The organism is uncultured Granulicatella sp. (assembly GCF_938030755.1).
Classification (GTDB): domain Bacteria; phylum Bacillota; class Bacilli; order Lactobacillales; family Aerococcaceae; genus Granulicatella.
The window spans coordinates 1-95,925 of sequence record NZ_CALHIF010000040.1; the positions used below are offsets into that span (position 1 = coordinate 1).

Here is a 95,925-nt window from a genome sequence, read left to right on the forward strand (position 1 = left end):
CACCTACGTATTACCGCGGCTGCTGGCACGTAGTTAGCCGTGGCTTTCTGGTTAGATACCGTCAAGGCGCTAACAGTTACTCTAGCACTTGTTCTTCTCTAACAACAGAGTTTTACGATCCGAAAACCTTCTTCACTCACGCGGCGTTGCTCCGTCAGACTTGCGTCCATTGCGGAAGATTCCCTACTGCTGCCTCCCGTAGGAGTTTGGGCCGTGTCTCAGTCCCAATGTGGCCGATCACCCTCTCAGGTCGGCTATGCATCACGGCCTTGGTGAGCCGTTACCTCACCAACTAGCTAATGCACCGCGGGTCCATCCATCAGCAGAAGCTTGCGCCTCTTTTCCTCCTTCAACCATGCGGTTAAAGGACCTATGCGGTTTTAGCATCCGTTTCCGAATGTTATCCCCCTCTGATGGGCAGGTTACCCACGTGTTACTCACCCGTTCGCCACTAGATTGACCAGTGCAAGCACCGGTCGCTCTCGTTCGACTTGCATGTATTAGGCACGCCGCCAGCGTTCGTCCTGAGCCAGGATCAAACTCTCATGAAAAATTTGGATTTTCATAAGCTTTGAAAAGCTCATTTTAATTACTGACTTATTGTATCTCTTTAAGAGATAAGAAATTGTTGTTTCTTCATTATAAATAATGAAGTCCCTACACATTTGGTTCGTCTTCTTTGTTCAGTTTTCAAAGGTCAATCGTTGTTTTACAACAACTCCTATATCCTATCATAGGACATTTTTACTGTCAACAGTTTTTATTTAACTTTTTCAGAGTTTTTTGAAACTGTTTTATAAGCGAACGTTCGCTCAACAGTGATATTAATTTATCATAACCAAAGACTGTTTGCAAACGAAATGATTTATTTTTTTATGAAAAATTTCAATTCCTTTTTCGTGGATTATTCGATAAAGTCTTTACTTTCTTTTTGGTGGCTCGTATAATATAAAGTACATCAGCCGAAATAGCTCAGTTGGCAGAGCAACGCACTCGTAACGCGTAGGTCGCAGGTTCGACCCCTGTTTTCGGCATCTACTAAAAAAAGCGTTCAAGAAGTGTTTGAATAAATCTTTTTGAACGCTTTTTATTATTTATTTTTGTTCGAGTATTCACTCTACTCTTTTGGAGTTGAGTAAACTGAAACGTGATTTTTCAAAATTTTAATCTGAACCGGAAGATCGTCTGATTGATCGCCATCAACGTCAGACTCTAGTTTGGAATCCGATGAAATTTTTATATCTTTTGCTTTAATATATTCAATATGCTCATTTTCAACCACATCGCCTTTCAGCAAATTAGGAATGAGTGATAATTTTGAGAAGATAGAAGCATCTTTAAGAATCAATATATTCGCATAGCCATCTTTGTTTTCATCAAACATTTTCTTGTCTGCATAATAGTTGGACAATAGAACAAGGACTTGACTAGCTTCACCATGATAGGTTCCATTCTCAGTTTCAACATGAATTGTAAATACTTCATCTTTTATCACTGATTTCATCGTATTAATTGCATAGGCTAAAACACCATATTTTGTCTTATCTTCAATCTCAACATTGTGAATGGCTTCTGGCAGGGATCCTACACTAAAAATATATCCAAAGTATTGGTTGTTTGCTTTCCCAATATCAATAGCGTTAGTATTGTCGAAATCTAGTTCTTCTATTGCTTGATCAATAACTTGACTGATTTCTAGTAATTTTGTAATTAAATTACCTGTCCCACCTGGGATAATTCCTAGCTTAGGAATATATTCTTTTTCAGCTATTCCTGAAACCACTTCATTAACGGTGCCGTCACCGCCAAACACTACTACAGCTTCAGCTTTTTCTTTAACAGCTTCTTCAGCAAAAATAGTTGCGTCTTTTGCTTTCTCGGTTATTCTAGTTTCAACAACATCAAAATATTCTTTCGCTTTATTTTCGATTTTCTCTTTATAATCTAAAGCTTTTTCTCCACCAGAAGTTGGATTAATAATAATCATTACTTTTTTCATCCTAAACATCTCCCTATTCTGTTGTTCAAAATCATTTTAAACCTACTTTTGAATAGCTTTCCTTACCAATATTCTAAGTATTTGTACCGCATTATAACATATGACTATCTATTTCTTGTCTTTTTTATCTTGCATCCATGATAATCAAGCTCCATAAAAATAAGGCCGAGTAATTACCCGACCTTTTTATTTTGTACTAATTCAATAATCTTTAACACAACGTCGCTAGCTTTTTGCATACTTTCGAGGGTTACGAATTCGTATTGTCCATGAAGGTTCTCAGCTCCAGTAAACAAATTCGGAGTTGGGATTCCTTTATAGGTAATAATACATCCATCTGTTCCTCCACGGAATGGTTGAATGTCTGGCGTGATGCCACATTCTTTATAAGCCTCAAGTGCGACTTCAACTGAAGTCATATCGTCTTTTAGGATTTCATACATATTATAGTACTCATCGTAAATCGTGCATTCGATACGAGGTACATCATATGTTGCATTTTGTGCATCGACGATTGCTTGGAACTGCGCTTTTCTCTCTTCGAATTTCTCCATCGAGTGATCACGGATAATATATTCCAATTCAACCTTACCGATGTCGCCCGATTGTTTCGATAGCATAAAGTACCCTTCGTACCCACTTGTACATTCCGGAACTTCATCTACTGGCATGCGTGTAAATAGTTTTGCCGCTTCCGCCAAAGCATTCACCATGACATCTTTGGCTTGCCCGGGGTGAACACTAGTCCCGTGAATCGTCACCACTGCACGCGCTGCATTAAACGTTTCATATTCTAACTTCCCTACTACTCCACTATCTAAAGTGTAGGCAAATTTTGCAGGCATTCTTTCCGCTTTGAAACGGTGCGCGCCCTTCCCGATTTCTTCGTCAGGCCCAAACGCTAACCAAATATCTCCATGCGGAATCTCTGGATGCGCCATTAAGTACAAGCACGCTTCTAATACCGAAACGAGCCCCGCCTTATCATCGGCTCCCAGCAGTGTTGTTCCGTCTGTGGTAATTAATGTTTCACCGATATAATTTTTTAGGTTTGGAAACTCGCTAACCGTCATCACCAATTTTTTCTCAGCGTTTAGAACCACGTCTTTACCATTATAATTCTCGTGAATTTGTGGATTGATATTTTCAGCGTTGAAATCCGCGGTGTCGACGTGGGCAATAAACCCAATCGCTGGAGCCGCACTTTCTTCTGTTAAGTTACTTGGGAGTAGCGCCACTAAGTAGCTATCCTCTGGATCGAGTTCTACTTTTGTAAAGCCATATCCCACTAATTCATCACGAAGCATTTCTAAAAATTCCCATTGACTCTTTGTCGTAGGGATGCTAGCTGATTTCAAGTCACTACGCGTATTGATTTTCGCATATCGAATAAAACGTTCTAACATTGTAGGATACATGTTAATAAGAGTCATCTTCTTTCACTTGGTGGAACTCTAAGTCTGCAATGGTTTCACGACCGAACATTTCAATCGCTACTTTAATTTTTTGTTTTTCATGGTCAAGTTCTACTACTTTACCGCTCATACCGTTGAAGGCACCTTCAGTGATAATTACGTAGTCTCCAACAGATACATGTAAATCAACTGGAGCATGTACTTTTTCACCGATACGTCCTAAGATTGCTTCTACTTCTTCTGGTAATAATGGAGAAGGTTTTGACCCCGCACCGTGCGAACCAACGAAACCTGTTACTCCAGGAGTGTTACGAACTACGTACCAAGCTTGGTCAGACATCACCATTTCAACTAATACATAACCAGGGAAAGTTTTTTCCACTGTTGTTTTTGTTTTACCATCTTTTACTTCAACTTCCTCTTCTTCAGGAACGATGACACGAAAAATATTTTCTTCCATCCCCATGCTTTGGATACGTGATAAAAGATTTGATTTTACTTTGTTTTCATATCCTGAATAAGTGTGTAATACATACCATTCTTTTTCCATTAATACTCCTCCTTAAAGAATCGACCACATTTTTCCATACAAAAAAACCTTCAAGATGAAGGTTTTTTCAACTGCTTTTAGTATATCACTAATCACTATAAAGTACTATTATTTTAAAAGGAATGTAATGAGTTGATGAATCCCATAGTCCACTACAGCAAAAAAGCCTAATGCTACTACTACTGTAATGATTACTGTAATAGTATATTTGTTTACTTCTTTACCTGTTGGCCATGTTACTTTTTTCATCTCTTTAAAAACATTTGATAAAAAACGCATGCTGGGTCTCCCTTCCCTCTTTATTTTGTTTCACGATGTAGTGTTTGTTTATTACAATATTTGCAGAATTTTTTGATTTCTAAACGCTCAACTCGACGATTTTGACCAAGTGTAATTGTATAATTTCTTGATCCACATACGCTACAAGCTAAAGCTGCTTTTTTCTGTGCCATTCTTTCACTACTTTCTATAAATCCATATCTATTTAATCATAAGGAAACAGCGAAATTTTGTCAAGTCAACACTAGTAGCCTAGAAATATCGCCAAAAGTAGTAGAATAATTTGTAAAGAATGAATCATTACCATATTTTTAATAGCTAAAGCAAATGTTGTTTTCTTATCTTGAACAGCTTTGAACTGCTGAATATGTTTATAAATAGGAATCCCTACTACAAGAACCCCAAGTAGAATCCATGGCGCAATCCCTAATAATACTGCTAGTAATATCGCCCCAAGCGCAACGCCGTAAAGCACTTGATAGACCACTAATGCTTTTTTCTTTCCGATATAGTAAACCAATGTATAACGATGGTTTGTAATATCCGTTTCTAAATCACAGATGTTATTGCTTAACATGATATTGGCAATCGTACAAACAAGTGGCAATGATAATAAAAGCACCTTTAATTGAGCAACAATATCCAGTTGCATCGTTAAAATACTTCCGTCTAACTGCACGCCTGCAAAAATAGTCCCTTCTGGTACATTTAAAAATACAGTTATCCAAAAAATCCCAAATCCCATCGTGAAACCTGATAACACTTCACCAAGAGGCATTCGAGAAATCGGGATTGGTCCAAATGTATAGAATACACCGATAAAGAAACATAGTGCCCCGACCATTAAGAGAAGGATGTTCGTGCGCGCTACAAGAACGACTCCAAAAACTGCTGCTACTGTAAACAGAATTCCAAATACTTCCCACGCTTTTTTCACCGTTATACTACTTGTTCCAATCACATTATGATGATCACGGTAATCAGAATTTTTTGCTTTCACATAGTCCATCAAATTATTCATAACGGTCGTCGCCATATCAAATGACAACATTCCTACAAAGAAGAGGCACATATTAAGAACGTTAATTTCTTTGAATAATATAAAGGAATAGCATAGAGCAGTTAAAAATGGAAAAACGCTAGCCAGCTTCGTTCGCAATTCTACTAATTCAACAAACTCTTTTTTTGACATCATTCTATAGACTCCTTCAACTCAAGCGATGAGTTTGTTAATTTGAAAGTTTCTTTAATCGAATCGGATACGTAGACCTTTTTATCCTTCGTAACAAAAATGACATCCACATCTTTATGGCTATTTGCATATTTCAGACCCTCTTTGACACCTATAGAGAACATCGAAGTCGATAAAGCGTCTCCTTTAGTCGAACGATTTACAATCACCGATACGCCTTCAATATTATTCTCATAAGGATAACCTGTTTTTGGATTTAGAATATGATGATAAACTTGATTGTCCACTTTTAAGTATCGTTCATAGATTCCTGAAGTGACAATCGTTTTATCTTTTTCTAAAATCGTCCCTAAAGTTGTCCCACGAGATTCTACCGGATCTTGAATTCCTACATTCCAAGCAACACCATTTCTTGCAGGGGAACCTCCCATAACAACAATATTTCCACCTAAATCGATAACGGCCGTCGTTACACCTTCTTTAGCAAAATAATCCCAAACCTTATCGGCAATGTATCCTTTTGCAATCCCGCCTAAATCCAACTTCATTCCTTTTTTCTTCAAGAACACCGTTTGTTCAGCATCATTTAGCTCTACTTCCTTATAATCGACAAGAGGAAGGACTGCATCAATTTCTTCTTGGGTAGGTTTTTTTGCATCATCAAATCCGATATGCCAAAGCGCCGTTAATGGTCCCACAGTAATATCAAACGCCCCATTAAATTCCGCACTATATTCCAATCCTAATTTAATGAGCTCATAAACATCTGAACTGACCTTTACAGGCTTTTCACCGGCAGCGATATTTACTTCATCCACTTCAGAGCCAGAAGCGTTCACGGTAATTCTCTTTTCTAAATCTTTAATCATCTCCAAAGCACTCTCGATTAAAGCCTCTGAATTAGGATGATAGACGGACAATGAAACAGCTGTTCCTAGTAAGAAATCTGTCTTTTTCACCGGAGATTTAATGATTTCTCTTGGAGTTTTAATTGATGCCCCCGAAACTGTGTCGGCTTCATTATTCGATTGATTCTGGCAAGCAGCTAAGACAGCTGTCCCCATCACTGCCATTAGCCCCCATGTCATCCACTTTTTTCTCATAACGCTCTCCTTCTTATTCATCCTATGTATTGTATCGCATTTTTCATAAAAACTAAACTTTACGCCAGTAAATCCTCAAAAGATTTCCAATCAATAAACTAAAAACTCCTGCACGAAAAGTACAGGAGTTCAGAGTCTTCACTTGTAATCCATTAGTTTTTTGGTGCTTCTACTTTAATTTCAGTAGTGTCGCCTTTTTTAGCAGCTTCAATTAATTTGTTTGCATATTCCACAAATGAAGTATGTGCGTTTGTTGCTCCTGCTACTACTTCAACATCTTTAGGATTTTGTTTAGAAACAAGACCTTCATTGTACGCTTTAAAGTATTCAGCTGGTCCAGTACCCAGTTTATCTTTCATTGATTTTTCGTATGCAGCATCTGCTGATTTACGTTCACCTTTATCGTTTAAGTTGTCATAATCAGATTTAGTGATTTTTCCACCTTCAACAGTAATCGTAAATTCAACATGCCAACCACGTTTGTCAGCTGCTGATACTAATTTATAAGTACCATCTTTTAAAGCTGCATTTGATTGTTGAGCTGCTTGTGTTGTTGCAGTTTGTGTTGTAGCAGATTGTGTTGTTGTTTTGCTTGAATCTGTTTTGCTGTTTCCGCCACATGCTGCTAAAACAAACACAGATGATAATAATACTGCTGTTGCAGATAAAGATTTTTTGATAGTCATGGTTTTTACCATCCTTCTCTATATTTTATATTTCGTAACATTTATTATAGCATATCACGGGCAAAAGTCTAGTTTTCTCTGGAATTTTGTTCTTCTTTTCACTTGAAAGAATAAAGTGAAAAAGGTGTTTTCTGAAACGAAAACACCTTTCTTGTGAATGAATAGTTATTAATATTCTCGTTGCAATAACCGGCTTGTGATATCATACAACATCGATTTTACATTCTTTTCTGGCAGTCGTTCAATTTGTTGCAAAGCGCGATCCGTATATTTTTTAGCTAATACTTTAGCAGACTCTACTCCACCAGATTTTAATACCAGTTGTTGCACTTTTTTTCTTTCCGCTTCAGAAATAAGCTCCTTTTTTTCTAGAAGCGGGAGCAATTCCTTCTCTTTTTTGGACAAAGCCATAATGAGCGGTAAAGTATACACCCCTTGAGCTACATCCTCTAATACCGGTTTCCCAAATTGATAAGCATCAATTTCATAATCTAAGATATCATCTAAAATTTGGAAAGACATTCCTATCGCATGGCCAATTTGCCTTGCTCGGGCTTCTTCTTTCAAGAGTGAAAATCGTTCTCCCATCATACAACTTAACATAAAAAGTTGCGCTGTTTTCCCTTCAATTCTCTTCAGATAGTCTTGAACCGTCACATCTAAACGATAACGTTCTTCCATTTGAGACAGTTCCCCTTGAATCACTTGCATCATTCCACGTGTGGGAATTTGGATATTCACTAAATCTTTGCTATAGGAAGATAATAGTTGATAACAAACCGTCAATAAATAATCCCCTGCATAAATGGCTACTCGATTCCCAAATTTTGCGCTAATCGTCTCTTGACCTCTTCGAACGCTAGATTCATCTATCACATCGTCATGGAATAATGTTGCCACATGTAATAACTCCAGAGCAGCCGCGACAGCATGAACTTCTTCTTTATTTCTATTATCATTCCACATAGAGAATAGAATCAAATATGCAGGACGAACCATTTTCCCCCCAGAATCAAGGACTGATAAAATTGCATCCTTAATAGTCTTATTCTCTATTTGAATGGAATCTTTCATTAATTTTTTTACTTGTTTTAGTTCTTCGTGAAGTTCTGGATAATTCATCCACATTGGATGTACAGCCGTCATATATTTTCTCCTTCAAATCGACTTTTAAAAAAAGAAGCCGACAAAAATTGTCGACCTCATTATACCATATCCTATTTTACAAGTTGGGTTCCTTGCTTATCGAAGCCATAGATTGCTTTTGATTTACCATACCACCATTTTCCAGCTGTTCTTTGGAACCAAGGAATGAAGTAGTAGTCTAAACCAAACGCGCGACCTGATCCGTTCATTAATGCAATCGCAGCAGGAACAAACCACATATTTACCCAGTAGAACATTCCTGATAAACAGAATGTTGCAACTAAACCGATTGTCACAGCGTTCACGATCCAAGTTAAGAAACCAGCCATAATAGCAAGACCGATTGCTAACTCTACAAATGACATTATTTTTTGCATTAAATGCGCAACTTCAACATTAGGAATCATAATTTGCATGATTGAAGCAAACCAATCTGGCATCTTTTCTAATACCATCGCTGGTTGTTCTCCATACGAATAGTTGAAACCGAACGAAACGACTTGAGTAGCTGTTTGTGCTGCCGCTTCTGTCGCACCACTTGCAGCAGAAACAGCTTCAGTTGCACCACTTGCAGCAGAAGTTGGCTCTAACAACCAAGGAAATGGGAATGCTAAATGAGTTCCATCAATCCAGCTATGTGCTCCCCACAAACCAAAGATTTTCTTCAATCCTTCAATTGTCCACATACCACCGTAGAATAATCGAAGTGGCACTGACCATAATACATTACCGTAACGAGATAGGTGTCCACGGAAGATATTACGACGGTGTTTAATATGGAAGAATTCATGGAATACATATTGAATTGCATAGTATAAAGAGAAAATCTCTAGGAAATATTTAATATTCACTAAATGTTTCATCAACATTGCGAAAAATCCACTTAAGTGCCATTTACCCATTAAGAATGCTACGCCGTAGTGAGATCCAATAGAAACCATGAATCCATCGTATTTCCCTTTGTAAGCAACTTTTGAAGTATTGTTGATAGAAGCAATAATGTTTTTCGCTGCTGTTTTACCAGTTTGTTCAGCCGCTTGCACAATTTGTGGATGTGGGCGGTTTTCTTTATCTGGTTCTTCATAGTACGCTAAGTCTCCAACAGCAAAAATATCTGTTTCTCCATCGATTAACATATTTTCGTTAACCACTAAACGACCTGCACGAGCGGTTTTGAATCCAAACACTTCTGCTTCAGTGTTAGCTTTAACGCCTGCGGTCCAGAATAGTGAGTAAGTTGGAATAACCGTACCGTCTGCTAAGCGAATGCTATTTTGCTTCACTTCAGAAATTCCGTTTCCTTTAATTACTTTGATGCCGCGTTTTACCATAAAGGCTTCTGCTTTATCTGCATCGCTTGCATCTAACATGTTTAGGATAGTTGGAACAGCTTCAATAATATATAAGTCAAAATCTTCTTTATCTAAATTGTATTCATGTGCTAACACTGGAATCCAGTCCATTAATTCGCCGACTAGTTCAACTCCAGTAAATCCAGCACCACAAACGGCAAACGTCAATAACGCTTTACGTTTTTGAGGATCATGTTCTTTAGCTGCTTTTTCAACACAGTTAAGAATATGTTTACGCATTTTAACAGCATCTTCCATTGACCATAGCGTAAATCCATTTTCTTTAACCCCTGGAACGCCGAAGTCATTTGCTTCCCCACCCATTCCAAGCACTAAATAATCATAAGAGAATTCACCATGTTTTGTGCGAACCACTTTGTTTTCTTTATCTAAGTTCGTAACTGTATCTGTTACTAAATTTACATTTTTTGAACGAGCAAAAATCTTTTGTAAGTCGTATTGAATCGCATCTGGTTCAACACGTCCCCCAGCAACCTCATGTAATTCCGTCATATAAGTTAAGTAAGGATGTTTATCAATCAATGTAATCGTAACATCTTTATTCTTTTTCAACTTATGTGACAATGTTTTTGTAGCGGCTACTCCGGCAAACCCGGCACCGATAACTACAATGTTTGTTTTTGTCATTGTAAATCCCCCTTGAGCTTTATCACTTTAGTAGTATAGGCTATTATTGCGCTTTTGTCCATAGGATTGTCTTTTTCTTCACGAAGGAACCCTTCTATTTTTTAGAAAAATATTGAAGAATTTTAATATGAGCCAACGCATAGTTTGCGACTACCCCAATGGCTATTCCTGCAAAGATTCCAACGATTGACATAGCGGGTAAATATAAGAGCACCGTCCACGATTTAGCCATCCAGCTCGCTACCATCAACTGCCCTACATTGTGCAAAATTCCACCAGTAGCACTCACTCCAATCATACTGACCCGCTTTTCACCGAGTTGTTTTACAAGATACATTCCGATAAAGCTAACAAGGGCCCCCATTCCACTATATAGAAAAGTAGAAAAAGTCCCTCCAAGAACAGTTGTTAGCAACGTTTTCATCACAATAACAAAGATGACTTCTTTAAACGATAAAGTATATAAACTAATTAAAGTCACTATATTAGCCAACCCCAACTTAGCCCCTGGTGCAAATGCAAAAGGAAACGGGATGGCTTGTTCCAGCAACCCTAAGACAATTCCTTGAGCGGTTAATAATGCGATAAAAACAAGCTTTCTTAAATTACTACTTTTCTGCATTCCGTTCTCCTTTCATTTTTTTAAAAAAGGCCGGAAAATTTCTTCCAGCCTTTTTACTATTTTTTACGTCTTACTAATAATTTATTCTTTAAGTTGACTGCTTTAGGTGCCCAAGTATGGAACACTTCAAACCAGAACCTTGAAATCGGCATATCGAATTCACCGATATATTCGACTAACTCAGGATCAAATGATTGCTTAAACCCGTTAATACCCCCATGATGTTCTTGGTCTTCCGAAACTCCAAAGAAGTCGAATGAACGAATGCCTTTTTCATCATAGAGAGTTTGCATAATCCATGATACAAGTGCTTTGTTCGCATTCAATCCACCATCGTCAGTAATATTAGCCCCGTATAAGTAGTACGCTTTATCTAGGTACGTCACTACAAAAGCTCCACTAACCACTTTCCCTTCCGGATACTCTTCTAAGTCGCCTTTCACACGTTCAATTTCTTTTTCATATTTTTCAATATTCACTTTTAGAGAGTCGATTTGTTTTTGAACAGTTTCAATTCGCTTAGGATTATTGAGCGTTCCCAATTGTCCTGTTAACTTATCGAACTCTTTTTGCGCTGTTTCTAAGCGGTTTGTCGCAAACGCTAATTGAACATTATAGTCCACTTTCGCAAAGTATAAATCCACCATACCTTTAGGGTGAAGGTGTTGGTACATTGTTGTTAAATACTCGATACTACGCGCCACATATTGATCACGTTCAGCCGTGATTTTATTCAACTCATCATAGATTGGCATATCTTCAAGAGTTCCCTTGTAGCAAACAACCCCTTGTTTTTTGGCTACATTCACTTTATAACGCTCTTTCTTATTGAACGTTTCAACGATACCTTTCCCTTCATCTTTCAATGATAAAATCATTGTTAAACGCGGTTGAATGCCATCAAAACCTAAATCCATTGGGCGTTCGACAAAACCAGACGCTAAAATGTTATTGCGAAACTCTTCATTGTTGAATCCACCTTCGACCATTTCGAACTTGTTGGTCCATTCACGCCATTGTAATTCTGGGTCAATTTTTAATCCAAATGCATTTTTAGCTTTTAAATACACTTTTAAAGTCGCAAACACCGATTTTAATTGTTCTGCATTTGCATAATCCGTTACAATCCCACGAGGCGCGTACGCTAAATACTTGTTCACTCCTGGTAATTTACGATAAAGAATCATCGCAGCCGCAACCGGTTCATGAACATCTGACATGATCAGCAATACATCTTTTGTCCATGAGCCATCTGCCTTCACTTCGCCCCATTCAGGCGTTTGAAAAACCGTTCTGTTGGCCTGTGTTTCCATAAAAGAATGATACTCTTCTAACGCATTCGACATCTCTTTTATATACATGTGTGCACTCTCTTTCTTTTCATGTTTCCTTATCAGTATTACACTTTCAGAAAAATATGTCAAAACTTTACGTATCAATGGAAATGGATGTTTGGTAACGGCATCTGTATCAAAAACCGAAATGTAACATATAAGTTACGTAACTTATATGTTACATTTTGCCTTTTACACAAAAAAGAGCGTATCGCTAAGATACGCCTTTGGATTTAATCTTTTAGAATAGTTTTAAGTATTGGTCTAATTCCCATTGAGTTACTTGACTACGGTAAGCAGCCCATTCAAAACGTTTGGCTTCGATGAAGTTATCTAAGATATGGCTTCCTAACGCAGATTTTACTGTTTCGTCTGCTTTTAAGTAGTCTACAGCTTCTTGTAATGTTCCTGGTAAATCATCAATGCCTGCTTCCTTGCGTTCACGAGAGGTCATTGAATAGATGTTACGATCCACTGGAGCAGGAACTTCTAACTTTTCCTTAACCCCTTCAAGCCCAGCCGTTAAAATGGCTGCCATCGCTAAGTATGGGTTTGCTGCTGGGTCCACACTACGTAATTCAATACGAGTTGAAATTCCACGAGATTCTGGGATACGAATCAGTGGTGAACGGTTACGAGCTGACCATGCGATATATACAGGTGCTTCGTAGCCTGGAACTAAACGTTTGTACGAGTTTACTGTAGGGTTACATACCGCTGTTAGTGCTTTGGCATGTTTCATTACCCCAGCGATAAAGTGACGGCAAGTGTCGCTTAAACGTTGGTCGCCATTTTCGTCGAAGAACGCATTATTTCCGTCTTTATCAAATAAAGATAAGTTGAAGTGCATTCCGCTACCCGCAATTCCAAATACTGGTTTTGGCATAAATGTTGCATGTAATCCATGTTTACGCGCAATTGTTTTCACGACCAATTTGAATGTTTGGATGTTATCACAAGCCGCAACCGCATCTGAGTATTTCCAGTCGATTTCGTGTTGCCCTGGCGCTACCTCGTGGTGACTCGCTTCAATATCGAAACCAATCTTTTCTAATTCAAGAACGATTTCGCGACGGCATTCTTCCCCAAGGTCGATTGGAGCTAAGTCGAAGTAACTTCCTTGGTCGTTTCCTTCAAGCGTTGGTTCACCGTTTTCGTCCAATTTGAATAAGAAGAACTCTGGCTCTGGTCCTAAGTTGAAGTTTGAGAAACCTAATTCCTTCATTTCATTTAACACACGTTTTAAGTTTGAACGAGGGTCCCCCGCAAATGGTGTTCCGTCTGGTTTGTATACATCACAGATTAAGCGTGCAATTGTACCATGTTTACTGCTCCATGGGAATACCACCCAAGTTGAAAGGTCTGGATATAGGTACATATCACTTTCTTCGATACGAACAAATCCTTCAATAGATGAACCATCAAACATCATTTTATTGGCCAATACTTTATCTAATTGTGTAATTGGCACTTCCACATTTTTAATCGTTCCTAGGATATCTGTAAAAATTAAACGTAAGTAACGAACATCTTTCTCTTCTACCTGTCTTCTAATCTCTTCATGTGTAATCATTGGCTTCCTCCTATAAGTTCCATTTTTCCCCGCCAGAGTAGCGGCTAATATGCATAATCTCGTCGTAGAAAATTCTGCGGACATCCTCGTCCGTCAGTGCATCTTTAATGTTTTCTGCTATAACAGGATTATTGTTTTTATTAAAAATCTTCTGAATAGCCATAATGGTTAATCCATCGGCTAAATAGTCTTTAATTTCTAATAAGCGATCGACATCATTCAAAGAATACATACGACGGTTCGTCTCAGAACGTTCTGGGATGACTAAGCGCTGTTCTTCATAGTATCGAATTTGTCGTGCAGACAAATCGGTCAGTTTCATCACTGTTCCGATTGGAAAGACGGCTAGTGAACGTCGTAATTCCTTTTCACCCATCTGTCTTCCTCCTTTATGTAAGTATATTCTAAAAAACATTTTTAGTAATTGTCAAAATCAGCCTTACCTATTATGTTAGATAATATAACATGAAGAATGGGGTATTGTCTCAGTTAAGCTTTCGGTAGCTGAGATAATACCCCGTTTTAAGTCAGATGTGCTGTTAGTTTTTATCCATAAATCTTTACAGAACACGCACCCTCCTTTGTTTATTTTCCATGATTTTCTTACTCTATTTTATTCTTTGGTGGACTTACCTCATTTGTTCATACACCTGTTCAATACTTCTTTCGTCTTCATGATTTTGTCGATCCAGCTCTCTTCTTTGAAAATTGGTTTTACCATTATTCGTAACCTTCATATTTTGGTGAACTCACCCCTTTCACGATTCCTAGAAATTCTCATCTACCTTATCTGCCTCCTGGTCTACCTCCTTGGCCTGGTTGTCTACCACCAGGTCCACCTTGCCCAGGCCCTCCACTGATATTGGCTGCTTGTTTAGAAGCTGTTGCTGTTGTTGAGTTTGAACCAACTTTTATCGTATATTTTTCGCCCTCTTTAATCTCAGGACTACTAATCAATACAGTTGAGAATGACTTAGAAGCTTTTAGACTCGCGACTGTTTTATCAGAAGAATCGACCACTTCAACGGTTGCCCCAGCCGTTCCTTGAACACTTGCCATCAGGAAAGCTTGACTAGAGTCGCTACCAAATCCCATTGTCATTTCTCCATTATCAACAAAGAGTACTGTACCACCGTTTAATTTTGCATTGTCGTCATAGTCAAGAGCTGCATTCGCGCCGCTTGTTGGACCATTGACGACGACTGTTCCGCCGTTAATTTCAATGAATCCGTTGGCATCCAGTCCGTCCCCTTCAGCATCCACGGTTAATGTTCCGCCATCGATCACAATTTTCACGTCACCGGCTTGATCTAAGTTTTTCGCATTTGCGGCTTCAGATTTTACTTTCTTCGTTTGTTGACCTGGAACTTGCTCGTCAGAGGATTCTAACGTCCAGTCTTTTGCATTCAAGCCATCATCAGAAGATTTTACGGTAATCGTACCGCCTACTTGATGAATCAATCGTGCCTCAAGACCTTCTTCACTCTTTTGAACGTCAATCGCCGCGCCTTCATCAATCAGCAGTGTATTCGAAGCGTTGATACCATCATCTCCAGCATTGACGGTAATATTCGTATTGGTTAAGTATACATTCCCTAGCAATACATCATCCTCATTGTCTGAGTGAACACCGTCTTCATCGGCTGATAAGTTCAATGTCGCACCCGTTACGTTCACGAAGTCATTGGCTGCAATCCCGTGTTTTTTGGCTGTTGTAGTGATGGTTGCATCCACAATGCGAATGCTGTCTTTTGATTTAACCGCGTTACTTGCTGCGCCTGTGACGGTTAAGGAACCTTTCCCGTTAATCGTCAAATCGCTATCGGAGTAGATGGCTCCTTTCACCGTTGATGTTGATTCGTCAGACACTTCATTTTTTGTTCCATCGGCTACTGTTAAAATCACTTTTTTAGCCGAGTCGGCGAGTAATGGAGCTTCCGTGTTCTTTAAAGTGGCATTCTTGAAGACAATTTGTACTTCATCTTCCTTGCCTGCTGCCACTTTCAATTGAACTTTTGAAGCCGTCCCTTCGACGATATACGTTCCTGCTTTTGTAATTTCTACCGTGCTTCCATTCACTGTTACCCCTTCACCTGAAGCTGTAGCCGTTGTTCCTTGAAGTGATATTTTCGAAGCCTTACTTTCGTCGTAAGTTACTGTTAAGTCGGATGCTTCAAAATAAGTAGCATCTTGAGTATTTGAAGTTGTAGCTGTCTTAGTAGTGGTTTGTGTTTGTGCTTCGGCTTGGCTTAATACGCTTTGTGATCCACATGCTGCCAACCCAAGAGAGATAAATAACGTTGTTGTTAATAGCCATTGTTGTTTCTTTTCCATCTCGTTTCCCTCAATTCCTTTTCTTGATGGTTTTAGTATACGAGGCTAACTTAAAATGAACTTAAAACAAAAAATGACTCATGGAAATTTTATCCATGAGTCTTTTCATTATTTCTTTCTTTGAACAAACTTACGAGCGATGATAAGCCGACTCGTTTTTCCATACGTTGCATTATCCTTGTCACCATCTAGAAAATACTCAGCTAGATTTCTGATTGCTGGAACAAAGCTCTTTTTCATATCCGAATACTTCAATACCTTTAAATCAATTTCTAACGAAGTATCCACAATTAAATATTTTTCACTAGCAGTTGTCTTTATCCCATCTAGTAATTCTAGCTCTTTGAAAAATTGTTTAACCTTCTCAGCCTCTTCTTCATCGGGCACTTCCGTTCTATTCTCAATCTTAAACTTCGTAATCACATCTGTCTTTTTATCGTAAGTATAAGTGATTTTTGTGAAATTTGCTGATTCATATTGAACCGTTACTTCTGAACTACATCCTAGAAGGATGAACGCTATAACAAAATTTAAAATGAGTTGAATAATTTTTTTCATACATTTCCCCTAACCTTTTTTTATTTCATTATATGTAGCGAAAAAAGACTGTCAACGTGAATAAGAAAAACGTCCCAAATAAAATGTATTATTTGGAACGTTCATTATTTCAATTATTCTTGTTCGTCTTTACGCTTTGTTGCTACGAGTCCTAATGAAGCTAGAATACTCATTGCTGCCGTACTAAAAATAGCAAATTCACTACCTGTACCAGTATTTGGTAATTGTTCTTCATTCGTTACTGTGCCTCGGCCTTCATTATGAACAACTTGTCCTAACGTTGCATTAGTATTTCCTGCTGCTACCACATTAGAAACTGCTGGAACTTCTTCTGAAATCATTAATTCAGGAAGCTCAAACACAAGGTCTTCACCATAATTAACGCCAACCACAAATTCTGGCAACTCAACTTGGATTAATGGTTCTACCATACGTTCAGCAGTATAGATAGCTAATAAACGATTATATTCTTTTTCAGCGTCTGCTAAAGCCGTTTCTGCTGCTGTTTTCGCAGCTGTTTTAGCAGTTACATCATTTTCTAACGCTTTTAAGTCGTCAACATGTTTTTGGACTTCAGCTTTCTTAGTTGCTAAATCTGCTTCTAATTTAGTTTTATTTGCTAATAATTTTTTTGCGTTTTCTACTACTTTTTTCGCTTCTTTTTCTGCTTGAACAGCATTCTCTAATTCTTTCTCACGAGTTGCTGTTGTTTGTTTAGCTGCTTCAAGCGCAGTTGTAGCTGTTGCTAAATCTTGCTCTTTAGCTGTTACATTCGAATCAGCTGTAGCTTTGTCTGCTCTTGCTTGATTTAAAGCTGCTAGTTTTGTTGCATTATCAGCTGTAACATCTTGAAGACGTTTGTTCGCTACTGCTTGAGTAGCTTTCGCATCCTCTAACGCTTTTGCTGCCTTATCAGCTGCTACTTGTTTTGCTGGTGTAGTTGAAACTTCAGCATTTAAGCGTGCTAATTCAGCTTTTGCATCAGCTACAGCTTTATCAGCAGCCACTTTATCAGCTTTTGCTTGGTCTAACTTCGCTTGAGCTGTTGTACGGTCAGTTTCTGGTAATGCGCGGTTTGTAGTAGCTTCGTCTGTGATTTGTTTTTGCCCGAAGCTATTTGCATTCAACACGTGCAATTGTAGGATTGTATTTCCATATTTGTCTGACCCTTTTGCAAATGCCACACCTTGGATACTGTCACGTGATAGTGCTGTGAAGTGACCTCCAGCACCCTCCATCATGAATGAAACAGCAGACTGTGCAGCGTACTTCATAAGTTCTAATCGTGACAATTGTAATTTGCCGTCTTGAAGTTTGAATCGACCATCCCAGTACGTTGCTAAGTTTTCATATGGTTGGCTGCTTGTTTCAGTGGTTAATGCTTTTTCGTTATATCTGTATCCCAACGCTTTAGCCGCTTCAGCAATACTCTTACCTGAGTGGTTGATGAATGTGATATTGTTCGCAACGTAACGTTTTGCAACTTCTTTAGCAAATTCAATGTTCTTGGTGTTGATTTTCGCATCTCCCAAGCCTATTGCGCGACGAATTTCGTTCAACGTTGTAATGAATTGGTCATTCACGTCGTTCAACACGTCTTGTGGTAAGTTGTTGACGTCGAACACTTCTGAAGTTCTTTCGTACGGCATTGCGTCAATTTTGGCAATCGCTGTACGTCTAGCCACTTCAGCACTCCTGTTTAATGCAGCAGCGGCCGTGTCTACTTTCGCATCATGCGTTTCTTTAGCTTTCTTATATTCGGCAGTTCCGCGTTGTAAACCGCTTCTCCAGTTTTCATCTTCTGCATCTAAATATGCTTTTGCATCACTAGCCCACTTAGTGTCAACTGTGATGTTTGTAATTGTTGGGATAGCGTCTAACGCTTTCTCAGCTGATTTTACTGCTTCACCAGCAGTTTTTGCTGTTGTTTCTTTCGCTGGGATTTCTGAAGCGATTTGTGTTTTCTTAGCTTCACGTTCAGCGTCAGCTTTCTTAGAAGCCTCTAATTCTTTTTCAGCAACATTCTTAGTAACGATTGCATCGTTTACTTTTTGGTCAGCTGCATCTTTAGCATCTTGTGCGTCTTTAACAGCTGTTCCGCTGATTGCATCTTCAGCTTCTTTGACTTTGTTTTCAGCGTCTTTTTGTTCAGCTTTTGCTAACTCCAAAGATTGAGCTTTCTTGTCAGCGTCTGCTTGTTTTGCTGTTTGGTCAGCTTTTGCAGTTTCAACGGCTTGAGCTTTTGTATCTTTTTCCGCTGTCTTTTCTGTAGTTGTTTGTTCTAATTCGGCAACCTTTTCAGGTGTTACGTCTTTAGCGGCTTCAACTTTTTCAGCTAATGCTTTTTCTTCTGCTTGAGCTGCAGCTTTTTCTTCCGCTTTTGCATCACGTTTGGCCTCAGCTTCTGTTAATGCATTTTCTTTCGCTTGTTTATCAGCTTTAGCATCCGACACTTTATCTTGCGCATCCAAGACTTGTTCATCAGAAACTGTCGTTATCTTTGTTTCCGTTGTTGCCTCCGCAACTGGTTCACTTGGCGCAACAGGTGTTGTAACTTCTTCAGCATTCACGTTACTACCTACTGTTGCGATTGCAGCAATTGTAGCGGTTGTGAAAGCTAGTTTTTTTCCACGATTACTCATTACTTCACATACCTTCCCAATAGAATATTCACATTCTTAATAAAGAATTCACCTAAATCTAACATAAAAGAAAAAAAGAAACAAGTTATTTTTTATTCATATTCGAGGCAAAAATTATATAAAAAAAAGCCTTTGATTTTATTCAAAGGCTTTGCTGCTTATACTTAATTCAATTTATTGTGTTTTTCATCTCGCAATTATTCACTGACTTTATAGAAGAAGCAATCCGTCTCTCCTTGGTACGCCTGCCCTACCATAATACGGTCTTTTGAGGAGTCCGATGGATCTTGAATCCCATTAAATATGAATGGCGAGTTAGCTTGAATAAAAATCATATTAAATCCACCAGCCATCGCTGATTTTACTTTGGCGCCAACCATTACAAAACCATTTACTTCTCTTGCATTGCCAACAATTTCATAATCTCCAACAAGACCATTTGCATCAAAAGTATACGTTTGGCCTTTGTTATTTTTCCATGTACCGGCTAAGCTTGAATAATCTCCGTTCTTAATAGCTTCAATATCAATACCTTTCTTTTCTGCTACAGGCGCATTGTTTCCTTTTACAGATTTAAATCCAACTGTTGATAAATCTAATGCTTCGCCTAATTTTTGGAATTCTTCTGCTGACAAATCACTTTTATTTTTTTCTAATCGGAGCCCTGATTTATCAATTTGGAACTGTCCTAATGTAGAATTACGTGCTCCACCTGAGGCATGAAATGCAAAAGTACCATCTTTAAGCGGAACAATAGATGTACGTTCTCCAATAGCGTCTAAACCATTTTCTTTCGTCGTCATTCTAACTAATTGATCTTTATTAAGCGTATATAAATTAATCAAACTCCATTTATTGTCTTTAGTGCGGAACGCAATCAGTAATTCATCGATTCCATTTTTATCCAAATCCACCTGTGCATATTCAATCCCAGTAAAAGTTCCACCCGGTCTTGCAAGAGATGCCATATAGTTAATGTCTTCACTACCTGTTGAGCTTCCAGGTTGCACTTTTGCGTACTTTTGAATCACTGCATCATAAAGTGTGTAATCTGGTTTTACTTCTTCTGTAGTCGAAACAGCTGTTGTCGTTGTTGTTGTTTCTTCTACTGTTGTAGTCTCTTCTGTCTTTTGTTGCGACTGACATGCAGCAAGTAATATCGTTGCTAGTGCAATTGTTGATAGTAATTTCCCTTTTTTCATAATGCCTTCAATGATTGAGAATATTTTATGAAGGAATTGTATACTAAAAATAACTTCTCGTTTACTTTTTATATAACCGAATTTTCAAAGTCTCAAAAAAAGACTTGAACAAATCACTGTTCAAGTCTTTTCGTTTTATTTTTTCGTTTGTTCTTTGAATCCTTGTTTTATTGGAGCTTCTTTACTCTTAGAGAACAATGCGTTTTCTCCATCTCCTGATAAGTAACCGTTTCGAATAAGGCCACTAATGAATACATTGTCGCTATTCTTTAGTGTTGAAAACTTATTCTTCGTTAAGTCGATTTCAACTGACGAGATGAGTTTGCCATCTTTTTCTGTAATAGAAGTCACAACTCCATCGATTCCTTTAAGCGTTGCAAAGAGTTCTTCATTCTCCTTACGAACCTCACTAATGGCATCTGATTCGGTCGTTTCAATTTTAAGTTTTGTCACGGTATCATTCTTTTTATCATACGTATAAGTGATAAAAAATTCCGCATTTTTTGAATTTTGAGTGAAAGTCGCAGTCTCTTGTGAGCTACAACCTACTAATAGAAATAGGAAGCTAATCCCTAAAATAATTTGAAAGAATTTTTTCATTGGCCCCCTCGCTTATTGTGCTTTCTTTTGGAATAATTTTTGGTAGTAGAAGTACACAGTTGCAGCTGATGCTGCAAATGCTACTAAATAGAAGAAGATTGCAATTTTTGATCCAGTTTGTAATCCATCTACGAATGATTGTGCAGTGCGGCTTGCTGCCAATGGGTTTGTAAATGCTTCAGAAACAAGTGCATTTACTGCAGAATTTGATTTTCCACTAAAGAAATCAGATAATTTTCCAAGTGCATCTAGGAATCCGCCACCTAAGATGTTTCCTAAGAAGACAGATACTACCATTGCTAATGAAGCTACATTCACGTTAGTCCATAAGTTTTTGCCTTCTTTATGAGCTTGGTATAAGAAATATCCAGTAAATACGGCACCTACTAACGCAAAGAAGAATGATAAACCAAAGTATAAGCTTAAGTTCTTCACTTTATTAGAAAGCTCCATATATGCTGCTTGTAAACTTGTAGTATTAACCCCACCATTTGAACCAAACGCAAAACTTAGTCCATTTAACAACACTAACAGTGTGAAGATTGCAAGAGCAATTGATACACCAAAGAAGATTTTTTCAAATAAAGAATTTTTATTATAGCTTGCTACTGTATCCACTGCTTGACTCATTTTTTCTTTATTTTCTTCAGTGAATACTTTTTTGGCTGCTTCTTCCATTTTTTCTTTAGCAACACCCGCAACTTCTTTTGCTTTTTCAGTTGCTTCCCCTGCTTTTTCTTTTACGTTTTCTACAACTTCTTTAAAGTCTCCATCCGCTTCAGGAGTTTTTGCTTCTTTCGCTTCTTCAACAACTGTTTCTGCTACTTCTTTCACTTCTTCAGCTGTTTCTTTTGCTGCTTCAACTACTTCGTCTTTTACTTCTATAGCTTTTTCAGCAACTGATTCAAGATTTTTATTTTCGTTTTGATCCATCAGAGCACCTCTTTTTTAGTTAATTATTTTCTAATTTTATCACAATATTCCGCTTTCATCCACTTATAAAAATCTATAAATCCCCTTCTCAACAACGTTTCAAAACATTGAGAACAAAAAGAAGCTAGACCGCAGCCTAGCTCCTTTCAGTTAAGTTTTATTTTAAGACGGTCCCATCGGCTAATGTAATCGTATATCCATTCAAGTTAATGGTTCCTTTGTTAACTAAAGATGTAATTTTGACGTTTCCTGTCAACGTCCATGTCGCCCCCTCTTCTACTGTGATTACTGCATTATTGTCCACGGCAGTCCCTCCTTCAGCATTTTCTACTATATTGATTGTACCTGTAAAGTTTGTTCCTTTGCCCATTGTAAAGTTCAAAGTAGAAACGGTATCAACCTCAATAGCCCCTGTAAGCGTTTGGTTCGTCGTTGTTAAATCAACTTGACCACCATTGGCTCCGGCTGTCCCCCAGCCACGTGTCGCATCATTTCCTAAGATGGCTAATAATCTGCCAGATGAATCTTGATTTGTGATCGTTACGTCTTCTAAAGTAATAACGCTGTGTGTGTTTGTTACGTAGATTTGGTCTCCATTACGCCCTGTTAAAGTGCCGCCTTTCATTGTGAAAGTAGCCGTTCCACTTTCCGCATCTCCTGACATTGATTGATAAATCATAACGTTGTGCACGTTGTTGTCTGAAGAGCTGCCTTTGGTTGAGCTCATATTCCCTGTTACGTTGGTGTTTTCTAATGTGATAGAGTTCTGACCCTCGATAACAAGTGCTTCTGAGTTCTCAGCGTTTAAAGTTGCATTTTTAACAGTGACATTCGCTGTAGAGTATACGGCTGGTGAGTTGTATCCTGTAGAAGTGTACGTTCCTTTGTCTACAACTACTGTACCCCCGCCACGGTCAGTACGAATCGCTGCTGATGAATTTCCTGCGGTATTCACCGTCAAGTTTGTAGCGTTCATTGCAGCGCCACCAGTTGTTTGGATACCACCTGAGTTTCGTTGTGGTGATGGTTGTATCGGATACATTGACGGTCGTTCCAGATCCATAACTGAAAACCCCGTTCCCGTTTTGTGCTGTTGTATTTACGGTAGCGTTTGTGATTGTTACCGTTGCTCCATCGGTTGCTAAGAATCCTGCGTTCATTCCGTAGAAGTCTCCATTTTCAGTGTTCGATGTCGCTCCGGCTGTTTTGTTAACCGTTACGCCGTCTAATGTGACAGTTGCTCCTGTTACACGAAGCGCATTTTCATCATCACCAGTAGATTCATAAGTTTCTCCTGTTACGGTTGTATCTGTTGTTAAGTTAGTTGCTGCCTCACCTTGTGTCACTTGGTCGCTCCCGCCAAACCCTTCTCCTCCAGGTTTAGCTGGGGGACTCTGTTGTGCTTGGACTTGAGAAGTCGCCACCTCTTGTGTTTGTGCTTGTGTGTTTTGGCATGCAACTAAAGTTGTTGCAATAGTAATCGTGGATAATAGAACAATCATTTTGTTTCTTTTCATTTTGGTCCCCCTCGCTTCCTATCAACTATTTGTTGATGGTTTAATCATAACGAGCTTACTTAAAATGAACTTAAAACAAAAAAGTTTTTCGAAAAAAGTTTTTTCAAACTAAAAATTATCATATATGATAATTACCATATATAATAATTTCGTACGAAAAAAAGACGTTGGAATGATGTTCCAATATCTTTCGTTTTTCTATCTATCTTAAATCACTATAAAAATAAAAGCCCAATCTTTACTTCAGATTGGGCTAGTCCTCTTCAGGATTCCATTGATATTTTCTTAGCGAAATATTTGTTTGGCTTTTAAAGAGAATTCCTTCTTTTTCTAATAACTCCCTTTGCTCAAACCATCCAGGCACAAGTCTTCCACTGGCATTAACGACTCGGTGGCAAGGATAGTCCCCAAAGAGATCCACCTGACTTAAAATTTTCCCAACAAGTCTTGCATTTTTTGGTCGTCCTACAAGACTAGCAATTTGTCCATAGGTAGCCACTTTCCCTCTAGGAATTTCACCTACCACTTCTAAAACTTCATAAACAACCCGTTTATCCATTTTTTTCACCATCAATGACAAAGCGAATCTGATGGTCGCTGATTAATTCGGCGCTCAAGCGGACTTGATTGGTTTCAGCAATCTTCTTTGCAATGGCAAGTCCTAATCCACTTCCTCCTGTAGCACGATTTCTTGAGCTGTCTACCCGGTAAAATCGGTCAAATAATTGACTCACTTGTTCTTTTGTAATCGGCTCAGTGTAATTTTTAAACGAAATTTGATGTTCTTTTGCATTAACAGTAATTGTAGAACTTCCTACCGTATACTTGATGGCATTGTCTAATAAAATCCGAATTAACTCTGTGACAGCTTCCTTATTTGTTGTCATCATGCTGGAATTATTTCCGGTAAATGCAACTTGAAGTCCTTTTTCATCTAATACCGGTTGAATCTCTTCAATGATATTTTTGGTAACATCCACTAAATCCACTTTTTCTTTAGTTGTGCTTGCTTCTCCTTCGTCGTATCTAGAAAGAAGTAACATTTGCTCGACTAGGGCATTCAATCGTTTAATTTGTCTTCGATTGCTATCGACAAATTTTTCCTGAGTTCCCATCATCGCTAAAACGTCTGTATTGGCTGACAAGACAGCTAGCGGTGTTTTAATCTCATGACTCGCATTTGCAATAAATTGTTGCTGACGTTCAACATTCTCAACAAATGGTCGAATTGCTTTCTTAGAAACGACACGGACAAGAATATAAACAATTATCAAACAGGCGATAAAAACTCCCCCGGTTACCATTAATAAGCGCCACACTTGTTGGACTTCACGGTTAGCATCTACAAAAACGACCATAAAAGATGATTCTTCACCAGAAATCTTGTAACGTAAACTGCCTTCCCATCCACTCAAAGATTTGGACTCCACCAATCGCAGAGCTGACTCTTTTAAACTTGATTCTTCTACAGAGATTAAATGGGATTGATCTACAGAAGTCACTTCATTATTTTCAACTTTAACAACCGCATAACGAGTGGATAATTGGTCATCCTTTCTAAATTCACGACCAATTGGATTCCCATATGAGGGATGCTCTTTAGGAGTTTCATTGGATGGAGCATCTGGGAATGTTCCATTATTTTCAACTAACATCGTTGCCACACGATCCACTTGTTCTATTGTTTGTCGGTAGTTTATCCCATTTACAATCACTAAGACTACAAAGAGTACGATTGTAAAAGATAACATGGCACTCTTCACAAAACTTTTTTGTAGTTGTTGAAACATATGCTCCTCCTTCTTTTTTTCTAACAATATACGGGGGGACTTAGTTGTTTGCTGATTCAACGACTAATTGATAGCCCAGTCCTCGCGCAGATTTAATCGTTACATCAGCCTCAATCGTTGCTAACTTTTTCCGCAACGATGAAATATTCACCCAAACGACATTAATTTCAGCCTCAGAATCAAGCCCCCATACTTTCTCCATAATTAAATCCGTAGAAAGCACTTGATTACTATTCATCATAAAATATTCCATCAATTGAAATTCTTTATTATTTAATAATACTTGCCCTTTAGACGTCCTCATCGTGAAGGTGTCTCGGTTTAATTCAACATTTCCTAGTGTCATAACAGATGCAACAAATACGTTTGGACGACGTAGTAGAGATTTCACGCGCGCTAATAACTCAGCGCCTTCAAAAGGTTTCGTTAAATAATCATCCGCTCCTTCTTCAAGACCGGTCACTTTGTCCTCTAATTGACTTTTTGCCGTCATGAACCATTTCTACACTATATTTTTGCATTTCCAACATCATCTTCAGCGCTTGTGCTAAATCGATTTCATCTTCAGCTACTAGAATTCTCATGTTTTACCCTCCTATATAAGGATACGATTTCAACTTAAATTAAACTTAAATTGAGGATTTACATGTATTTTCAAATGAAATCAACAAATCCCGCAGTTGTTGTTTTTGCGTGCAGTTTAATCCTCTTAATGTATGTTCCATCATTTCATGCTGAGCAGGAATTAATTCATCCAACTGTTGCTTCCCTTTTTCTGTCAGTGAAATATGTTTTGTTTTCCAACTTTTCTCAATGGTAATCAATTCTAATTTTTCTAAATGATGAATACAGTGGGTAATATTCCCCTGTGTTAAGTTTAAAGTGGAGGCAATTGTCTTTTGGTCCACTGTTCCTTGTCTAAAGATTACATGTAAAACTTCAAAATGTGTTGGATTTAATCCTAGTTCTTTTAATGAAATCGAAAACTTCCGTAAATTCTCATTGTAGATTTTCATAATCATCATCCATATCTCATGAGAGACATTCATTTTTTCACATTCTGTTACCATACCAACACCTCTTTCTTCATTAACTTTACTATTGAAATGACCTCCTGTCAAACTCTCCCTCTCTTCACCCATCCTATAAAATGTTTTAACCGAAACCAGGTTCTTTTATGGAAAAAGAGTAAGAATAACGAGTGAGTTCAAATTTTATAGTGGTCATTGTAGCGGTTGTAATCGATGTGAATTACTGACACTTGGAATTCATTCCTAGTGTCAGTTTAAATCTCGATAGACCTGAGACCTAGGCTCAGGTCGGTACAGCACTAATGACTACTATAGAGTTATTTGAAGGTACGAAGTGTCTTACTCTTTTTCTCTTTCTTTTCCAACAAAAAAGAGCCCTGGTTTCAGGTTAAACCAGGACTCGGAAAGCACAATTTCCCTATTTTGCTATCCATATTTTTTTTTGACGAATCAACAAGATGCATGCAACCATAACTACTAAAAATGTTCCAACCCCTGCTGTCCCGTTAACAGATAATGAGTATACCCATGGACTTGTTCCTTCTGGAGCATATTGCCCCCAGAATAAGACTCCAGCGATATAATGAACGAAGTAGCGCACACCTACTCCTAATAATGCTGCAATTCCTGACCATACAATTGCAGAAGAATATTTATCATTTTTCAATGCTTTTTGGAAAGGTCCATATACTAAACCAGCAAGACCCATAACTGTAAATGCAATGATATATTCAATCAATACTTGTTCTACAGATAAGAATGATACTTTTCCTAGAGGGAAGTGAATCAATCCCCATAAAAGTCCAGCAGCCAAACCAGGTGTCAATCCTCTACGGAGTGAAAAAATAACAAGAATAATTGCTCCCCATGAAGGTGAAAACCACCCTGCTAGTTTTGGTACAAATGATAGTACCATTGCGAGTGCAGCGATAATTGCGACCTCTACCCAAATTAAAACATTTCTCTTCATAAAAAAAAGAGCCTCCTTCGTTTTCTTGAAAACACAAAGAGACTCCAACTAATTTCGAAATCGAATACAATTCCTACGCACGCATTAACGTAACAGGTTCAAGGGTTTGTACATACATCTCAGCCATAGAGGCACCCCTTTGTATTTTCCATTTATTTAACTGTTTTAAATATACCCTCTACTTTCCCTTTTTGCAATCCTTAAGCTCGTTTTTTACAGATTTTTTCTGATGACTTTATCTGACGAACAAACAAAAAGCTCCTAAGGAAAATCCTTAGAAGCCTTATTTCACTCAATTATTTTGTTTTCTTCTTTAATCTCACAGTTTCGTAACCACAACTTGTGGTAATAGCTCTTCAATAAATGCTTTTTCAGCGATTCCAACAGAAAAGGCTGTCGCACTTCCCGTAGCTGCTCCTTGTTTCAAGCTCGCTGCGTAATCACCTGTTTCGATAAATTTCGCCATAAAACCAGAAAGCATTGAGTCCCCTGCGCCAACTGAGTTCACAAGTGTCCCTTTTGGCACATTCGATGTGAACACTTCTCCAGCTTCTGTAATGAGCAATGCCCCATCACCACCACGAGAAATCAGTACATTTCTAGCGCCCATTTGCTGTAATTGCTTTGCATAATTTACAATTTGTTCTTCTGTCTCAATCGTTACCCCGAAAATCTCACCTAATTCATGATGATTTGGTTTAATGATAAATGGATGGTATGGAAGACATTTGGTAAGTAAATCCTTCGTTGTATCGAGGACTAATTTGACCCCTTTTTCGTCACATAATTTAGCAATAGTCGTATAAGCCGAATGGTTCATTCCATTTCCTGCATTCCCTGCTAAAAACACAACATCTCCTTCTTGAAGTCGTTCTTCAAAATAGGTGACTAAACGTCCAAAATCTTCTTTTGTTACAACCGGTCCATTTGCATTAATTTCCGTTTCTTCATTGCTCTTCAACTTTAGATTAATTCGAGTGACTCCATCGATTTGAATAAAATCGGTCCCTATACCTTCGGATTGGAGAGCTTCTTTGATGAAGTTTCCTGAAAAACCTGCTAAAAATCCAGTGGATGTATTGTCAAACCCTAATCGTTTTAGGATTACCGACATATTAATTCCTTTACCGCCTGCAACGTAATTTTCTTCCACAGAACGGTTTAATGTGCCTAGTTCACAATTAGGAACTTTTACAACAAGGTCAATTGCTGGATTAAACGTAATCGTGTAAATCATGCTATCTCTCCTCTTTTATGCGTCCATTTCAACAAGACGAATGCTACCAGCCATACGATAACGTAAGTCTGCTTGCTCTTTCGTCGTGTTTGTTACCATCGTTACTTGATGAAAATCAGCAACCTTACATAAACTTACTTTAGCAAATTTACTAGAGTCCGCCAAAACATAAGCATGATTACTTTTACTAATTGCAATTTTTTTAATTTGAGCTTCTTCTTCGTCCGGCGTTGTATACCCGTAACTGAGATCGACTCCATTCATCCCAAGAAACGCCTTCTTAAAGAAATACTCTTGAAGTTGGTTTTGAGCAATAGTGCCAATAACCGCACTCGTTTCTACCTTTACTTGACCACCTAACAACACCGTTTTGATTCCATAGTCTGCCAGAAGATGGGCTTGCTGTACCCCATTTGTAATCACCGTGACATCTTTTCCTTCTAAATGGGGAATCATTCTTAAAGTCGTTGTCCCTGCATCCATATAAATCGTTTCGCCCTTCGTTACTAAAGAGGCTGCATAGCGACCAATACACTCTTTTTCTCTTCGATTTGAACGTTCTTTTTCTTTGGTGGTCGGTTCAAACTCTTTTGAATACACTCTTTTAGCACCACCATGGATACGAATCAGAGTTCCTTCTTCTTCTAATATAGAGAGATCTCGTCGAATAGTGGATTCAGAAGCCTGGAGCGCCTCCATTAAATCCTTTAGGTGAACTGTATCATCCTTATCTAATAAATCTAAAATAATTCTTCTTCTCTTTTCAGTAAGCATGTAGTTCCTCCTAAATGTATCAATCTGCTAATTTCTTGACTGTTTCGGTTTAAAACGGTCAAAAACAATCATTTTTATATATTTTTGTAAATATTTTTAACTACATTACTTATATAATATAAAAGTATATACCCATTGGCGCAAGTAATTTAAGCTTATTTGTCAATAAAATTACCAAGAAAAACTTTACATCTTTTTGGATTACTCAGATTTATTATTAATTTTTTTATATAAATGCTATATTTTTGAACTAAACCGTCAAAAAAACACTGAAGACATCACGAATTCATGTCTTCAGTGCTTTTCTTGATATGTTTTTAATGATTATTATTCGTTATCTTCTACTTTTTCGTGAGGTAAAATGAGATTTAGTAGAATTCCTGCAATGGCACAAAGCGCTGTACCTGATAACGTTACTGGTCCTAATTGTAATACCGCAGAACCCAATCCTAGTACTAACATGGAACTTGCAATAATTAAGTTACGTACTTGACGGAAGTCTACTTGTTTTTCAATTAACACTTTCAACCCATTGGAAGCAATGACCCCATAAAGGAGAATCGCCATTCCTCCAAGTACTGCATTTGGAATCGTACGAACTAAGGCCGTGAATTTACCAAAGAAACTAAGGAGAATTGCAATGATTGCTGCGTTACGAATGACTGATACAGAAGCAATACGTGTTAGGCCCACAACCCCAGTATTTTCACCATAAGTTGTATTGGCTGGCCCTCCTAGAAAGGCAGATACCGCAGTTGCTACGCCATCCCCGATTAAGGTACGGTGTAAACCTGGATCACTCAAGAATTGCTTCCCACAAATTTGGCTGAGGACGGTATGGTCTCCAATGTGTTCTGCAATCGTCACAACAGCTACTGGTAGAAGCGCCCATGTTTCCGGACCGAAGTATAAATGATACTGATTGAAGAGGCCATTTGTATCGAACGGCAAGTATAACTCCGGTAAAGCAATCCATTGAGCTTCTATTACTTCTGTGAAATCTACTAGACCAAAGCAGATAGCTACAATATACCCACCGATAATCCCGAATAGGAATGGGATAATTTTCAAGAAACCTTTTGCTTTTGTATTAATAAATGCTGTAATGAGGAAGGTCACTACTGCAACGAACATTGGTTTCCAGTCTCCATCTTTTACAAATCCTGCGTTCGTTACCGCACTATTTGCAAGCCCTAGACCGATTACGATAATCATAGGTCCAATGACAATCGGTGGTAAAATTCGGTTAATCCATCCCGTTCCTAATAACTTTACTAAAATTGCCACTACCACATATAGTAATCCGACTAAAACGACCCCTGTCTGAGCTGCATCTGGTTTCCCGTCCATTTGCGCCATCGCAAATTGCATGGCCGTAATAAAAGCAAAAGAGGATCCCAAGTAAACAGGTACTTTAAATTGCGTCGCTACCATATAGATTAGCGTTCCTAATCCTGACGCAAATAAAGCAACCGATACTGGCATCCCCAATATTAACGGCACTAAAACCGTGGCACCAAACATCGCAAACACATGCTGCAAACTCAAGAACAGTCCAGGCACGAGCTCCGGTTTTTGATCCACATCCAACAACAGATCGACTTTTGAAGTTTGTAACTCCATTTTCCCCTCTTTTCCGGGCGTTTCTGCGCACACAAAAAGCCCTATGTTTTTTTATGCATAGGGCCAGTCTAATTCAACTTGATGGTTAGCCTTTCTCACCTCTCTGGATGAGTTTAAAAACCCTTGCTAGAGGGTAGTGTATCATAACTAAAGTGAATTTTCTATACTTTTTTTGTTTTTTTATAAAAAACTATTGTACACCCACTCATTCACAGTTACAATTAGAACCAAGCAACCCTTAAAGTTGCCCAGTCTAACTTTATGGAGGGATCATTTATGGTCAAATCAGTAGAAATTATCACAGAATTAATCGGGAACACTCCCCTTGTGAAACTAAGCCGTTTAGTTTCAGATGATTCTGCAGATGTATATGTAAAAGTCGAGTCGTTTAACGCCGGTGGATCTGTGAAAGATCGTATCGCTTTAAACATCATCGAAACAGCTGAGAAAGATGGCTCGCTAAAACCTGGCGACACAATCATCGAAGCAACAAGTGGAAATACAGGGGTAGGACTTTCACTTATCGGAGCTGCCAAAGGATACAAGGTCATCACAATTATGCCTGAATCTATGTCTATCGAACGCCGTCAATTAATGAAAGCATACGGCACAGAAGTCTTATTAACACCTGCAGCTGATGGATTCGGCGCTGCCGTTGCTAAAGCAGAAGAATTAGCAGCACAACCTGGCTACTTCTGGGCACGTCAATTCGACAACGAAGCAAATCCAGCTATCCACTATCAAACAACTGGTCAAGAAATTATTAAAGCTTTTGACGGTAAAACACCAGACGCTTACATCAGTGGTATCGGTACAGGTGGTACGATTACAGGAGTTGGTCGTGCGTTAAAAGAAGTGAACAAAGACGTCAAAATTATCGGAGTTGAACCTGAAGAAGCTCCATTTATTTCTAAAGGCCAAAAAGGAAAACACCGCATCCAAGGAATCTCTGCTGGTTTTGAACCAAGCATTATCGACCGCGAAGTCATCGACAGCTTTGAACTGGTGACAAGTGACGATGCCATCGAAACTGCGAAAAACTTAGCCTCCAAAGAAGGAATCCTTGCTGGTATTTCTTCTGGAGCCGCTGTAACTGCCGCTCTACGTGTGGCAAAACGCTTAGGAAAAGGCAAATCTGTTGTGGTTCTATTACCAGATACAGGTGAACGTTACCTTTCAACAGGAATTTTCGTCGAAGCGTAATTCATTCTAAATAATAGAAGAGTCTCAGAAACGAATCCAAAAGATTTCCATTTCGTATCTGAGACTCTTTTTGTATCAATTTTGATACGGTTCATTTTTGATACAACACAACTTTTCGATGTCACATTTTGTTACGTAACATTATTGTTACACCAAGGTAAGACAAAAAACCACCTCGGAATGATTTCCGAGGTGGTTTCCCTTTTAAATTCGGTTAAGCTTCTTGTGTTTCAGCTTCTTTTTTGTTTCCAAATTTCTTAGCGATATAAGCCGTTAAAATTGGAGTTAAAATAGCTGTTACGATTACTGAAGCTGTAATTTGAGTCGTTGCAGTTGCTTCGATTCCTTTGAACGTTGCATCTACTGCTGAAAGTGCAGCTGGCGTAGCGATAGCGCTGGCTGCCGTACTTGAAATGGCAGCACCAGCAACCCCGTTCCCACCTGTTAAGCGGTCTGCTGAGATGGACGCAATACCCCCAACAAGTGTAGTAATCACCCCTAGTAAAATACCAGGCAGACCCCCTTCAAGGATTTGGCCAAAGCTCATGTTAGCCCCTAAACAGAAACCAACAACGATAATAATGGCTGTAATCCCGTTTGAAAGAACCTTCTTCATGTATGGGAAAGCATTTCCTAACGCAATCCCTAACACAAGTGGTAAAACAGTTCCGACTAAGTTCCAAATCGAGATGTTTGCAAGGCCGGCACTACTTAATACGGCCATTGTTACCATTGGTCCAACACTTAATGTTGTAATCCCAACAGCCCCAGCATCGATTTCGTCCCCGTATACATCTACAATCCCCGCATACATGGCATTATTGGCTACTGAAATAGCACCGATAACGGCAACAGCACTAAGTCCGAGGAAGTTGTCGTTGAATACTTTTGCAACCAATAACCCTAAGACTACAGATACCGCAATTTTCGCTAAAATAATCGCTGCTCCACGTCCAACGGCTTTTGGTGTGTTTTTAAGAGAAATGGTACCCCCGATAATGAAGAGGAATGCCCCAACAAGTGGTCCAGCACCTTTCACGATTGGAGTGGTAAATCCACCAATTTGTAATATTTGAGGGAAAAATGTATTTATCACACATCCAATAAACATTGGAATAATGATTGTATCCCCAGGAATTTTAATCTTTTTCATACTGTTCACAATCCTTCTCTGATTTGGAATAAGAATCTAGCTAAAATCAACCATCTAATGTGATACCGCCATCGCAGTCACCGATTTCCCCTGTAACGAAGCTTGCAAGGTCGCTTGCAAAGAAGAGAATCATTTGCGCAATTTCAGTAGGTTCTGCACGACGTCCAAGAGGAATCATGCTAATTACTTTTTGGCTCTTTTCTTTATCTTCTGATAATACGGTTGTCATATCTGTACGAGTGAATGAAGGACATACAGCGTTACATGCAATATTGTATTTACCGCCTTCTTTAGCAACGGCTTTTGTTAAACCATTTAAACCAGCTTTAGAAGAAGCATAAGCAGCAGTACCTAAAAGTCCACCCCCAAGTTTAGCAGCAACTGAAGATACGTTTACGATACGTCCACCTTTGTTTTCGATAAAGTGTGGGAAAATGGTGCTGATTGTTGAGAAGCATCCTGAAAGGTTGATGCGGATTGTTCTTTCCCATTCTTCGTATGTTAATTGGTCGAATGGTTTAGCACTAATAACTCCAGCGCAGTTCACTAAGATGTCTACTTTGCGTTCTGCTAAAATTTCGTTCATGCTTTTTACGATAGATTCATGATTTCCTAAATCCATGTATTTGAAGCTTGTGTGTTCTGGTCCGAATTCTTCAACGGTTTTGTTTGCTGCAGCTTCATTAATATCTGCAATCACAACATAACCACCGCCGTCAACGATACCACGAACGATTTCTTTACCAATACCATTTGCACCACCAGTGACAATGGCAACTTTACCTGTGAAATCCATAAAATCACGTCCTTTGATTTGATATGTTCATTCTATCACTAAATAATGAACATTCGACTCTTTTTATGGTTATCATTTGTTAACTTTTTAACTTGTTTGTGGCCGAATTAATGTTCCTATAGCAGATCTAAACCCGCAGTATCAAAAGATTTCTACACAACAAAACAGCCTACGAAAAAATCGTAGACTGTTTTGTGTACCATAAAAAATATTTTATTTTTTTAAAATTGAATATACACATTATATGAGCAAATTTCTCTTAAATAATGGACTAAATCAATGACATTGTCCTGTAAATTACCAAGAGGAACTTTTTCTACTGGCTTACGGCCTTCATTGAAGAACGAAAATTCATATTTCGCGCCCCATTTTGATTTTTGACGAATTACGGATGCACTGACCGCTTTTTCTAAGTCTACTACCCTGAACTCCGTCCCAAAAGAAACCAAAATTCCATCTTTGACAAGTACCCCAAGTTGATTATCAAGATACTCCGCATCATCCAATAAACGTTTCATATCGTCTTGATAGTCAGGGAACAGCTCATCAAAACGAGCATAGTGTTTTTTTATTTGACGAACGCGAACGATTTGCCACACCAATACAATGACAAAAATCACGATTACCACCATTAATATCACGATGTCGAAAAATCTATCTGCATTATTCGTAATGGTTAAATAATGGGTTTTGTCCAATTTATCGAGAGTCGCCTGCACCGAAAGTGGACTCAGTTTGAATTTTTCTTCAAATTTTTCCTTCACTTCTTGCGTAATATTTGTTTTGACGCTAGATCTCCCTTTTTTCTCTTTCTCATTAACTACACGGATATTCAAGTAGAAGTCAGATGTGGCGAGCGCGTTCGTTTTATCCGGAAGCGCCTCTTTAAACTCTAGAATTTGTTTAATTTCAGAAGTCTCTGTTTTTAAGAACGACACTCCATAATTATGTTTCACTAAATAATATGCTTCATTGTCTATCTTTAGCGGGCTTGGGTCAATATCTAATACTTTAATCGAACTAGACGATGAATCTTTTTCCATTTCATAAATGATTCCATGTTCGTATAATTCACGTCCACTCATAAAGCCAAACGAAACAACAATCCCCACCATTGCCACTATTAATCCTAACAGGACAGTGAGAATCCAGCTTCCCCATGTTCGTCTTAAAATTCCTTTATGCATCTCGACCCCTCTTACTTTCTATTGAAATTTTTAACTCATCTTCTTTGAACCGCATATCCACTACTATTGAAACAATATCGATATTTTGGTTCCTTCTTTTTCATTCAAATACTCCACTAATTGGCGAACATCTTCTAGACGATTCTTCAATTGAATGGTTACTTTCTTATTCCCTCTAAATCCAAAATCGATGGCATAGGCAACACTGCTTTTTGCCAATTGGCGACGAACTTCAACATTTCGTACTTCACGTAATCTAATTATTCTAAAATCGTTATTATAGCAAACTAATTTATGATCCTTCACTAGTACTTTTAGAATAGGATTATGAAAATCTGCATCCATTGGTAAAGCCTTCATATTTAGTGCGTATCGTGGAAACTCTTTATCAAACGCTTCGTATTCTACCTTCAATGTACGCACTCGTCTATACGCAACGTAAAAGAAGACTACCGCTAATAGAAATACAAAGAGTGTAACCCCCGTCTCCAACAATCGATTTGTAAATGATGTCAACGTTAAATAATGGAGGAAGTCCAGCGGTATAGATTCTCTGGTAGCCAAGAGAGTCCCCTTCTGATATTGGTTTATAATAGCTTCCATCAATGCTCGCGGTATATGGACGGTCTTACTCCCTCTACGCCCCTTTGTTACTGCTGGCGTTACTCGAACATTTAAATAAATATTCGCCTCTTTTAAAGGCTCCCATCCATTCGGATTTTCTTTCTTCAAATCGAGTAATTGTTGAATGTCTTTGGCAGACGCTTGAAGTGGCGTAACCCCATTTTCATGCTTTACTAAATAATAATCGTTTCCATCATAAGTGAGGGGCTCTGAGTCTATATCCAACGCACGAATCGCAACGGAGGTTCCCGCATCATTCAAATGATAAATATCTCCAGCCTTATAGAGCGCCTCTCCTTGCATGTATCCTTTCACGGTTCCAAAAAGAAAGAAAATCCCTATCAGGCTCAAAAATAGAGCTGAGCCCCAAAGAAATATCGTTCTTCGTACATATCCTTTATGCACCTTTATTTCCTACTTTCTATTGTTATTTTTCCAATCGTCCTTAATCTTAACTGGGACGAAGTAATTCACTTTTCGAACAAGACGATACTTGTCTTCTAGTGTCTTTCCATACGTATTTGGAACAAAAGCAAGTCTTCTTGTCTTAAACGTAAACTTGATTCCATAATACACACGGCGACCTGTACTCGTACGATATAGATGAATTTCTTTTAATTCTTTTAGCGGAATCACTGTAAAATGACTTCCGTAAAAGATGAGCACTTCTTTTACGATCATCGCTTCGAATTTTTCATCGACATAGTCTGCTTTTTCTTTAGAATCTTTTTGTTCCCATTCGTTATTCGGGAAGAGTGCATCTAATTTCTTAAATGCGAAATAATATCTCACAGATAAACCAATGACTTGACCTAGCATCAGGAGCACAATTGCGAGCATCACTAGTTGCAATAAGAGAATCGGATGACTCCAAACGTCTACATCTCGGTAAAAATTAAATTGTTCGAATGTTTTAAAATCAAGCATTAGAGCCACTGCCAAAAGTGCGATACTCCCCACAAATAACAATAAATAACCTTTCATTCGAGCAAAAATTCGTTTAATCATCTATATACCTCGTCCGTATTATGTATGTATTATACTGAGTTTTTCTTTATTTGTATAGCTTTAACGGCTGAAAACACAAAAAGAGTGAGAAGAAATGGAATCACCCCTTCTCACTTTCTTACACCTTAACGATTAAGCGTCTGCCGCTTCGCGTTTGGCATTAATTTCATCGATTAACCCTTGTAATTCTGCTTCATCAAAATGATATTTCTCGCCACAGAAATGACATACCACTTCTGCACCGTGATCTTCGTCAATCAAGTGTTGTAAATCATCTACCCCAATCGACATCAATCCTGCACTGAAACGTTCACGCGTACAGCCGCAATGAAACTTCACAGGCATTTCTTCTAATTCACGAATGTTTTCCGAACCTAATAATCGATTTAAAATATCGCGCGGTTGTTCTTGTTGGTCAATTAATTTTGAAACCATTGGAATTTCGTTAATACGACGTTCGATTTCTGAAATCGTCGCTTCGCTAGCTCCTGGCAATAATTGAATCATAAAGCCACCTGCTGCACGTACCGTTTCATCTGGATTTACAAGAACCGATACCCCAACAGCTCCATTAACTTGCTCTGAAACTGCTAAGTAATACGTAAAGTCCATTCCGAGCTCCCCGTCCACGATGGGCACTTGGCCTGAGAATGGTTCTCTCATATTTAAGTCTTTGATAACGGTAATCGTTCCGTTTGTTCCAACGACACCACGGACATCTAATTTTCCTTTGTCGTTTAAGTCAAGGCTGACATGAGGATTTGTGATATAACCACGCATTTCCCCACGACCGTTTGCATCAGCCATGATTTTTCCACCGGGGCCATCCCCATTCACTTGAACCGTGATGCGTTCGTCACCTTTTAAGCTACTTGCTAATAATTGCGTTCCGATAATCGTACGTCCAAGCGCTGCTGTAGCAGAACTCCAAGTGTCGTGTCTGCGTTGGGCCTCTGCAATTGCATCTGTTGCTACCATAGCAACGGCTTTAACCTCATCATTGAATGCTAATACTTTTAATAATGAATCTGCCATTTGTTTCTCCTTTTTTAAAAGAAAAGAGCTGTGACAACAGCCTCAGCTCTCTTTCTCTTTCTATTATTCGTCTTTGTTTTCACTCTCAAGTTTGCTTGGAGCTGGCGTAACATCTGCTACTTCCACTTCCTCGTCCTCTTTGGGATTTTCTTTACCTTCCGCTTGTTCAGCATCACGTTTTGCTAAGGCTTTTTTTGTTTCTTCAAAACTTGCCGCTTCTGATTCGCTTGGATATTCATCTTCCACGATGGTAGCTGGCATTTCACCTGTTTCAAAAAGTGATTTGATTGTACGTTCGTCTAACGTTTCTAATTCTAGAAGTTTTTGAGCAATTAATTCTAATTGGTCTTTATGTTCTTCTAAAATTTGAAGAGCTTTTTCATGCGCTTCTTTCATGATACGACGTACCGCATTGTCAATTTCAAAGGCCACTTGATCTGAGTAAGCTTTTGTTTGACCATAGTCGCGTCCGATAAATACTTGATGATTTCCTTCGTATTGAACAGTTCCTAATTCATCCACCATTCCGTACTCTGTAATCATGCTACGAACGATAGCTGTTGCTTGTTCAAAGTCGTTACTTGCTCCGGTAGTCTTCACACCAAAGATAAACTCTTCAGCAGCACGACCACCAAGAAGTCCAACTACTTGTTCGAATAATTCTTCTTTTGTCATTAAGAAACGATCTTCTTTTGGAAGCATAATCGCATACCCGCCAGCGCGTCCACGAGGGACAATCGTTACTTTATGAACCACACGAGCATCGCTTAAAACCATACCCACAATGGTATGTCCTGCTTCATGGTAAGCCACCATTTCGCGCTCTTTCTTGCTGATCGCACGATCTTTTTTCGCAGGACCTGCAATCACACGGTCATGTGCTTCATCCACGTCTAATGCGTCGATGGCTGTTTTATCACGACGAGCGGCCACTAAAGCTGCTTCGTTTAATAAGTTTTCAAGTTCTGCCCCAGAGAATCCTGGAGTTTGCTGCGCAATCACTTTTAAGTCCACGTCTTTTGCAAGCTTCTTATTGCGTGCGTGTACTTTCAGAATCGCTTCACGGCCTTTCACGTCTGGACGACCTACTAAAATTTGGCGGTCAAAACGTCCTGGACGAAGTAAGGCTGGGTCTAATACGTCTGAACGGTTTGTTGCGGCAATCACGATGATTCCCTCTGTTCCTTCGAACCCGTCCATTTCAACGAGCAATTGGTTTAATGTTTGTTCACGTTCGTCGTGTCCGCCACCCATTCCGGCACCACGTTGACGACCAACGGCATCGATTTCATCGATAAAGATAATTGCTGGAGCATTTTTCTTCGCGTTTTCGAATAAGTCACGAACACGGCTTGCTCCAACCCCTACAAACATTTCTACGAATTCAGAACCTGAAATCGAGAAGAACGGTACATTTGCTTCACCGGCAACGGCTTTGGCAAGAAGGGTTTTCCCTGTTCCTGGAGGGCCCTCAAGAAGTACCCCTGCAGGAATACGAGCACCAAGCGCTGTAAATTTACGTGGGTCTTTTAAGAATTCAACCACTTCTACAAGCTCTTGTTTTTCTTCTTCGGCACCGGCTACATCAGAGAAGCGCACTTTTACGTTTTGTTTCTTCTGATTGGTTGCACGACTCTTACCAAAGTTCATCGGATTGTTACGTCCGCCTTGGCCACCTTGACTCATAAACATGCTATACAGCAAGAAGCCCAAGATTCCCAGCGGAATAACCACTTGGATCAGTGCTGCAATCCATACTCCTGTAGAACTTTCTGGTAAAGATTCCACTTTTGTATCTTTTGATTGAGCAGCTTCATTAATTTCTTTTATAGTAGAGTCATTTGGCAATACTGTTGTTTTGAATTGTGTACTCTTTGTAGAACGATTATCAAAAATCGATAATCCTTTTTGATTTTTAGCTTCTTCGGTAGTTTGCTCCTTAGGATCTGTATATTCCCCAGTAATCGTATAGACAGAGTTTGAATATTGCATTTTTAATTCTTTAATTTCGCCTTTTTTCAAACTTTGCATAAATTCTGTATAAGAAATATCTGCTACAGGGCCTTTCGAATTACCATTGAACATTCCTACAAAAATGACAATCGCACCGAAAATAAGCATATATAGTAAACTTGATCTAAAAATTGATCGATTTTTATTTGTATTCATTGGACCTCCTCATCTTCTTAAAAAAGAAGAACGATAGTATTCTTAACTACCGCTCTATCATAACATATTTGACTTTTATTGACGAATAGTTTAACTCATTCTTAATTTTCGTAGAATTCTGATTTCAATACGCCGATACAAGGGAGATTACGATAAAATTGTTTGAAGTCCAATCCATAACCTACAACAAACTTATTAGGAACTTCAATTCCAACATAATCTGCTTCGATGGCTTCTTCACGACGTTCAGGTTTATCTAATAAAGTCACCACTTTTACGCTTGCTGCTTGGCGATGTTTTAATAATTCAACCACGTGTTTTAAAGTACGGCCCGTGTCGATAATATCTTCCACGATAATCACATGGCGATCTTTAACGCTTTGACCTAGGTCTTTTAAAATACGAACCTCACCACTTGACTCAAATTCATTTCCATAACTAGATACATCCATGAAATCAATTTCTAAGTTACAGTCCATCGCACGAACTAAATCTGCCATAAAGAAAATAGCACCCTTAAGAATACAAATGACTAACGGATCTTTCCCACGGTAATCTTCCGCTAAAGTAGCACCTAATTTCTTGATTGTTTCTTGTAATTGTTCTTCTGATACTAAAATTTCTGACATATCATTTTTTAACATGTGTGCACCTCGTTTTGTTTTCGTAAGATAGAATCATTTTACCAGTTTCCTCCTCAAAGGACAACGGATGAGCATAGCGATAGCCTAAAATTGCACGAATTTTTTTGGATGCATCCTCAACAACCCAAATTTGTTTACGTTCTTCTAGTGGAATCTTTGAATTGATAAACCATCTGGAAATTTTTTGATGTTTTGTCCCTTCCGCATTCAGTGCAATTTTATCTCCAGATTTTGCATGACGAATGGTTAGTGGAAAATCCTCTTTATTCACGGGAAAGGCAAATTCTGAAGATGTCTTTCCTGTTGTGAGCAAAATTTGCTCATCTTCATTTGGACGAATTAATGTATCCTCTGCTTTGGAGAGTACGTACTCAATATTTGGAACGACTCTAGGTCTTCCTTTTTCAAATGAACAGTCTTCATAACGTTTCTTAAACTTCCATCCATTTGACAAATCTAGAGTGAGCTGTGCTTTATTCGAGCCAATTTTTTCCAAGATCTGTTCCATCTGGACAACTGAAATCGTTGTATCCATTTGGATGAGTACTTGTTGTAAGAGTAATCGTTGCATCTCTATAGGTTCTTTCAGGAATGCTTCGCGGTGGAATAAAACTTTTTTCTTTCCTTTTTGGAATAATAGCTCCTGTTTTTCTTCTAAAATCGGCATTAAGCAGGCCACAGCGTCCGCTATCATCTGCGCGCTCTTTTGGAAGTGACTTCCGGCATTTGGATTTTCCTCCTTTAGAAAAGGAACCACATGATGACGATATCTATTTCTTGTATAATTGTCCGATTCATTCGATTCGTCTTCTAAGTAAGGAATTTGATGTATTTCGGCTTCTTTGTACAATTCTTTCTTATCCAGTGACAGGAACGGGCGTAAAATCGTCATTCCTTTCACCTGACGAATTTCCTTCATCCCAGACAATCCTTCCAATGTACTTCCTCTAGACCACTTCATTAAAATAGTTTCGAGTTGATCATCTTGGTGATGTGCTAATACTAAATAATGGGCTTGATGTTTCTTCAATACTTCCTCAAAGAATTCATAACGAAAATTTCTTAAGATGCTTTCTGAGGCTTTTTCTTCCTTCGTTTCCTTCCAATTCTTTATTTCAAATGGAATTTGATGAGATTTGCAAAAACGACGGACTAATTGTGCTTCATCCATCGACTGGACGCGAAGTCCATAGTTCACATGCGCCACTACAAGATGTTCTTTAGCGTCGTCTTCAAACAAGAGAGCCATAGCATTCAACAAAACCATCGAATCGACTCCGCCGGATACAGCGAGAACATATTTTTGATGAGTATACTCAGGTACTCTTTTTCTAAAAAAACTGGCTAATTGATGTTGCATAGCTCTCCCCTTTCTGTCAAAAAAATCTCCTCTAGCATTTACTAGAAGAGATTAGAATAGTCATTATGAACGGCGACCGCCACGTCCTCCACGTTTCCCTTCAGTGTTACGTTTCAATGAAGTTAAACGATCTTCAGAGTCTTTCAAGAAGGAACTCATCAATGAATCAAAATCAGTTGCTTTTGATTGCGAAGGAGATTTCTTTTCATATGGAGCAGCTGATTTCCCAGCAAAGCGATTTTTCTTGAAATCTTGTGAATCTTGATTACGCGGTGTGAAAGTTTTTTTGTTTTTAGATTTGTCTTCAGTATCTTCCTTTGGTTTATCAACGGCACGACGAATCGATAAACTAATTTTGCCGTCGTCAGCAATTGTCATGACTTTCACTTTAACTTCGTCTCCAACCTTCAAAACTTCTTTGATATCTTGGATATACGAATCTGAAACCTCACTAATGTGAACAAGACCTGTTTTACGATCTCCTAAATCGACAAAAACTCCAAAATTTGTAATTCCAGTCACTTTACCTGGGATTACGTTTCCTACTTCGATTGACATATAAAAAGCGTTCCTCCTTCATTTTTATCCTTTTTATACACGCTCACGTATAAAAAGGGTTCATTGCCTTATCGGTTTTGTGTGGTTACTTTAACAACAGTTTCCCCTTGTTCCACTTCTTCTTTGACTTGTTGCGCTTTGTTTTCAGCAGTGTCGTTAGGCGTACTAAAAATAATTTCACCATTTTTGCTTAAATAGTATTCACTACGCGCTAACTTCGCAATGTATTCATCACTTTGAAGAAGTTCAACTTGCTGCGTTAAAGATTCTTTTTGTTTTTCAGCGAATTCTTTTTCAGCTTTTGCCTTTTCAATCTTTTGATCTAATTGATTCGCTTGTTGTAATTGATTCCCAATACCGACAATCATCACTCCGGATATGGCAATTAATGCAATCACAATCAGTTTGGTAACTAGTGAATGACTTTTCCAAACTGGTGAAGAAGTTTTCGGTTTTCTTTTTTGGTTGATAGAAACGATATTCGAATTTGTGGATTGATTTTGTTGCTTCACCTTAATTGTCTCCTTTTTAACTTATACACAATGAGTATAACAAGAATGAGCCTTATCGTCTATGATTACACTAAGAATTTTTTTATTTTTTTATGATTATCCGTGTTTTTTAAGGATGGACTATCCTTCTAAAATCTCTTAAAACGATTTCTTTAAAAATAAATACCGCAGATAAGCTCTCTGCGGTATCAAAAATTTTAATTTACATCCTCAGTACGTAGTTTCACGCGTTTAATCACAACTTGATTTTCCGTTTCACGAATATAATTTTTCAAGTTTTCAATGACAATCTCTTCATCATTTTGGATACGAATCACTAGTTCATACTTCTCGTCGTCTAATTCTCTAGCTTCAACTTGTATGGATTGATAATCTCCAAAATGACAATAATTATAAATAGATTGTACAATCGTTGGGTTTGGAATTTCACAATAAATATTTACTTGACGGCTTTTCCCTTGTAATAAAGGCTCATATGCAAGCTTTTGCACAATGACGATAATGGCCGAGCATAGTGCTCCAAAGAACCAGAATCCCCCACCAATTGCAAGTCCAATCCCTGAAGTTGCCCAAATTCCAGAGGCTGTAGTCAAACCACTTACGCGTTTATCACGCATAAAAATGATTCCCCCTCCAATAAAGCTGATCCCGCTGACCACTTGCGCAGCTACACGAGCAGTATCATAGTTTGGAGTATCTAAAAAAGCTTCTTTTGAAATAATCATCATCAAACAAGAAGTTAACGCCACAATCATGTGCGTTTTCACACCCGCTTGTTTATTTCTAGAGGTACGCTCATAACCAATCGCTAATCCACATGCGCATGATATAAAAATAGCCAAAAAATGACGTAATTCCATCCATCCATTGAATGGTTGCAATATATTTATGGCATGTAAATCCATGGTTTCTCCTCCTTTAATCCTTTTTAAAAAGTACTATTTATCATACCCCTTTCTGCAATGGAAGTCAACAGAAAACGCATACATTTTTAGATAAAAAACTAGGCTCCCTCAAATGAGAGAACCTAGTTTTAGATTCATTTTATAAATTTGTGTTTTCTTCTTTAATGAACTTTTCTTCTAAAATCGTAAACATTTCTTTAGCGTCTTCTTTTCTTGTTGAATCCATCAACGCTTCAACTTGTACTAAGACATGTTTGTTCCCGAATTGAATCGCGATTTTGTCGCCAACTTTTACGTCCGTTGAAGATTTCGCCACTTTATCATTAATAAACACACGTCCCTTGTCAGCCACTTCTTTAGCCACTGTACGACGTTTAATTAATCGGGATACTTTTAAAAACTTATCGAGTCTCATCATTTTCCTCTTTTCTACTAAATTTTCTAAGCAAGGTTTTTCCTTTAGGGATTAGCACCCATTCGCGTTTTGTAAATAAATTCCATTTCATCGTTCCAGCCAAGAAGAGGGCTACACCGACGAAGGCATAGAACAATGAAAATACAAAAGCCATCGTTCTAGAATCTTGAAGTCCTGCAAAGTACCACGTACCGTAGGATAATATCGACACGATAACGGTCATTCCCATCGCAATTCCAGTAAGAAGCTGTATGAAATTTCCTTCATGCAACACACTTATAAAAATGTCTTTTGCAAAAGCCATCATCACGCTCATCATGACACATAATCCAAGCGCCGTCGCAAGGCTGGCACCAAGTGTTCCAAACATCGCTACGAATAAATAATTCGTACCAGCTTTCACTACGAGTCCTGCTACGAGTGCCAGAAGCGTCTTTGGATATTGATGCTGGCTTTGGAAAATGCCGTGCAGCGACATAATGACTGACGCAAAGAAAATACTTGTAACATAGACAAGCAGTACTGACTGCCCCTTCGCATCTCCAAAGAGTGCGGTATTTAACCACGGCAAGATGGCAATCATCCCCATCGTCGCAACAAGTGAGAATGTCATCGTCATTCGAAGAAGTGACGCAGATAGTCTCTTAAATTCTAAGTCGTGGCCTTTCTTGAAGGAACGCGATAACATCGGCATATAGCTCGATGAAAATCCTACTCCAACTACCATTCCTAATTGAACAAGCGGTTGTCCCCGGTCGTAAATTCCTTTCAGGTCTTTCGCCACTTCAGGAAGTATTCCTTGGTCTGTTAACATATTGTACACAGAGAAAGAATCCACCAATTGAAACAAGACTAAAATAGAACTAAGGAGACAGATGGTCCCCCCTTCAAAGGCAAAGCGTTTAAAGAGATGCCCAAAAGTTGGAACTTCCATTTCTACTGGTGAAATCGTCAAGGCGTCGAGCGGATCTTTCGTTTCCTGATATGCATAATACAGCATCACAAGAATCGCGAAGACTGCCGCAATCGTCGCACTCGACATCGCCCATGTCCCCATCGTGTAGTAGTCTGAAATGGTGCTGCCAAACAGACTCGCTACAAAGAGAATTACCGCGACACGAACGACCTGCTCCACCACTTGTGAGATGGCAGTCGGCATCATTCGAAAGCTTCCTTGGAAATACCCCCTTGTGATGACTAGAAACGGCATCAATAGAAACATCCACGATACACTTTGGACGACTGGCAAGAGTTCTACGTCTCCCATCCAGCGGGCAATCATTCCTGCACCCAAATGGAGGAAGGCAAAAATCCCCACTCCAACGAGGCTTGCAATCACGAATAGCTGCTTCAATAATTTCTTTAAATGTGTCGACTCCAAGTATTCCGCGACTACATTGGACACGAATACCGGGAAGCCCGTTAATGCAAAGGTCATGCCGATTCCATAGATAGGATACACCTGTTGATATACATAAAATCCGGTGTTTCCTACCATGTTTTGGAAAGGAACTCGGTACACCGCACTTAAAATCTTAGCAATAAACGCGGCAATCGAGAGCGCAATCGCCCCTTGCATCATCCCTTTACTATTTATCTTCTTCATGTTTTTCCTCATCGCGGGCTAGAATTTCCCCGCATGTTTTTACAAACAGTTTAACTTGCTCCAGCCATAAGTCAACAGGCTTTTGCGTGATATTTAATAAAATCTGAAGACTTTCGCCCTTGTTGGCCACTTGTGCTGGTAATTTCACTGGACCAAGTGCCTCAAAGACAGGCACTCCTTGCAAACGAGTCGCAGTTGGCTGGGCAATCGTAATCGTCACCGAATTGTCTTTACGCTTAATCGAAACAGCGTTAATTTCATTCGCGTAATGTTTAATCAATCCAACTTCCGCTAATGCACTCACTTCATCCGGGAAGTCCCCGAAGCGGTCGATAAAATCATCGAGCAATTCTTCATAAGCTTCCACGCTATCAATCGAACGAATACGTTTATACATCTCGATTTTTTGGCGTTCATCTTGAATATAACTTGCAGGAATATACGCATCAATCTGCAAGTCGATTTCGACGGTTTCTTCGTCCGACTTCACTTCTTTTCCTTGTTTCTTCAACACGGCTTCACTTAATAATTGAGAATATAAATCAAATCCGACCGAATCGATAAATCCATGCTGTTGTTTTCCAAGTAAATTCCCTGCCCCACGAATCGATAAGTCACGCATGGCAATCTTGAATCCAGAGCCAAGTTCTGTAAAGTCGCGCATCGCTTGGAGTCGCTTCTCGCTAACTTCGGTTAAGACTTTATCTGGTTGATACATAAGGTATGCATAAGCAATACGGTTTGTACGACCAACACGTCCCCGCAATTGATACAATTGCGAAAGCCCCATATAGTCGGCATTTTCAATAAAAAGAGTGTTTACGTTTGGAATATCGACTCCGGTTTCAATAATCGTCGTTGTTACTAAGACATCGTATTCCCCTTCAATAAATTGGAAGAGAATATTTTCAAGTGTGGCCTCACTCATCTGGCCATGAATCACCCCGACACGACAACCTGGAACCAAAACTCTCAGTTCATCGGCCTTCTTCTCGATCGTCTCAACTCGATTATATAAATAGAAAACTTGTCCGCCACGAGCCATCTCGCGTTCGATTCCGTCTCGAATCGTCATTGGGTTTTGTTCCATTACAAAGGTTTGGACCGGATATCGGTTTGCTGGTGGCGTTTCGATGACGGATAAATCACGCACCCCAAGCATCGACATATGGAGTGTGCGTGGAATTGGCGTTGCTGTTAGCGTCAATACGTCCACTTGCGATTTCAATTGTTTCAAACGCTCCTTATGCTTCACACCAAAACGTTGTTCTTCATCGACAATGAGGAGTCCTAAATCTAAAAATTGCACGTCTTTTGAAAGAAGACGATGTGTCCCAATCACGATATCCACTGATCCTTTTCGAAGCTTTTCAATGGTTTCTTCTTGTTCTTTCTTACTTCGGAATCGACTCAGTAAACCAATCTTAAACGGATAGTCAGAAAATCGTTGAACAAAATTTTCGTAATGTTGCTCGGCGAGAATCGTTGTCGGAACAAGAACAGCTGCTTGCTTCCCGTCCATTACAGCTTTGAAGACCGCACGCATCGCTACTTCTGTCTTCCCGTATCCAACGTCGCCTACCAGCAGACGGTCCATCGGTTTGTCCTTTTGCATGTCTTCCTTAATCTCTGCCACACTTCGCAGTTGGTCTTGAGTCTCCGTGTAAGGAAAGGCTTGCTCGAATTCTTGTTGTTCCACGGTATCTCGGCTAAACGCATATCCTTTTTCGGCGTCGCGTTTAGCGTATAATTCGATGAGTTCATTGGCGATATCTTCAATCTTCGCAGCCACTTTTCGTTTTGTCTTCGCCCATTCCGTACCACCTAATTTATTGAGTTTTGGTACTTTGGCATCAGACGACACGTATTTTTGAACGAGCTTAATTTGAGAAACTGGAACGAATAAATTCCCGCCGTCTTGGTAATGAATCGACATGTAGTCTTGGTGAATGCCGCCGATTTCTAGCGTCTCCATCCCTTGATACACACCGACCCCGTGATTCACGTGAACCACATAGTCCCCAACCGCTAATTCAGTATAGCTCTTCAAGCGTTCCGCATTCGAGATCTTTTGGTTTCTCGGTGCGCGTTTTGTGAGTTTATTAAATAATTCGCGTTCCGTTAAAATAGCAAATTTGTCTTCTGGCAGTTCAAATCCATTGTGCATCTTGCCGACCATGATTTGAAGTTGCCCTTCTAGTACAGTCCCGTTTGAAATCACACTTTTGATATCAAAATCGGCAAAGGTTTGTTCTACTTTTTGTGCACGTTTGGCATCATCGACTAAAACGATGACTGTTGCGCCTTGTTTCTTCCAGCGGTCCGCTTCGACTTTCACCATCGGCATTTGCGAGAAGAACTGTGTCATCGTGCGGGTCGTAATCGGATGAATCGCATCGAGAGATAGTCGTCCGAGTCCTTTTTGGAAAATGGCTAAATACGTTCTCTTAAGAGGACTCTCCTTTAATACTTTTCGTCCATCTTGAACGAGCGACAATCCAGACGCAATCGCACCTGTTTCGATATGGTGCGTCTTCCAATAGCCAGCCTCTTCTTCTAAGGATTTACTCTTTTCGATAAAACGAGCGTAGTCATCAATAATGAGGTACGCATCTTTAGAAACATAATCTAATAAACTAGTCTTCTCAGGATAAATACATTCTAAGAAGTACGATAAGTTTGAAGGAATCTCTCCATTTTCTAATTGTGCATCGATAGCTTGTTGAATACTCGACACTTGGTCTCTTCGCTCTTGACTTTGGGAAGACTTCACGTCCTTTTCATAGAGCGCATGAATTTTCGTTTGCGCCTTCCAAACGGCTTCCTTTTGCAGAGGTAAGTCTGTGGCGGGTAAGATGCGCACTTCTTGAATCACATCCATCGAACGTTGTGTTTCCGCATTAAATGCGCGAATTGAATCCACTTCTGTATCAAAGAAATCAAGACGAAGTGGATATTCTTGGTCGAGCGGATAAATATCGACGATACTTCCACGAAGCGCAAATTCACCAGGAGTCGCCACCATATTTTCGCGGCGATATCCTAATTCCACCAACTGCTCCACAAAGGTATCCATCGATTCGATTTTAGACCCGATGGCTAGTTCAAGCGAACTCTTTTTCCACACTTCTGCCGGTACTAAGAGTTTTTGTATTCCAGAGAGCGGCACAATGACGATTCCTTTTTGTCCACGGCTTAGAAAATCAAGCGTGCGAATCCGTTGGCTCACCACATCTGGTGATACCACTGAAAAATCCGCAGCAAGTGACTCTTCTACTGGAAAGAGATGAATAATATCCTCATCGTACCACTCTGACAATTCTTCATAAGTCTGCGTCGCTTGTAAGAGCGTTGGCGTCACAATCACTAATTGCTTATCTAATTTTTCAAATGCGCACGACTCGGCCAAATGTTTTATAGAACCACTGAGTCCTAAAACCAGTTGACTCTCATGGAGAGCGAGTGTATCTAGCCACTCCTTAAATCCTTTCAGTTTACTGATGGTTTGGTGCAATAATTGCATAACTTTCTCCTTTTTATAACGACAAAAAGAGACCGCGAAAAACTTCGCAGCATCTCTTCTTCTATTTTTTTAATTAAATTGATTCATTGTTTTAACAAAATCATCCGTATCAATCCACGAACGAATCGCATCGACACTCTTTTGCACCGCAAAAATAATGTCCTCTTCTTCCTCTTTTTCAAAACGGTTGAGCACATGTCCTACGACCGTACGTCCATCTTTTGGACGCCCAACCCCCACTTTAATTCGGTTAAACTCACTTGTCCCTAGGCATGAAATAATACTCTTCATCCCATTATGTCCACCAGCGCTACCTTTTTGACGAAGACGAATCTTTCCAACCGGCAGATCCATATCATCATAAACAACCAGCAAGTCTTCAATCCCTATTTTAAAATAATTCATCAATGGTCGAATCGCTTCCCCTGATAAATTCATAAACGTCAAGGGCTTCATGAAGATGACTTTTTCTCCGCCCATTTGCACCTGCGCAAACACTGCATCAAAAAGTGCTTTATCAAAATCAAACTTTTCTTGATAGGCCACTTCGTCCATTGTCATGAATCCGACATTATGTCTGGTCCCTTTATACTTTGCTCCAGGATTCCCTAGACCAACGACTAATTTCATACTTTCACCTATTCTTTTTTCTTCTATTTTGCTATTATACCATACCCCCACAACTTCCCGTTATTAATTCACTTTTTCACGAAATTGTTTTTTTTATGTATTATTTGTCATAATAAAGGACTTATAAAAATCAATTTTCAGAAAACCGTGCTATACTTATTTATGGATACTCCATTACTAATTTTTTAGGAGGTATGAACATGGAAAAATCTCAAAAACATGGTAATAAAGTAATTTTAGTCGGTGACGGTGCCGTTGGTTCTAGTTACGCTTATGCTCTTGTATTACAAGGGATTGCGGAAGAACTTGGAATCATTGATATCAATTTCGAAAAAACAGAAGGCGATGCGTTAGACTTATCACATGCCTTAGCTTTCAATGCCCCTAAAAAAATTTACGCAGCGACATACGAAGACTGCCACGATGCAGATATTGTATGTATCACTGCTGGAGCAGCTCAAAAACCAGGTGAAACTCGCTTGGACTTAGTCTCTAAAAACTTAAAAATTTTGAAAAACATTGTAGATTCTATTATGGCTAGTGGATTCAATGGAATCTTCTTAATGGCTTCAAACCCTGTGGATATCTTAACTTATGCAACTTGGAAATTCTCTGGACTTCCAAAAGAACGCGTTATCGGTTCTGGTACTTCTTTAGATAGTGCTCGTTTCCGTCAAACAATCGCTGAATTAGTAGGCGTTGACGCTCGTAATGTTCACGGATATATCATGGGTGAACACGGAGATACTGAATTCCCAGTTTGGTCACATACAAACGTCGGCGGTTTACAAATCTATGAATGGGTTCGTCAAAATCCACATGTAGATGAAGAAAAATTAGTCGAAGTATTCTTCCAAGTGCGTGATGCAGCTTACGAAATTATCGCTAAAAAAGGGGCAACTTACTACGGTATCGGTGCTACTCTAGCACGTATTACAAAAGCCATCTTAAATAATGAACAAGCGATTTTCCCATTATCGGTATACCTTGAAGGTCAATACGGCCAAGAAGATATTTATATCGGAGCTCCTGCCGTAATCGGACGTGATGGAATTCGTCAAATCATCGAAATCCCTCTAGCAGACTCTGAACAAGAGAAAATGGACTTATCTGCAAGAACATTGAAATCCATCTTAAACGATGCTTTTGAAAAATTAGAAGCAGAAAATAACTAATCAAAAAGAAAACTGAGTCGATAAATCGACTCAGTTTTTTTCATTAAAACATCGTTAAAATGGGTACAATTATAATAGGCATGAAAATAGCGGGTAAGAAATTAAGGACTTTTATCTTTGTAATCCCTAGAAGATTCATCGCCAAGCCAACTAAAAGTAAGGACCCCACTGCCGACATAGAAACTGTGACTGTCTCACTTAAATAAGGGGATACAAATTGCGATAAACCTACTAGAATCAATTCATATGCAATCACAGCTACAGATGATAGCCCCACGCCAATCCCTTCTGTTGCAGCAAGAAATATCGAAGTAATGCCATCTAAAATGGATTTTGTTTGAAGTAAAGTCGGCTCTCCAGTCAATCCTAGTTGAATCGACCCCATTGTAGCCAGCGCTCCTACACAGAAAATCATCACCGCAGCGACAAATCCTTCTCCTAAATTGACATTTGTCTCTTTTCCTTTTGAAGTCTTCTCTTGAAGCCAATCCGCAAATTTACGAACACGCTCCTCCATTTGAATTCCTTCACCCACAAGAGCTCCACAAACGAGCGATAAAATCATAATCATACTACTAGGAATTTGAATGGCTCCTTTAATTCCTACTAAAAACACACAAAGAGCTAAACCTTGTATAATATGTTGGGAAAAACGATCTGCGATAATATTTCTTAGAAATACTCCCACAATCGCCCCTACTGCAATGGCTACTCCATTTATTAAAATAATCACTGAAAAACTCCTTCATTCTAAATCTATGACGCGAAGGAATTTTTCTCCTTAACGCTATTCCACAAAAAGACTTTGTGGATCTTCAAACGGAGATTCTATCTCCTCTGTTTCGTGCTTTCTTTCTAAAAAATATACTTGTTCAATAACAACTTCGGTAACGTAAACTTCTTGATGATTCTTGTTCGTATAACGACGCGTATTCAGTCTTCCTTCTACTCCAATCCGGTCTCCTTTTTTGACAAACTTGCCGATTCGTTCTGCAATTTTGCCCCAAGCGACCACTTGAATGAAGTGTGAATGATAAGAATCATCATTGTTTCGATATACATTTTGCACCGCAATTGTATTATTAAACACACTTTTTCCTGAAGGTTGAAGCTGTTGTACTTCCACCTCTTTGACAACACGACCAATTAAAGATACTAAGTTCATGGAACCTACCTCCTATAGTTTTTCTATAGTAAGCTACGTTCCCTCCTTTTAATTGGATTTTTCTTCTTTTAGGTTTTGAGCAAATTCTGAGATTTTTCGAAGTCTATGATTCACTCCCGATTTTGAGATTGGACCAGAAGGAAGCATCTCCCCTAATTCTTTCAAACTAATTTCTGGATTTTCTAATCGGATTTTTGCGATTTCAGATAATTTATCCGGCAAGGAATCTAATCCTACCGTATCTTCGATATATTGAATCTCTTCAATTTGACGAGTTGCGGCATTGACTACCTTATTGATATTTGCATTTTCGCAATTCACAAGGCGGTTAGCTGTATTTCTCATATCTCGAATAATACGAATATCTTCAAAATGAAGCATGGCATTCGATGCGTGAATCACCGCTAAAAAGTCCGCAATTTTCTCTGCTTCTTTTAAATAAGTGATATATCCTTTTCGACGCTCAATCGTTCTAGCATTCAATCCAAAAGCATTCATCATCTGGCAAATATCATCATTGTGTTCTTCATAAATAGAGTAGATTTCTAGATGATAACGGCTCGTCTTTGGATCATTAATAGAGCCTCCTGCTAGAAAAGCGCCTCGAAGATAAGCACGCATTTTTTCTTCATCATCTCTAATATTTTCTGGAACGCGCATATTGAATAATCCGCTCGATTTGATATTCAAATCTTCTAAAATCTCTTCCGTTCCATGTTTCAGACGTACAATATAAACATTGTTTTTCTTTAGCTTCATTTTGCGTCGAACCAAGAGTTCACTCTCAACTTGATAATATTTTTTCAATAAAATATAAATACGTCTAGCAATGGCTGCATTTTCCGTTTGAATATTTAAGATTAATTGGCGGTTCAAAATCCCAACCGCACCATTCATACGAATAAGCGCCGCTAATTCGTATTTGGAATAATCATATTGCACTTCTAGCTGTGTTAACTCTTGTTTTGTTTCTGCAGCAAAAGATAATAAGGACACTCGTTTGTTCCTCCTTTCTCTTTTTGTCATAATGAAGGAGCCAAAAGACAAGCCTTGGCTCCTTTTCCTTAATTATTTTCAGTTTTTGCACTTTGTAAGAGACGGAATAATTCATCAATCACTTTTTCCCCGTCATGGTATACCCCATTTTCACGAAGACGAATAAAGTCTGATGAAATGACTCGACATCCTTGGTCTCTTAACCCTTGGAAGTCATATTTCACCTGATAAAGATATTCTTCATTCTTTTGTTGGCTTAAATATTCTTCCGGAACTTCCTCTGTATTCACCAGAACGGTATCAATAAATTTCGTTCCTAAATGTTCATGTAACACGCGCACATGATCAGCATCCGTAAATTGCTCAGTCTCCCCTAATTGGGTCATGATGTTACAAATATACACTACTTCCGCATTCGTTTCACAGACTGCTTCACCAATATCACTAATCATGAGGTTTGGCAAAATACTTGTGTATAAGCTACCAGGCCCCAATACGACCATATCTGCTTCCATAATGGCATTAATCACTTCTCTAGCTGCCATAGGAGTCCGATGTTCATCTAATTGGCGATTTTCATCATAACAGTGAACCGAAACTTTTTTAATTTCCTTCCGCAATTTTACTAATTTAGATTCCCCATCTACAATCGTGCCATCTTTAAACTCCGCACGAAGTAATAAAGGTTCTTCTGCCGCTGGATAAACATGCCCTTCAACCGCCATCATTCGAGACAGTAAACGGATGGCATCAAAAATATTATTCCCACGCATTTCCGTTAATGCCGCAATAATCAAGTTCCCAATCGCATGTCCTGCAAAGAACTGATCATCCGAATTGAAACGGTATTGGAAGATTTCTTTTTGTAAGGGATTCATTGGTGAAAGAGCAATCATACAATTTCGAATATCACCTGGTGGGACGACGTTCATGTAGTCCCTAATCACTCCTGAACTTCCACCATCATCGGCAACTGTTACGATTGCGGTGACTTCCGCATCACGCTTTCGGAGATTTCTAAGAAGAACAGGGAGTCCTGTTCCTCCTCCAATTACCGTAATTTTCGGGCCCTTTTTCTTCCTCGGAGGGTTTGGTGTTACCTCAAACATCATGAGCGTCCATTCCCTTCTTTACGACGATCTTTGTCACGATGAGAAATTTTCACATTATAAGAGTCGGATAATAATTCACGGCCAATTCGTTCTGCAAAAGCTACAGAACGGTGTTGTCCACCTGTACATCCAATCGCAATCGTTACGCTTGATTTTCCTTCTTTCTTGTAACCAGGAATGGAGAAATCTAGTAAATCCATCAGTTTATGATAGAACGTCTTCGCTTCTGGCTGACTCATTACATAGTCATAAACTGGTTCGTCTAATCCGGTCAAAGGACGTAACTCTGGAATATAGTGTGGGTTTGGTAAGAAACGAACATCCATCACCACATCTGCATCAATTGGTAATCCATATTTAAATCCAAAGGACATAACTTGAATCGTAAACACACCCTCTTGACCACTAGAGAAAGCTTGCATGATTTCTTCACGTAACTGACGAGGAGATAAATTCGTAGTATCAATGACTTTTTGTGAGCGAGTCTTAATATCTTGTAGTAATCGACGCTCCGCAATAATTCCATCATAAATACGCCCTTCCCCAGCTAATGGATGAGTTCTTCTAGTTTCTTTATAACGAGAGACTAATGCATCATCACTCGCTTCTAAAAATAAAATTTTCGTAGTAATAAAGGAAGTATTATCCAGTCCTCCGATTGCGGACATGATTTCATCAAAGAACGCACGAGAACGTAAATCGATTACGAGCGCAATCTTTGTAATTTTTCCTGATTCTTTCACTAATTCCCAGAATTTTGGTAATAAACTTGGCGGCATATTATCGACGCAGAAATATCCCATGTCTTCAAAACTTTGCATGGCAACAGTTTTTCCTGCACCACTCATTCCTGTAATGACGACTAATTCTAATTGATCTACTGTCATTGTCATTCTCCTATCTTTTCTCAGATATAATAACCTTTTTAATTATAACATATCCGGGCGTGTCATCGTTAATGTTTATGAAATTTTCCATTGCACAAAGAAAACAAACTAAAAAAGAAGGGCTCTCGTCCCTTCTCTAATCTTTGACTTGTAATCCTTCTTTAGGAATCTGAATATGAATCGCGGTTCCTTCTCCAACAATAGACTCTACACTTAAAGTGACTCCTAATTTCCTTGCAATTTCACTAGATAAATAGAGCCCGAGTCCAGTCGATTGATGGTTTACTCTTCCATTGAATCCACTAAATCCTCTTTCGAAAATCCGAGTTTGGTCATGAGAAGCGATTCCAATTCCTGTATCTTTAATGGTTAGTATATCTTTATCGAAAGTAATCTCAATCCTTCCCTCATCAGGAGTATACTTAACCGCATTGGACAATACTTGTTCTACAATGACCCCCAGCCATTTCTTATCCGTTACGACTACTTCATCAATAGGGCTATATTGTAATTTCAACTTCTTATGAATGAAGAATGTAGCGTATTTTTTGATGACAGGATGGAGTATGTCATCCAGTTTCACCTTTTGTAAATCCAAATCTCTATGGAAAGTTTCCATCCGTACATAGTGCAATGCCAATTCCGTATAAGCTGTAATTCGCACCAACTCTTGTTCCAACATGGATTTTTCCGTAGTTTGTGGAAGACTACGAATTAAAAGCTGGCTAGACGCAATACTCGTTTTAATCTGATGCGCCCAAAGTGTGTAATAATCTATATCTTCTTTTCTACTTTGTTGCATTTTTGTCTTCAACTGCTGCATCTCTTGCGTTAGATTCTGATTCTTTTCAAAGAGCAGATGGATCACAGGAGAAAACTCTTCCTCCAAGGATCTAGTTTGCTGTTTCAAAGCTTTCACCATGCTTTTATATTTTCTCCAGTCACGCCAGAGCAAAATAAACAAAATAAAGCATAGGAACAATCCTAATAAAAATAAATAGTAAAAAGCCCCTGTACTAGCCCAGTTAAACACCAGAGCAAATACCACCGAAAACACTTCGATACATGCAAATGAAATCAATAAAGTATGGTGTGACTTAAGCCATTGAATACTAAAATCTTTTTTTGTCATCATTGAATTTCTTCCGCCATTCCATACCCAATTCCTTTTTTAGTCGTGATGAGATTTGCTAAACCAATTTCAGCTAGCTTTTTACGAAGTCTCGCCACTGTCACCGAAAGTGTATTATCATCTACAAACAAATCACTATTCCACAGTTGATTCATCAACTCTTCTCTAGTTGCGATATCTCCTTGTTTCTCAAACAAGACTCTTAGAACAATTAATTCATTTTTAGAGAGATCCATTTCCTCTCCATTAAAACTCACTTTTGTGCTTGCTAATTGAAGGGTTGCACCTTTATACTCTATCCAGTCTTTCTGCTGTACAAATTCATAACTTCTACGCATCATCCCTTGAATCTTTGCTACAAGAACACTGGGTTCAAAAGGTTTTGTCATATAGTCATCTGCACCCATATTAATCGACATCACAATGTCCATCGGTTGATCGTGAGAGGATAAAAACATGATGGGCACTTGAGACACTTTACGAATCTCTTGGCACCAATAATAACCATTAAAAAATGGCAATGTAATATCGAGAATAACCAACTGCGGATTCACGGATAAAAATTGAGTATATACCTGAGAAAAATCTTCTACAGCGACAACTTCATAATTCCATTTTTCTAACTCGGATACCACCGCATCACGAATGACTTTTTCATCTTCTACAATCATAATTGTTTGCATATACTCACCTCTCTTTTATTGTAACATCTTTCTAATTCTCAGAAAAGCATCGACTTTTCTCTTACCTAATTTCTCGTATCATTTCCCATAAAGTCGTTATATTATCTTGCTTCGCTCCAATTTCATATAAAAATCCTTTGGACTCATCGTACCCGAAAATAGAGAAATCTATCGGTTGCGATTCATCAATCCCCAAAATTCGATTAACCACTGGAAGCTGAATACTATATTCTAGATAAAATGAGTTGTCTCCTGTAGGACTTTCTTCCCTATTCGTATACTGTTTCGAATGCAATTTTTCCTTTCGTAACATCTCCAGATTCAATTGCAATTCCTGAAATAAGAACTTTCCTTGTGGCCAAAGCTTTTTAGCTTCTTCCTCGTTTTCAAACACAAACTTCCCATCCACATATTGGAACGTCTGACTGATTTCCTCTTCCTTTGTTTTAGAATTGATTTGCTTCATCGTACCGACAAAAGGTTTTCCTTTTTCCTTCGCCTTAAGATAAACAAATACCGTCGAGTCCCCTACGACACGCGACTGACTCACGGTAAATCCATTCGGAAACTGCTCAAATAAATCTTCAATATTTTCTGTTGGATAAACCCTGCTCAGCTCTTTCCCAGAGAGCTCTTCAAGATACCCCCGACTCGTGTGATCCACACATCCCACTAATAGCGTCACGCATAACACCAATAGCCCAATCCACGATTCTCTCTTTAACTTCACACAAAAACCTCACTTTGCAATTCAGTGCCTTCATCATACCATATCCAATCCCTATCACCACATTCCCTAATAAAATCCTAAACTTTCACTCTCCGAATGACTCCAATCAACTCTTTAACACTGAAAAAAAGAAAAACTCCTCAGAGGTTATAGAAAGCATTATAGGGAATCATAACCAATGTGAATTGGGAGTAAGACAGAAGAAACTAGTTTTTCGTAGTCTTACCCCCGCAAGGACAAATAGAATTCCTTGAACTGCTTGTCAGTAAAGAGGAATTCATTTGTCTACTGCGTTAAAATTTCAGCAGACATCCAATTATATTCTTCCTAAAGTTGAAGCTTGGTAAGTTTGAGACCTTAGACTCAACAGAATCTATCCCTATTGGCTTGTGCTTCTATCTCGAATGAAGGAATACTTGCACTCACTTTATCGAAGCAACACAACAATGTTAAGAGGCAAAGAAAAAAAGCTACGCGTTTTCGGATAACATAGTAGCCATTATAGCAATCAGTAATCGATGCGAATTACGGATGGTTGGAAATTCATTTCCTACCATCCGTTTGAGGCTCGATAGGATTGAGACCTTGGCTCAATCCGGTACAGCTATAATAGCTACTATGTGTTTATCCGAAAATAAATCGTAGCTTTTTAAATATTTTTTTATTTCACCACAGTCTTAAAGTTGTTGTTGACGGTTGCTTCGATGACTGGATGTTTGCGCAAGTATTCCGCAATGAGCTCCGTCATGTCAATCTGCACCTCACGCACAATCTTCTCCGGCTTAAACATACTATAGTTTCCGCCACCAACTGCACGATATTGATTTGCCACCACTTCTAATTCATCAGTCGGTTGAACTGGTTTTCCATGATAGTCTAAACGTGTGACACGGTCTCCAAATGGTCTAGTGAAGTCTAAGGTGTACTCGATTCCTTCATACATATCATAGTTGTAGAATTGAGGTTTTGGCTCCACATATTTAGGATTGAAGACTGCTTTTCCATTTTCAACAATGAAATAAGTGGCTACACGTTCAAGTGCCGCTTTCAAGTCCGCCCCACTCACTTTTAGAACCGCTAATGTATTTGGATAAATGTAATTTGTAATCACGTCACGCATGCGAATTTCAGTATTAAACCCACGTCCATCGTTATTAAATAACGCGGTTCCAGAAATATCCGCACCACTGGCATCCATTTGAACTTTGTTAATGAACTCAACATATGGATGTTCTTTTAAACGCGCCTCGTGAGGATCTTTAATCGTCATATCCCCGACTACTGTTCCAACAGTTGTATCTAACCAATCTTCCACTTCTGCTTGTAAGTCGCTAAACATTTCTACAACTTTAGGATCTGCTGGAACTTCTTCAGTTGGGTGAAGTTTTGCTTCGCTTGAAACAACAGTATACTTCCCGTCTACTTTTTCCACTTCTAGGCTGATTTCACCCACATATGCTCCTCGGTATCCCGGTTGAATCACTGGAATCCCATTCACTTTTTGTGCAATCACACGGTGTTGGTGTCCTGTCACTAAGGCATCGATTCCTTCTACTTGCGTCGCAATCGCATACCCTTCGTTTTCTCCTGTTAATAGTTCTGTTGGGTCCCCACATGAAAGGTCGCATTCAAACCCTCCGTGATAAGTAACAACTACAACATCCGCCACTTTACGCATTTCTGGAACGTATTTCTTCGCAGTTTCTAACGCACTCACGAATACTAAATCTTTCACCGTTGCAGGTTGTTCCCAATTCGGAATATAAGGCGTTGTAATCCCTAAAACAGCGACTTTTACGCCTTCTTTTTCAAACACTTTGTACGGCTCCCCAAAGGCAGGCTTACCGTCTTTTGTTAAAATGTTCGCGCAAAGAATTGGGTGGTTATAAGACGCAATCGCTTCTCTTAAATAATCTAACCCATAGTTGAACTCGTGGTTCCCTAGAATTCCTAAATCATAACCTAAGTAGTTTAGTACTTTCGTTAAATCTGCTGCTACTTTTGCATCATTTTTACGTACATAATAGCTTAAAGGCGACCCTTGAATAAAGTCTCCATTTTCAATTTGGATTACTGGTCCTTTGGCTTCTTGTTTTAATCGTTGAATGACCGTCGCAGCCTTTGCGGTACTGAATCCTAAATCCAAGTTTCTTTCAGTATAATTCGTTGGCAATACATACCCATGCATATCACTTGTTTCAATAATTTTTAATTCCATAATGCGCCTCTACTTTCTACAAATTCATAGATTATTGTACCATAAAAAAGCCCTATCATAAAGGCACTTCCTTCTACTCCATATCTGACTTGCGTTACGATTTTTCTTCCATTTTAAATAAAAAAACAGTAAATTCATCAACTTACTGTTTTCAAACTATTTTACTTCTATAAACATTACTGTTCTTTTTGCAGTAGTTCTGCAATTTTATCAAAGGTCTTGCCGTTTCGAATGGTAATCGTCTTATAAAAAGGTTGTTTTAATAACTTCTTATGATAAGTCGTCTTCAAAAACTCCCCTTCATCCATCTTAGCCCAAAAGACTGCATTCTTTCCGATATACACCTTTTCATTATAAAGCTCAGAGTTTTTTGCAAATTCAATGACCTCATTCGGATTTGTCCCCCGAGAATAAAACAAAATATCTTTTCTAGCAAACTCATCCTCCCACCATTTGGGAAGTCCCACCATTTCTTCTAAGTAATCCTCTTTTGAAAGGAGCGCAAACGGAATCGAGAAGTCATAATTCTTTTCTAATAATTTTTCGACTTTCGAAACTATTTTCTCCATACTCTCGCTACTTGTAAAAAATAAATTCCCGCTATTAATGTAAGAATCCACATCGCTTAACCCTTCACGCTTGAGCAATTCCTTCAGCTCACTCATTACGACTTTATTTTTTCCTCCAACATTGATGCCTCTTAATAAAAGCACATACCGCATCCGACTCACCTCTCTTGTCGCCCCATTATAGCACACTCTCCATGAAACGCGTTCACTCCGACCCTGCACCGGTCCTTCGTGAATGAGGAACACAATCTAAAGAACGCCAGACAACTTTCCTCAGCTTTGTTGAGTGGAATCCCCCTCAGGAGGCTTTTAGGGGTACACCGAAAACGTCTATTGCGACAGAAACAGCAGTTTTGTTGAAAGATTAGTGAGAATATCCATTGAATGCGAATTAGAGACACTTACGAATCCATTCGTTAGTGTCTCTTTGAGGCTTCAAAGACGAGAGACAGGAGGCTCGAGTCGGTGGCTCACTAATCCTCTTTCAACAATAAAAACCGCTTGTTTCTAAAGCAATTCGCACCGGACTTCATACACCTAGAAGCCTCCCCCGAAGGGGCATCACAGCACTAATACCTATTCCGCACTAACACCTATTCCAGCACTCATTCCACACAAAAAACCTGAGGAAAATTCCCCAGGCTTTCATTGTAATTGTGTTGTGAATGAACTTTATAAGTGATTATTGATTCCACGCAGCATCAAATTGCGCTTTAGAATCTTGAATTAATTGATCCACATTGCCGTTTTGAGTTGCAAAGATTTTTTCTAAAATCGTACGAACTTCTGCATATGCAGGATCTGAGTTTTCAACTACAGGAATTGAGAATAAGTTCTTAGTAGCATCTGCTAAGATTGCAGGAACTTTAGAACCTGATTTCTTGTATTCATCTTTTTCTAACACTGAAGCAACTGTTGGCATGTAACCTGTTTTTTGTGCCCAGTATAATTGAGATTCAGCTGAAGATAAGAATTTCAAGTATAAGAATGCTGCAGTACGTTGTTCATCAGTAGTAGAACCTTCGAACATGTAAATGTCAGTACCTTGTTGTAAGTTGAATTTATCAGGACGTGGAGCTACGCCATATTCGTATCCAGCTTCTTTAGCACCTTTAGCTACAAATGATTCACCAGCTGTTGAACCAACATACATCGCTACTTTTTTGTTTTGGAATGGTCCTGATAAGTATTTATCTGAACCAGCTGTACGGAAGTATCCGTCACGAATTCCGTCTGCATAGTATTTAACAACTTCTTTTGAAGCGTCACTTGTGAAGTCTAAGTCTTTAGTGAAGTCAACGCCTTTGTTCTTCATACCAATTGCATAGTAGTTATTTAATGAGTCGAAACCAGCACCCACAACTTCGTGGTTTGATTTTTCGTAAATTGTTTTAGCGGCTTCTTTTAATTCATCTAAAGTAGTTGGAACTTTAACACCGTATTCTTTTAATAAATCTGCATTGTAGAATAATACTTCTGTAGATTTATTGAATGGGATACCGTATTGTACTCCGTTGATTTTAGCACCATCCATTAAGTCTGAACGAATTTCTTCACCTTTCTTGAATCCGATTGTTTCGTTTTCAATATATGGTTTGAAATCTACTAACGAATCTTGGCTCGCAGCATTGAATAACCAGTTAGGATATGCTTGAGTGATTGTTGGTAAATCTTTTGGTGAAGTTAAAGTTGAGTTGATTTTAGCTTGTAAATCTTTATAAGTAGATTGGTTTTGTAACTCTACTTTAATATTTGGATTAGCTTTCATGAAGTCTTCTGTTAATTTTTGAAGAGCTTTTTCAAGCTGACCGTTCATGGCATGCCAGAAAGTGATTGTTGTTTCTGATTTAACCTCTGTTACGATATCTTTTTTAGTTTCTTCAGCTTTTGAAGAGTTGTTTGATGTACTTGCTCCACAAGCTGTTAACGCTACAACTGATGCTGTTGCTAGTGTCGCTTTTACTAAAGATTTGAATTTCATTTTTCTTCTCCTTTTGTTATATAGTTTTTACAACACAATTTTTTCGCCGCGATACGGCAATATTCTTTTGCCATACGGATTTTCCAGAAGCTCTGGTTTTAACGTATGGATTGGAATCAAACACTTAGGCTCAATCATCGCAATAATTCGGTCTAAATCTTCCGGTTTTGCGTGACCTGAGCAAACAAGGCGAACAAACTCAATGTTTTTTTCCGCCAATAAATCAAGAAACGGTTGATAGTTTGGATCAAAGTCCCCTAGAGGCTGTGCATCACTATGGATGTATAAGCTTCCCTCTTGCAAGCGTTCAAAATGATCTACCACTTGCCATAAGTACTCTGAAGTATCCTCTAATAACGTTTCGTATGGAATTTCTAATGCTGGATCTAGCTCTTCTAGTCGAGGTGCCCCTTCACGATAGTAGTAATGGGCCTCTTTCTGGAAGACTTTTCTAAGAAGTGCCGCCATTGTTGCTTCAAGCACAACAGTACGGCTTGTTCCTTCGACGATTTTCTCAAAACGACGAACATTTGCTGGATATCCATTAAAGGTAATTTGTCGATGTGGATTTTCTTTTTCTAGAAAAGCAATCTGACGAATCACATCTTCCTCAGTTTCCGGTTTGAAAGCTTCCACTTCTGCTGGACGGTTACCAAAACTGATAGAGACTCCTTCCATCATTAAAATGTCCGTATGTTTTGCTTTTTTACAAAACTCAATCGTATCTTCGGCATTATGCCCATGAAGTCTTAAATCACCGGTATACGTAATATGGTGGCCTGGTGTTTTGATGATTAAAGCAGCAGCCCCGTAGGCATCATGGTCTACACGGACTATTTCTACTTCGATTTCTCCTACTTTAATCACATCACCAGCATCTAAGCCAATCATGTCTCTTGTAAATGACTCGTCTTCAAATGGTGATGGCAGCAAGAATACACCATTTCGATTGAGCGAGTTTACAATCATTTTTGTTTCCTTCAATGTATATAAAGGAATACTTGGGTCTAAATAATTCAACATTCTCGTATGGTCTAGATGCGCATGAGAGATAAAGACTGCCGTATTGGCATAATCTTTATCTTCATCTCCTTCATATTTGTAAGGAATTCTTGCATCATAAACATTTTTTAAATGTGGAATGACTCTATGATTTACGAGCGTTTGTACCGATTCATCGGTCAATTCTAATTTTGGGAGGAATTCTGTTCCAAAGTCGAAAAAGATATGACTATCTTTATACGCCACTTCTATCACAGTTCCACCAATCGTTAAAATTCCGCTATGAAAGGTAATCGTTGTTTTATCCTTTAATACCATTCTTCGCTACCCCTCTAATAATTTCTTTTCGGAATACGAAGTAAATTAACAGAATAGGGATAACCGTTAAAGTAGCAGCGGCCATTTGCAAATGAACGTCACTTCCGGCTTCAGTTGTGAAGGCAGAAAGACCATTATTCAATAGACGGAATTCTTTCGTGTTTGTAACCAATAATGGCCATAGGAATGAATTCCAGCTTTGGATAAATGTTAAAATCCCTACTGTTACCAATGCTGGTTTACACATTGGCACTAAAATGCGACGGATGTATTCCAAATCACTGGCACCGTCAATTTTAGCAGCTTTGTAGAATGTACTTGGGATTCCTTTTAAGTATCCGTTTAAGTAGTAAATATAGAAAATACTTGTTAAGAACGGAATAATCAACGCAATATAAGTGTTTAATAGCCCTAATTGAGCGATTGTTTGGTAGTTTGTAAAGATAATTGATTCATACGGAACCATTAATAATGAAACTAAAATCATCATTACAATATTTTTTCCTTTGAACTGTAAGCTTGTGACAGCAAAGGCTGCTAGTAACGAAGTAGTGACCGTAGCCACTGTTGTAAATAGAGACACGAATAATGTGTTTCCAAAGTAACGTAAGAACGGCGCACGGCTAAATACTTCTAGGTAGTTACTAAATTGGAATGAACTAGGAATAAATGAAGGCGGAATGCTTGTTGCTTCTGCGTACGTCATTAATCCTGTCATAATCATATAAATAAATGGGAATACTGTAATTAACGCTAAGAAAATTAATAGCGCAACCGAAAATCCATTAAATACTTTCTTCATCTTATCCCTCCGCCTTTCTTAGGAATTTGTTTTGGAGGAATGTTGCAAAAAGAATGATTGCAAATAAGATTACAGTTGCTGCCATGGCAACCCCTGGTCTTCCTGCCACATGGAATTTATCGTAAATATAGTACACAGCTGTTGTAGCTGAGTTGGCTGTACCAGCACTTCCTCCGAACAACGCATAAACTTGAGTATACACTTTGAATGCACCAATTAAGTTCACTGTTGAAAGGAAGGCAATTGTAGGTACTAATTGCGGGAATGTAATACGCCAGAAGATTTCTCGGTCTGTCGCACCGAACATTTTCGCAATTTTGAAGTGCTCAGAATCAATATTTCTTAATCCTGCTAACAAAATAATGATATTGAACGCTAAACTTGTCCATACCCCGAAAATAATTAATGTCGGCATGCTCATGTTCACATTATCAAGCCAGTTAACGGCAGGGATTCCAATCAATCCTAAGAAGAAATTGATAATTCCGTAGTCTCCATTAAAGAAGTAACGGAATACAATCCCGATAGCAATTGTACTTGTAACATAAGGCATGAAGAAGATGGTTTCAAAGAAACTCTTATGCTTAATCTTTTCAAAAATAATCCACGCAACGACCACTGAGATTAATAAAGCAACAGGCACAACTGCAAATGCATATAATGCAGTGTTCATAAGTGCTTTATGGAAAACTGGATCTGAGATTACTTTTTGGTAATTGTCCAAGCCTGTATATTGTAATTTTAATAGTGATCCCTTTTGGAAACTCATCCAGAACGAACGAAGTAATGGATAAATATTAAATAAGAGAATCACTCCTAAAGATGGGAGAAGGAAGAACCAAGCTTTAGGTTGGTTTTCTGGATTATATTTTCTCATTAGTAAACACGCGCTCCATCTTTATCGAATAAGAAGATTTTATGTTTTAGAATATTAAATGCAAGTGTGTCTCCTTCTTCAATCTTATGCTCCACACTTACGATTGATTTCAAATATTGTTCGCCTAATGGGAAGTGAAGAATACGTTCACGTCCAATTAACTCAACTCCACTGATAGTTGTAGAGAATAATTCTTCTCCTTCAGCAGCTGGAACGACATCTTCAGGACGCATTCCTAAATAGTAATGTCCATCTGCTAACTCTTGACGTTTGCGGTCTTGAGATAATTCAGAAGTTGATAAGTTGAATGATGGGTGAGTAATCACTCCGTCTTTAATTTCCACTTCTGTAATATTAATGATTGGGTTACCGATGAATTTCGCAACGAATAAGTTACTTGGTTCTAGGTATAAGTTTTGAGGGTCATCATGTTGTTGAATATACCCTTCATTTAAAAGAATAATCTTATCTGAAATTGATAAAGCTTCTTCTTGGTCGTGTGTTACGAAGATTGTTGTGATTCCTACTTCTTTTACAAGACGGCGGATTTCTTCACGGATTTTCAAACGTAAACGAGCGTCCAAGTTACTTAATGGTTCATCTAGTAAGAGCACTTCAGGTTTTTGAACAAGCGCACGAGTGATGGCCACACGTTGTTGTTGTCCACCTGATAAAGTACCAGGTTTTTTACCTGCTAACTCTTCAATGTTTGTTAATTGCATATATTCTTCTGCAATTTTTTGAGCTTCTTCCTTAGGAATTTTATTTTTACCAACAGTTAATGGGAACATAATGTTCTCTAATACTGTCATATGCGGATATAACGCATAGTTTTGGAATACGAATCCAATATTACGGTCTTTTGGCTCTGTCGTAACAACTGACTCCCCTTTAAATTGGATGTCTCCCCCAGTAGGTGATAATAATCCCGCGATTAAATTTAAAATTGTTGATTTCCCACATCCACTAGGACCTAGTAAACATACTAAATCCCCTTGTTCAATTGAGAAATTTACTGACTTCAATGCTTCAAAGCCGTTATCGAATACTTTGTTTAAGTCAATAACATCGATCATGACTAATCCTCCAGTTTTATTTACTTGAATACATTCCATTCTACCATGTTTTTTAGTTTCTGAAAACCGAAATCTTGTTTTTTTTGAAAGCTTTTTATTGTGGACAGTTATCCTATTTTTGAGTACATAAAAAGGACAAGAAACCGCTTGTCCTTTTGTGTGTTTTTTAATGTGAAAGAAGCCATTCAAAATAGGTTTCTTATTCAAAACAGTCTGCTCTTTGTGAACGTTTTTTTATCGTTTCACAATCTTAAAGTAACTTCTAGAGGTCACTTTGTAGACGATAAAGTAAACAATTAAGAAAATAATCCCAATGACGATTGATGCAATCAATGTTATTTGAGTGTTCACTCCAAACAATTGCGCAATCTTCGTATACATTTTAAACGCAAATCCTGTATGCAAGAATGCAGTTAATAGAGGCATGAAGAAGACAATTAATACTTGGCGATTGATAGATTGTTTAACGGTTTTATGATCAATTCCCATTTTTTGTAAGATGACAAAACGATCTCGATCCTCATATCCTTCAGAGATTTGTTTGTAGTAAATCACTAATACCGCACCCACAAAGAACGACACTGAAAGTAAGGCCCCAATGAAGAGAAGACTTCCCATAAATCCATATATTTCTTTCGCAGCTTCTGTTTTACTAGACATGACTAGAGGAACACTATATTGATCTACATCTATATTTTGATAAGCGTCAAATTCTTCCTTCAAACGATCTTCTTTTGTATCTGTGTTCCATAGTGAATAGTACTGTACTCTCTCATGATTTCCTGGATTGATAAAGTCATATACGTCTTTAACAACCACCATATAAATATTATCCACTAAGGCTGATAGTTGAGGCAAGGTCGTCTTATACTTATCATCGTTTAAATCACCAACAACTTTATAGTTTTTTTTGGCAGTAGTCAGTGTTGAAAACTCTTTGCCGTCTCCTTTTGTATGGCCCACTACCATTTCATTTTCTTTCAAGGAAAGATTCGTTCCAAAAATGCGGTTATAATCCTCTTGAGACATCACCGTCAGAGCTACCACATTCTCCGCCCCAGAGAAAGAATTCATAATCTCAACAGAATCCCCTTTTTGAAGACCAAAACGAACGAATTGTCCAAATGAAATTTCATTCTTAACAGTTGATAAAGATTTAGCTTGAATATCTTTCATCGCTTTACTTGCTTCTGCTTCTTCCTCTTTAGAAGTCAGGAATGAAGAAGCTGAATATTCCGTAGGATAAGATTCACTGAGTGTTTTAAAAGCTCCTACTTGTAAAGACACCGTCGTTCCTAGTGTTACTAATACCATGGTAGATAAAATACACACACTAGCCAATCCAGCAGCGTTTTTACGCATACGGAATTTTAAATTGGAGATTGAAATAAAGTTTGTAGGTTGATAGAATAGTTTTTTGTTTTTTTGCAATGCACTTAAAATCGCAATAGAACCTGCATCAAACAGAATGTACGTTGCAATCACAACCATAACAACCGCAACAAAGAACATCATGACGGCTGCCATCGGACTTTCAATCGTTTGGGACATATAATACGCTAGCCCTAAAATCACAAACCCAATGATTGCGCGCGTCTTCATGAAACGACCTTTTGTTTCACCAAATTTCTTTGTTTTTAGTAATTCTAACGGACGGCTTGTATAAATTTTCGTAGCGTTCAAGAAGAACACGATCAAGAAGATGACGCCCATGAAAATATATACAAAGAAGACACTACCGATTTGTAAGTGATACTCTAGTCCGATTGGATATTGAATCAGTTTTAAGAGGACCGCAAACGCAAAACGATGAAAAACCATCCCGAGAGCAATCCCTGCCGTCACACTGACAAGTGCAAATAGGAACAATTCCATAAAGCTAAGAATTTGTACATTTTTACGGTCTAAGCCTAAAATTCCATACAATCCGAATTCTTTCGAACGATTCTTCATTACAAAGCTATTGGCGTAAAGTACGATTAATAGCGCCACAATTTGAATCACTAACACTCCCAATCCTAAGGAAAGAGCGATAGAAGCCCCCCCTCTTAAAGTGGAAAGTTCTGGCATTGAAGATAACGCGTGAACAATATAAGAAATCATCGTAACCATGACTGTTGCAAGTCCAAATGGTAAATAAAGCGAATGATTCTTTTTCAAATTCGTCACGGCTAATGAACTTAGTAGTTTAAACATGTGCCTCACCTCTGTTTGCCATCACGGTTAACGTTTCAGAGATTAATTCAAACATTTGTTGGTCGCTTCTTTCTCCACGATACAATTGGTTATAAATTAAGCCATCTTTAATAAAGAGCACTCGTTTAGCACGACTTGCCGCAACCGTACTATGTGTTACCATCAAGATGGTTTGCCCATTTTCGTTGATTTTATCGAACAAATCTAATGTGTTGCTAGCTGATTTAGAATCAAGCGCTCCAGTTGGTTCATCGGCCAGTAGTAAACTTGGATCTGTAATCATGGCACGACCAATGGCCACACGTTGTTGTTGACCACCTGATAATTCATAAGGATATTTTTTCAATAAATCTGAAATCCCTAGCATTTCCGCAATCGGCTTCACTTTTTGTTCCATCTCCGCAATCGGACGTCTTGCTAAAACTAGTGGCAATACGATATTGTCATATACTGATAATGTTTCTAATAAGTTGAAATCTTGGAACACAAACCCTAAATGGTCGCGTCTGAATTCTGTTAGTACTTTGGAAGAAATCTTTTGGATGTCTTCCCCGTTTAATAGGACACTCCCACCTGTTGGACGGTCTAGAGTCGCTAAAATATTTAATAGCGTTGTTTTCCCTGAACCGGATTCTCCCATCACTGCCACATATTCGCCTTCTTCAACTGAGAAGTTAATATCTTTCAAAGCAGTTACTTCCGCAGCTCCGAATCTTGTTTGATATACTTTTTGTACATGTTGTACATCTAATAATGTCATTGTTTTCACCCTTTGTTTTAATTTGTTGAACACAGTATAACCGAAATAAAAAGTAAATTCATGACACCATCCTATCATTTTTTATTTGTTTCTTACATTTTTGTCACTTTGAAAATTTCATCAAAAAGATCTTTCAAAGCTGTTACTTCCGCAGCTCCAAATCTTGTTTGATATACTTTTTGTATATGTTGTACGTCTAATAATGTCATTGTCGTCACCCTTCATTTTGAAATTGTTATCCTTAGTACAGCGTAAAAAATCACAAATTCATGACATTCTACTATTATTTTATAATCTTCCCTCTCTTCGCACGGATTTAATAGTACTCCCAGACATAAAAGCGAACGAATTTAGCGCGAACGACTGTATATTACGTATAATTCAAAAATTTACGAACTATTTCTCAAAAATAATTTATATAGTTTGTTTTTGAGATTGACAACCTTCTTTATTTCTAGTATAGTCTCTATATAACTTATTTGAAACGCTATGAAAAGAGAGTCAAAAATAGAGCTTAGCATAAGAAAATATCCTCTCTATTTTTCACGAAGTCTTTGAGCTGATTGCCTGATTTGCTAGGGCAATACGGGTTCTCCCGTTACAGAGTTACCGTATAGTTGTACGGAAGTAATCTTCTATAAGAAGACTGTAAAGGCGCCACCACAACTTCAACTCGTCCTTTTAGCGTTGGCTAGAAGTGCGGGCTTTTTTTATTTTGTTTCAATGATTGGAGGAATAAACATGGCTGAAGTAGAAAGCTTTACACTCGACCACAACAAGGTCATCGCTCCTTATGTTCGATTAATTGCGAATGAGCACGGAAGAAAAGGAGATGTGATTTCAAATTTTGATATCCGTTTCTTACAACCGAATAAACAAGAAATGCCAACTGGTGTGGTTCATACCTTTGAGCATCTATTAGCTGATCTTTTAAGAGACCGCTTAGAAGGAATTATCGATATCTCTCCTTTTGGATGTCGTACAGGATTCCATTTGATTTTATGGGAAGAGCGCTCTCCGGAAGACATCGCTCGCGCATTGAAATCAACGCTAGAAGAAATCGTTGATAAGATTCAATTCAAAGATATTCAAGGCGTCTCCGCCGTTCAGTGTGGAAACTACCGTGACCATTCCTTATTTGGCGCAAAAGAATACGCCAAACAAGTATTGGAACAAGGAATTAGTATCGATCCTTTCGAGAGAAAAGTCATTTAATCACTCATTCAGTAAGAAACATTAGACACCTAGACTGGAGGAACCCCCCATATGAAATTAAAAACGATTGCTAAATCCCTTATCGCTCTCTCTACTGCATTCGTCTTAAGCGCTTGCGGAAACAACACTGCTTCAAGCTCTCAAGCTTCGCAAGGATCAGAGGCTTCAAGCAGTGAACCTAAAACCGTAAAAATTGCTTCCGTTGGTTCTGATGCGGATATATGGAGACATATTGCCGAGTCTGAACAAGCTAAAAAAGCAGGTCTTAAAATCGAAGTGCAAGAAATCAATGGAGGCGTCCCTTTAAATGAGAGCGTAGCAGATGGAACCGTCGACGCCAACGCATTTCAATCTATTGGCTACCTGCAAGGATTTAACAAAGCGAACTCCAACAAACTCGTTCCAATCGGTACGACTTATATCGAACCAATGGGCCTATACTCTAAGAAGGTGAAAAGTCTAAATGACTTACCAAATGGTGCAAAAATTGCACTTCCAGATAGTCCATATAATGCGACTCGTGCCCTTCGTTTATTAGAAAGTGCCGGACTGATTAAACTATCTAGTTCTTTCAAAGACGGAACGGGGACTACCAGTGATATCGTTGAAAACAAGAAGAATTTTGAGTTCTTAATGATTGATGATACGACTAGCGTACGTGTCTTAGACGATGCTGATTTAATCGCAATCGGAAACACCATCGCACTTGAAGGTGGATTAAATGTATTAAAAGATGCTTTATTCTATGAAAAAGCGGATGAATCAACCCTTACTAGTATTAACGTGATTGTCGTAAAGGCCGAAAACGCAAAGAATCCGGAAACCTTAAAACTAGTGGAACTGTATCATGATCCAGAGATTCAAAAATGGATTTCAGAAAAATTCGACGGCACTAAAGTGGAAGTGAATAAATCCATTTCTGAAGTATGGGGGAAATAATTCATGAAGATTGCAATTGTTGCCGCGATGAAAGAAGAACTCCTTCCGTTTGAAAAGCACTTTTCTCCAGGAAAGGTCATCTTTTCAAAAGGACCTATTCGTATTCTAGAAGTGAATGAAAATCTGATTCTCGTTCAATCTGGTATTGGAAAAGCGAATGCTGCCGCATCTAGTGCTTGGTTATGCGATAAAGTCCATCCAGATCTCATCATTAACACCGGGACAACAGGAAGTTTTAATACCGAATTAGGATTAGCAGACGTGATTGTCTCTACGAAATTTGCTTATAGCGATGTGGACGCGACCGGATTCGACTACGCATGGGGACAAGTCCCTCAAATGCCAGCCGATTACCCTGTCGATGTAAAATTACAACAAAAAGTACTCACGCTTCTTCGCGAACAAGTCCAAAACTTCTCAGTCCATAGCGGTTTTATCGCGACAAGTGATTCCTTTATGAGTTCGGTTGATGCGGTTACCAACATTCGTGCAAAAATGCCGGATATTACAGCCAGCGACATGGAAGCAGCACCTATTGCGCAAGTAGCTAGTTTCTATGACATCCCTGTGTTGAACATCCGTGGCATCAGTGATCATGTTGGTGGAGACGCTCCGGGTACTTTCGAGGAAACCCTTGAAAAAGCTTCTCAAAACGCATTCGAAGCTGTACGTGTACTCGTTGAAAACTTCTTATAAATCTTCTTAGATTTACGCAAACGCTAAACGCAAAAAGGAGCCAGGCTACTCGCCTCACTCCTTTTTGTGTGTTGTCGCAGTTCATCGGATACTCTTACTATTGGTTGAATCAAAAGTGATATTGTCCTTTAAAAGGCACTCTCCACATAAAAAAGAATCAGTTGATTGAAAGAATAGGAGGTTCAATACGGTGCCCCAATATGACTCTTTCAATAACAAACTGATTCTTTAAATTGTTCTTTTATATTGCTGTATTATTTAACTTTCAAAATATCTTCTTTTGCATGAATAAATTCTGTAATCAATTGACAGTAAGGCGTTGGAATGCCATATTCCTTCCCTTTTCTAGCAACAAATCCATTCAAGAAGTCCACTTCAGTAAAGCGGTGATTTTGGATTAAATCTTGGTGCATAGAAGGATAGTGGCTACGAACTTTATTAGACGCAGTGTACACATAATCTTTCATTGCAGCTGGATCAAGATGAACACCTTCTTTTTCGGCAACAGCCACAAATTCAGCAATAATTTGCGTTACGATGGCTTCGGCCGTTGAAGTATCAAAAACTTCTCCGATATTGGCATCTAAAATCGCACATGTTGCGTTCATCGTACCGTTTACGCACGCTTTACGCCATGTTGAGAAATGAACGTCTTCACTGTAGCTTGCGTTCAATCCGGCTTTGTCCATCACTTCTACTAATTCTTTAGCAATCGCCACACCACTTGGATCAGCCGCTTGCATTTCTACTGTACCAGTTCCGCCTAAACGCGCTACCCCTGGTTCAATCAGACCAGCAGTCCAAATCGTAACTCCCATAATAATGTTTTTACGAGGAACATATTTTGCCATTGTGTCTTCGTGACCTAGACCATTTAAAAGACAAAGTACTTTCGTATCTTCGTGGATAATTGGTTTAATTTTTTCTAGCATTTCGCCTAACTTCATTGATTTTGTAAAGGCAATAACTACATCTACCTCATCTGTTGCTTCTTCTGGTTTAACAATCTTAATATCAATCGTATCGGTATTGTCACCATCGACCACTTTCAATCCATTTTTTTGGATGGCTTCGATGTGCGCTGGCCATTCATCAATCAGCGTCACCTCTTGACCTGTTTTTGTTAACATGTAGCCGAAACGGCATCCCATTGCTCCTGCTCCTGCAATCGCGATTTTCATTTTTTCACTCCTATTCTCATTAAACATTTAATTGATAATCTTCTGGTTGAATCCATTTTAACACTTTTTCGAACAAATGAACGAATACGATGTTTAATACAATTGGTACAACCACGAAAATGAGCACCACTACAATCACATTAGTCGCATTCCAACCACCCTCTGCTAAGTTCAACGCATTAATAGGGCCAACTAAACCACTAAATCCAAAGCCTGCACTTTGAGGGGTTCCTTGAATATTAAATAAGGCAGCTAACACTCCTAAAACAGCAGAAGAACACATCATCGGCAATAAAATTTTTGGTTTTGCCAAAACATTCGCCATAGACATCTTCGGCGAGCCGATAAAATGCGCAATTGCTGTTCCTTTTGAATTCACTTTCCATCCGGCAATCGCAAAACCAAAGCCTGCTGCACAAATACCAAGATTTGCTGCTCCTGAGCTCACCCCGCTAAGGCTAATGGCTAATGCAATGCCTACCGTTGTAAATGGAGACACAATCAACATACAAAAAATAACCGCCAATAATAAACACATAATAACGGGTTGTAAGGATAATAGCGTACCAATTCCTTGTCCTAACAAGGTGGTTAATGTTGAAATATAAGGTAACGCTAAGCGGCCCAGTCCGCCGACAAGCACTAACAACACTGTTGGAATAACGATAATAGAGTAGGCTTTCGCTTTATTGCCAATCCATAAAATCACGGCTACACCTAATGCGGCGGTCAGTCCCATCGTAATGATGTCCCCTGTTCCACTAAAGATAATTCCTTTGACCTCTGGATTAAAATTCGCAACTCCCCCTGCAAATAAGACCGCTAGTGCCAATGCTCCTGTTTGAATTGGAGTGAATTTGAAGAATTGACCGACCATCAATCCGATAATTGCCCCCATTAGTGCATTCGCCACTTGAGTCGCTTGGATAATCAGTTGTCCTTGAGGGAAGATAGGAAGGAGTGCCTTCACTAATTCACCAAGGAGAGCTCCAGGGATAAGGGTCACGACAACGCCTAGCGCCAGAGCGTTCAGGACGTTCATTGTAAATTCTTTGCCCTTGTATTTTTTTGTTTCCATAAACCTTCCACCTTTCATAAGATTGGCTTTATTATAGCATACCCACCAGCTAGTATTGTGATATTTTTAGGTAAAAAATGAAGAAAAACAAAATCCTTCGGCTGATTGGAGTTCTTCATAATGGCTGTAATAGCTGTACCGGCATGAGCCATAGTCTCATTGCCTATTAAGCTTCAAACTGACTCTACAAAATAAATTTTTAGAGTCAGTAATTCACATTAATTACATTCGCTATTACTGCCATTATAGACTCCAATCTCCTACGGCTTTTCATCTGCTATTTTACTTAAAAGCATGCTAGTTCTGCGAAGTATGCCAAGCCAAGCTTATAAAAGCTTCGTTATGATGGGATGAGTTCCAAGGAAAAATGTGCTTCCTAACACTGCCGATTAGGCGAGGTTACACTTCGGAGCTTTGCGTTGATGAAATTATCATATATGGTAATTATCATATATGATAATTTTCAGAATTTGGGCAAAAGAAAAAGGCCGGACAAACTGCCCAGCCCTAGAGTCTTCAAAAATTATAATCCTGGTGCTTCGTTGATAGTTGCTGTAAGCATCCAAACTAATTTTTCTAATGCGCCTTTTGCACCGATGAAGATATCTTGTGTTACATCGTCGCCTTCTTCACCAGTAACTTCGATTCCTTTTTCATAAAGGTCGATTAAGTAACGGTAACCTACTAATAAATGACGGATGCGATCTTCCATGCTATCGTTGTAGTTTCCTTTAGCATCTGCAATTTTAGTATTTTCGGCAAATTCACGTAATGTTGAATAAGGAGCGCCACCTAATGTGATTAAACGTTCTGAAACTTCATCTAATTGAGCGTCTAACATTTCCATATGTTGATCCATTAATGGATGCATTGTGATGAAAGTTGCCCCGCGCATGTACCAGTGAGCTTGGTGTACGATTACTGATTGTTGGCTTAAATCAGCCACTAATTGATTTAATACTTGTTTTGTTTGTTCTTTTGACATATTCATTACCTCTTTCTTATTTAGAATTATTCCAATTTATATTTAAAGTATATCCTTATTTTTATGAGTTGTCAATAGATGCGTTCGAAAAAAAGGGTTAGATTTTTCTAACCCTAACTTAGTTACTATATCCATTCATAAAGTAATTTTTATAATTCAAAAAGTATCTTTCAGATAATTCATCATTTTCTCTATACAAACTTTCTGCGACCATAAAAGATTTTCTTATCGCAGAAACATTATTAGTATCACACAAAATCACAAAAGCTGTAGATAATTCACCGCTTGGAACAGTTAAAGCAAAACAGTTTGCCATATTAGCTATTCGGAGAAAACCTTTATTGGCAGCAACCTGAATTTCTTTTGTTTTATCATCAAAATGTCCAAAGACAGTATCTCCAAACCCATGCAAATCTACTGGCCCTTCTTTGCTCACAATGATATCGTATTTCTCCAATAATCTTTTTGTAGTTTCTATCAACGCTAAACGCTCATTATCATATTTTCCTTCAAACGAGCTAACTTCAACGTTCTCACCCTTCAGCAAATTACAGATATTTTCGTCATCAACTAGTATTTTTGCTTCTCGATTTGAACTTTCTAAATCTCTTAAATTAAAATATAATTCTTGAACCAGCTTTAGATTTTTAGATATTAAACCTATAGATGGAACAAATGAAATTCCATCTGTTGATATTTTATCTTTTTCTCTCTTTCGTTCTTCTCGAAACAACACGGGATCAATTAAAGAAAATAAATTCAGCGAGATTGCAGGAGCTAGAACCGAGCCTCCACCATCTGTGCCCATACCTATATCATTTATTCCCAAGAAAACATTGATTGCCGTTCCGCTAGAAGAACCAGTCATAGCCAATCCAGTTATTGGATTCTTTAAATCAATATCAATTGCTCGACCACCTAAACTAGATTGATCTCTAGTATGCAAATAATACGAACATTGATTTAATCTTTTTTCCATCTCGTCAGTTACCCACAGACTATTTTTTACTCCTAAATAATAACCGGATTCATTAGAAATATTGTCAAAGGCTAATGGATAGACCGCATCTACTGATTTTACCGGATTTTTCATAGCAAGCATTGTTTTGAACGCATATTTTTGTATTTTTTTCATAGCAAAACCTATTTTTCTAATATCCTATTTAAGAATGAATGTCCATGTTGAGGAGCTTCGACATCAAAATATTCCCCGACAGTAGCAGCAACATCAGCCATAGTATCACGTTCTCCAACATATTTCCCAGTAATACCAGGACTGTATATCATCAATGGTACTCTTTCTCTCGTATGATTACTATGACCAATCGTTGGGTCATTTCCGTGGTCCGCCATCACAATTAAAATATCACCGACATTTAATTCTGGTAACAATTCAGCAATACGTTTGTCGCTCACTTCTAATCGGTCTGCATATCTCTCCACATCTTCAGCATGACCAGCCAAATCGGTTTCTTGAATGTTTAATGCAATAAAGCCGTTTTGTATACTTTTCACTTCTTTCATTAAACAATCAAATAAGTATTCAGAGTCAACACCAGGAAAAAGTCTTGTACTTGTTGTTTGTATGATATCCGCTATTTTACCTAAGAAAGAGACTGTAATTCCTTTCTTATCCAGAATCGTTGGAATCTGAACATTTTTATCAATTCCATATCCCAAGTGAACTACTTGATATCCGTGGTTATAAACTCCTGATTCTGGAGCATCTACACCCGCTATTTTGTCATTCTTCACTTTCCTAGCTCGTAGAAGGTTGTCCAACGTAATTTGTTCGCCTCCAAAAGTGATAACACGCGATACCTGAACAACATCTCTAACAACATGTCCAATCTTACTCAACTCTTCAAAACTAATTAAATCTAAGCAAGCTGAAACGTTGTAAACTTGTCCGTAATCTGTCTCTAAATTATCCCCAACGGTTGCAACTTCATTCACAACAAGAATTTGTAACCCTGGTTCTCCAACACGTCTAACTTTATAGCCGTTTCTTAAAATATTCTTTTCAACTTCATCTATTTTTTCATTAAACGGTTGTATCAACGGAACTTTCGGAGTAGTCCCCATTATTTCTTGATGCCCTAAAAAAGAATCTGCTCCATAATGAGTTAAATTCGCTGTCCCAAAATTAGCAATATCCGAAAATTTATGTTCTCCAACTTCTTCACCAATAGCGTTCATAAGTCCTAATTTTTCTAGTGTAGGAATTTTTATATCAGGTTTTGATTGAATGATATGTTTGGCAGTATTACTTCCAACATCTCTAGGTCTTACCTCTACACAATCATCCATTGCCCCTACGCCAAAACTATCTAAAACAATGAGAACAAATCTTCCCATTTTTTTCACCTTCTCACTTTATTTCCCAAACTATCGTAAATTCCAACTAAATGTGGTTTCCCACTCTGCAGTCCCGAAACAATAGCTAAATCGCTTCTAGTAACAAAAATCTGTGTTCTAAAAGAACCAATCACAGTTGAACCAACTGGATGCTCATTTTTAGTCTCAATATAATAATCAATACTTTCATCTTTCAGAGGAAGAACTGCATCGAAAATGAGATTATTTCCATCCACGACTTCAACATTTTCAAAATGGCCTCGCCTATAATATCCTCCGCCATAAAAATACGAATGGCCATCTAAGTTATGAGAAATCTCGCTAACATATACTAAAGCTGGTATTTCTGGTAGATCCAGTACGGCATGAAGTGGAGTGGTTCCCGTTAAAGCATGACCAGGTTCCCCTTGATGCCCTCCTAACTTACGAATCTCAGGAATTGTTACTGAACAAGTAGCAGATGGCATATTCAGTATCGGTTGAATCCCTTCTTTTTCAAGAATTTCTTTCGCTTTTCTTACTGTTTTCATATTATTTGTCGGAATAATATTTTCTTTACCATCAAATAAAAAACAAGGGAACGAGGTTAATCCTCCTATTTCTACCCATTCAGACGCTTCAACAATAGAAATGACCTCATTTAAATCAGACAAATGAAAACCACCGTATTGTCCATCATAAATATTGTCATCTTTCTCAATAACTTTTAACAATAGCTTCTGATGTTTTTTTAGTCGATTCGCAACACGAATAATCTGTTGAACTTTCTCAACTGAGTAGACCGTAATGTAATCTGTTCCATACGAAATAATTTTCTCCAACATAGCATCCGGAATTTGAACTAGATGTCCAACATTCCCTAAAAGCAGCCCCTCTTCCATCATCTTTAACGCTTCTTTATAGTCCACGACAACTGCCTTTTTTATATTTGTATTTTCAGCAATCGCCTTTGCTATAAATGGATTCCGTCCAATCTGCTTTAGCATATAATAAAGCTCAACATTTTCTTTATTTGCGATTTCAGACATATATTTTGCATTTTGGATAACAGCATCTAAATCAATCACATAAGTATCTGGAAGGATTGCCCCGTCTTTATGAAGTTTAATTGCAAAATCTACTAAAGATCGATTTCTTCTATTAACGAGATTAAGAAACATGTTTGTCACCTTCTAATAAATTCAATAAATGAAGATAAATAAACTCTAACTCATTCTCTGAATACACTTCTTCACCGATATATTTTGACAAGCGACTCCAGACTTCTTTACATTCAGTGAAATTGAGGTGATTTTTAATTTCGTTTCGAATGATTTCTTCCATTTTGGCATCTAAAACTTCATTTTTTCTACGTCTCGATTCAGCCATTGCTAAATGAATAAGAAATACTTCAACCTTCGTTTCATCATTAATCTTCATTTCATTTTGAAAGAAATCACGAGCCTTCAATATATATTTTTTTGTATCTTCATCTATAACATCTGCCACTACCAGAACATCCAATTTCTCTTCTAGCATGAACTCACCCCTTTTAATATTGAGGAATCATCTCATTATTTTTAACTTTATTTTGAATCTCAATTATTTTATCTGCAACTACACTTTGATTAAAAAATGCTCTAAGCGAATCATCATCTTTATGAACTACAACAACTGCAGATGTCATATCATCAATCCACTGATTGTGTTTTAATTTCGAATAGCTTAAATCGGAATAATCTTTATCAATTAATTCATCTAAATTCCAAACACCAACGTCTACAATTCCCTTTCTTAGCGCTGTGAGGATTTGAAACCCAGGCATTTCAACTAATTGAACATTTTTATCTTTTACTACTTCTTCTGTCAGTAGGTATTGGTCGATTGAATTATAATCAATAGCTACTTTCTTGCTTTCAATGGTCTTATCTGTATTCTCGCTAGAGAAGACAACAACATGCTCGCTTAAATAACTATTTTTACCGAAGTCTAGCGCTATTTCTAATGGTTCACGATTACGAATAGCTTGTTTGGCTGCAAATTTAGAAACAATTGCAAAACGATAAAACTTGCTCGTAACTGCTTTAATTCTTTCTTTAGAACCACGAATATAACCTAAGTTTAATGGAACATGATTATTGCGAAATTCTTCGTAAATTCCGGTTGCCAAACCTTCATAGAGTTTAGAGTATGGCAAAGTCATCGTCCCAAGAACCGTTTCTGACAATGCATAAGATTGTAATATTTCATAATTAATTTCTGAAATAAACGAACCTTGGTGACCTTTGCTGATTAATTTAAAGGCTCCCTCGTTCTTTAAATAAGAAATCGCATTTTGAACTGTACCACGAGCTACTCCTAAATCTTCCTGGTATTCAGAAATACTCGGCACTTTATCTCCTACAGATTTCTTTAAAAAATCCGATGCGATAGCATTGATTACTTGACCTTTTTTCATTAAAAACTTTTCTGCCATACTCTTCCTCTTTTTTACTCTTTTACTTTTTCTATTGATTCTTTCAGTATTCTTAAAATGGTTTTAGTCCCAGAGCGATTCGGATTAATACGAATCAATCTTTTTTCTGCAGTCGGATCTGCATTTCTAAAAGTCCCCGAAACTCTATAAAATAGAGGACAAAACTCATATTGCGACTCTGCCCCTACAGGATAAGGCAATGCGCCTAATTTTGTTGCTTCCTCAATAACTTCTTCAGCTATCGGTTCTTTTAATTCTACAATCAAAACTCTCGATTGAGCATTTACTATATTTGCTTCTTTAACAGCCTCAATAGCTCCTTTATTTAGTAACTCACAAACTTCTTCGCCGACTTTCGCGGAAATAGCTTGAGAAACTGGAACATATATCATTCCTTTCAAAACATCTAGAGCTTCATGACCTTGGACTTGTCCTCCACCAGAATAGTTTTCTTTTTTCAAGCTTTGTATCGATTCTGACTTGCCTACTATACATCCTATTCCTTCTGGTCCTAAAAGCTTAAAAGTTGAAAAGCAAGAAACATCAGCTCCATACTGTACCCCTATTTTATCTGTTTTAAAAACAGAATAGTTATCATCTGTTATCACAAACATATCAGGGCGCAACTCTTTAATTGTTTTAATTACCGTTTCAGCTTCATAAGAATCTGAAGGAAGCTGTCTTGTAATTTGAACTAGAGCCGATGTTATTTCTTTACTTTTTATAATATCTCTCAGAGCATTTAAATCGTTAAAGTCCACTTTTTCAAATGTAATACCTAACATTTCAAAACTCACATTTGTAGTAGGATAAATGGGCGCATCATGAATTAATATTTTCTTTTTACGGTTAACACCCACATGCAAAGCAAGTCTTATCGCATTTGTTCCTGAACCTCTAACTAATAGCGCCTCATCTGCATCAAAAAAGTTTGCAATAACTTTTTCAACCTTCCCTGTATACACAGGTTGATTGAGACCTTTCACTACTCCTAAATCTCCCCTAGTTAAAATTTCATTTCCAGGAAAGACTTTAGTAATCTCATCTACTAACCTGAATTGCATTTCTTGCGCTTCTGCGAGTGTCAAACTTTTTAAAGGATAACTTTTCATTTTTTACTCCTTGCCAAAAATTGTTTAGGATTTTCCATTAACATTTTACGAATGAATTTGTCTGACACTCCACCTTCTCGTAACATTGGTACAAAACGATCTAACAGATAAGAATACCCTATTCCACCTTGATATTCTAGGTTTGACTTCCGCGTAATATCCATAGATAAGAACACCTTATCTTCATACCCTCTTTTTTCGATTTCTCTTAACATTTCTACTCGCAATAAGTCTGGTTGGTAATTCTCTTTACCAACAGTATCAAACTCTACATAGACTCCCTCATCTAACATTTTAAGAATATAATTTACATCTCCTGTTAAATCAACATGGCCAATAATTACTCTATCTAAGGCTACATTCTCTTTTTTGAAGAAGGCAACTTGTTCGTGACCATATGTTCCAAGGGTTGTATGAGTGGTAATTGGAACTCCCAACTCTTTATGAACAATTGACGAAGCGAGAAAAACCTTTCTCTCTCTATCAGTCATTGTATTTTTACTAGTCCCTATTTCGCCAATAATTTGAGCTTTTATATTGGTACCGTCAATCCCTTCCAGAATCTCTCTACGCATTAAATCAGCTAATTCTTCAACACTAGCATCTGTTACAAAATCTGGTAAAAATTTATCTTGATAAAAGCCTGTCGCTTGAATGATATTAATCTTACTAAGCTCAGCAACTTTTTGAACATATAAAGGATTTCTTCTCATATCAAGATTCGTAACATCTACGATGTTACGAACCCCTTTATCATATAATTTTTTAAATTCTTCTACTGTTTCATCAAAGCAATTTAAGTTAGTATCATCAATATTTTTTAATCTAGATAAATCAATGGTCGTATGCTCGTGCATATAAGTAATTCCATCTATGAACGTCATATCAACAATCTCCTATCCAGCAACTGGTGTGAATAATCCAACCATGTAAAGAATATTAACAATAATTCCTAAACTGATTGCTGCAACTGGTCCAATAGCTAGTTCAACAATAGGGCTTTTAGCCTTTCTATTTAGAAGAAGCAATCCGATTACCCAGAAGTATCCAATCCCAGGTGCAATTTTTTCAGATGCAATAGCACCACCAACTAATAAAGCTACTTCTAAGACTTTATTCATTGCTGTACGAATATGTTCACCCATTTCACGAATTCCAGGGAATTTGTCTAATCCTTTAGCCACTAATGCTAACAATTGAACTTCAACAAACATCAATGCCGCACCTGCAATAAATGCAACTAATGGGTTACCATTTAGTAACATCCCTACAACAAATACAAACGTCGCTCCTGCTGGGCTGTAAACCCCTGTTACAATTGCTGTTGAGAATACTAATGGAATAAATCCAATCCCTCTCGCAAATGCAGCTAAAGCAGCTTCACTAATTTTTCCTTCAGTCAATAATTTTAATGAAATTGGGTCTCCTGCAAGAATCATTAAACTAGTAGACGCTGATACAAGTCCCCCTGTGATTGATAACCAAATCCAATTTTTCTTAATTCTATTTACACGTTCTAAGAATACGCTCACTAAAGTCTCATTAGAATTACTTCCATCTCCTTTTACTTGCATTGCAAATACAATCATGAAAATCATACCTACAAGTAAAGACATACCTTCTGCACTTAGTTTAATGGTAGTCGCTTCTAATTTAATCGTTCCAAACTGTTTTACTGCAAACAAAGCCAATAAAGTAGCTAATAGCGTGATTGCTGCTTTTTTAAATCCATGTTGACTTGCAATCGCAATTGCAGGGAAAATACTAAATCCTACGATAATAGGCGAGCCTACAGAAGATAGTGCAGGCATAAAGTTCACTGGTAACATATTGAACAAATCAACTACAGCTTGTAAACCTAACACAAGACCTACACCATAGAGTGCTCCGACTACACCTGATACTACCATTCCAATATTTCCTTCCGGAGCCCAAGAACCGATAATATCTGTCATTAATAAAATACTATGCACTAAAATAATGGAAGCTCCAATCGATACTGGAATACCAAATCCGATAACCAATCCAAAACTTAATGCAAAACTTGTTGCTGCTAATTCCTTTTTACCAATCTTTTTTTCTAAATATTCTGGAAGAATCGGTCTTAACCCATCATTAAAAACAGCAATCCCTTTATTCGCTAGAATTGAGCACAAAGCGCCTAGCAACGCAATAACTATTAATTCTAAAGTTTTATCCATCATCTTTCCCTCTTTTTCTATTAAATTTTATTTAGTTCTTCCATGATAATTGGAACGACATCATTTTTATGTTGTGCAGTGAATCCAAATGCTTTCTTTCCACTTCGAACATTTTCCCTAATTTCTTCTTCTGGCATTATTTTTCCAGGCATCGAAACTGTCACACAATTATCTCTTCCTAAAAGAGCTAGAGCCATCGCCAAAGCTCCTCCACCGCCAGTGTTGCAAGCTCCAATATAATAATCAGCTGTACCAGATTTAATAGCCATCGCAGCATCCAAATCACTCTTCACTTCAACGCTATCTTCTGGTAAACCATACTGAAGCACTAAAGCTTTTACTTCCTCTTTATCAATTTGCCCACCAACTACAATTTTTTTCATCTAACATCCTCCTCTATTTTTCACTTAAAAATTCATTATGAACTGCATAATTGACTGCACTAGCAAAATCGTGAGTGTTACTATAATTTCCAGATTTTTGTTGCCCATTATTCATTTTATTGGTCAGAACAATTACTACTATCTTATTTTTTGGAGAAATTGTTACATAAGTGCCAGTAAATCCATTGTGTCCAATCGCATCTTCCGCCAAAGATTGCATCCACCCAGCATTCTTTAAATACCCATAAGATTGAATTGAACCTGATTTTGTTTTAAACACGTCTTGTAAGAATAGTTCCACGGTTTTTTCATCATATAGAACCGTATCTCCTCGTTTTCCTTTATCTACTAAAACTTGATATAAGGTTGATAAATCTGTAGCAGTTGAAAATAACCCTGCGTGACCAGCGTATCCTTCATTTGCCATAAAAGCATTCCCATCATTCACTTCGCCTTGGAGCTCATAATTACGCCATCCATTGAATTTTTCGAATGCTTCTTTATCTGCTGTCATGTCGTATCCAAATTTAGGGAAGTTTACTTCATCGATCATCATTTTTTCAAAAGGATTTCCATATGAAGTTACCGCAATTTTTGATTTATCAACACCATTTTTAGTTGGGTTAAACATCGTATTTTTCATTTCAAGCGGTTCATAAATCGTTTTAGCAACATATTTGTCAAATGCTTCTCCTGTAATTTTTTCTGCAATAAACGCTAAAGTCATATAACCTAAGTCACTGTACTTATACTCTCCAGGTTTAAATTCTAATTTTTGTTCTTCAATATATTTCAAAGTATCTTGTCGATTGTTCGAGTATAAATAAATTGCTTTCCATTGCGGCAGACCGGATGTATGACTGAGCAATTGACCAATCGTCACATCTTCTTTTCCATTTTTTCCAAATTCAGGTAAATACTTCGTTACCTTATCGTCTAACTTCACTTTCCCTTCATATACTAAATGCATAAAAACTTGAGTTGTCGCACTAATTTTCGTAACTGAGGCTAAATCAAACAGCGTTTCATTAGTAACTGCAGAGGGATTCTCAATCTTTTCAGCAGGATTCTTCGAAAAATCAAATGCTTGAATCGTTCCATAGCTCTTCTTAAAAACGATTTTCCCGTCTTTTAAAACCACAATTTGAGCTCCAGGAGTTGCTTTAGGGTTTGCCTCTGCTAATTGGCTTTTCACATAAGAAAAAGCAACTGCATCAATTGCTTTTTCAAGAGCTTTTGACGACTCATTGTTTTCTTTATTCTCAGCCACAACCGTTGTTTCTGAACTTTGAGGAACGACTTTATTTGCACACCCTGCTAACCCGAAAACACTTAGAGCAGCAGTAACTAGTAACATTTTCTTCCTATTATTTTTCAACATCTTAACTCCTCCGTTCAATATACATTTTTTTGTACAACAGAAACTGCCTTCACTTAAACGAACATAAAATGCACCCCCGATATAAAATACACTTTTTTGTACTATCACTATACGCCAAGTATAATACTATACAACTAATTTGTAAACCCTTTCTTAAAATTTAATAAAGAAGGCTTTAAAAATCCCCCCTTCACTTTTTGTTAGCAAAAGGGGGTAGATAATAAAAATAGTAAGGTTTTATATTCTTATTTCGCTAAGTCAGTAATATAGTCAAAGAAGGCATCGCGGTCGACGTGGTAAACAAGGTCGACTGGGCGGCCATTTTCGGCTTTAACGGTACGGCCACGGCTTGCACCGGCAACAATTACGTCACTGTTTACCACAGAGCGTTTCACAAGGTCTTCTTTCCCGAATGAAGCGGTCGTTAACACGTCCCATAAGAAATAAGTAGAATTCGTTACGTAGTGAATGAGCGGCGGAACGATGGCATAACATTGACCTAAGAAGTCAACGCCTTCGATAGCACGTTCTCTTGCCCAACGATCGCGGACATCAAGAGATAATGGCACCATGTTGGTACTTTCAAGCGCCACAAGTTCGATTTGGATGCCTGATTTCCAAACGCGTTTTGCCGCAAATGGGTCCCAGTAGACGTTCCACTCTGCAGTTCCGTCGTGTTCAGGGTCTTCCACATTCCCCATATCAAGGAAAGTGCCACCCATCCAGTAAAGTTTACCGATGTTTCCTTCAATTGTAGGGTCTTGGTCTAATGCACGTGCTAAGTCTGTTAATGGTCCTACGAAAACAAGGTCCACTTTCTCATCCGATTCTTTTAAGGCACGGATTAAATCTTCGTGCGCTTTTAATGGTGAGTCTTGCACCGTGATTGGTTTATGTTCGTTTAAGATTGGAAGTGCGTCCACTGTGAAGGCATGCATTCTCCATTCTTTCGGGAATGGGTTCACAGGGCGTGAGTCTGAAGAAGCAACTTTCAATTGTTTGTCTTTTTCAGATCCAAATTTATGAATAATCTTCTTGCTGGCTTCCACTGCTGGTACTAAATAGCAGTCCGCTTCGATAACGCCGACCCCTACTAATTCCACGTCTTCCATTTTTAATAGTAAATATAATGATACTAAATCATCAACGCCACCATCGTGGTTTAAATAAACTTTACGCATTTATGAGTTACGCTCCTTTAAAATGGTTTTCTTGCACGCTTTATTATACCTAAAAACGAACAATAAAGAAACTATTTTATTTAACGTTTGTTTTCGTTTTCGAGTGCATTCGTTCTTAGTTTATGTTAAACTATTTTTAATTATTTTTTAATGTTAGGATGTGGTTCAATGAAAAAGAAATTCATAGATATTATCATTATCGGTTTTGCTCTGTTTGCCATCTTCTTTGGAGCTGGAAATTTAATTTTTCCACCTTATCTAGGAGTGACTGCAGGAGAAAATTGGGGAACTGCTACTCTTGCATTTTTAATCAGTGATCCACTTCTATCCGTTGTTGCCGTAATGGTCGTGGCCACTCTTGGCGGAAGTGCACTAGCAGTCGGACGACGGATTCACCCTGTTTTTGCAGGCGTCCTGAATGCTATCTGCGTTCTCTTAATCGGACCCATTTTTGCCGTCCCACGTACTGGGGCATCAACGCATGAAATTTTCGTACAATCGTATTTTCCAAGCGCACCTCAATGGATTACTTCGCTCGTATTCTTTGGCATCGTCCTCTGGATTACGTACAAGGAAAACTCCGTCATGGATGCTATCGGAAAATATTTAACACCAATTCTCTTACTTATTCTCTTGTGTATCTTTGTGGCTGCCATCGTTCAACCCAATGCAAGTTTTGCGACAACAGATGGAAGTGGACTTTTCGCACAAGGATTTAAAGAAGGTTACCAAACCATGGACGTGCTTGGAGCTCCCCTCTTAGCTGGAGTCGTTATGAAAGATATCACGCGTCGTGGCTATTTAAATCGAAAAGAGCAATTCAGAATGATGTTCGGCGTCGGCATCGTGGCCTTCGTCCTACTCGCTGTCGTATACTCAACCCTAGCTTACAGCGGGGCCAGCATGAGCACAGTTATTGACTCAACTGCGCAACGTTCTGTTATTTTAACAACCATTGTTAAAACTTTACTCGGCTCATGGGGACAACTGGCAATGGGACTTGCTGTCTGCTTCGCCTGCCTCACAACTGCGATTGGACTGACAACCACTTGTGGTCAATATTTCGAAGAAGTATCTAAAGGGAAACTCCCTTATAAGAAAACCATCCTTGTAACGGTTGCGGTGGAATTCATCATTTCACTTGTCGGCGTGGACTCACTGATTAACCTCGCCGTTCCAGTGTTAACGTTCATCTTCCCAATCGTGATTGCACTCATTCTCTTCTCGGCTTTCGACCAATACATCCCATACGACTGGACATATCTTGGAGCTGTCGTTGGAGCTGGAATCGTGGGCCTCGTACAAGGAATCAACACTCTTTCACAATTATTAGGCGGAAACCTACTAGGAGACGCAGCCACTTGGATTGGAACCCTCCCACTAGCCACATACGGCCTTGAGTGGATTGTCCCAACATTCATAGGCGCAATCCTCTTCACGATCGCATCCGCCATTTTGAAACCAAAACAACTTGAATTTGAATAGAAAAACGGAGCCTCCCAGCTCCGTTTTTTTATGCACATTTCCTGTTATCTAAAGGAAGGTTTCTATATGTCAACTTGATTGGGATATGGGAATTATCATACGCCACACTCAGTCTGTGGAGCTTTGCGGGTGACGAACGGAAACCCCATCCGTCCCTCTCTAAAAAAGGACGGTTTGTATATTGTTGCCCTGCGGTATAGGTGACCCCTGCTCCATAAGCAGAACCCCAAGTCTGTGGACATAAAAAAGCAAAGAAAAAAATCCTACGGATCCAATAAGGATTGTAGTACGGTTTAGTAACCGATGTGAATTACTGACTCTGGAAATTTATTTCCTAGAGTCAGTTTGAAGCTCGGTAGGCTGTAGACAATAGACTACAGCCGGTACCCGACTTACAATCATTATTGATGAATCCGTAAGAATTTTTCTTTGCTTATATTACTTTTGCTTTCCTAGTCCACAGACTTAAGGGCTTCTAGCATATCGATTCGTTGGAGAAGATGGTTCACCATATACCCCAGTGCCACCAAGATGACAATCACAATCACACTTGGCAACACATATACAAACCATCCGACAGCGGGATTAAACATGACAAACCCCGGCGCCACCGTCTCAATAATTACCCTATGCAACACTCGCCCAAACAACAGCCCCACAACAATCCCGATGACCGATAACAAAATCGTTTCGCGGTAAATATACATCGTGACTTCTTTGTTTAGGAAGCCAAGCACTTTAATCGTTGAGAGCTCGCGAATCCGTTCTGCTACATTGATATTGGTTAAGTTATATAGGATAACAACCGCTAGTAAAATCGATACGGCTGTTAAAATCATCATAACACGACTCAATGAACCAACAATTGTATCAATACGACTCACCATAGACGTGTTTTGCACGACTGCTTTTACACCGTCAAGAGCCATTAAGTCCGCTGCGGCTTTTTGTACGCTAGAGGCGTTTTTATCTTTAAACTGTACGAAAATCGCGTTGTCTTTTGGCACCTCTCCATAAGCCTTTGCGTACACTTCTGGCGTCATTACGACGAAGTGCCCAGCGTACATTTCCACGATACCACCGACCGTTAATGTCACATCCACACCGTCCTTATTCGGAAGCGTAAAGGTGTCGCCTGCTTTCACGTTTAAGAGTTTGGCTAACTTCTCGGAAATCAACACGCCATCTTCAGGAAGCGTCACGGCTTTCTTCGTCTTCGCATCATTCAAATGTAAATATGGAGAAAGGTTGTCTTCATTCCCAACAAGCACCGTAATAGACTGCTCATCGTCCACCCCTGGCACTTCACGCGTCACCGATTCGCTATAGACGTCGCTATAGGAAGTCACGCTTGAAGAGGTTAAATAGTTATGTAACGCTGTTTCTTCTGAAACGGTTAATACAGCCTCTTTTGAAACAATCGCATCATAGGTGACGATTTCCTTGAACTGGCGATCAGCAATCCCATCAAGAGACCCGAGAATTCCACGCCCTGCAAAGAGAAGCGCCACGGAACCGGCTACCCCGAAAATCGTCATCAGCATCCGTTGTTTATAGCGGAAAATATTCCGTGCTGTTACCTTATGCGTGAAGCTAAGACGATTCCAGATGAATGGAATACGCTCAAGGAAAATCTTTGCCCCAGCCACGGGAGCTTTCGGCAAGAGAAGGGCCGATGCTTGCTCATGCAGTTCGCGGCGAGCAATCCATAACGGAGGTACTACGCTACAAATGAGCGAGCAAAGAATCGCAATCGCGGCAATGAGCGGATGGAAATTCAACTGGATACTTGGCAATACCGTATCCTTCATCAAGGTCGCACCCAAAGCACTTGGCAAAGCGTACGTTCCAAGTAAGATTCCAAAAACTGTACCACTGACCCCTGCTGTAAAGCCATACACGGCAAACTTCTTCATCACGTCTTTGGTTTCATAACCGAGTGCCTTCAACACCCCAGCATTGATGCGTTCTTCATTCACAAAACGCGTCATCGTCGTAACCGTCACGAGTGCGGCCACGGCATAAAGCACAATCGGGAATAGATTCCCCACCGACGTAATTCCTTCAGCCGTCGTCTTCATATTGAAGAACCCTTCGCTTCCAAGCATCGTCGAACGTGTGTAGACAGAGTACTTCGGCTTCGTGAGTTTTGAAACGTCCACTTCCGCCTTTTCAAGTTCGGATTCAGCCTTCTTGATATCTTTATCGGCAGTTTCTTTCTTCTCATTATAAGTTTCTTCGCTTTCTTTTAGCTGTGTTTTTGCGTCCGCGAGTTTTGCTTCACCGTCCGCTAACGTTTTCTTGGCTTCGGCTAATTTTGCCTTTCCTTCTTCTAAAGTTCCGGCGTTGGCTTCAAAGGCCGCCACACCTTGGCGATATTGTTCTAGCCCATCGACGTACTGGCTGTAACTAGCGTAATACTTCGCTAAACCTTGTTGGTACGCTTCTTGCCCTGCGCGTAATTGTTGTTTCTTCGATGCAAATTCTGCTTCAGCATTTGAAATCGCTGTTTGGCCAGCTGTAAGTTCTTGTTCTTTTTGAGCGAGCACTTGTTCTTTGGCATGAAGTGTCGCTTCGGTTTGAGTAAGCTGGTTTTCAGCCTGTGTTAAAGCTGTCTCCATCGCTTGAAGGCTAGCTTCGGTAATGCCTTTTGCCGCAGCCGCATCCGGGTCGCTGGCTAGTAGTGCCTTCCCTTGTGCTAAGGCTGTCTTTTTAGCTTCGAGTTCTGTCTTACCTGTTTCTAGTTGCGCTTTGGCCTGCACTAATTGCGTCTTACCGGCTTCAAGCTGCTCTTTTCCACTTGCGAGTTCCTCTTTTTTCGCAGCAAGTTGCGTCTCCGCTTGGGTTATTTTAGTACTTGCATCCTCTAACTGTTCTTTCTTTTCGGCTAAAGTCGCCACGGCTTGTTCGATTTGCACACGCGCACTCTCGAGTTGCGCACGACTTGCCTCCAACTGTTTCCACGCCGCGTTAAGCTTTTCATCTCCTGAGGCAAGTGTTGCTTCGTTGCTATGGATTTCTTCTTGCCCGTCTTCAAGCGTCTTTTCGTTCTTTTCGATTTCGCTCTTACCGTCTGCCAGTTTCTTCTCGGCGTCCGAAAGCTGCGTTTTGGCATCGGTAATCTTTTCTTTTCCTTCTGAAATCTTCTCGTCAGCATGCGTCTTCAATGTATCTAAACGCGCCGTTCCATTGTCGGCTAACTTTTCTTCAAGCGCCTGTTGCAACGCCGTCACCTTGTCAGAGTACTCACGGCTCGTTGTTTTCCATTTGCGCAAATCCGGATAACGAAGTCGCGCAATCGTATAAACTTCAGAATCGAACGCGTCTTTTGGCATTACGGCAAATCCACTAAGATCCCCGCTTCCCGCACTCGATACCCCTTTAATCGTCTTCGAAAGAATCTCGCTGGAGTTCACAAACCCCGTAATGGTAAATTCATGTCCCTTCAGTAAAGTGTTATTTCCGGATTCATTCAATCGAATGGTATCGCCAATCTTGTACTGATCGGCCATCACCCCGTCAAGCGCCACCTCATTTGATTTTGTAGGAAACGCGCCACTTATCAACTCGAATGTCGAAATATCGGTCGTCTGTGAGAAGACACGAATCGCGTTAGGCGTATCGCCAATCACCGTATCCACAAAATAGCCGAACTCCACAACGGCATTCTCTTGTTTTATCTCTACTTGGTCCTCTGCGCTTAAACCGTAGCCTGCCACCACGAATAAATCGGCAGCGTTGGCAGTTTCCATATAGCTGTTCAAGGTATCTTCAATATCCGGGCCAGACACTTTCAATCCGACCAAACTGAACGCCCCCAGCATCATGAGGAGCATAATCGATAGGAAGCGTCCCTTTGATTGACGAAGGGAGTTTCGAATATCCTTGTTTAAGGTTTTCTTAGTCACAATTCTCACCCCTTCTAATATTCAATCGTTTGAATATCTTGTGGATTTGGGTTACATTCAATACTTTGAACACGTGCATCATGCATCCGAATCACTCGGTCGGCAATCGGCGCCAGCGCAGAATTATGCGTTACGATAATCACCGTTGCCCCTTGGCTACGCGACATATCTTGCAAAATTTGAAGCACTTGTTTTCCGGTATGGTAGTCGAGCGCTCCTGTTGGCTCATCGCAAAGCAAGAGTTTTGGATTCTTCGCAACTGCACGTGCAATCGATACTCGTTGTTGTTCCCCACCGGATAATTGAGAAGGGAAATTATTCATGCGGCGTTCAAGCCCCACTGCCTTCAAGGCTTCCTCTGCATCTTGAGCATCTTTTACGATTTCAGCCGCTAGTTCCACATTTTCTTTCGCTGTTAAGTTTGGTACTAGATTATAAAATTGGAAGACGAAGCCGACATCATCTCTTCTATAGTAAGTGAGTTGTTTTTCGTCAAAAGTTGAAATATCTACGCCATCAATAAGGACTTGCCCTTCATCGTTGGTATCCATTCCTCCTAAAATATTAAGGACCGTCGATTTCCCTGCACCGCTGGCCCCTAAAATAATGACTAACTCCCCTTTTTCAATTTCAAAATTCACATCATTATTCGCGATAATCTCTGTATCGCCGACTTGATAACGTTTATAGCTATTCTTCATTTCGATATAAGCCATGTCTATCCCTCATTCCTACCAACAATCGTTAAATGAACAACGTGTTGATTCTCTTTCGTATTTACTCTATACTAGCAGTAGCGAAAAAACAATACACAATATTCAACAATGTGTTGATTTAAGAAAAGAGTTTAAGAATGACGACACAAAAACGGAAAACAACAACCAAAACTGATCTAAAAGGCGCTCTCACCCGATTGCTTAGAGAAAAAGACTTCGAAGCCATTAGCGTAAGTGATATCACTAGAGAAGCCGGCGTGAACCGTGGAACCTTCTATCTCCATTACGTTGATAAATTCGATATGATGAACCAGCTCATCGACGAGATTTTGCAAAATATCTTAATTCTATTAAAAGAAGGAAATCCAAAAAATAAGGAAGAGGCCTTGCCAAGCATCGTGAAAATCTTCGAGTATTTAAGAGAAGACTTCGACTTTATTCACGCGATGACTTTAAATCGCTTCAACTACACGACCAAACTTATTCATGACTTTCTCTATGAATTAACGAAGCAAATCACTCCGATTCAAGAAACGATTCAGAGTGTCTATCCGCTTCCGGCAGATTATGCTACCGAAGTGTTTATCTATAGTAATAGCGCGATTTTCATCCACTGGATTCAAAAAGGAGCCGTGGAAAGTCCCGAAGAAATTGCAAAAATCTTTTTCAGAATGACCGTATAAAGGAGAAAACTCATGCAAAAACCAATTATGAAAGACCCACTCTTTTTGAGCCAAAAATCTAGTCCAGCCGACCCGAAAGCCGACTCTCAGGTAGTCCGCGACCTGCAAGATACGCTTCGTGCTAACCGCGACCGATGTGTAGGGATGGCGGCGAATATGATTGGCGTGAACAAGAACATTATTATCGTTGCGATTGGACCGATGGATTTGGTGATGTTGAACCCACGTATTACGAAGAAGCAAGGACCCTATGAAACAGAAGAAGGCTGTCTAAGTCATACTGGAACGAAGAAAACGACGCGCTATCAAACGATTGAAGTAGCTTACACGGATCCAAGCGGCAAGAAGCATACGGGAACGTTCACCGACTTCACGGCGCAAATCATCCAACATGAGATCGACCACTTAGATGGGGTGCTCATTTAAATACGCAACTTCAGTTGCGTTTCCTTCGAATCCAGACGGATTTCTTCATAGAAGCGATAATGGGGCACCGGTTCGATCCTATAGTCTCTCACCTTTGAAGCCTCAAAGAGAGCGTACGGAATCAATCCCTACGCTCTCTTATTCGCATTCAATGCCATCCCCCACTATTGCTTCTATAGAATCCGTCCGATTCTTCGGAAACGCGTAACTGAAGTAATCGTATTTTTGTGCTGGTGTTGGTCCGAGACTGATTTGTGCCGGGAAGGCGGGGAACTGCTTCTTAAAACGGGCGGTGTCCTCCTTCTTCGTTTCTTATTGTAAGAAAAAAGAAAAAAAGAAAGAGAAAAGGGTTGACTCTTACGTAACGTTATAGATTATACTTCAAATTGTTAGGAGGTTAAAATATGTATTTAATCAAACAGGTGAGCGAAATCAGTGGTGTATCAGTGCGCACTTTACACCACTATGACGAAATCGGCTTACTATCCCCCAAAAAACATGAGAATGGATACCGCTACTATAGTGAAGAGGAATTGTCCCTCCTTCAAACCATCCTATACTATAAGTATTTAGGATTTTCACTAAAAGATATCAAAACTCTCATGAAACAAGAAGAGGAAGATCTGTTGCCTCACTTGAAACATCAGTTGATTTTAATGCACAAAGAAAAAGAACGTCTTCTAACATTAATCGACACATTAGAAAAGACCATTGAGTCGAAAGAAAGGAAAATGACAATGACAACAGAAGAAAAATTCAAAGGGTTCACCTTTAAAGATAACGAAAAATATAAACAGGCCGCGACTGAAAAATACGGTAAAAAAGTAATGAACGAAGCCGAAGCAAAACAAAAAGGACAAGAAGAAATCGTAGCTGACGGCTTTAACAAGATCTGGTTCGCATTTGCTGAAAATATCGAAAAAGGCCTTCCAGCAACAGACGCTATGAACGTGGATTTAGCAAAACAACTCCACCAACACATGTGCGCCTACGCGTTCGACTGCCCCATCGACGTCTTCTCAAGCATCGGATTTGGCTACGCTCAAAACGAAGAATTCAGAACGAACTTGGATAAATACGGAAAAGGCGTTGGGCAATATGCTTGCGACGCGATTCAAGCCTACGTTGCACAGGAGAGAAAATAAAAGAACTCCCTCCTAAACAAATACCAATCCATAAAAATAAGCAGTCAATGACTGCTTATTTTTATATCATTAAACTTCTTATTCTCTCATTTTTTTTAAGTCACTATGCTATAATACCAATTGAGAGCGACTATTTTTTACAAACATAATTTACTTTTAGAAGTTTAAGGAAGATGATAAATGAATTATCACGTAAAATTTAACGATATTACCTCCATGCATGGACAAACGAATCAAACCATCCAACAATGGGGAGAATCATTAAAAAATCTACAAGAGT

At 38.7% G+C, this 95,925-nt stretch carries 88 protein-coding genes, 1 tRNA gene, 1 rRNA gene and 1 riboswitch; of the genes, 10 read left to right on the top strand and 80 right to left on the bottom strand.

What is annotated here, in order from left to right:
• Nucleotides 1–551 (bottom strand): 16S ribosomal RNA (locus tag Q0594_RS04080); the annotation flags it as partial.
• Between the two features lie 410 nt (nt 552–961).
• Here Q0594_RS04080 and Q0594_RS04085 point away from each other — a divergent pair.
• Nucleotides 962–1,034 (top strand) — tRNA-Thr (locus Q0594_RS04085).
• 83 nt (nt 1,035–1,117) lie between these two features.
• Here Q0594_RS04085 and Q0594_RS04090 read toward each other — a convergent pair.
• From Q0594_RS04090 to Q0594_RS04235, 30 genes are all read right to left on the bottom strand, one after another.
• Nucleotides 1,118–1,999 carry a diacylglycerol kinase family protein gene (locus Q0594_RS04090; RefSeq protein WP_298729867.1) on the bottom strand — a complete coding sequence of 294 codons (882 nt, stop codon included), beginning with the start codon at nt 1,997–1,999 and terminating at the stop codon, nt 1,118–1,120.
• A gap of 173 nt (nt 2,000–2,172) precedes the next feature.
• Complete coding sequence (gene pepT, locus Q0594_RS04095; protein WP_298729869.1) at nt 2,173–3,432, bottom strand: peptidase T; 1,260 nt, start codon at nt 3,430–3,432, stop codon at nt 2,173–2,175.
• Nucleotides 3,419–3,964, bottom strand: coding sequence for a transcription termination/antitermination protein NusG (gene nusG, locus Q0594_RS04100; RefSeq protein ID WP_298729873.1), 546 nt, complete (start codon nt 3,962–3,964; stop codon nt 3,419–3,421). The genes pepT and nusG overlap by 14 nt, the downstream gene beginning before the upstream one ends.
• A gap of 108 nt (nt 3,965–4,072) precedes the next feature.
• Entirely contained in the window at nt 4,073–4,243 is a 171-nt protein-coding gene (gene secE, locus Q0594_RS04105; protein ID WP_005606054.1) for a preprotein translocase subunit SecE, read from the bottom strand.
• 20 nt (nt 4,244–4,263) lie between these two features.
• Nucleotides 4,264–4,416: a 50S ribosomal protein L33 gene (rpmG, locus tag Q0594_RS04110; protein WP_005606057.1), complete on the bottom strand. Its 153-nt coding sequence runs from the start codon at nt 4,414–4,416 to the stop codon at nt 4,264–4,266.
• A 71-nt stretch (nt 4,417–4,487) separates the two neighbouring features.
• Nucleotides 4,488–5,438, bottom strand: coding sequence for a 1,4-dihydroxy-2-naphthoate polyprenyltransferase (locus tag Q0594_RS04115; RefSeq protein ID WP_298729875.1), 951 nt, complete (start codon nt 5,436–5,438; stop codon nt 4,488–4,490).
• Nucleotides 5,435–6,538, bottom strand: a complete 1,104-nt coding sequence (locus tag Q0594_RS04120; RefSeq protein ID WP_298729877.1) for an FAD:protein FMN transferase — start codon at nt 6,536–6,538, stop codon at nt 5,435–5,437. Before Q0594_RS04120 ends, Q0594_RS04115 begins: the two co-directional genes overlap by 4 nt.
• 152 nt (nt 6,539–6,690) lie before the next feature.
• Nucleotides 6,691–7,224, bottom strand: coding sequence for an FMN-binding protein (locus tag Q0594_RS04125; RefSeq protein WP_298729879.1), 534 nt, complete (start codon nt 7,222–7,224; stop codon nt 6,691–6,693).
• Nucleotides 7,225–7,392: 168 nt separating this feature from the next.
• Complete coding sequence (locus Q0594_RS04130) at nt 7,393–8,370, bottom strand: polyprenyl synthetase family protein (RefSeq protein ID WP_298729880.1); 978 nt, start codon at nt 8,368–8,370, stop codon at nt 7,393–7,395.
• 71 nt (nt 8,371–8,441) lie between these two features.
• A complete protein-coding gene (locus Q0594_RS04135) occupies nt 8,442–10,370 on the bottom strand; it encodes an NAD(P)/FAD-dependent oxidoreductase (RefSeq protein WP_298729882.1) in 1,929 nt (642 codons plus the stop codon).
• Between the two features lie 94 nt (nt 10,371–10,464).
• Complete coding sequence (locus Q0594_RS04140) at nt 10,465–10,992, bottom strand: Gx transporter family protein (protein WP_298729884.1); 528 nt, start codon at nt 10,990–10,992, stop codon at nt 10,465–10,467.
• Nucleotides 10,993–11,048: 56 nt separating this feature from the next.
• A complete protein-coding gene (locus Q0594_RS04145; RefSeq protein WP_298729886.1) occupies nt 11,049–12,353 on the bottom strand; it encodes a peptidoglycan bridge formation glycyltransferase FemA/FemB family protein in 1,305 nt (434 codons plus the stop codon).
• A 214-nt stretch (nt 12,354–12,567) separates the two neighbouring features.
• A complete protein-coding gene (gene glnA, locus Q0594_RS04150; RefSeq protein WP_298729888.1) occupies nt 12,568–13,899 on the bottom strand; it encodes a type I glutamate--ammonia ligase in 1,332 nt (443 codons plus the stop codon).
• Between the two features lie 10 nt (nt 13,900–13,909).
• Nucleotides 13,910–14,275 carry a MerR family transcriptional regulator gene (locus tag Q0594_RS04155; RefSeq protein WP_298729891.1) on the bottom strand — a complete coding sequence of 122 codons (366 nt, stop codon included), beginning with the start codon at nt 14,273–14,275 and terminating at the stop codon, nt 13,910–13,912.
• A gap of 410 nt (nt 14,276–14,685) precedes the next feature.
• Nucleotides 14,686–16,233, bottom strand: coding sequence for a carbohydrate-binding domain-containing protein (locus Q0594_RS04160; protein ID WP_298729893.1), 1,548 nt, complete (start codon nt 16,231–16,233; stop codon nt 14,686–14,688).
• Between the two features lie 108 nt (nt 16,234–16,341).
• Nucleotides 16,342–16,791, bottom strand: coding sequence for a hypothetical protein (locus Q0594_RS04165; RefSeq protein ID WP_298729895.1), 450 nt, complete (start codon nt 16,789–16,791; stop codon nt 16,342–16,344).
• A gap of 113 nt (nt 16,792–16,904) precedes the next feature.
• Complete coding sequence (locus tag Q0594_RS04170) at nt 16,905–19,433, bottom strand: SEC10/PgrA surface exclusion domain-containing protein (protein WP_298729897.1); 2,529 nt, start codon at nt 19,431–19,433, stop codon at nt 16,905–16,907.
• Between the two features lie 197 nt (nt 19,434–19,630).
• Nucleotides 19,631–20,635 (bottom strand): DUF6287 domain-containing protein, encoded by a 1,005-nt coding sequence (locus Q0594_RS04175; RefSeq protein WP_298729899.1) that lies wholly within the window; start codon nt 20,633–20,635, stop codon nt 19,631–19,633.
• Between the two features lie 135 nt (nt 20,636–20,770).
• Nucleotides 20,771–21,235, bottom strand: a complete 465-nt coding sequence (locus Q0594_RS04180; RefSeq protein WP_298729901.1) for a DUF1307 domain-containing protein — start codon at nt 21,233–21,235, stop codon at nt 20,771–20,773.
• 12 nt (nt 21,236–21,247) lie between these two features.
• A complete protein-coding gene (locus Q0594_RS04185) occupies nt 21,248–22,168 on the bottom strand; it encodes a hypothetical protein (RefSeq protein WP_298729904.1) in 921 nt (306 codons plus the stop codon).
• A gap of 157 nt (nt 22,169–22,325) precedes the next feature.
• Nucleotides 22,326–23,210, bottom strand: a complete 885-nt coding sequence (locus Q0594_RS04190) for a hypothetical protein (RefSeq protein WP_298729906.1) — start codon at nt 23,208–23,210, stop codon at nt 22,326–22,328.
• A gap of 728 nt (nt 23,211–23,938) precedes the next feature.
• A complete protein-coding gene (locus Q0594_RS04195; protein WP_298729908.1) occupies nt 23,939–24,256 on the bottom strand; it encodes a methylated-DNA--[protein]-cysteine S-methyltransferase in 318 nt (105 codons plus the stop codon).
• Nucleotides 24,237–25,475, bottom strand: a complete 1,239-nt coding sequence (locus Q0594_RS04200) for a HAMP domain-containing sensor histidine kinase (RefSeq protein ID WP_298729909.1) — start codon at nt 25,473–25,475, stop codon at nt 24,237–24,239. Before Q0594_RS04200 ends, Q0594_RS04195 begins: the two co-directional genes overlap by 20 nt.
• A 40-nt stretch (nt 25,476–25,515) precedes the next feature.
• Entirely contained in the window at nt 25,516–25,968 is a 453-nt protein-coding gene (locus tag Q0594_RS04205) for a response regulator transcription factor (protein WP_298729912.1), read from the bottom strand.
• Nucleotides 25,925–26,059, bottom strand: coding sequence for a hypothetical protein (locus Q0594_RS04210; protein WP_298729914.1), 135 nt, complete (start codon nt 26,057–26,059; stop codon nt 25,925–25,927). The genes Q0594_RS04205 and Q0594_RS04210 overlap by 44 nt, the downstream gene beginning before the upstream one ends.
• 45 nt (nt 26,060–26,104) lie before the next feature.
• A complete protein-coding gene (locus tag Q0594_RS04215; protein ID WP_298729915.1) occupies nt 26,105–26,545 on the bottom strand; it encodes a MarR family transcriptional regulator in 441 nt (146 codons plus the stop codon).
• Between the two features lie 379 nt (nt 26,546–26,924).
• Complete coding sequence (gene thiT, locus Q0594_RS04220) at nt 26,925–27,476, bottom strand: energy-coupled thiamine transporter ThiT (RefSeq protein ID WP_298729917.1); 552 nt, start codon at nt 27,474–27,476, stop codon at nt 26,925–26,927.
• A gap of 53 nt (nt 27,477–27,529) precedes the next feature.
• Nucleotides 27,530–27,625, bottom strand: a riboswitch (TPP riboswitch).
• A gap of 170 nt (nt 27,626–27,795) precedes the next feature.
• Entirely contained in the window at nt 27,796–28,713 is a 918-nt protein-coding gene (gene pfkB, locus Q0594_RS04225) for a 1-phosphofructokinase (RefSeq protein ID WP_298729919.1), read from the bottom strand.
• Between the two features lie 15 nt (nt 28,714–28,728).
• On the bottom strand, nt 28,729–29,487 hold the full coding sequence (locus Q0594_RS04230; protein WP_298729921.1) for a DeoR/GlpR family DNA-binding transcription regulator: 759 nt from the start codon (nt 29,485–29,487) through the stop codon (nt 28,729–28,731).
• A gap of 327 nt (nt 29,488–29,814) precedes the next feature.
• The gene (locus tag Q0594_RS04235) at nt 29,815–31,110 is read right to left on the bottom strand and encodes a solute carrier family 23 protein (RefSeq protein ID WP_298729925.1); all 1,296 of its coding nucleotides are present in this window, start codon (nt 31,108–31,110) and stop codon (nt 29,815–29,817) included.
• 276 nt (nt 31,111–31,386) lie between these two features.
• On the opposite strand from Q0594_RS04235, the gene cysK reads away from it, so the two are divergent.
• A complete protein-coding gene (cysK, locus tag Q0594_RS04240) occupies nt 31,387–32,313 on the top strand; it encodes a cysteine synthase A (protein WP_298729927.1) in 927 nt (308 codons plus the stop codon).
• Nucleotides 32,314–32,527: 214 nt separating this feature from the next.
• Here the strand turns inward: cysK and Q0594_RS04245 are convergent, their stop codons facing one another.
• The 16 genes from Q0594_RS04245 to pth form a co-directional block, all read right to left on the bottom strand.
• A complete protein-coding gene (locus Q0594_RS04245) occupies nt 32,528–33,466 on the bottom strand; it encodes a 2-keto-3-deoxygluconate permease (protein ID WP_298729929.1) in 939 nt (312 codons plus the stop codon).
• A gap of 46 nt (nt 33,467–33,512) precedes the next feature.
• The gene (locus tag Q0594_RS04250) at nt 33,513–34,262 is read right to left on the bottom strand and encodes an SDR family oxidoreductase (RefSeq protein WP_298648377.1); all 750 of its coding nucleotides are present in this window, start codon (nt 34,260–34,262) and stop codon (nt 33,513–33,515) included.
• 221 nt (nt 34,263–34,483) lie between these two features.
• Nucleotides 34,484–35,449 (bottom strand): hypothetical protein, encoded by a 966-nt coding sequence (locus tag Q0594_RS04255; RefSeq protein WP_298729931.1) that lies wholly within the window; start codon nt 35,447–35,449, stop codon nt 34,484–34,486.
• 63 nt (nt 35,450–35,512) lie between these two features.
• Complete coding sequence (locus Q0594_RS04260; RefSeq protein ID WP_298729932.1) at nt 35,513–36,388, bottom strand: hypothetical protein; 876 nt, start codon at nt 36,386–36,388, stop codon at nt 35,513–35,515.
• A 99-nt stretch (nt 36,389–36,487) separates the two neighbouring features.
• Nucleotides 36,488–37,081 (bottom strand): hypothetical protein, encoded by a 594-nt coding sequence (locus Q0594_RS04265; protein ID WP_298729934.1) that lies wholly within the window; start codon nt 37,079–37,081, stop codon nt 36,488–36,490.
• Between the two features lie 132 nt (nt 37,082–37,213).
• Nucleotides 37,214–38,116 (bottom strand): Hsp33 family molecular chaperone HslO, encoded by a 903-nt coding sequence (gene hslO / locus Q0594_RS04270; protein WP_298729936.1) that lies wholly within the window; start codon nt 38,114–38,116, stop codon nt 37,214–37,216.
• Nucleotides 38,117–38,179: 63 nt separating this feature from the next.
• Nucleotides 38,180–40,285: an ATP-dependent zinc metalloprotease FtsH gene (gene ftsH / locus Q0594_RS04275; RefSeq protein ID WP_298729938.1), complete on the bottom strand. Its 2,106-nt coding sequence runs from the start codon at nt 40,283–40,285 to the stop codon at nt 38,180–38,182.
• Between the two features lie 101 nt (nt 40,286–40,386).
• On the bottom strand, nt 40,387–40,929 hold the full coding sequence (gene hpt, locus Q0594_RS04280; RefSeq protein ID WP_298729940.1) for a hypoxanthine phosphoribosyltransferase: 543 nt from the start codon (nt 40,927–40,929) through the stop codon (nt 40,387–40,389).
• Nucleotides 40,916–42,289 (bottom strand): tRNA lysidine(34) synthetase TilS, encoded by a 1,374-nt coding sequence (tilS, locus tag Q0594_RS04285; RefSeq protein ID WP_298729944.1) that lies wholly within the window; start codon nt 42,287–42,289, stop codon nt 40,916–40,918. Before tilS ends, hpt begins: the two co-directional genes overlap by 14 nt.
• Nucleotides 42,290–42,352: 63 nt before the next feature.
• A complete protein-coding gene (locus Q0594_RS04290; RefSeq protein WP_298729946.1) occupies nt 42,353–42,847 on the bottom strand; it encodes a S1 domain-containing RNA-binding protein in 495 nt (164 codons plus the stop codon).
• 68 nt (nt 42,848–42,915) lie between these two features.
• A complete protein-coding gene (locus tag Q0594_RS04295; protein ID WP_298648398.1) occupies nt 42,916–43,359 on the bottom strand; it encodes a septum formation initiator family protein in 444 nt (147 codons plus the stop codon).
• Nucleotides 43,360–43,556: 197 nt separating this feature from the next.
• Entirely contained in the window at nt 43,557–44,264 is a 708-nt protein-coding gene (locus Q0594_RS04300) for an MgtC/SapB family protein (protein WP_298729948.1), read from the bottom strand.
• A 139-nt stretch (nt 44,265–44,403) separates the two neighbouring features.
• Nucleotides 44,404–44,679: an RNA-binding S4 domain-containing protein gene (locus Q0594_RS04305; RefSeq protein ID WP_039848940.1), complete on the bottom strand. Its 276-nt coding sequence runs from the start codon at nt 44,677–44,679 to the stop codon at nt 44,404–44,406.
• Nucleotides 44,666–46,285 (bottom strand): polysaccharide biosynthesis protein, encoded by a 1,620-nt coding sequence (locus Q0594_RS04310; protein WP_298729951.1) that lies wholly within the window; start codon nt 46,283–46,285, stop codon nt 44,666–44,668. The genes Q0594_RS04305 and Q0594_RS04310 overlap by 14 nt, the downstream gene beginning before the upstream one ends.
• Nucleotides 46,269–49,808 (bottom strand): transcription-repair coupling factor, encoded by a 3,540-nt coding sequence (gene mfd, locus Q0594_RS04315; protein ID WP_298729953.1) that lies wholly within the window; start codon nt 49,806–49,808, stop codon nt 46,269–46,271. The genes Q0594_RS04310 and mfd overlap by 17 nt, the downstream gene beginning before the upstream one ends.
• Nucleotides 49,809–49,877: 69 nt before the next feature.
• On the bottom strand, nt 49,878–50,438 hold the full coding sequence (gene pth / locus Q0594_RS04320) for an aminoacyl-tRNA hydrolase (RefSeq protein WP_298729955.1): 561 nt from the start codon (nt 50,436–50,438) through the stop codon (nt 49,878–49,880).
• A gap of 200 nt (nt 50,439–50,638) precedes the next feature.
• Between pth and Q0594_RS04325 the strand changes: the two genes are divergently transcribed.
• Nucleotides 50,639–51,613, top strand: coding sequence for an L-lactate dehydrogenase (locus Q0594_RS04325; protein WP_298729957.1), 975 nt, complete (start codon nt 50,639–50,641; stop codon nt 51,611–51,613).
• 43 nt (nt 51,614–51,656) lie between these two features.
• Here Q0594_RS04325 and Q0594_RS04330 read toward each other — a convergent pair whose 3' ends face one another.
• The 17 genes from Q0594_RS04330 to Q0594_RS04410 all read right to left on the bottom strand — a co-directional run bounded on the left by Q0594_RS04330 (nt 51,657) and on the right by Q0594_RS04410 (nt 70,117).
• Nucleotides 51,657–52,346, bottom strand: a complete 690-nt coding sequence (locus Q0594_RS04330; RefSeq protein ID WP_298729959.1) for a DUF554 domain-containing protein — start codon at nt 52,344–52,346, stop codon at nt 51,657–51,659.
• A 54-nt stretch (nt 52,347–52,400) separates the two neighbouring features.
• Nucleotides 52,401–52,778, bottom strand: coding sequence for a single-stranded DNA-binding protein (locus Q0594_RS04335; protein ID WP_049554848.1), 378 nt, complete (start codon nt 52,776–52,778; stop codon nt 52,401–52,403).
• Between the two features lie 48 nt (nt 52,779–52,826).
• Entirely contained in the window at nt 52,827–53,774 is a 948-nt protein-coding gene (gene whiA, locus Q0594_RS04340) for a DNA-binding protein WhiA (RefSeq protein WP_039848944.1), read from the bottom strand.
• Between the two features lie 68 nt (nt 53,775–53,842).
• Nucleotides 53,843–54,886, bottom strand: a complete 1,044-nt coding sequence (locus Q0594_RS04345; RefSeq protein WP_298729963.1) for a YvcK family protein — start codon at nt 54,884–54,886, stop codon at nt 53,843–53,845.
• Entirely contained in the window at nt 54,883–55,773 is an 891-nt protein-coding gene (gene rapZ / locus Q0594_RS04350) for an RNase adapter RapZ (RefSeq protein ID WP_298729965.1), read from the bottom strand. Before rapZ ends, Q0594_RS04345 begins: the two co-directional genes overlap by 4 nt.
• Before the next feature lie 136 nt (nt 55,774–55,909).
• Nucleotides 55,910–56,908, bottom strand: coding sequence for a sensor histidine kinase (locus Q0594_RS04355; RefSeq protein ID WP_298729967.1), 999 nt, complete (start codon nt 56,906–56,908; stop codon nt 55,910–55,912).
• Nucleotides 56,905–57,588: a response regulator transcription factor gene (locus Q0594_RS04360; protein ID WP_217950656.1), complete on the bottom strand. Its 684-nt coding sequence runs from the start codon at nt 57,586–57,588 to the stop codon at nt 56,905–56,907. Before Q0594_RS04360 ends, Q0594_RS04355 begins: the two co-directional genes overlap by 4 nt.
• Nucleotides 57,589–57,649: 61 nt before the next feature.
• Nucleotides 57,650–58,318 carry a hypothetical protein gene (locus Q0594_RS04365; protein WP_298729985.1) on the bottom strand — a complete coding sequence of 223 codons (669 nt, stop codon included), beginning with the start codon at nt 58,316–58,318 and terminating at the stop codon, nt 57,650–57,652.
• Nucleotides 58,319–58,979: 661 nt separating this feature from the next.
• Entirely contained in the window at nt 58,980–60,536 is a 1,557-nt protein-coding gene (locus Q0594_RS04370) for a bifunctional metallophosphatase/5'-nucleotidase (protein WP_298729987.1), read from the bottom strand.
• 176 nt (nt 60,537–60,712) lie between these two features.
• Nucleotides 60,713–61,258, bottom strand: a complete 546-nt coding sequence (locus Q0594_RS04375) for a DUF1697 domain-containing protein (RefSeq protein ID WP_298729988.1) — start codon at nt 61,256–61,258, stop codon at nt 60,713–60,715.
• 529 nt (nt 61,259–61,787) lie between these two features.
• Nucleotides 61,788–63,086, bottom strand: a complete 1,299-nt coding sequence (locus Q0594_RS04380) for an extracellular solute-binding protein (RefSeq protein ID WP_298729989.1) — start codon at nt 63,084–63,086, stop codon at nt 61,788–61,790.
• 27 nt (nt 63,087–63,113) lie between these two features.
• Entirely contained in the window at nt 63,114–64,406 is a 1,293-nt protein-coding gene (locus tag Q0594_RS04385; protein WP_298729991.1) for an MBL fold metallo-hydrolase, read from the bottom strand.
• A complete protein-coding gene (locus tag Q0594_RS04390) occupies nt 64,390–65,208 on the bottom strand; it encodes a carbohydrate ABC transporter permease (RefSeq protein ID WP_005606183.1) in 819 nt (272 codons plus the stop codon). Before Q0594_RS04390 ends, Q0594_RS04385 begins: the two co-directional genes overlap by 17 nt.
• Before the next feature lies 1 nt (nt 65,209).
• Nucleotides 65,210–66,085, bottom strand: a complete 876-nt coding sequence (locus tag Q0594_RS04395) for a sugar ABC transporter permease (RefSeq protein ID WP_049554864.1) — start codon at nt 66,083–66,085, stop codon at nt 65,210–65,212.
• Complete coding sequence (locus Q0594_RS04400; RefSeq protein WP_298729992.1) at nt 66,085–67,161, bottom strand: ABC transporter ATP-binding protein; 1,077 nt, start codon at nt 67,159–67,161, stop codon at nt 66,085–66,087. The genes Q0594_RS04395 and Q0594_RS04400 overlap by 1 nt, the downstream gene beginning before the upstream one ends.
• A 234-nt stretch (nt 67,162–67,395) precedes the next feature.
• Complete coding sequence (locus Q0594_RS04405) at nt 67,396–69,357, bottom strand: FtsX-like permease family protein (protein ID WP_298729993.1); 1,962 nt, start codon at nt 69,355–69,357, stop codon at nt 67,396–67,398.
• Nucleotides 69,350–70,117 carry an ABC transporter ATP-binding protein gene (locus tag Q0594_RS04410; RefSeq protein WP_298647502.1) on the bottom strand — a complete coding sequence of 256 codons (768 nt, stop codon included), beginning with the start codon at nt 70,115–70,117 and terminating at the stop codon, nt 69,350–69,352. Before Q0594_RS04410 ends, Q0594_RS04405 begins: the two co-directional genes overlap by 8 nt.
• A 741-nt stretch (nt 70,118–70,858) precedes the next feature.
• Between Q0594_RS04410 and Q0594_RS04415 the strand changes: the two genes are divergently transcribed.
• Genes Q0594_RS04415 through Q0594_RS04425 form a run of 3 tightly spaced genes read left to right on the top strand, consistent with a single transcriptional unit; the run spans nt 70,859 to nt 72,967 of the window.
• Complete coding sequence (locus Q0594_RS04415; RefSeq protein ID WP_298647505.1) at nt 70,859–71,332, top strand: S-ribosylhomocysteine lyase; 474 nt, start codon at nt 70,859–70,861, stop codon at nt 71,330–71,332.
• A 51-nt stretch (nt 71,333–71,383) separates the two neighbouring features.
• On the top strand, nt 71,384–72,271 hold the full coding sequence (locus tag Q0594_RS04420; RefSeq protein WP_298729994.1) for a MetQ/NlpA family ABC transporter substrate-binding protein: 888 nt from the start codon (nt 71,384–71,386) through the stop codon (nt 72,269–72,271).
• A 3-nt stretch (nt 72,272–72,274) separates the two neighbouring features.
• On the top strand, nt 72,275–72,967 hold the full coding sequence (locus Q0594_RS04425; protein ID WP_298729996.1) for a 5'-methylthioadenosine/adenosylhomocysteine nucleosidase: 693 nt from the start codon (nt 72,275–72,277) through the stop codon (nt 72,965–72,967).
• A gap of 254 nt (nt 72,968–73,221) precedes the next feature.
• Here Q0594_RS04425 and Q0594_RS04430 read toward each other — a convergent pair whose 3' ends face one another.
• From Q0594_RS04430 to Q0594_RS04495, 14 genes are all read right to left on the bottom strand, one after another.
• Nucleotides 73,222–74,148: a 2-dehydropantoate 2-reductase gene (locus tag Q0594_RS04430; protein ID WP_298729998.1), complete on the bottom strand. Its 927-nt coding sequence runs from the start codon at nt 74,146–74,148 to the stop codon at nt 73,222–73,224.
• Nucleotides 74,149–74,167: 19 nt separating this feature from the next.
• Nucleotides 74,168–75,226: a PTS transporter subunit IIC gene (locus Q0594_RS04435; protein ID WP_298730000.1), complete on the bottom strand. Its 1,059-nt coding sequence runs from the start codon at nt 75,224–75,226 to the stop codon at nt 74,168–74,170.
• Between the two features lie 523 nt (nt 75,227–75,749).
• Nucleotides 75,750–76,211: a Dps family protein gene (locus Q0594_RS04440; RefSeq protein ID WP_298730002.1), complete on the bottom strand. Its 462-nt coding sequence runs from the start codon at nt 76,209–76,211 to the stop codon at nt 75,750–75,752.
• Between the two features lie 118 nt (nt 76,212–76,329).
• Nucleotides 76,330–77,346 (bottom strand): amidase family protein, encoded by a 1,017-nt coding sequence (locus Q0594_RS04445; protein WP_298730004.1) that lies wholly within the window; start codon nt 77,344–77,346, stop codon nt 76,330–76,332.
• Between the two features lie 8 nt (nt 77,347–77,354).
• Nucleotides 77,355–78,569 carry a phosphopentomutase gene (locus tag Q0594_RS04450; RefSeq protein ID WP_298730006.1) on the bottom strand — a complete coding sequence of 405 codons (1,215 nt, stop codon included), beginning with the start codon at nt 78,567–78,569 and terminating at the stop codon, nt 77,355–77,357.
• 5 nt (nt 78,570–78,574) lie between these two features.
• Nucleotides 78,575–79,729 (bottom strand): alanine racemase, encoded by a 1,155-nt coding sequence (locus tag Q0594_RS04455; protein WP_298730008.1) that lies wholly within the window; start codon nt 79,727–79,729, stop codon nt 78,575–78,577.
• Nucleotides 79,719–80,087 carry a hypothetical protein gene (locus tag Q0594_RS04460; protein WP_298730010.1) on the bottom strand — a complete coding sequence of 123 codons (369 nt, stop codon included), beginning with the start codon at nt 80,085–80,087 and terminating at the stop codon, nt 79,719–79,721. Before Q0594_RS04460 ends, Q0594_RS04455 begins: the two co-directional genes overlap by 11 nt.
• A gap of 13 nt (nt 80,088–80,100) precedes the next feature.
• Nucleotides 80,101–81,024 carry a GntR family transcriptional regulator YhfZ gene (gene yhfZ, locus Q0594_RS04465; RefSeq protein ID WP_298730012.1) on the bottom strand — a complete coding sequence of 308 codons (924 nt, stop codon included), beginning with the start codon at nt 81,022–81,024 and terminating at the stop codon, nt 80,101–80,103.
• A gap of 14 nt (nt 81,025–81,038) precedes the next feature.
• Nucleotides 81,039–82,136: an aminotransferase class V-fold PLP-dependent enzyme gene (locus Q0594_RS04470; protein ID WP_298730014.1), complete on the bottom strand. Its 1,098-nt coding sequence runs from the start codon at nt 82,134–82,136 to the stop codon at nt 81,039–81,041.
• Nucleotides 82,133–83,020, bottom strand: a complete 888-nt coding sequence (locus Q0594_RS04475) for a phosphotriesterase-related protein (RefSeq protein WP_298730016.1) — start codon at nt 83,018–83,020, stop codon at nt 82,133–82,135. Before Q0594_RS04475 ends, Q0594_RS04470 begins: the two co-directional genes overlap by 4 nt.
• Before the next feature lie 12 nt (nt 83,021–83,032).
• Nucleotides 83,033–84,337 carry a YhfT family protein gene (locus Q0594_RS04480; RefSeq protein WP_298730034.1) on the bottom strand — a complete coding sequence of 435 codons (1,305 nt, stop codon included), beginning with the start codon at nt 84,335–84,337 and terminating at the stop codon, nt 83,033–83,035.
• A 20-nt stretch (nt 84,338–84,357) separates the two neighbouring features.
• Entirely contained in the window at nt 84,358–84,720 is a 363-nt protein-coding gene (locus tag Q0594_RS04485; RefSeq protein WP_288294828.1) for a DUF2620 domain-containing protein, read from the bottom strand.
• Nucleotides 84,721–84,733: 13 nt separating this feature from the next.
• Nucleotides 84,734–86,101: a serine hydrolase gene (locus Q0594_RS04490; RefSeq protein ID WP_298730018.1), complete on the bottom strand. Its 1,368-nt coding sequence runs from the start codon at nt 86,099–86,101 to the stop codon at nt 84,734–84,736.
• A 245-nt stretch (nt 86,102–86,346) separates the two neighbouring features.
• Nucleotides 86,347–87,282, bottom strand: a complete 936-nt coding sequence (locus tag Q0594_RS04495; RefSeq protein WP_298730020.1) for a nucleoside hydrolase — start codon at nt 87,280–87,282, stop codon at nt 86,347–86,349.
• Between the two features lie 168 nt (nt 87,283–87,450).
• On the opposite strand from Q0594_RS04495, the gene brnQ reads away from it, so the two are divergent.
• The gene (gene brnQ, locus Q0594_RS04500; protein ID WP_298730022.1) at nt 87,451–88,767 is read left to right on the top strand and encodes a branched-chain amino acid transport system II carrier protein; all 1,317 of its coding nucleotides are present in this window, start codon (nt 87,451–87,453) and stop codon (nt 88,765–88,767) included.
• A 452-nt stretch (nt 88,768–89,219) separates the two neighbouring features.
• Here the strand turns inward: brnQ and Q0594_RS04505 are convergent, their stop codons facing one another.
• Both Q0594_RS04505 and Q0594_RS04510 read right to left on the bottom strand, forming a co-directional pair.
• Nucleotides 89,220–92,675 carry an FtsX-like permease family protein gene (locus Q0594_RS04505; RefSeq protein ID WP_298730024.1) on the bottom strand — a complete coding sequence of 1,152 codons (3,456 nt, stop codon included), beginning with the start codon at nt 92,673–92,675 and terminating at the stop codon, nt 89,220–89,222.
• 14 nt (nt 92,676–92,689) lie between these two features.
• Complete coding sequence (locus Q0594_RS04510) at nt 92,690–93,391, bottom strand: ABC transporter ATP-binding protein (protein WP_298730027.1); 702 nt, start codon at nt 93,389–93,391, stop codon at nt 92,690–92,692.
• Nucleotides 93,392–93,528: 137 nt separating this feature from the next.
• On the opposite strand from Q0594_RS04510, the gene Q0594_RS04515 reads away from it, so the two are divergent.
• The 3 genes from Q0594_RS04515 (at nt 93,529) to Q0594_RS04525 (ending at nt 95,645) form a co-directional block, all read left to right on the top strand.
• Nucleotides 93,529–94,074 (top strand): TetR/AcrR family transcriptional regulator, encoded by a 546-nt coding sequence (locus Q0594_RS04515; protein ID WP_298730029.1) that lies wholly within the window; start codon nt 93,529–93,531, stop codon nt 94,072–94,074.
• Between the two features lie 12 nt (nt 94,075–94,086).
• The gene (locus Q0594_RS04520) at nt 94,087–94,500 is read left to right on the top strand and encodes a peptide deformylase (protein ID WP_298730030.1); all 414 of its coding nucleotides are present in this window, start codon (nt 94,087–94,089) and stop codon (nt 94,498–94,500) included.
• A 404-nt stretch (nt 94,501–94,904) separates the two neighbouring features.
• Nucleotides 94,905–95,645, top strand: a complete 741-nt coding sequence (locus Q0594_RS04525; RefSeq protein ID WP_298730032.1) for a MerR family transcriptional regulator — start codon at nt 94,905–94,907, stop codon at nt 95,643–95,645.
• Nucleotides 95,646–95,925: the final 280 nt, after the last annotated feature.

What these genes read in the sequence shown, in the direction of transcription:
- Q0594_RS04230 (WP_298729921.1), bottom strand. Translation starts at nt 29,487, where the DNA reads ATGCTTACTGAAAAGAGAAGAAGAATTATTTTAGATTTATTAGATAAG.
- Q0594_RS04305 (WP_039848940.1), bottom strand. Translation starts at nt 44,679, where the DNA reads ATGAGACTCGATAAGTTTTTAAAAGTATCCCGATTAATTAAACGTCGT.
- Q0594_RS04180 (WP_298729901.1), bottom strand. Translation starts at nt 21,235, where the DNA reads ATGAAAAAATTCTTTCAAATTATTTTAGGGATTAGCTTCCTATTTCTA.
- rpmG (WP_005606057.1), bottom strand. Translation starts at nt 4,416, where the DNA reads ATGGCACAGAAAAAAGCAGCTTTAGCTTGTAGCGTATGTGGATCAAGA.
- Q0594_RS04215 (WP_298729915.1), bottom strand. Translation starts at nt 26,545, where the DNA reads ATGGTAACAGAATGTGAAAAAATGAATGTCTCTCATGAGATATGGATG.
- Q0594_RS04390 (WP_005606183.1), bottom strand. Translation starts at nt 65,208, where the DNA reads ATGAAGAAAGTATTTAATGGATTTTCGGTTGCGCTATTAATTTTCTTA.
- Q0594_RS04450 (WP_298730006.1), bottom strand. Translation starts at nt 78,569, where the DNA reads ATGGGAAGATTTGTTCTCATTGTTTTAGATAGTTTTGGCGTAGGGGCA.
- Q0594_RS04120 (WP_298729877.1), bottom strand. Translation starts at nt 6,538, where the DNA reads ATGAGAAAAAAGTGGATGACATGGGGGCTAATGGCAGTGATGGGGACA.
- Q0594_RS04170 (WP_298729897.1), bottom strand. Translation starts at nt 19,433, where the DNA reads ATGAGTAATCGTGGAAAAAAACTAGCTTTCACAACCGCTACAATTGCT.
- Q0594_RS04445 (WP_298730004.1), bottom strand. Translation starts at nt 77,346, where the DNA reads ATGAAAAAAATACAAAAATATGCGTTCAAAACAATGCTTGCTATGAAA.
- ftsH (WP_298729938.1), bottom strand. Translation starts at nt 40,285, where the DNA reads ATGAATACAAATAAAAATCGATCAATTTTTAGATCAAGTTTACTATAT.
- Q0594_RS04525 (WP_298730032.1), top strand. Translation starts at nt 94,905, where the DNA reads ATGTATTTAATCAAACAGGTGAGCGAAATCAGTGGTGTATCAGTGCGC.
- Q0594_RS04290 (WP_298729946.1), bottom strand. Translation starts at nt 42,847, where the DNA reads ATGTCAATCGAAGTAGGAAACGTAATCCCAGGTAAAGTGACTGGAATT.
- Q0594_RS04475 (WP_298730016.1), bottom strand. Translation starts at nt 83,020, where the DNA reads ATGACGTTCATAGATGGAATTACTTATATGCACGAGCATACGACCATT.
- Q0594_RS04190 (WP_298729906.1), bottom strand. Translation starts at nt 23,210, where the DNA reads ATGTATCCGATACAACCATCACCACAACGAAACTCAGGTGGTATCCAA.
- Q0594_RS04335 (WP_049554848.1), bottom strand. Translation starts at nt 52,778, where the DNA reads ATGAACTTAGTATCTTTAATTGGTCGTGTTGTCAAAGAGGTGGAAGTA.
- mfd (WP_298729953.1), bottom strand. Translation starts at nt 49,808, where the DNA reads ATGCAATTATTGCACCAAACCATCAGTAAACTGAAAGGATTTAAGGAG.
- pfkB (WP_298729919.1), bottom strand. Translation starts at nt 28,713, where the DNA reads ATGATTTACACGATTACGTTTAATCCAGCAATTGACCTTGTTGTAAAA.
- hpt (WP_298729940.1), bottom strand. Translation starts at nt 40,929, where the DNA reads ATGTTAAAAAATGATATGTCAGAAATTTTAGTATCAGAAGAACAATTA.
- Q0594_RS04355 (WP_298729967.1), bottom strand. Translation starts at nt 56,908, where the DNA reads ATGATGACAAAAAAAGATTTTAGTATTCAATGGCTTAAGTCACACCAT.
- Q0594_RS04210 (WP_298729914.1), bottom strand. Translation starts at nt 26,059, where the DNA reads ATGAGAATTCTAGTAGCTGAAGATGAAATCGATTTAGCACAAGCGCTG.
- Q0594_RS04160 (WP_298729893.1), bottom strand. Translation starts at nt 16,233, where the DNA reads ATGGAAAAGAAACAACAATGGCTATTAACAACAACGTTATTTATCTCT.
- Q0594_RS04455 (WP_298730008.1), bottom strand. Translation starts at nt 79,729, where the DNA reads ATGTTTCTTAATCTCGTTAATAGAAGAAATCGATCTTTAGTAGATTTT.
- Q0594_RS04400 (WP_298729992.1), bottom strand. Translation starts at nt 67,161, where the DNA reads ATGATCGATGTTATTGACTTAAACAAAGTATTCGATAACGGCTTTGAA.
- hslO (WP_298729936.1), bottom strand. Translation starts at nt 38,116, where the DNA reads ATGGCAGATTCATTATTAAAAGTATTAGCATTCAATGATGAGGTTAAA.
- Q0594_RS04345 (WP_298729963.1), bottom strand. Translation starts at nt 54,886, where the DNA reads ATGATGTTTGAGGTAACACCAAACCCTCCGAGGAAGAAAAAGGGCCCG.
- Q0594_RS04235 (WP_298729925.1), bottom strand. Translation starts at nt 31,110, where the DNA reads ATGGAGTTACAAACTTCAAAAGTCGATCTGTTGTTGGATGTGGATCAA.
- Q0594_RS04460 (WP_298730010.1), bottom strand. Translation starts at nt 80,087, where the DNA reads ATGCTAGAAGAGAAATTGGATGTTCTGGTAGTGGCAGATGTTATAGAT.
- thiT (WP_298729917.1), bottom strand. Translation starts at nt 27,476, where the DNA reads ATGAAGAGAAATGTTTTAATTTGGGTAGAGGTCGCAATTATCGCTGCA.
- Q0594_RS04485 (WP_288294828.1), bottom strand. Translation starts at nt 84,720, where the DNA reads ATGAAAAAAATTGTAGTTGGTGGGCAAATTGATAAAGAGGAAGTAAAA.
- Q0594_RS04130 (WP_298729880.1), bottom strand. Translation starts at nt 8,370, where the DNA reads ATGACGGCTGTACATCCAATGTGGATGAATTATCCAGAACTTCACGAA.
- Q0594_RS04415 (WP_298647505.1), top strand. Translation starts at nt 70,859, where the DNA reads ATGGCTGAAGTAGAAAGCTTTACACTCGACCACAACAAGGTCATCGCT.
- Q0594_RS04395 (WP_049554864.1), bottom strand. Translation starts at nt 66,085, where the DNA reads ATGAGAAAATATAATCCAGAAAACCAACCTAAAGCTTGGTTCTTCCTT.
- Q0594_RS04440 (WP_298730002.1), bottom strand. Translation starts at nt 76,211, where the DNA reads ATGTCAAAAGAACAAACAAAACAAGTATTAAATCAATTAGTGGCTGAT.
- Q0594_RS04300 (WP_298729948.1), bottom strand. Translation starts at nt 44,264, where the DNA reads ATGGATTTACATGCCATAAATATATTGCAACCATTCAATGGATGGATG.
- Q0594_RS04370 (WP_298729987.1), bottom strand. Translation starts at nt 60,536, where the DNA reads ATGGAATTAAAAATTATTGAAACAAGTGATATGCATGGGTATGTATTG.
- Q0594_RS04205 (WP_298729912.1), bottom strand. Translation starts at nt 25,968, where the DNA reads ATGACGGCAAAAAGTCAATTAGAGGACAAAGTGACCGGTCTTGAAGAA.
- Q0594_RS04155 (WP_298729891.1), bottom strand. Translation starts at nt 14,275, where the DNA reads ATGGGTGAAAAGGAATTACGACGTTCACTAGCCGTCTTTCCAATCGGA.
- Q0594_RS04255 (WP_298729931.1), bottom strand. Translation starts at nt 35,449, where the DNA reads ATGCATAAAGGAATTTTAAGACGAACATGGGGAAGCTGGATTCTCACT.
- Q0594_RS04410 (WP_298647502.1), bottom strand. Translation starts at nt 70,117, where the DNA reads ATGACATTATTAGATGTACAACATGTACAAAAAGTATATCAAACAAGA.
- Q0594_RS04125 (WP_298729879.1), bottom strand. Translation starts at nt 7,224, where the DNA reads ATGACTATCAAAAAATCTTTATCTGCAACAGCAGTATTATTATCATCT.
- pth (WP_298729955.1), bottom strand. Translation starts at nt 50,438, where the DNA reads ATGAAATTAGTCGTTGGTCTAGGGAATCCTGGAGCAAAGTATAAAGGG.
- glnA (WP_298729888.1), bottom strand. Translation starts at nt 13,899, where the DNA reads ATGATTACACATGAAGAGATTAGAAGACAGGTAGAAGAGAAAGATGTT.
- Q0594_RS04375 (WP_298729988.1), bottom strand. Translation starts at nt 61,258, where the DNA reads ATGCGGTATGTGCTTTTATTAAGAGGCATCAATGTTGGAGGAAAAAAT.
- Q0594_RS04245 (WP_298729929.1), bottom strand. Translation starts at nt 33,466, where the DNA reads ATGAAAAAGATTAAAATTCCTGGGGATACAATCATTATTCCAATGTTT.
- yhfZ (WP_298730012.1), bottom strand. Translation starts at nt 81,024, where the DNA reads ATGGCAGAAAAGTTTTTAATGAAAAAAGGTCAAGTAATCAATGCTATC.
- Q0594_RS04090 (WP_298729867.1), bottom strand. Translation starts at nt 1,999, where the DNA reads ATGAAAAAAGTAATGATTATTATTAATCCAACTTCTGGTGGAGAAAAA.
- Q0594_RS04360 (WP_217950656.1), bottom strand. Translation starts at nt 57,588, where the DNA reads ATGCAAACAATTATGATTGTAGAAGATGAAAAAGTCATTCGTGATGCG.
- Q0594_RS04470 (WP_298730014.1), bottom strand. Translation starts at nt 82,136, where the DNA reads ATGAAAAGTTATCCTTTAAAAAGTTTGACACTCGCAGAAGCGCAAGAA.
- Q0594_RS04425 (WP_298729996.1), top strand. Translation starts at nt 72,275, where the DNA reads ATGAAGATTGCAATTGTTGCCGCGATGAAAGAAGAACTCCTTCCGTTT.
- Q0594_RS04135 (WP_298729882.1), bottom strand. Translation starts at nt 10,370, where the DNA reads ATGACAAAAACAAACATTGTAGTTATCGGTGCCGGGTTTGCCGGAGTA.
- Q0594_RS04145 (WP_298729886.1), bottom strand. Translation starts at nt 12,353, where the DNA reads ATGTATATAAAAGAGATGTCGAATGCGTTAGAAGAGTATCATTCTTTT.
- Q0594_RS04420 (WP_298729994.1), top strand. Translation starts at nt 71,384, where the DNA reads ATGAAATTAAAAACGATTGCTAAATCCCTTATCGCTCTCTCTACTGCA.
- Q0594_RS04195 (WP_298729908.1), bottom strand. Translation starts at nt 24,256, where the DNA reads ATGGTGAAAAAAATGGATAAACGGGTTGTTTATGAAGTTTTAGAAGTG.
- Q0594_RS04200 (WP_298729909.1), bottom strand. Translation starts at nt 25,475, where the DNA reads ATGTTTCAACAACTACAAAAAAGTTTTGTGAAGAGTGCCATGTTATCT.
- secE (WP_005606054.1), bottom strand. Translation starts at nt 4,243, where the DNA reads ATGCGTTTTTTATCAAATGTTTTTAAAGAGATGAAAAAAGTAACATGG.
- nusG (WP_298729873.1), bottom strand. Translation starts at nt 3,964, where the DNA reads ATGGAAAAAGAATGGTATGTATTACACACTTATTCAGGATATGAAAAC.
- Q0594_RS04165 (WP_298729895.1), bottom strand. Translation starts at nt 16,791, where the DNA reads ATGAAAAAAATTATTCAACTCATTTTAAATTTTGTTATAGCGTTCATC.
- Q0594_RS04495 (WP_298730020.1), bottom strand. Translation starts at nt 87,282, where the DNA reads ATGCGTAAAGTTTATTTAAACCACGATGGTGGCGTTGATGATTTAGTA.
- rapZ (WP_298729965.1), bottom strand. Translation starts at nt 55,773, where the DNA reads ATGACAGTAGATCAATTAGAATTAGTCGTCATTACAGGAATGAGTGGT.
- Q0594_RS04175 (WP_298729899.1), bottom strand. Translation starts at nt 20,635, where the DNA reads ATGAAAAAAGGGAAATTACTATCAACAATTGCACTAGCAACGATATTA.
- cysK (WP_298729927.1), top strand. Translation starts at nt 31,387, where the DNA reads ATGGTCAAATCAGTAGAAATTATCACAGAATTAATCGGGAACACTCCC.
- Q0594_RS04115 (WP_298729875.1), bottom strand. Translation starts at nt 5,438, where the DNA reads ATGATGTCAAAAAAAGAGTTTGTTGAATTAGTAGAATTGCGAACGAAG.
- Q0594_RS04405 (WP_298729993.1), bottom strand. Translation starts at nt 69,357, where the DNA reads ATGTTTAAACTACTAAGTTCATTAGCCGTGACGAATTTGAAAAAGAAT.
- Q0594_RS04490 (WP_298730018.1), bottom strand. Translation starts at nt 86,101, where the DNA reads ATGTTGAAAAATAATAGGAAGAAAATGTTACTAGTTACTGCTGCTCTA.
- Q0594_RS04380 (WP_298729989.1), bottom strand. Translation starts at nt 63,086, where the DNA reads ATGAAATTCAAATCTTTAGTAAAAGCGACACTAGCAACAGCATCAGTT.
- Q0594_RS04435 (WP_298730000.1), bottom strand. Translation starts at nt 75,226, where the DNA reads ATGGAAACAAAAAAATACAAGGGCAAAGAATTTACAATGAACGTCCTG.
- Q0594_RS04140 (WP_298729884.1), bottom strand. Translation starts at nt 10,992, where the DNA reads ATGCAGAAAAGTAGTAATTTAAGAAAGCTTGTTTTTATCGCATTATTA.
- Q0594_RS04265 (WP_298729934.1), bottom strand. Translation starts at nt 37,081, where the DNA reads ATGATTAAACGAATTTTTGCTCGAATGAAAGGTTATTTATTGTTATTT.
- brnQ (WP_298730022.1), top strand. Translation starts at nt 87,451, where the DNA reads ATGAAAAAGAAATTCATAGATATTATCATTATCGGTTTTGCTCTGTTT.
- Q0594_RS04515 (WP_298730029.1), top strand. Translation starts at nt 93,529, where the DNA reads ATGACGACACAAAAACGGAAAACAACAACCAAAACTGATCTAAAAGGC.
- Q0594_RS04520 (WP_298730030.1), top strand. Translation starts at nt 94,087, where the DNA reads ATGCAAAAACCAATTATGAAAGACCCACTCTTTTTGAGCCAAAAATCT.
- Q0594_RS04385 (WP_298729991.1), bottom strand. Translation starts at nt 64,406, where the DNA reads ATGGTATTAAAGGATAAAACAACGATTACCTTTCATAGCGGAATTTTA.
- Q0594_RS04250 (WP_298648377.1), bottom strand. Translation starts at nt 34,262, where the DNA reads ATGGATTTCACAGGTAAAGTTGCCATTGTCACTGGTGGTGCAAATGGT.
- Q0594_RS04310 (WP_298729951.1), bottom strand. Translation starts at nt 46,285, where the DNA reads ATGAAGAAGATAAATAGTAAAGGGATGATGCAAGGGGCGATTGCGCTC.
- Q0594_RS04185 (WP_298729904.1), bottom strand. Translation starts at nt 22,168, where the DNA reads ATGGATCAAAACGAAAATAAAAATCTTGAATCAGTTGCTGAAAAAGCT.
- pepT (WP_298729869.1), bottom strand. Translation starts at nt 3,432, where the DNA reads ATGACTCTTATTAACATGTATCCTACAATGTTAGAACGTTTTATTCGA.
- Q0594_RS04430 (WP_298729998.1), bottom strand. Translation starts at nt 74,148, where the DNA reads ATGAAAATCGCGATTGCAGGAGCAGGAGCAATGGGATGCCGTTTCGGC.
- Q0594_RS04510 (WP_298730027.1), bottom strand. Translation starts at nt 93,391, where the DNA reads ATGGCTTATATCGAAATGAAGAATAGCTATAAACGTTATCAAGTCGGC.
- tilS (WP_298729944.1), bottom strand. Translation starts at nt 42,289, where the DNA reads ATGCAACATCAATTAGCCAGTTTTTTTAGAAAAAGAGTACCTGAGTAT.
- Q0594_RS04480 (WP_298730034.1), bottom strand. Translation starts at nt 84,337, where the DNA reads ATGGATAAAACTTTAGAATTAATAGTTATTGCGTTGCTAGGCGCTTTG.
- Q0594_RS04325 (WP_298729957.1), top strand. Translation starts at nt 50,639, where the DNA reads ATGGAAAAATCTCAAAAACATGGTAATAAAGTAATTTTAGTCGGTGAC.